We start from the raw sequence: 90,250 nt of genomic DNA on the forward strand, positions 1-90,250 counted from the left end.
GGCCGCGCCAATGGCGCGGCCCCTTCCTTCTGCTCTTATCCATTGTTGCCCATTTGGGTATCTACATCGGTCAAATACTCCGGCCGTACCGCCGGGACGTAATAGGAGGCATAGGTCTTAAGCCCCTGGGGCAGCCCTTCCGTCAGGGGGGCGATCTCTACCCAGAACCGGTAGTAGGGCATCCACACCGGATCATCTGCCCCGTTGGAGTAGATCAGCTCCACCCCCCGCAGGGCCTCCTCACCGGGAAACGGCTCCGGCTCCATGCTGTGATAGTCTCCAGAGAGCAAGGCCCTCCGGGCCTCCTCCTCCGTGCGCAGCGGGTAGTCTCCCAGCTTTTCCCCCACCAAGGTTTCATCGTGGATCCGAATGATCCAAAGTCCGCCGTCGCTGTCAGGGGAGAAACTGGCCGTACGCAGGCTGTAATTCACCAGATCCTCCGCGACGTCCCCAGCGGCATCGTAGAGACTGTACCAGGTAATGGGCCTCCCATCAAAGGTGTAGTCCACCGAGACGGCGGCCCGGGGCTCTTCGAAGTCCAGCAGAGCGGCGTACCGCTCTGCCAGATAGGCCAGGGTCTCCCCGGCCTGGTCAGGGCCGGTGTCAGAGAAGGTGAAGGAATAGCCCTCCGGCAGGGCCACCGAGGGTGCAAAAATGACCTCAATGGTTCCATTGCCGCAAGAGGTCACGGTCAGCCCCCCATCGGTTTGCCCCTCCAGGCGTACGAGAGTTCCCTCCGGAACATCGGGATCCCCATACACACCGGCCCTTTCCTCCTCCACATCCACGATCTTTACGCCCAAGGCCTGGGCGGCCTTTTCCATCCGGGCCGCCATCTCCCCCTCCGCCAATCCCCAGGGGGTACCGGAGGAGGTGTGGGTGGGGTGATCCCACACAGGCAGAGTCTCCGGCACGTCCACATCTCTTCCGGGGGAATCCGGGTACAGCTCACTCAGGTCATAGGCCATCAGGGCATAGGAACCGCCCGCGCCAGCCGTTGGGCCAACATTGGGCAGCAGAGGCAGGGGGTCAGGCGTCCCCGGGGAAACAGGCTCTCCCTTGGGCAAAAAAGCCAGCGCCAGCGCCGCGGCGCAGGCCAGGGCCGCAGCCCCCATCCAGGGGCTCCTTCGTCCCCGCCCGTCGCTGTGTGCCAAATCATCGTCGGGGGCCTGGCCCACCGCTTCAAACAGTTCTTCACGGGTCATAGATATCCCTCCTCGGTCAGGTGGTCTTTCAGCTTTTTTCGGACGCGCATAAGCCGCATGGAGACCTTCTCCCGGCTCATGCCGTATCGCCGGGCGATGGCGGCGGCGCTCTCCACGTAAAAATACCGCCGCAGGAAGAGATCCCGATCCAGGGCGGGGCGCGCCGCCAAAAACCGTTGCATGCTTTCGGCGAGCTCGGCGGCCGCCACGGTTCCTTCCACCTCATCCTGACCAGGAACGCACTCGCCCAGCTCTTCCAGCGCCAGAGGCAGCTCTCCGCCGCCCCGCCTTTGGGCAGAGCCCTTTCGCCAGCGGTCAAAGGCCAGGTTTCGGGTAATGCGGGCCAGAAAGAGCTTCAGCCTTTGAGGCCTCTGGGGCGGCATGGCATTCCACGCCTTCAGCCAGGTGTCATTGACACACTCCTCTGTATCCCGGGAATCGTGAAGGATGTTGTCCGCCACAGCGGCGCAGTAGGGGCCATATTTGGCCGCAGTCTCCCCAACCGCCCGCTGATCCCTGGCCCAGTACAGGTCGATGATGTCCCGGTCGTCCATTTGGTCTCCTCCTTGAAAAAGCCTTTTCACCAATAGAAGACGAAAAAAGAGGGGGACTGTAACAGCCCGTCCCTCTCTTTTCCCTTTTTTAGAACCGGGAGAACACAAACCGGCCGGACTCGGTCAGGTCATCCTCCGTCCAGCTCCCCGCCGGGGCCGTCCCCGGCTTGAGGGCGGCGGAGGTCTCGTTTTTGTCGCACAAAGACCAGTTGCACCAGCTGACGCCCCGCTCCCCCAGAAAGTCCAGCCACACCTTGCTCTCCTCCAAAAACACTCCGCCGCTGCCGTCGGCCCGGCTGGCGCCCCACTCGGAGACGAAGACGGGCAGGCCCGCCGCCATTGCCGCATCGATGCGCTGGCGCAGCTCCTGGCCGTGGGTACCGGCGTAGAAGTGGAGGGTGTACATCAGGTTTTCCCCCGCCACCGGGTCGGCGGCGGCCTGGTGGATGTCCTGGCTCCAGGTGGGGGAGCCGATGAGGATAACGCTTTTGGGGGCCTGGGCCCGGATGGCGGAGACCAGCCACTGGGCGTAGGGCTTCACGTTTCCCGCCCAGGTCACGTTCCCGTTGGGCTCGTTGCAGATTTCATACAGCACGTTGGGCGTGTCCTTGTACCGCTCCGCCGCCGCGGCGAAAAAGCTCTCCGCCGCCGCCACATTGGCCATGGGGTCTCCGTCGGAGAGGATGTGCCAGTCCAGAATGGCGTACAGATCGGCTTGGATGGCGGCGTCCACCGCGGCGAAGGCCCGCTCCGTCATGGCCTCCGGCTGGCTGAGATAGCCCCCCTCCCCCGTATACATGGCCACCCGGAACACGTTGGCCCCATAGGCCGCCGTGTTGGCCATGGCCTGGGCGGAGGCATACTGGCCGTACCACTGCAGGCCGTGGGAGCTCATGCCGTGGAGGACAATGGGCTCCCCCCGTGCATTGCACAGCTGGGTTCCAACGACCTGGAGCCAGCCGTTCTCCGTCACGCCTCCTTTGGCGGAGGGAACCGCGGGGACGGAAGGCCTCTCCGTCTCCGCGGGAGGCTGGGGCGTTACGCCTCCCGCGGCAGACAGGGCCCGCCGAAAGAGGGCGCAGGCCTCCGCCCGGATGAGGCCGTCCAGAGGGCGGAAGTTGCCCTCCCCGTCCCCGGTGACCACCCCGGCGGCCACGGCGGAGAGGGTGGTCTCATAGTAGCGGCCGTTGAGGGAGGAGAAGTCCTTCAGCCTGGCCGAGTCCCGGTTGAAGTCGTACCCGGCCCCGGGCAGGAGGGCCTTCATCAAGATCTTCACCGCCAGCTGGCGGGGGATGGGCTCATCCCAGCGCTCCCCGGTGGGGGGCAGCTCGTCCCAGTCGTACCAGCCGTTTTGAAGGGCCTGCTCCATGGCCGCCCCGGCCCAGTGATCCCCGGCGGAGGCGGGCTCCGCCCCGGCGCACCGGGCGGCGATGGTGACCAGCTGGGCGGCGGAAATGGTGTCCTCCGGGTGGAAGTTCCCGTCGGGGTAGCCTGTCAGCAGGCCCTTCTCCGCCATCTCGTCCACCACGGCCTCATACCACGCCCCGGCGGGCACGTCGGGGAAGGCGGCTCCCGCCGCCGCGCCCAGAAGCAGGGCCGCGCCCAAAAGCAGGGCCGCCACAGCCCGTAATGTTCCTTTCATTTTGTCATCCCCCTCCGCTGTGGGTCACCGCTTCACTCTTTCTGTCCCCCGGAAAAGGCCGCCAGGGCCAACATTCCCAGCAGGATACAGCCAAACTCTACATGAAGCTCAACGGCGCCGGTCTTCATCAGGGCGCTGTACACGGGGCCCCACTTGACCGTCAGGGGCAGGAGCAGCAGGAGCAGGGTCTCAACCAGGCCGGCGAGGAGAAAGGGGCCCCTCAATTTGCCCCCGGCGATGAACAAAATATATGCAAAAAGGAGGATGGGGAGGACGGCAAGGGCGATGTTCGCGCAAAAGGCGGCCCCCGCCCCCGGCAAATCGCGCTGGATACATTTCAGCGTGCAGTCCCTGACCCAGGGAGAAGCCACCAGCAGGAGAACAGGGCAGAGGAAAAACAGCAGTTTTTGGATGTGGGGCAATTCCTGGTTTTTCATCATAGTCGCCTCCTTTATTTGTCCTTTTTGAATTATAGCATCTGCGCCGCTTTTCCACAAGGCGGAGGGGCGCCTGATTCCTCAAGCGTCCCTCCGGTTTTTATTTCTTTCCTCTTCTTGCTCTCCATGCGGCGGCGCTGATGCCGAAGGTGACCGTGCTCACGGCAGTCAAAAGGACAAAAAGGGCCTTTACTGTCCACAAGGGAAGGCTGACCTCCGGGTGGAGCCAGCAGACCAGCCCATACAGGAGCACGGAAATCGCGGCCAGCCAGCAAAGGAGCTTCAACCGCCCCGGGGAACACTTGCGCAGCCGCTCGATGAGCCGGTGCCACAGGGGGAGCAGCTTTTCCAAGACAAAGACGCCCAGCCAAATTATAAGGGTAACGTCCACTACTTTGATGAAAAGATCCAGGTAATCCTCAAGAGCCAGTGTGATCATGCCCACACTCTATAAAAATAGTCATTACACGCAAATTCTGTATAATTTTTGTCAAAATAGTAATCGAGGTCTACCATACGGTAAAATTGTCCCAGTGTTTTATGAGAATATATTCTTTCGTATAAATACAGTGTTTTATATTCTTCATATTTGCTGTCTACCGCTACTGATATAATTTCTTGTGCGATTCTAAGGCATACTCCCGCAACACCGCAATATGTCATAAGTATGTACGAAAGTCCTTCGACCGTTAATTCCGAAATCTTTTTTTCCAATGCCAGATTTCTATATTGCGAAGAATATAGTTTGTTGTATTCGCTCTTTGTTCCATATGGGCAATTTTCCACATCAAGCCACCCGGTTCTTGGCTCTATATTTTGAGCATCTATGTTACGTTCTTCAAGTTCAACAATCGTTGCCACTTTTTCTCCGTTAAGAAAAATTTCATTTCCAATTCTCTCTGCAATTTCCGTTCCGCATGTAATTTTGACATAGTCAATCTCTCTATCGACTATGTGTTGCTCCATAACTGCAGTTTTTCCCAAAATATCACACTCTGTAATAGTCACATTTTCTTTCTGTGCTTCAGGCCTAATCTCCACTGCCACCGCCGGGACGGCCAGGCCCATACACATGGCCACGGTCAAAAGGATACTTACCAAACGCTTTTTCATCATTATACCCCTTTCTATATCTTACATCGATTGGCATGGTATGCGTGCGGGAATTCCCTCTGGATATATTTTACACCCGCACAGTGTATTTGTCAATTATAAATAAAAAACATTTTAAAATGGCTATTTTTTTATGCATTTTTATCATCTACACGTCAACCAACTGCCACTCATAACCAATCCCCCTTGACAGACGGGGCAAAAGCGGATAAAATCACAAAAGTGAAACGCAATGATGAGGACAAGTAACCCCCCAGCCCGCCCAGAGAGCCGCCGTTTTGGTGAAAGGCGGAGGGGAGGAGGGGCGAACACATCACCTCAGAGCGACGGGACTGAACTGAGAGGATAAGCCCCGGCGGGTGTGCCCGTTACAGCACGCACGAGTGCCGCACGTTTGTGCGGAACGGGAGTGGTACCGCAGAGGTCAGCGCCTTTGTCTCCTTTGGGAGGCAAGGGCGTTTGTTATTTCTGGAGATAATCAAAAAATTTTATAATATAGGAGAAATGAAGTATGGACTACAACAACACCATTCATCTTCCCCAGACGGACTTTCCCATGCGGGCGGGGCTTCCCAAGCGGGAGCCGGAGATGCTCTCCGCCATGGAGGCCAAGGGTCTCTACCACAAGATGGTAAAGCGTAACGAGGGCAAACCCCGTTTCGTCCTCCACGACGGCCCCCCCTACGCCAACGGCAACATCCACATCGGCACCGCCATGAACAAGATCTTGAAGGATATCATCGTGAAATCCCGAAACATGACGGGCTTCTGCGCTCCCTACGTCCCCGGCTGGGACACCCACGGCCTGCCCATCGAGACCGCCGTTCTCAAGGACAAGAGCGTAAAGCGGGAGGAGATGTCCACCGCCGAGTTCCGCACCAAGTGCCAGGAGTACGCCGAGGGCTACATCGCCCGGATGACCGAGCAGTTTAAGCGCCTGGGGGTGCTGGGCGAGTGGGAGAACCCCTACATCACCCTGAAGCCGGAGTTCGAGGCCAAGCAGATCGAGGTCTTCGGCAAGATGGCGGAGAAGGGGCTTATCTACAAGGGCATGAAGCCGGTCTACTGGTGCCCCTTCGACCAGACCGCCCTGGCCGAGGCGGAGATCGAGTACCAGGACGACCCCTGCACCACCATCTTTGTCAAATTCCCCGTCCGGGACGACAAGGGCAAGCTGGGACAGTACTGCGACCTTTCCAAGACCTACTTCGTCATCTGGACCACCACCCCCTGGACCATCCCGGGCAACTTCGCCATCTGTGTCAACGCGGAGTTTGACTACGTGCTGTTAAAGGCCCCCAACGGGGAGGTGTATATCCTGGCCCAGGAGCTGGCCCAGAGCGTGTGCAAGGCCGCCGGCGTCGACTACGATGCCTGCGAGGTGCTCTATACCTGCAAGGGCAGCGAGTTTGAGCTGATGCGTGCGACCCACCCCCTCTTTGACCGGGAGAGCGTCATCCTCTGCGGCGACCACGTGACCCTGGAGGCCGGCTCCGGCTGCGTCCACACCGCCCCCGGCTTCGGCGCGGAGGACTTCGCCATCTGCCAGGCGTACGACAAGGCGGGCAAGACCAACATCGGGGTGCCTGTGCCGGTGAACGCCAAGGGCATCATGACCGACGAGCGCTACAACGGCCAGTACTACGCCAAGGGAAACGACATGGTGGTGGAGGACCTGGAGAAGGAGGGCTTCCTTCTGTGCAAGGAGCAGATCACCCACTCCTACCCCCACTGCTGGCGGTGCAAGCACCCCATCATCTACCGGGCCACGGAGCAGTGGTTCTGCTCGGTGGACGCCATCAAGGACGCCGCCGTCAAGTCCTGCGACAACATCCAGTGGCACCCCGGCTGGGGCAAGGAGCGCATGGTGTCCATGATCAGCGAGCGCAACGACTGGTGTATCTCCCGCCAGCGGGTGTGGGGCGTGCCCATCCCCATCTTCTACTGCGACGACTGCGGCGCGGACATCGTCACCCCTGAGACCATCGCCCATGTGGCCCAGTTCTTCCGGGAGCACGGCAGCAACATCTGGTTTGACTCTGAGGCCCGGGATCTGCTGCCCCAGGGCTTCGTGTGTCCCAAGTGCGGCAAGGCCCACTTTACCAAAGAGACCGACATCATGGACGTCTGGTTCGACTCCGGCTCCACCTGGGCGGCGGTGGCCAACGCGCGGGACTATCTCAAATACCCCGCCGACCTCTATCTGGAGGGCGGCGACCAGTACCGGGGCTGGTTCCAGTCCTCCATGCTCACCTCCATCGCCTGCAACGGCGTGGCCCCCTACAAGCAGATCGTCACCCACGGCTGGACTGTGGACGGGGAGGGCAAGGTGATGCACAAGTCCCTGGGCAACGCCGTCTCCCCCGACGACGTTTTGAAGGAGTACGGCGCCGACATCCTCCGGCTGTGGGTGGCCTCCGCCGAGTACACCCAGGACATGCGCATCTCCCCGGAGATCTTGAAGCAGCTGAGCCAGGCCTACCTGAAGATCCGCAACACCGCCCGGTATATGCTGGGGAACCTCTCCGGCTTCGACCCGGACAAAAAGGTGGCCCCGGAGAAGATGGTGGGGCTTGACCGCTGGGCACTCCACCAGTTGGGCAAGCTGGCCAAGACCTGCCGGGCGGCCTACCACAGCTACGATTTCCACATCGCCTACCGGGCCATCTACAACTTCTGCGTGGTGGAGATGTCCAACTTCTACCTGGACATCATCAAGGACCGGCTCTACTGCGGCGACGACGCCGGCCGGGCCTCTGCCCAGACCGCCCTCTATACCATTCTGGACGGCATGACCCGCCTCATCGCCCCCGTGCTGGCCTTCACCTCCGACGAGATCTGGGCCGCCATGCCCCACGCCAAAACGGACAACGCCGAGAGCGTCCTCATGAACGACATGCCCGACTTCGACCCCGCCTTCGCCCTCTCGGAGGACGAGGAGGCGCGCTGGGCCAAGGTCATGGCCCTCCGGGACGATGTGAACAAGGCCCTGGAGCTGGCCCGGAGCGAGCAGGGGGTCAAGAAGAACCAGGACGCCGACCTGACCCTCACCTTCACTGCTGAGGGCTGGAAGGAGTTCGAGACCCTCCGTATGGACGAGGACGACCTGGCCGCCATCTGCATCGTCTCCGCTGTCACCGTGGCCCAAGGGGAAGGCGAGGGTTACAAGGGCGAGTTCTTCGATGGACTCACCGTCAAGGTGTCCCCCGCCGCCGGGGAGAAGTGCCCCCGGTGCTGGAACCACGACAAGCACATCGGCACGCCCGGCCACCACGCCGAGCTGTGCGACCGCTGCGCCCATGTGGTGGGCGGCAAGGACTAAAAAACGGCAAAAAAAGACCGTCCCTCCCGGGACGGTCTTTTTTATTTTTTCAGGTGATCTCGTAGTCCTTGCCGAACTTCAGATTGTCGAAGTCGATGCGGCGGGTGGGCGCGTCGTCCTCCTCGTCCTCGTCATCGTCCTCATCCTCCGCCTCGTCCAAGGGCTCGTCGTCCTCATCCTCCGGCTCGTGGAGGTGGACGACCCCCCGGCGCAGCTCCTCATAGAGGGGATCGTCCTCCAGGGGCTCGGGATCCGGCTCGGGAACCTCCTCCACGGCCCTCTCCACCGCATCGCCAATGGCCTCGGCGGCGCGGGCCACCGGGTCGGTCTTCACCGGGGCGGTGTTCAGCTTGGAAAGGCCGGCCAGATAGTCCATCTCGTGCTGGTAGAGATCCTTCAGCTTTGCCAGATAGGCGGCGGTGGCGTTCCGGGCAGCGGTGAGCCGGAGCTGCTCGCTCTCGGTCTCGGCGCGCAGCGCCTCGATCCGCTCCTGGGCCTCCCGCTCGGCGGCGGCCATGGTCTCCACCTTGGTCTTCTCCGCCTCCTTGACGATATCGTCAGCCATCTTCTGGGCGGAGAGGAGGGCCTTGCGCATCGCGTCGTCAGTGGAGCGGTATTCCTCCACCTTGTCCGCCAAGACCTTCATCTTGGCTTTCAGGGTGGCGTTCTCCTTGTACAGCGTGGTGTAGTCGGCAGTGAGCAGATCCAGGAACTCATCTACCATAGCCATATTGTAGCCGCCGAAGGACGCCTTGGCAAAGGCGTGCTCCGCCACCTCCTGAGGAGTCAGCATATGTATCCCACACTTTCTGTTTTTTAATAGAGGGCCATATCACGCTACACAGCGGGCTGACCGCACGGTCGCTTTCCCTCCGACTCAGGCCGGTCTCAGGGGTCCAGGGCCCCTTCGCTCGCCTTCGCTCCAGTCCAAGCTCCCTCGCAGCCCACTGCTCCGCGCTTAAAAGTAGAGCCCGTTATCCTCCAGCTCGTCCAGCAGGTTGCCCAGAATGTCCACATTGTAGGGGGTGATGATATAAGTGGACAGGGCCACCTTCTTCACCTTGCCCTCCTGGGCATAGGCGGCGCCGGAGAGGAAGTCCAGAATACGGCGGGAGACGTCCTTGCTGGTCTCCTCCATGTTCAGCACCACCGTGCGCTTCTCCCGCAGATGGTCGGCGATCTCGGCGGCGTTCTCGAAGCGCTCAGGCTTCACCAGCACCACCTGGAGCTGGGTGGTGGTGTGGATGTTCACCACCTTGTTGTTGCGCCGCTCCACCCGCTCGGTGCGCTCCGGGCGGTCGGTATCGAAAAAGCCCGCTGTATCCTGACGGGCAGCCTTGGCCCGGATCTCCGTCCGGTCCAGCCGGCCGGTGCCCATGACGTCGAAGTCCTCGTAATCCTCTTCCTCGTCCTCATAGGGGCGGGCGATCCGCTTGAGTTCATCAAAAAGTCCCATGGCTGGCTCCTCCTAAAGTAGATTCTATCCTCACTCTGCCTTTGGGCGCATGGGAGGCCGGGCGCCAAACAGGGCGGTTCCCACCCGAACCAGGGTGGCCCCCTCCCGAACGGCGTCCATGTAATCTCCGCTCATTCCCATGGACAGGCAGTTGACATCAGCTTTATTATCGCCTATTTTGGTTCTTATGTCAACAAAAAGCTGATACATTTCCCGGAAAAATCCACGGTTTCCATCTTCTCCCGCCACCGGCGGGATGGCCATGAGGCCCCGAAGGCGCACATTGGGCAGCTCCAGCGCCCTTTGCGCCAGCGCTATGACCTCTTGGGGGGCCACGCCGGATTTGCTCTCCTCGCCCCCCACATTGACCTCAAGGAGCACATCCTGGACAAGCCCCAGCTTGGCGGCCTGCTTGTCGATGGCCTCCAAAAGATGCTCCGAGCCCACCGACTCGATCAGATCGACCCGGCCCACCACCTTGTTCACCTTGTTGGTCTGCAGATGGCCGATAAAGTGGAGCTTGGCCCCGGCGTAGGCGTCGGCGTCCAGGTGGGCGGTCATCTCCTGCACCCGGTTTTCCCCGCACACCTCGATCCCGGCGGCGATGGCGGCGCGGACGGTCTCGTCGGTCTGCACCTTGGTGGCGGCCACCAGGGTGATCCCGGCGGGATCCCGGCCCACCTCCCGGGCTGCAGCAGCAATGTTCTCCTTCACTTGACGGATGTTTTCCTCCAAAGACATAGCCCATTCTCCTCTCTGTTTTCCGGGGGGCGCGCCCCTTACGCTACGATCTTTCCGTCCCAGATCTCCTCGCTGGCCACAATGACGGCGTCTCCTGCCCGAAGGGCCATCTTCTCCTCCTTGGTCTCGGCGTCCTGGCCCAGCACCGGCTCTACCAGGTAGAAATCCTCTCCCTGGGCCAGCACGCTGACGGGCTTTTTCTCCGCCTTGACGCCCACCTGGACGTAGACCACGCTCTGGCCCTCCTCCATCCGGACGGCGGCGGTGGGTACCCGCAGGCCCTGGCGCGCTTCAAAGACCAGCTCCACCGTCTGGCGGCGAAGGAGGGTCACATCGGAAAGGAATCGGTGGGAGGAGAGGATAACTGCCATTTGCCCCTCCTCCGGGGCGCTGATGCGCTCCACCGTCATATCCACCTCTCCCGCCCAGTCCCGGGAAAAGCGCACCGTGACCTGGCTCCCCTCGGTGAGCCGGCCGGCGTTCTCCTCGGACAGGGCGCAGGCAAAGTACCATGTGGTATCTGTGATCAGCTTGCCCAGGCTCTCCTCCCCCACGGGCAGGGCCTGATTCTCCAGCGAGGAGAGCTTAGAGGGGTTGAGTGCGTCCAGCCCGTCCGGGGTCAGGATGGCCTCGTAGCCATCCACCTGACCGGAAAAAATGCCGCTCTGCGCCACGGTGACCCGGCCCACGTCCTGGGTCTGGGCCCGGAGGCTCTCCATCTCGGCCTGGGCCGCGATCAGCGCGTCGGAGAGGGCTCCGGCGTCGCCGTAGCGCTGGGCCTGCTGGTAAACGGCGCTTTTAAAGGAAGAAGTCTGGCTCTCCAGGCGGGTGAAGTCCCCTGCGGCCACCGCGGAGCGGAGGGTCACCATGGCGTCCATGACCCGCTCCCGGGAGGTCTCCTCCTGGCCGCTCTCTCCCGCGGCGGCGATGGCCTGGGTGAGCTGGGCCGTCTCGGCCTGAAGATCCTCCAGCCGCTGGGAGCGCTCCAGAGAAAGCTGGTCGGCGTAGAGGTAGGCCACCGTGGCCCCCGCCGCCACCTTCTCCCCCTCGGCGGGGATCAGCCGGACGATGCTCCCAGAGCCGGAGATGGCCTGCTCCCGGCGGATAAGATAGCCGGTGGTCTCCATGGTGTCGTCCACAGAATAGGTATAGACCTGCACCGTGGGATAGGGATCCCGGAGCCCCCGCCAGGCCGCCCCGGCGAAGTAGGCCAGGATGGCGGCGAAGAACAGGAACATAACGATTCTGTTGAGAATGGCGCCTTGCTTCATAGGGATTCTCTCTTTCCTCTCCGAACCGGGGCGGCCTTATGTATCCGGTGTTAAATCGATCGGATGCGTTGGTACCACGGTGGAGATGGCGTGCTTATAGATGATCTGCTGTTTCCCGTCGGTATCCAGCACCACCACAAAGGAGTCGAAACCGGTGATCTTCCCCCGCATCTGGAAGCCGTTCATCAAAAACATAGTGACGTTCTCCTGGGCGCGGCGGGCACGGGCGAGGAACAGGTCTTGCAGGTCATTGGCTCGGGACATATGGAACATTCCTTTCTCTATTAGAATGTTACCATAATATACCAATTGCAGGTCAAAATCCGTCGATTTATGTCAGGAGCGTTTGAACTGTTTTTCCAGCTGTTTTTGGGTCAGCTCGATGGCTACGGGGCGGCCGTGGGGGCAGTACTTCACTTCCCCGGCCATGACGGCCCGGGCCACCCGCTCCAGCTCCTCCGTCCCCGACTTCCAGCCCCCCTTGATGGCCGCCTTACAGGCCATGGTGTGGAGAATGTCGTCCCGCCGCTCCCGGTAGCCGGTGGAACCGGTGAGGGCGAGTTTCCCGGCGATCTCGGTGAGGGTGGCCTCCACATCCCCCAGGGAGACATAGTCGGGCACCGCCCGTACCGCCAGGGAGCCGCCGCCGAAGTCGCTCAGGTCAAAGCCCAGCCGGTCCAGCTCCTCCTGGTGCTCCAGCAGCACCGCCGCCTCCTCCGGGGCGGGGGTGAAGACCACCGGGGTCAGAAGCGTCTGGGACATGGGCAGATAGTCCTCTGCGCGCATTTTGTCAAAGTTCATCCGCTCGTGAGCGGCGTGCTTATCGATAAGCAGGGCCTTGTCCCCCTGCTCCACGATGATGTAGGTGTGGAACAGCTCCCCGGCCACCCACCAGGGAAGCTCCTGTTCCTCCTCCAGTACGGGGACGGGGGGAATCGCAGGCGGGGTCGGCGCGGGCTTCTCCTCCGCCGGGGGAACGACCGCCGCCTCCCTCCTGGACGGCTGGGCAGAAACGGACGGGGCCGGTTCCACGGGAATGGGGGGCTCAAGCGCCGGCGGGGCGGGGACGGGCGCGGCCGAAACAGGCGCGGGCTTCTCCTCTGCCGGGGGAATGGCCGCCGGCTCTCTCCCGGGCGGCTGGGCCGGGACAGTAAGAACCGTCCCCGCTGTCCCTTTGTTGGTAAAATCGTGGAGGGGCAGGGAGGTCTGTTTCCCCTCCACAACGGCCTCTCCGGCCCGGCCCACCACCGCGGCGGGGCGGGACTTGTCCGTGCCCAGGGCGGAGAGGACGGCGTAGTACACCGCCGAGAAGACCTGCCGCTCGGCGCCGAACTTTACCTCCTGCTTGGTGGGGTGGACATTCACATCCACGCCGTTGAGCTTTACCTCCAGGTGGAGCACACAGCCGGGGAACCGGCCCACCATCTTCTGGTTGGCGTAAGCCTGCTCCAGGGCGGCCGTCATGGCCGCGCTTTTGACCCAGCGGCCGTTGACAAAGAAGAACTGGTTGCCCCTTGTGCCCCGGCAGCAGGTGGGCAGGGAGGTAAAGCCGGTGACTTTCACGTCCTCGCCGCTGCCGGAAACCTGGGTGAAGCCCAGGGCCATGTCCCGGCCCAACACGGCGTACAGTGCGCTGCGCAGCGCACCGTCTCCGGGGGTGAGCAGCTCCTGGGCGCCGTCCTTGATAAACTTGAAGGAGACCTCCGGCCGGGCCAGAGCCTGGCGCTGTACCACCGCCAGGCAGGCGGCGGCCTCCGCGGCGTCCTTCTTCATGAATTTCAGCCGGGCGGGGGTGTTATAGAAGAGATCCCGCACCAGTAGGGTGGTGCCCAGCGGGCAGCCCGCCTCCTCCTGGCCCTGGGGCTCACCCCCCTCCAGCGTGTAGGAGGTACCCAGGGCGTCCTCCTGGCGGCGGGTGAGGATCTCCAGCCGGGAGACGGCGGCGATGGCGGCCAGCGCCTCTCCCCGGAAGCCCAGGGTGCCGATGGCCTCCAGGTCGTATTCGTTTTTGATCTTGCTGGTGGCGTGGCGGAGGAATGCGGTGGGCACCTCCGACCGGGCGATGCCGCAGCCGTCGTCGGTGACCCGGATGAGGGTCATGCCCCCGTGCTGGATCTCCACGGTGACGGTCTTGGCCCCCGCGTCCACGGCGTTCTCGCACAGCTCCTTGACCACGCTGGCGGGGCGCTCCACCACCTCGCCGGCGGCGATGAGGTCGGCCACGTGGGGAGAGAGCTGCTGAATATGGGGCATACCGGTCGCCCTCCTTTCTATGTGGTAAAGAGAATGATAGCGTTGAGGCCGCCATGGAGCGCCACACCGCTCCACACGCTGCCGCCGTTGTCGTAGCACCAGGTGAGGGCCGCCGACATAGGCAGGTACAAAACCGCCAGAAGCAGGTAGCGGGGGTCGGAAAAGTCCAGGGCATACCGCCAAACCTGGGCCAGGGCGTAGAGGGGAACGCACACCAGATAGGCCAGCACCCGGCTGTACCCCCGCAGGTTCCCAAACACCAGGCCCCGGAAGAGCACCTCCTCCACCAGGGGGATGAGCAGGAGCACCAAAACCAGGGTGGGAACCGGAGCGGCGCCATACTCGGCGGCATACTGGGCGGCGATGGGGTCGGGCACCGGGAAGGGCAGGCTCACCGCCAGCAGGCGGAGTCCTCCCGCCAGGAGCAGTCCCGTTACCACGCCGAACAGGTTCTCCGGCAGCCAGCTGACAAGCTCCTCAAAGTCCTTTTTCAAAAAGCTCCAGAACAAGAGCAGGGACAGGGTGAACAGCAGGGCGTAATAGAGGACGTTGGCCTCCGCCACCAGGGGCTCCCCGTCCCCAGAGATCACCCGCTGGGCCCAGGCGTTCAGATAGGGGAACACCAGAAGGTAGAGGGCGAAGAACACCAGCCCCCGGCCCCGCTCAGAGGCGGTCATTTTTGTTTTCCAGCTCCGGCGGAACATCGCACGTCCCCCTCCTTTCTCCCTGTTTTACAGTTCTTTTTTCCACTGGTAAATGAGGTTCATGGCCTCGATGGGGGTCAGGGTATCCACATCCACCGCCCGGAGCTTGTCCGCCAGGGCCATGGCCCCCATATCCCCCAGGGACAGCTGGCTTTCGCCGCCGTCGGCGGTCACAGCCGGGGCGGGGATCCCCTCCGCCTCCAGCTGGGCCAGGATGGTCTTTGCCCGGGAAATGACCTTGTCGGGCACCCCCGCCAGCTTGGCCACCTCGATGCCATAGCTGGCCGCCGCCGGGCCGGGGACGATCTTGCGCAGGAAGAGGATATCGTCCTTTTTCTTCCTGGCGGCGATGTTGTAGTTCTTCACGCCGCTGATCTCCCCCTCCAGCACCGTCAGCTCGTGATAGTGGGTGGCGAAGAGGGTCTTGCATCCCAGCCGCTTTTTATCCGCGCAGTATTCCAGCACCGAGCGGGCGATGGCCATGCCGTCGTAAGTTGAGGTGCCCCGGCCGATCTCGTCCAGGATGAGAAGGCTCTTGGCCGTGGCGTTTTTCAGCAGCTCCGCCACCTCGGTCATCTCCACCATGAAGGTGGACTGTCCCGCCGACAGGTCGTCGCTGGCGCCGATGCGGGTAAACACCCGATCCACAATGCCGATGCGGGCGGACTTGGCGGGGACGAAGGAGCCCATCTGGGCCATGAGGACAATGAGGGCCACCTGGCGCATATAGGTGGACTTGCCTGCCATGTTGGGCCCCGTGATGATGGCGCACAGGTCATCCCTGCCGTCCATGTGGGCGTCGTTGGGCACGAAAAGGGCGGTCTTGGCCGCCTTTTCCACCACCGGGTGGCGGCCCTCGGCGATGTCGATCACGTCGGAGAGATCCACCTGGGGCATACAGTAGCCATTCTCGGCGGCCACCCGGGCGAAGGAGCACAGCACGTCCACCTGGCCCACCGCCGCCGCGGAGCGCTGCACATTCCCCACCTGTTCCGCCGCCGTCTGGCGTACCTGGCTGAACAGCTGGTACTCCAGCGCGGTGAGCTGATCCTGAGCGGTGAGGATGGTGTGCTCCATCTCCTTGAGCTCAGGGGTGATATACCGTTCGCAGTTGACCAGGGTCTGCTTGCGGATGTATGTATCGGGAATGGGCACGGTGTTGGCCTTGGAGACCTCGATGTAATAGCCAAAGACCTTGTTGAACCCCACCTTCAGCCGCTGGATACCCGTCTTTTCCTTCTCCTGGCGCTCCATGGCGGCCACCATGTCCTTGCCGCCGGTCAAAATGCTTCGGAGGCGATCCACCTCGGCATTGTAGCCCTCCCGGATAAAGCCGCCCTCCCGAACGGAGAAGGGGGGCTCGTCCACAAAGGCGGCGTCGATGCGCGCCCGAAGCTCGGACAGGTCGTCCAGGTTCTCCCGCAGAACGCCCAGCAGGGAGGAGGGGAAGGGAGTGAGAAGGCCGCGAAGCTCCGGCAGCTTTCCCAGGCCCCGGGACAGGCTCACCAGATCCCGGCCTCCGGCGGTGCCGTAGACCACCCGGCCGATGAGCCGCTCTAAGTCGGTGATCTCCCGCAGGGTACGGGCAAGCTCCTGCCGGGCCACGGAGTCGCTGACCAGGTCGCCCACCGCCCCCTGGCGCTTGCCGATCTGCACCGGGGAGAGAAGGGGCCGCTCCAGCCAGGCACGGATGAGCCGGTGGCCCATGGGCGTGCAGGTCTTGTCCAGCACCCACAAAAGGCTCCCTTTTTTCTCCCCGCCCCGAAGGGTCTCGGTGAGCTCCAGGTTCCGCCGGGCGGTGAGGTCCAGCTCCATAAACTCCCCGGTGGTGTAATAATTCACCTCAGACAGGTGGGAAAGGTCGGTCTTTTGGGTCTCATAGAGGTAGAGCATGAGGGCGCCTACCGCCCGCTCCACCCCGCTGCCGGGAAGGCCGTGATCCACACCGAACTGCTTTTCCACCGCGGCATGGGTTCGCTCCGGGTCAAAGCCGGCACGGTTCCCCAGCTCCACCCGGCAGTCCAGGCGCTGGGACAGGAAGAGCTTCAGGGCCTCGTCCTCCGCCGCCTCAGGGGAGAGCAGCACCTCCCTGGGGGAGAAACGGCCCAGCTCGTTTTCCACGTGCTCCCGCCAGCCGGGGCCGTTAAAATCGGTGGCGGAGACCTCTCCGGTGGAGAGATCCGCAAAGCACAGTCCCGCCCCCTCTACCTCCACACACAAAGCGCACAGGAAGTTGTTCTTCCCCTCCTCCAGCATGGTCTCCTCAATGACGGTACCGGGGGTGACGATGCGGATGATCTCCCGCTCCACCAGCCCCTTGGCCGTGGCGGGATCCTCCATCTGCTCACAGATGGCCACCTTATAACCCCTGGCGATGAGCCGGGAGATATAGGCCTCGGCGGCGTGGTAGGGCACGCCGCACATGGGAGTGCGTTCCTCCGGGGGCAGGGCCCTGTCCCGGCTGGTGAGGGTGAGCTCCAGCTCCTTAGAGGCCACCTTGGCATCCTCGTTGAACATCTCGTAGAAGTCCCCCAGCCGGAAAAACAGGATGCAGTCCGGATGGTCGGCCTTGATCTTATGATATTGGAGCATCATGGGGGTGCCTTCGGGCATGACGGCCACCTCTTTTTCTTTATTTCAGCCTGTACTCTCCGAGCACGAGCTGTCCGTAAGCGGCCTAGCCGCTAACGGACAGCCTGCCCCAGAGCGACCAGGTGTTGGCGCCTGTGATCTCAATGTCCCGGTATGTGCCGATCAGGCTCTCCTCCCCCGCCTCTACCCGCACCAGGCGGTTGCCCGGGGTGCGGGCGGTGAGGGCGAAGCCCTCTTCGGCGCATGTCCCGTCCACCAGGCAACGGACGGTCTTTCCGATATACGCGGCGTGCTTTTTCGCCGAGATGGCGTTCTGGGCGTCCACCAGGCGCTGGAAGTTGGCCTTCTTTTCTGCCATGGGTATGGGGTCGTCCATCTTTGCAGCCGGGGTACCCTCCCGGGGGGAGAAGATGAAGGTGAACAGGGCGTCGAAGCCCACCTCCTCCACCAGAGAGAGGGTATCCTCAAACTCCGCGGTGGTCTCCCCTGGGAAGCCCACGATCACGTCGGAAGTAATGACCACATCGGGGATCTGCTCCCGCAGGGCGCGCACCTTCTCCAGGTAGCCGGAGCGGTCATAGATCCGGTTCATGGCTTTGAGCACCCGGTCATTGCCCGACTGGAAGGGCAGGTGGAACACGGGGGCCACCTTCTCGCACCGGGCCATGGTCTCAAACAGCTTCTGGGAGGCGTCCTTGGGGTGGGAGGTCATAAACCGGATGAGAAATTCCCCGGGGATGGCGTTCACCGCCTCCAAAAGGTCGGCGAAGTCCATGTCCAGACCCAGATCCTTCCCGTAGGAGTTCACATTCTGGCCCAAAAGCGTGATCTCTTTATATCCGGCCGCCGCCAGCTCCCGGCACTCCGCGAGCACATCCTCCGGAAGCCTTGACCGCTCCCGGCCCCGGACGTAGGGGACGATGCAGTAGGTGCAGAAGTTGTTGCAGCCGTACATGATGGATACCCAGGCCTTCACCCCGTTCTGCCGCTCTACGGGGATGCCCTCGGCGATGGAGCCGGGCTCGTCGGCGTTTTCAAACACCCGGCCCCGCCTCGTCAGCACCCGGTAGAGAAGCTCCGGGAATTTCCACAGGGCGTGGGGGCCAAAGACCAGATCCACATGGCGGTAGGACGCCCGGATCTTCTCCGCCACCCCCGGCTCCTGGGCCATGCAGCCGCACAGGCAGATGATCTGCCCCGGGTGCCGCCGTTTGGCGTGCACCAGGGCGCCCACATTGCCCAGTACCCGGTCCTCGGCGTGCTCCCGGATGGCACAGGTGTTGATGACAATGACGTCAGCGGCGTTCTCATCCTGGGTAAAGCCGTAGCCCATGCTCTTGAGATAGCCCCGGATACGCTCGGAGTCCGCCTCATTCTGCTGGCAGCCATAGGTATCCACATAGGCAAGGTGCTGCCGGGCCTTGACGGAGAGAAGCTCGGCGGTCTTTTCGCAGAACTCTCTCTGGCGCGCCACATCCTGCGCCGGGACGCGCTTCGTCTGCCGCTCCATGGCCATCCCTCCCCTTTTCTCCGTAATTCCTTAACTAAAAAAGCATACCATTTTTCCGGGAGAAATTCAAGGCGGGGGCGCGCTTTTCGGGAAAAGATTTTCCCCGGGCGGAACCCCCCTGGTAAAAAGAAAAGCCGCCCGCGGAGCAAAGTCCGCGGGCGGCTTTTATCTTTTTCCAGATAAGCTCAAACGTGGATCCCGGCCAGGAAGCCCTCCCGGATATTTTTCAGACCGTTCTTCCCGTCGTGGGCGTCCCCCGCCGCGATGAGCGGGATGTTCAGCGCGGCCAGGGCGTTCTCCAGCGTCTTGTCGCTGCGAAGGCCGGCGGCCAGCACCACCGTATCGGCGTCCAGGGTGAGCATTTTGTCTTCCTGGGTCAGGCGGACATAGTCCGCGCCGATCTCCGTGACCTTGGCGCCGGTATAGATCGCCACATGGTACTCCTCCAGATCCCGCTTGAGGAAGAGGGTGGGGCTGGGCTCTCCGTCGGCAACGATGCGGGGCAGCATCTCCACGATGGAAACCTGCTTTTTCCGCGTCTGGGCCAGGTAGTTGGCCGTCTCGGCGCCCACCAGGCCGCCGCCGATGACCACCACCCGCTTGCCCACCTCGCACCGCTCCAGCAGCACATCCTCCGCCTTGACCACCTGGGGGCCGTCCACGCCGGGGATAGGCGGCACGGCGTCGGCGCAGCCGGCGGCCAGAATGATGGCGTCGGGCTTCCACTGGGCCGCCTGCTCCGCGGTGACGGCGCAGTTCAGCTTCACCTCCACGCCGTACTTCTCCAGCATAACGCCCTGCCAGGCCAGGAAGGAGTTGTATTCCGCCTTCTTCGGCGGGATGGCGGCGGCGATCCAGCGGCCGCCCAGCCGATCCGACTTTTCACACAGGGTGACCTTGTGGCCCCGCATGGCGGCATAGATGGCGGCCTCGCAGCCGGCGACGCCGCCGCCGATGACCAGCACCTTCTTGGGTGTGGCGGCGGGGAGGATCTCATCCTCATGGGCGTGGCCGGTAAGGGGCCGCACCATGCAGGTGAAGGGCTCCAGCCGGCGGTTCTGACCCAGGCAGCCCTGAAGGCAGCCGATGCAGTGGGCGATCTCCTCCTCCCGGCCCTCCCTGGCCTTGTTGGGCAGGTCGGGGTCGGCGACGGAGGCGCGCATCATGGCCACAAAGTCGGCCTTGCCGGCGGCCAGGACGCTGTCGGCAAGCCCCGGCTCGTTGATGCGGCCCACAGCGATGACGGGCACATCCACCACCGCCTTGATGGCGGCGGCGTTGTCCACATAGAGGGCGCGGGGGGCCTCCACCGGGGGGATGATGGCGTAGTTGGCCTCGGTGGTGCCGTTGGAGCAGTCGATGGCGTCCACCCCCGCCTCCTGGGCCGCCCGGGCGATGACCCGGCTGTCCGAAAGGGTGAGGCCGCCGGGGGCATAGTCCACGATAGACAGCCGCACCAGCAGGGGATAGTCCTCACCCACGGCCCTGCGGACGGCGGCGACGACCTCCGTCATAAAGCGGCAGCGGCCGCGCAGGGAACCGCCGTATTTGTCGGAGCGCTTATTGGTATTGGCGGAGAGGAACTGGTGGATGAGGTAGCCGTGGGCGCCGTGGAGCTCCACGGCGTCGTACCCCGCCTCTTTGGCCCGGCGGGCCGCGGCGGCAAAAGCCGCCGTCAGTTCCCCGATCTCCTCCACCGTCAGCTCGGTGGGTGTCTCCGGGGTAAAGGGGCTGCCCACGGCGGAAGGGGCCTTGGGCGCCGCGCCGTTGAGGGCCCGGGGGGCCAGCCGTCCGGCGTGGTAGATCTGGGCGCAGACCTTGCTGCCGGCGGCGTGGATGCGCGCGGTAAAGGCCCTGTGGCTGGCCACCTGGCCGTCGGCCCACAATCCGGGCAGGCAGGCGTAAGTCTTGCAGGTGGGAAGGATGGGGATATCCTCAGTGATGAGCATGGCCCAGCCGCCCCTGGCCTTGTCTTCATGATAGCGGATAAACCCTTCGGTGGTGTTGCCGTCACTGCCCGCCAGGCGGGTGACGGCGGCGGGGACGATCATGCGGTTTTTCAGCTCCATGTTACCCAGCTTCGCCGGAGTGAACAGGTGAGTATACATGATGGCAATACCTCCGTCAGAATCACATCATGAAGACCTTGTAGGCCGCGCTGCTGTCCGTCAGGATCTTTTTCAGCTGCCCCTCGCCCCGGAGATAGGTCAGCGCCATCTCCTTGCAGTACCAGCGGCCGTCGATCTTCACATACTTGTTGTCATAGTGGGCCCGGCCCACAAACTCGCCGCCGTGCTCGGAGTCGTACAGGTCGTCCTCCAGGGCCCAGTGGGCGATGGCGGTGTCGGGGCCGGTGATCTCCACCCAGTGGTGGTGGCCGTGATGGCTGGAGATGACCTTGGGCCCAAATTTGCCGCTGATGATCTTCACCATGGTCTCGGCGCCCTCATAGACGCCGCCGGTGGTCATGTTGCGGAAGACGAAATCGTCGGTGAAGCACTTGCGGAAACCCACCCAGTCCTTGGCGTCCATCAGATCCCAGTACTCGGCCTGAAGCCGCTCGACGGCTTTAATGTCCTCCAGCTTCTGGATGCGCGCTTCCAGCTCTTCCAGTGTTGCCATAAAGATTCTCCTTTTTTATAAAACACGGCCGCCTCCGGCGCAGGCTTCGCCGGCGCCTGCCAAAACATAATTTCTCAGTCGGAGAGCACCTGGGGCCGCATGTTGACGCCCTTGAAGGAGGTATAACCGTCGTCGGCGCAGACGGTGGTGCCGTTGACGGCCTTGGCCTCAGGAAGGCTCATGAGATAGATCACGTCGGCGATCTCCTCGGGGGAGACCACACGGCCCTTCATGTGGAGCTTGCCGCCGTACTCGATGGCCTTCTGATCCATCAGGCCCGTGTCCACCCAGCCGGGGGCCACGGACAGCACCCGCAGGCCCTGGGGCGTCAGCTCCTTGGCCAGGGCCTGGGTCACCATCTTGATGGCGCCCTTGGAGGCGTGGTAGCCGATGGCCTCGGAGTTGGCCATGAGACCGCAGATGGAACCGACGTTGATGATAACGCCGGTGTGGCGCTTGACCATTTCCTGGGCGGCATAGAGGGCCATGTTCAGGCTGCCCATCAGGTTGATGTTGATGACCTTCATGGTGTCGTCCAGGTCTCCCTCCAGGAAGCTCTGGCGCTTGCCGGTGATGCCCGCCACATTGGCCAGCACGTCCACCTGGCCGTACTTCTCCACCGCCAGCCGGACGGCGGCTTCACAGTTGGCGCGGTCGGTGATATTGCACAGGCTGAAGCTGACCTCACCCAGGCTCTCCAGCTCGGCCATGGCGGCGTCGATCTTCTCCTGGGTGTCCACACTGGCCACTACCACGCAGTAACCGTTTTTGAGGAACTTCTTGGCGGTGGCCAGGCCGATGCCGCTGGTGCCGCCGGTAATGATCGCGACCTTCTTCATCATGATATCTCCTTTTTCCTCGTATTTTTGCCCATCATTAAATGCCGCTTACCGCAGCTGCTTTCCAAACTCATAGGCCCGCTGTAAATGGGGCGTTTTTTCAATGCACCGGGGAAACGCGCTGCCTCCGCAGCCCCCGGCGGCAAGGAAGCCCAGATCCGTCCAGCGCATATACTTCACCAGCCGGCGGTAATAGTGCTCCACCAACTCAAAGGCCCAGAAGTGCCGGTCGGAGTCCGCGCCGGTGATCAGCATGGCGCACTTCTTGGCGGGGTACAGGAAGTAATATCCCTTGGGATCCTTCTCTCCGATGGAGTAGAGCCGGTCGATAAGGGCCTTGAGCTGGGCGCTGATCCCCCAGAAATAGAGGGGGGTCGTCCATATTACGGCGTCACAGGCGGAAAACGCTTCGGCAAAGAGGTGGAAATCGTCCTTCTGCACGCAGGGGATGCCTTTGGTGCAGGCGTTGCAGCCCAGGCAGGGCCCGATCTTGAGCTTGCCCAGGTGGAGCTTTACGGCCTCATGGCCCGCCTCCTGCGCCCCTTTGATAAAGGCGTCCGCCAGCTGTTCCGTGTTTCCGCCCACCTTTCCCGCGCCGATGACGACACACAACTTCATCTCTCACGCATCCCTTTCCTGTGCTTTGCGATAATAGAGGACTCCGTCCTCCACTTGAAATTCCAGCGCCCCGGTATCCTCCAGGTAGTTCAGCGCCGCGGCGGCGAAGCGGCTGATCATGCGCACCCGGGCCTTGTCCACCCGGCGGCACCGCTCCCTTATCATCAGGGCGGTGACCTCCTGGCGGCTTTTCCAGTCCTTCAAAAAGGACAAGACCCACTCCATCTGGCCCAGAATGGCCTCCCGGTTCCGCCGGGCCAGGGTCTGGACGTCCTCCACCACGTCGCTGTGGGCCAGGATATAGGCGCGGAAATCCGTAGTACAAAGTCTGTCGATACTCCGCAGGGTCTCCCGCCAGTCCTGGCCGAACAGAAGGCTGGTGGCCTCCAGGTCGGCCTCGCCCATGAGCAGGTCTCCCACGTAGGCCACCTCGTCCGGGGTCACATAGCCCCAGTGGCAGTGGGAGTGGCCCGGCAGATGGAGGATGGTAAAGGTGGCCTCGTCGATGGTGACCGTCCCCGTCTCGGTGGGCAGGGTGTGGTCGGCCCGGCAGACCATATAGGGGTAGGTCGCCTCGATCTCGCTGACGCTGTTGGCGTAGAAGCAGGCCTGGAGGGTCAGGGGGGTCTGGGCGATGCCGGCGTCGTAGGCGGACATGTAGACCTCCGCCCCGTAGGCCGTTCGGAACCGGGTGTGGTTGCCCACATGGTCGTAATGGACATGGCTTGTCAAAATGGCCCGGACGCGCAGCCCCTCCGCCTCCAGCGCCGCCTGGATCTCGTCCCCCTCGTGGGGAAAGCCGGAATCCATCAGCACGATCTCCCCGCTTTTCAGCTTGTAGAAGGGGATATGCATACTGCCGGTGACGATGCAAAAGGTGCTACCGCAAACTTGCTTGATGCTTGCCATGCTCTGTCCCCCCGTTACTGCGGTACGCCGAACATCTCTTCTGCCATCTGCCGCAGGCGGAATTTCTGGATCTTCCCCGTGGAGGTGCAGGGCCATTCCCCCTCCTTCAAATAGACGAAATACTTGGGCACCTGGAACCGGGCCAGATGCTCCCGGCAGTATTCCTCCACCCCGGCGCGGTGCTCCGGGGTGTCCTCGTGGAGCTGGATAAAGGCGGTGCCCACATAGCCGTGGCGGTCGTCCCGGATGCCCACCACCTCCGCATTGTTCACCAGGGGGCAGTTGCCCATCACATCCTCCAAAAACTTGGGGGAGACATTCTCGCCGTTGATCTTGTACATGTCGTCCACCCGGCCGCACAGGACAAGGTAGCCCTCGCTGTCGAAATAGCCGCAGTCCCCCGTGCGGAACCAGCCGTCGGGGGTGAAGGCCCTGGCATTGATCTCAGGCCGCTCATAATAGCCCTTGGTGACCACCAGGCCCCGGCACCACAGCTCTCCCGGTTCTCCCGGCTTACAGGGCAAGCCGGTCTGCTGGTCGGTGACCTGGTATTCCAGCTGACATCCGCCGTATTCAGGCGCTCCGGCGCAGCCGCCCTGGAGAAGGCGGCCCACCCGGCTGCGGAGAATGTCGTCGCTGTCCGTGGGCCGGGTCTGCATGGACGCGCCGCAGACCTCGCTCATGCCGTAGCCGGTAATGAGGTCGGAGATCTTCAGCGCCTCCCGGATCCCGGGCCAGACCCAGGCGGGACAGACGGCGGCAGAGCAGTAGACAGCATGGAGCTGGGGCAGCTCCATGGGGTTTTCCTCCAAGTAATGGATAATAGCCATCATCTGGGACGGGACACTGAGGATGTCGTTGGCCCCGCTTTGGAGCATAAATTGCAGGGCGGGCTGGGCCCGGAATTTTCCGCTGTGGAACAGCACCGCGCCGCCCACCAGGATGCAGGCCAGCAGCCCCTCCACATAGCCATAGCAGTGGATCATGGGCAGGGGGACGAACACCCGGCGGCCCCGCTCAAAGCCCCGGTTGATGCAGCTGGCAAAGGCGCTGCGCATCAGCATATCGTGGGTCAGCAGCACCCCCTTGGGGGCGCTGGTGCTGCCGGAGGTATAGATGATGTCGCAGATCTCGTCGGCGTACTGCTCTCCCTGGCTCTCCGGCAGCTGTGCGCCCGCCCCGGCGGAGAGAAAATCCGCCCAGGCCGTCACGGGGATGTCGGTCTCACAGCCGATCCCCGGCAGGGCCACCACACCCTCCAGCGCAGTCTCCACTCCAGAGCGCTTAACAGGGCGCCCCGCCAGGAAAAACCGGGACCGGGACTGGCTCAGGATATACCCCAGCTCCTTGGGGCCCAGGGCCGCATTCACCGCCACCTTCACCGCCCGGACGGCGGAGAGGGCCAGGGCGATAAACACCTCGATAGGCGAGTTGCCGATCTGAACGGCCACGTGATCCCCCGGACGCACACCCAGGGCCACCAGCGCCCGGGCCACCCGGAGGGTCTCCTGGCGGGTCTGCTCGTAGGTGTAGGTTCCCTCGTCCTGCGTTACGATGAAGTCCTGGTCGGGGACCCGCTTCGCCGTCGCCAAAAAGAAATTCCAGACTGTCTTTTTCTCCCAGGTTGGGTAAAGCTCTTCCAGCTGCGCCAACCGCTCTTCTTTTAAGCCTTTCATACGCAAACTCCCATATGGCGAGCCCAAAGGGTCATCGCCGCCTTTGAAATGATACATACCGCGGCGCGCAAAGCGCGTAAACGCGTAAAATAGTAAGGGCCCTGCCAAAATCGAGCTCCTTTGACAGTTACTCTCTTCCGGCAGAGCCCTTAGATGTTTTTAACGTTCAGCGACTCGTTTTTTGCAGGTGATCCCGCTGTTTAGACTCCGATCGGGTACATAATGGAGGCCAGGATGATCGCGAAGATCAGGGTCACGATGGCCAGGCCAACGGTGATAAAGCCCAGGTAGCGGTAGCCTTCCTTATGGGTCAGGCCGCAGCAGGCCAGCACAGTGACCATGACGCCGTTGTGGGGCAGGGAGTCCAGGGTGATGCAGGCGGCAGAGGCGATCTTGTGGAGCACGCCGGGGTTGACGCCCATCTCCAGGTACTTGGGAGCCAGGGTGTCCAGAGCCAGGGTCAGACCGCCGGAACCGGAGCCGCAGGCGCCGGCCAGCAGGGAGGTGGCGATGGAGAAGGAGATGAGGGGGTTGCCGCCCATGCCGGTGGCGATGCCCACGATGGTCTCATAGCCGGCAGTCAGCTTGGCCACGCCGCCGAAGCCCACCACAGCGGAGGTGGCCACGATAGCGCCCATGGCGTCGGCCACGCCGCAGTTGAGGATCTCCACCTTGTTGTCGATCTTTTTCCAGTAGAGCACGGCCACAGAGACCCAGCCGGCCAGCAGGGTGTAGAGCACGTCGATGCCGAAGAACAGGGGGATGACCACGATGCACAGGGGGATCAGGGCGATAGCGCCGTTGCCGTGCTCCTTGGCCTCGTACTCAGCCATCATCTTCAGGGTGGCCTCGTCAGCGTCGAAGCCCCAGCCGTTCTTGCGGGCCCGCTTCTCTTCCCACATCATGTAAGCGGTGGAGATGAGGAAGAAGAAGGCGGCGATAATGGCGGAGTAGACAGGCAGGATGGTGGGGGAGGTGCCCAGGTACTTCACGGGAATGTTATTGACCACAGAGGGAGCGCCCGGGCCCAGGTTGACGGCGGTAAAGCAGCCCGCGGCCACGATACCGGGGATCATCTTGCGGGGCAGGTCGGCCTTCTTGAACATGTTCAGGCAGATGGGGTACATGACGAACACGATGACGTAGCAGCTCACGCCGCCGTAGCCCAGGATCAGGGTGACCAGGCACAAAAGGGGCACAGTGTACTTGGTGCCCAGCTTGGCGGTGAGCATGTTGGCCAGATCCTCAGCGCCGCCGCCCAGCTGCATGGCCTTGCCGAAGCTGGCGCCCAGGAAGATCAAGGGCCAGTAGCTGCGGATATAGCCCACGAAGGCTTCCATGTAATCGGTGGTCAGGCAGGTATACACGTTCAGGCCGGACAGGGCGGCCATCAGGCCGGTACAGACCAGGGCGGAGACCGCGATGTTGACCCGCTTCCAAATCAGCAGCACCAGAAGTGCCAAGGGAAGGACGATTGCCAGGATACTAAGCATGTTTGTTTCCTCCTTGTTTGTTTGGTTTTCTCTCTTTCGGTTGTGGCGTCTCTCTAATGAATCTCTGAAACGTTATATTGCTTTCTTGTCCAGTCTCTTGGCCAGGAAACACAGGAAAGCGGCCAGAAGGCTGCACACGGCAGCAAAAATGAAGGCTCCGGAATAGCTCCCGCTGGAGTTCCGGATGGAGGTGGCCACGTTGGGCCCCACGATGGAGGCGATGCCGTAGCCGGTGAAGATGATGCTGTAGTTGATGCCATTGTACTTGGGCCCAAAGGTATCGGAGCTCAGGGCCGAGAAGGTGGCCAGCACGCCGCCGAAGCAGGCGCCGGCGATGACGATGGCGATGACGAAGCTAATGAAGGAATTGGTGTTGGCCAGGAAGACCATGTCCACCGCGCACAGCACCATCACGCCCATGATGATGGTGTGCCGGCCGATCACGTCAGACAAAGATCCCATGGCCAACCGGCCGCCGAAGTTGCCCACGGCCATAATGCCCACCAGCATAGCGGCCTGGGCGGCGGTAATGCCCGCCACCTCCTGGCCGATCTTGGAGGCGTGTCCGATGAGGGTCAGGCCGGCTACGGAAGCGAAGAGCATGGTAGCCCACAGCAGGTAGGCCCGGGGATCGTGGAGTATCTCCCGCCAGGTCTTGCCCTCGGTGGCCGCCGGGGCGGCGGCGCTGGGGGTGTAGCCCTCCGGCACCCAGCCGGGCGCGGGAGAGTCGATGTACCAGGAGGTGGCCAGGGAGACCACCAGGAAGATGCCGCCCACGATCTTGAAAGCGGTAAGGGCGTCGAACTTGGTCAGCAGGGCGTTGGCCAGGGGGGCCACGACAAGGGAGGCCATGCCGCACACGCCCACGGCCATGCCGGAGGCGAAGCCCTTTTTGTCAGGGAACCAGCTCACGGCGGTGACCACGCCGGGGGTGTAGCCAAAGCCGGAGGCGCAGCCTGCCAGCAGGCCAAAGGTGGCGTAGAGCATCACCAGGTTCTGGGCGAAGCCGGTGAGCAGCCAGCCCAGGCCCCACATGATGCCGGCCAGACGGATGAGTTTCTTGGCGCCATACTTCTGCAAGAGCATGCCGCCCACAAGGCCCATGGCCGCAATAGTCATCAGCATGACGGAGTAGGCCACGGTCACCTGGCTGTATTCACAGCCCATCTGGACGGCCAGCTCGCCGGAAAAGGCGCTCCAGGCGTACACGCCGCCCAGGCAGAAGGTGTTGCAGCAGATACACAACAAAACAAGCCAGCGATTCTTCTCTTTTTTCATGATATCTTCCTTACTCTCAGTGGATCAGGCCCATCTCAATGGCCTTCTGGGTCAGTTCATCCCGGAACTTGGGGTGGGCGATGGCGATCAGGGCCTCAGCCCGCTCCCGCTCGGTCTTGTGCTTCAGGTCGGCGATGCCGTACTCGGTGACGATGTACTGGGAGTCGTAACGGGACACGGTGACCACGTTGCCCGGCTCCATAAAGGGCACGATCTGAGAAATGGTATCCCCCTTGGCGGTGGACTTCAGGGCGATAATGGACTTGCCGCCCTTGCTCATCTGGGCGCCGCGGACGTGGTCGAGCTGCCCGCCGATGCCGCTGAACTGCTTGCCCTTCACCGTCTCGGAGTTCACCTGGCCCTTCAGATCCACCTGGAGGCAGGCGTTGATGGAGGTCTGCTTGTAGTTCTGGCAGATGACCATGGGATCGTTGACAAAGTCCACGGGATAGGTCTCGAACATGGGGTTGCCGTCGGCGAACTTGTAAAGCTCCTCGGAGCCGGCCAGCTGGGCGAAAACGCACTTGCCGGGATGGAGGGTCTTGCACTTGTTGGTGACCACGCCCGCCTGGATCAGCTCCATCATGGCCTCGGTAAAGGTCTCGGAGTGGATGCCCAGATCCTTCTTGTCCATCAGGTTCCGGGCGATGGCGTCAGGCAGGGCGCCGATGCCCAGCTGGAGGGTAGCGCCGTCCTCCACCAGGGAGGAGCAGTAATCGGCGATCTTCTGGATCTTCTCGTCGATGACGGCCCGGCCGATGGTGTAGAGGGGGGAGTCCTGGTAGACGATATAATCGGCGTCCTTCAGATCCAGCTTGCAGCCGCCCACCTTGGGATAGCGGGGGTTGATCTGAACGATGACCTGGCCGGGGGCGGCGGTGCGCACGGCCGGCTCGGTGAAGGAACAATCCACGCCGTAGCTGCACAGGCCGTTCTCGTCAGGCTCAGAGACCTGGACAAGGGCCCAGTGGGGATTGAGCACTTTGGACTCGCCAAACATCTGGGGCCACTCGTGGAAGTTGCTGCCGCCGATGTACTCCACCTTGCCGCTGTAATAGCCGGGGCGGCTGAGCACGCCCAGGAACACGGCGGTGTGGTGGAAAATGCCCTCGTAGGCGGGGTCGGTGTCGGCGTTGGGCCCGGGGCTGATGCCGTGGACGATCTCCACGTTCCTCAGCTCCTTGGGCGCCCGCTCGATGAGGGCGGCCACCAGGGCGGGGGGCTCGCCCAGCCAATCGCCGTAAATGATCTTGTCGCCGGACTTGATGTGGCTGACCGCCTCGGCGGCAGAGACGATCTTGTCCTTATAAACTTCACGCCAATCCATAGATTAGCCTCCTTTTGGTGAGGTGATTTGTTCTCTGAAGCGCGGCTTAGAACAGAGTGTTGCCGCCGTCCTCGATCCAGGTCTGGCCGGTGCAGTAGGAGGCCTCGTCAGAGCCCAGGAACAGGGCCACGGAGGTGGCCTCCTCCGGCTCGCCGAAGCGCCCCATGGGGATATTGCGCAGGAACATGGCACAGCGCTCGGGATCGTTGCGGGTGCCGTCGGTGATGCGGGTGACGCTGGTGCCGGGGCCGTAGGCGCACACCCGGATACCATACTGCGCCATCTCCAGGGCGGCAAACTTGGTGAACATGGTCACGCCGCCCTTACTGGCGCTGTATGCGCCGGTCTTGGGAGAGACGATCTGAGAGGCCACAGAGCTGGTGTTGACCACCACGCCCTTGATGCCCTTATCCACCATGTGGCGCAGCACGGCCTGGGCGCAGAAGAAGGTGCCGTTCAGGTTCACGTCGATGACCCGGCGCCACTGCTCCTCGGTGCTGTCCAGCAGGGACTGGCGGCCGATGATGCCGGCGTTGTTGAAGAGCACGTCGATGTGGCCGAAGCGCTCGATAACGGCATTGATGGCGGTATCCACGCTGGCCTTGTTGGCCACATCCACATGGACGGCGAGAACCCGGTCGGTCTTGTCGCCGAACTCCTTTTGGAGGGTATCCTCCTCCAGATCCAGCGCGCCCACGTAGGCCCCCTCCTCCAGCAGCCGGGTGACCAGGCTCAGGCCCAGGCCGTTGGCGGCGCCGGTGACCACGCAGACCTTATCCTCATAGCGGCGGTGTTTATAATACATAATCAATAACCTCCCTTTCCTGTCGTTTCAGATCTACCTCTGATGATATTCGTGTACAGATGCGGGAACAGGGGAGCTTACTCCTCCCACTTGAGCATGGTGTTCATGTAGCCGGTTTGGCAGACCTTGCCGTCCTGGTTGATGATGGCGTACTCCAGGTTCAGCACGCCCCGGTCGGGCTTCTTCTCGGAGCGCTTGATGTCCTTGACGGTGATCTCGCAGTGGATGGTGTCGCCGATGGGGATGGCGCCCACGAACTTCCAGTAGGTATCCAGGGCGGCGATGGCGGAGCCGTCCACCATGCCCATGCGGCCCCACAGGCCGGTGGCGATGCCCGCGCCCAGCAGGCCGTGGGCAATGCGGGTGCCGAAGGGCAGCTTCTCCGCATAGGTCTTGTCGGTGTGGATGGGGTTTTTATCGCCGGTGATGCCGGCAAAGAGGATCACGTCAGTCTCGGTGACGGTCTGGCTCAGGGTGGTGAACTTCTCGCCCACAGTGAACTCAGAGAGATAACGGAATGTACGTCCCATACAGCTTTTCCTCCTAATTCTAAGTATCCGTTAGTCGTACTGCTTGAGGACGCTGCCGCTGACGATCATGCGGCAGATCTCAGAGGTGCCCTCGCCGATGGTGAGCAGCTTGGCGTCCCGGTAGAACCGCTCCACCTCGTACTCCTCGCACAGGCCGTAGCCGCCCAGGATCTGAACGCCCTTGTCGCAGACGTTCACACACATCTCGGAGGAGAGCATCTTCACCATGGTGGCCTCGGTGGCGAAGGGCAGGCCGGCCTCCTTCATGCGGCACACATTGTAGAGCATCATGCGGCAGGCCTCAATATCGGCGGCCATCTCAGCCAGCTTGAAGGAGATGCCCTGATAGGTGCAGATGGGGTTGCCGAAGGCCACGCGCTGCTTGGAGTAGCGGGTGGCCCGCTCCAACACGCCCTGGGCCATGCCGATGGCAACGGCGGAGATGGCCAGACGGCCCTCGTCCACGCAGGACATCATCAGGGGGAAGCCCCGGTTGAGCTCGCCCACCAGATTCTCCTTGGGCACCCGGCAGTCCTGGAAGGACAGCTCGCCGCTGTAGGAGCTGTGGTTGCTCATCTTCTCCTCGGGCTTGCCGATGGTGAAGCCGGGGGTGCCCTCCTCCACAATGATGATGCTGATGCCGCGGCTGCCCTTGGCCTCCAGGTCGGTCTTGCAGGCCACCAGGAAGGTCTTGGCGTAGCCGATGTTGGTGATAAAGGCCTTGGTGCCGTTGATGACCCACTCGTTGGTCTTCTCATCCAAAACGGCGCTGGTCTTGGTTCCGCCGGAATCAGAGCCGGACTGGGGCTCGGTCAGGGCGAAGGCGCACAGGGTCTCTCCGGAGGCGGCCGGAACCAGATACTTCTGCTTCTGCTCCTCGGTACCGGCCTTCAGCAGGGGCTGGGTGCCCAGGCCGGCATGGGCGTCGATAATAGAGGCCAGAGAGGAAGAATGGCGGGCCAGCTCCTCCATGATCAGAATATGGCTCAGGCAGTTCAGGCCCGCGCCGCCGTACTCCTCGGGCACCTCGGCGCCCAGGAAGCCCATCTCGCCCAACTGCTTGATCTGATCCTCAGGGAAAAGGTGCTTGCGATCCAGATCGGTCACCGTGGGGGCGACCACCTCGTCGGCAAACTTGCGCGCCATGTCCCGGATCATCAGTTCTTCTTCCGTCAGGAAATACTTGTTGTCCATCTCTCTTCCTCCTTAAATAATAAAGAATGTGTCCTTACAGGCACTTCTGTGCATCAATGTTTAATGCAAATCATGTGCCAAAACGGGAGGCGATGTGCAAAGTTCCCCCTCTTTTGCACACACCTGCACCGCCAAAATTTCCCTGCCCCGCAAAAACAGGTCATCTATCGGGAAAAAAAGCCGCCTCCTCTCCGGATTTTGTTAATTTTTAGACAGGATATGTTCTGAAAATCGGGAGGGGGTCGCGGCCGGTAAAGGGCGAAAAATCTCGATAAATTTTTAACGTTTTTTGTTTCACAAAGTTTTCGGCGGTTGAAAATCTGCCCGGATTTTTGTTGCATTTTTTCAATATTTGTGTTATCTTTGAGTTGAAATTGATTTTTTTCAATTTTATGCCATTCTCCGCCCCTTCACCCGACCGCAGGGAGGGGCGCGGAGACAAAAGGGAGTGGGGGACATGCCGGTCAAAATACCGCACATTCGGATGCGGGATGTGGCCCGGATCTACGACGCGCTGGAAATCGGCCTCATCATCGTCAATGGGGAAGGCATCATCATCTGGGCCAATAAGTATTACAGCCAGCTGGCCAAATTCGACATGCGAAAATATTTCGGCCAGAATGTGCGCCTGATCTCCCAGCGGGGAGACGTGGAGCTGCCCAACGACCGGACTATGATCGACATCGTCATGGAGACCAAGCAGCCCCTGTCGGAGGTGGTCATCTACCACACGGTGGACTATGTCATCACCACCGCCCGCCCCATCCTAAACGAGGAGGGGGAGATCGACTACATTGTCTACACCATCACCAACTACAGCGAGCTGATGCAGACCCAGGAGCAGCTGTCCCAGTCCAACAGCCACATCCTGGCCCTGGAGACCCACCTGCAAAACCTCCAGATCAAGCAGAGCCTGGGCAGCGATATCATCATTGCCGACAAGCAGATGTATGACATCTACGGCAAAGCCCTGCGCCTGGCGGGCGCCCCGGTATCGGTGATGCTGACGGGGGAGTCGGGCACAGGCAAGGACGTGCTGGCCCGGTTCATCCACCAAAACAGCCCCCGGAAGGACGAGAAATTCATCCATGTGAACATGGCCACCATTCCCCCCGCCCTGTTTGAGTCGGAGCTGTTCGGCTACACCCCCGGCTCCTTCACCGGCGCCTCCCGGCAGGGGAAGGAGGGCCTGATCCAGCTGGCCAACAACGGCACCCTCTTCCTCGACGAGATCGGCGAGCTGCCTCTGGATCTCCAGGCCAAGCTCCTCCAGGTCATCCAGGACAAGCAGGTGCGGGCCATCGGCGCGGTGGAGCCCATCCCGGTGGACTTCCGTATCATCTGTGCCACCAACCGGGATTTGAGGCAGCTGGTGCGGGATCGTAAATTCCGGCTGGATCTCTACTACCGGCTGAACACCATTGAGCTGACCCTGCCGCCCCTGCGCAACCGCCGGGAGGATATCCCCCTGCTGGCCACCCACTTCCTCAACCTTTATAATAAGGAAAAGCACACCCAAAAATATCTCTCCAGCGACGTGATCCAGATATTTTATAAATACAGTTGGCCGGGAAACGTCCGAGAGCTGCAGCACTGTATTGACAGCCTGACCACCCTGTGCCAGCGTAGCACCATCACCCCCGACCAGCTCCCCCCGGAGATGCAGCAGCTGGCCTTTGACGAGACCGCCGCCGTCATTCAGAATACCGGCACGGCCACGCTGAAGCAGTCGGTGGAACTGCTGGAGATCAAGCTGATCCAGGAGGCGCTCTCCCGCTGCGCCACCGCCGCCCAGGCGGCGGCAGAGCTGGGCGTCGACGCCTCCACGCTGTCCAAAAAGAGGAAGCGCTATGGAATATAGACCTCCTGCCGACAGCGACCTGATCCTCTGCTCCCCCGCCGGAATACATGTCTATAACACCGCCCGCTTTCTTGCGGCCTCCAACGTCTCCGTCCTCATATACGGGGAGTCCGGGGTGGGAAAGAGCCGTCTGGCGGAGGTGATACAAACCAGGGAGCCCTTCGTCCGGGTGGACTGCAACGCCATCCCCGCCGAACTGTTCGCCTCAGAGCTGTTCGGATACATGCCCAACGCCTTCACCGGCGCCTCCAACAAGCGCAAGATCGGCCTTTTGGAGGCCGCCAACCACGGCACCATCCTCTTCGATGAGGTCGACGGACTGTCCCTGGAAAATCAGGTGCTGCTGCTCCACTTCCTTCAGAACCAGACCATCATTCCCCTGGGCGCGCTGGAGAGCCGAAAGATCGAGGCCCGGGTCATCAGCACCGCCGGCCGGGATCCCCAGGAGATGATCCGGGAGGGTGCCTTCCGCCAGGATCTCTATTACCGGCTGTGCGTCTCCCGGATCCATATCCCGCCCCTTCGGGAGCGGCGGGAGGCCATTCCCCCGCTGATCCTCCATTTTATCAGGAAATATGCCAGGGAATACGGCGTAGACCCGGATCAGATCTCCCTGTCCCAGGCACAGATGGCGCAGCTTACGGCTCTGGACTGGATGGGCAATGTCCGCGAGGTGGAAAACTTCGCCCAGCAGCTGTGCTTTTGGGGGGATACCCCGGAGGGCGTAGAGGAGTGTATCCGCCAGGTCTCCCAGTCCATCCAATATCAGGAGCTGGATCATACTCCGCCGTCCTCTCAGAGTCCGCCGGGCCACACGCCACTGCGCCAGGCCCTCCGGGAGTTCGAGGCGTCCTATCTGCAAGCTGTGCTCTCTGAAACGCCCGACCTGCACACCGCCGCCCGGGAGCTGGGCATCAGTCTGCGGACGCTTTTGAAAAAGCGGGCGGAGTTTGGCCTGGAGCACCGCTGAGTGCCGCCGGAAAAAGAAACGCGGAAGGCGTCTGCCTTCCGCGTTTTCTTTACTGTGCCGAGCACTGCCGCCCGGTGTGGTCGATGGTGTAATCCACATTGTATTCCCCGGGCAATATGAGCTGTGAAATGGGCACGAAGGTATAGCCCTGACCCAGCAGGGTCTCCAAAATGGTGGGCAGCGCCTCCGGCGTGTGAAGGGCGGCATTGTGGAACAGCACAATAGAGCCCGCCTGCACCTTTCCCGTCACCCGCTTGGTGATCTCCGCGGCGGACAGATCCTTCCAGTCCAGGGAGTCCACGTCCCATTGGATGGGCTCCATTCCCGCGGCGCGGATGGAGGTGATGACATTGTCGTCATACTCCCCGTAGGGGGGACGGATGAGGGTGGGCCGCACCCCGGTCACCGCCTCGATCTTGTCATTGCAGGCGTTGCAGTCGGCGATGATCTCGTCCCGGCCCAGCTGGGAGAGATGGTCGTGGTGGTTGGAGTGGTTCATCACCTCATGGCCCGCGTCGTGGAGGGCCTTTACCGACTCCGGGTATTTGTCCACCCACTCCCCCACCACGAAAAAGGTGGCCTTCACGTTATACTTGCCCAAAATATCAATGAGCTGCTGGGTATCCTCATTGCCCCAGGCGGCGTCGAAGGAGATGGAGATCATTTTCTGATCCCGCTCCACACAGTAGATGGGCAGCTGCCGGTCAGTGGCCGAGGCCACCACCGCCGGGTAATTCACCGCCGTAAACATCACCACCGCCGCCAGCACGCAGGCGGCCGCCGTTACCATCCTTCGTTTTACCAGAAAGAACTTCATTCCAAGCCCTCCTCCCTTGCTGTATCCATATCTATGCGCTTCCCCGGCGGCCCATGCCCTATTTATAATGCGCCCCGCTCCCGCAAAAGCGCTTCCATGGCCTTCTGGTGGGGCCCCACCACGGCCTCCATCCAGCGCAGCAGAGTCTGGTCGCTGAAGATCCGGTACCGTTCCTTCAGCTCCGCCACGTCCTCCACCTGGGCCAGAGGCCGCTCCCATTCTTCCATCGCCGTCCCTCTTTTCTCTGTTTATTTCTATAAATATAGCATAAATATTTATAAATGTAAACACAGCCGTTTCTTTTTGCTATGGTAATGAAAAAAGCGGACGAGGTATTTTTATGGAGATAGGAAAACGGATCTCAGCCCTCCGGGAGGCCAAGGGGTGGACCACCAACCGTCTGGCCAACCTCTGCGGCCTGTCCCAGAGCTTTCTCCGGGCGGTGGAGCTGGGGGAGAAGGGCATCTCGGTGGAGAGCCTGGCCCTGGTGTGCGAGTCCCTGGGGGTCTCCCTGCGGGCCTTTTTCGACGTGCCGGAGATGGGAGAGGGCCCCGACGAGGCTCTGCGGCGGAGGCTGGAGGGCCTCAGTCCGCGCCAGCGCGCCGCCCTGGCCGCTTTTTTGGACGCTATGACGGCGGAAGGGGAGTAGGAGGCCAAAAACTGCCTTTCTTTTCCACCGCCGTCAACTATAATATCTGATATCCACTCCCATCCAAACCCTTTTGATGTACAAAGGAGAACTGCCATGAATGAGCTCACCTGGCCCCAGCGGGGCCGCCTCTGGCTGCGGCTTGGCCTTCGACTGCTCCTGCTTTTGCTGGGGCTTTGGGCCCTTGTGCGCCTTGGCCCCCCGCTCATCTCCCTGTTTGCCCCCTTTCTGCTGGCCCTTCTGATGTCCTGGCTCCTCTCTCCCGCCGTCCGGCGGCTCCACGAGCATTTCGGCATCTCCCGGCGGTTTTTGTCCCTGTTCCTTCTGCTGCTGGTCTTCATCCTTCTGGCCGCCATTCTCTGGGCTCTGGCGGCGGGGGCGGCGCGGGAGCTGGTGGCCCTGGCGGGGAACTGGGAGGCGCTGGTGGCCTCTCTCCAAGCGGCCACCGACGCAGTGGGTCACACCTTCTCCCGGCTGATGGATCATTTGCCCAGCCTGGCCCGGGAGACCGCGGAGGGTCTGGCGGGACAATTCTTCCAGTGGCTGGAGACCGTTCTCCCCACCCTCCTCTCCGCCGCAATGGACTCCCTGGCCGGGGTGGCCAGGGCCGTACCCTCCTTTGCCGTGGCCACAGTGGTGTTCATCATGGCCTCCTATTTCATCACCGCCGACTACCCCCGGCTGCGCTCCTCCCTGGCCGACCGGCTCCCCAGCGGCCCCCGCTCCTTCCTCTCCCTGGTGAAGCGGGCCGCCTCCGCGGGCTTCGGCGGCTATGTGCGGGCGGAGCTCATCCTCTCCGTGGGCGTCTTCTTTATCCTGCTGAGCGGTTTTCTCCTCATCCACCAGCCCTACGCGCTGCTGCTGGCCCTGGCGCTGGCGGTTCTGGATTTCATCCCCATCATCGGCTCCGGCACGGCCATGGTACCCTGGGCGGTGGTGGATCTGCTCACCGGACAGTTCCGCCACGCCGTGGGGCTCATGGTGGTGTGGGGCCTGGTGGCCCTTTTCCGGCGGCTGGCGGAGCCCAAGGTGTTGGGCGACCAGACGGGGTTGTCCCCCATCCTGAGCCTGGTCAGCGTCTATGTGGGAATGAAGGCCGCGGGCGTGCTGGGCATGGTGCTGGGCCCCGTATTGTGCCTGGTGGCTCTGGACGTCTGCCGTTCCGGGGTGCTGGACAACACCATGGCCGATATCAAGCTGGCCTGCCGGGACGCGGCGGCCATCCTTAGCGGATCATAATTCAAAGAAATCACAATATTTCTTCATTTTTTGGACACATTTTCAAGGTATCGTATAGACTGTTCTAAGGGAAACCTACACCAAAGGAGCGAACAGATATGTACTATAATGACTATAACCGTATGCGGGATGAGGACTTTATCCCGGTGGACAGCTTTCGGGTGGACGGCCAGGCGCCCCAAAGCCCAAAAAAGAAGAAACACCGCGGCATGAAGATCGCCGCTTTGTGTCTTGTCTGCGCCCTGTTGGGCGGCGTGGGCGGCGTGGCCGCCGGCCAGGTGATCCCCATGCGCTCCACCATCCTCTATGCCGGCGAGCATCCCCCGGTGGCGGTATCCATGTCCAATGTCACCACCGATCAGCCCATGTCCGGGGCCCAGGTCTATGCCGCCAATGTGGGTTCCGCCGTGGGTATTACCACCGAGCTGGTCACCACCAACTACTGGGGGCAGCGGGTGAAGGGGGCCGCCGCGGGCTCCGGCTTCGTCATTAGCCGGGACGGTTATATTCTCACCAACTATCACGTCATCAGCGGCGCCACCGCCATTCAGGTGGCCTTTGTGGACGGCACCACTTACGACGCCACCCTGGTGGGCGGCGAGGAGGCCAACGATGTGGCCGTGCTGAAGATCGATGCCGAGGGCCTGACCCCCGTGATCCTGGGCGACTCCGACAACCTGGTGGTGGGGGAGCAGGTGTGCGCCATCGGCAACCCTCTGGGCGAGCTGACGTTCACCTATACCTCCGGCTCCGTCTCCGCCAGAGACCGCACCATCACCATGGAAAACGGCGAGATCATGAATATGCTCCAGACCGACACTGCCATCAACTCCGGCAACTCCGGCGGGCCGCTGTTTAATATGTTCGGCCAGGTCATCGGCATCACCACCGCCAAGTATTCCTCCTCCGGTTCCTCTGCCAGTGTGGAGGGCATCGGCTTCGCCATCCCCATCAACGATGTCAAGGACATGGTCAAGGATATCATGGAGAAGGGCTATGTCACCGGCAAGCCTAATGTGGGCATCCTGATGGAGCCCGTGTCCTCTGAGGCCACCCAGCGCTACGGCATCCCCGCCGGGGCCTATATCGCCGCCGTGCTGGAGGGATCCTGCGCCGAGCGGAGCGACCTGCGCGTCGGCGACATTGTCACCGCTGTGGACAGCGCCGCCGTCACTTCCCCCGATCAGCTCAAGTCCGCGGTGAAAAATTATAAGGCCGGGGACACAGTGGTCTTCACCGTCTTCCGGGAGGGCGCGTACCTAGATCTCACCCTCACGCTGGACGAGGACGACCAGGCCCGGGAGGCCGCCATGGCGGAGCTTCAGAGCCAGTATCAGCAGGCCCAGCAGCCCACCCAGCAGCAGCCCTCCAACAGCTATGGCTCCTGGCCCTTCAACTTCTTCGGGTGGTAAAAGGCAAAATTGTATCAACACAAACAATCAGCCGTTTCCCTTAGGGGAAGCGGCTGATTGTTATCTTGCAGAAAAGTAAAGCTCAGAAGGGGCCAAAGCTGATAGAAGATCAATGATATGGAGATCGCCGCCTACTTTGGCGTAAGCCGCACTCCCGTTCGGGAGGCCATTCAGCTTCTGGCCGACCAGCATCTTATCGAGGTCTTCCCCGGACGGGAGAGCCGGGTAGCCCCTGTGGATCATGCCAAGCTTCAGGAGGTCTATCTGATCATGGCGGAGCTTCACGGCCTGGCTGTACGTCTTGCCTACGATAAGCTCACTCCCGAATGCTTTTCCACTCTTGAACAGACCAACGAGCGGATGGCGCAGGCCCATCAGGCCCATGATCAAGAAAAGATGCTTGCCGCAGACGAGCAGTTTCATCAAGTGTTTTTTCAGCTTGCGGACAACGACTTTTTAAGCAGCTTTTCCAACACACTGTTGGCCCATGTCCTGCGGCTGGAAAATCTGTTTTTTACCCTCAGCGGCAATTCCGTCACAGAGCACGAGGCACTGCTGAAAGCCCTCCGGCAAAAAGATCTGGAGCTTGCAGTAACACAGGTCAAAAGAAACTGGCTTAACACCGCCGCCACCTTGGCCCAATATTTTGCCGAAGCCCGGCAGTAACCTTGAACGGATCACTCCCTTAAAAACGGCAAAAAACTACCCCTCTGTGTATCCACAGAGGGGCGTTTTTCCTTTTTCTTCGGTTTTTACTCCTGGCTGTAGGCCACCACTGTGCGGCGGTTCGGCTCCACGCCCACCGAGTAGGTGGTAACTCCGGGGTAGTCCTGCAGTGCCGTGTGAACCACATGCCGCTCGTAGGCGTTCATGGGCTCCAGAGTCATGTTCCGGCGGTAGCGCACCACCTTGTCCGCCACCCGGCGGGCCATGCGCTCCAGAGACTCCTCCCGCTTGGAGCGGTAGCCCTCCGCATCCACCCGGACGCGGACGCGCCGCTGCTGTCCGTGGTTCACGGCGTAACCGGTGAGCTGCTGGATGGCGTCCAGGGTCTCTCCCCGGCGGCCGATGACGGCCCCCAGGCCCTCGCCCACCAGCTCCACCAGGTAGTTGCCCTCCTCGTCCACGCTCACCTGGGGCACGGCGTTGACCTCCATGCGCTCCAGAAGGCCGGTGAGAAAGTCGACGATCTTCTCCGCCCTGTCGTCCCCGGCGGGGGCGGCCACGGCGGCCATGACGGGGGCGGGGGCCTCATCCTCCTCCACAGCCTCATCCACCGGGTCATCGCCCCTCTCCGGGGCGGCGGGGACAGCCACGGCGGGCTCCTCATCGGGAGCCTCGTAGCTCACCTTCACCTTGGCGGGGGTGCCGCCGATGCCCAGAAAGCCAGGCTTTGCCAGCTCCAGCACCTCTACGGAGACCTCATCCCGGCTAAGGCCCAGCTCACGCAGGGCGGCGGCGATGGCCGCCTCCTCGTTTTTGCCGGTGCTCTCAATAAACTTCATCATGGTTACTATCTCCTTCCCACTGGGAACTTGTCAGTCTTCCTTGGGCTCCTGGTCGTCGTCGGCAACGGCGGCGTCTACCTCCGCCTGCAGCCGCTCCACCAGGTCGTCCTCCGGGGCGGACACCTCTTCCTGGGCCGGCGTCTCTTCCACGGCGGGCGCCTCCACAACGGGCGCAGCCTCGGTCTCCGGGGCCGCGGTCTCCGGCAGGGGCGCTTCCTCAGCCTGCTCCACCGCCTGGATGACCTGGGCGGCCACATCCTCGTGGTAGGGGGTCACACCGCCGAAGCGGTCGGGGTCGTAAGCCCGGCCCCGGGCATATTGGCGCATCCCCACCCGGCTGGCGTCCCGCTGCTGGGGCGTCATCTTCTCCTCACCGTCGGTCTTTTCCTTCTTTTTACCCTTGTTCTTCCGGGCCTCTTCGGCCTCCCGGGCCTTCTGCTCCGCTTTCTCCCGGCGCAGCCGCTTCTCCTCTTCCTTCTCCTCCAGCTCCCGCTGGCGGGCCATCTCGGCGGCCTTCTCATAATCCTTCTTCAAAAGCTTGCCGCAGATAAGCTCCTGGACAAGGCCCAGAATGTTGTTGGCGATCCAGTAGATGGACAGAGCCGCGGGCATGGAAAAGCCGATCCACAGGGACATCAGGGGGGTGACGAGCATCATCATCCGGTTGGTCTTCTGAGCCTGCTCGTTCTGCTGGCCGCCGTTCATGTTGTTGGTGCGGGTGGAGATGACGGAGAACAGGATGCTGGTGCCGGCGGAGACCAGGGGAATGAGCAGCAGGCCCAGTCCTGTCAGCAAACCGCCGGCGTTGGCCCAGAACTTCAGCTGGGGCACCTGGGCCAGAGACACGCCCAGGAAGTCGAAGTTCACCGACATAATGGTGCCCGCAGTCTCTCCGGCGGCGGCCTGGACGGCGGAGAGGTTGGCTGGGGTGATGAGGGAGGCCAGATACAGCTGGTTGTAGCCAGCCTTCACCGTCGCCTCCGTCAGCTGGGCGGCCTCTCTGATCCAGCCATTCTGGCTGGCCGCGCTGGCCCAGTTCAAGACGTTGTTGCCCACCTCCACCATCTGCTGGTAGGTCATGCCCATCATGTACTTCATGGGCTGGCGGATGATGGCGTAGAGGGGAAAGAGGATGAACAGGGGCAGCAAAGACCACAGGCAGCCGCCCATGGGGTTGACCCCTTCCTTGTCGTAGAGCTTCTGCACCTCCGCGTTATAGCGGTTGGGATCCTTGCCGTACTGCTTTTGCAGCTTCTGCATCTTTCCCGAGAGCATGTTCATTTGGATCATGCTCCGCTTGCCCTTCAGGGACAGGGGGAACAGGATCAGCTTCACCACCAGGGCAAAGAGGATGAGCGCCACGCCGTAGCTGCTGAAGAACCTATAGAAAAACAGCAGCAGCCAGGTGAAGGGCGTCATGAGCGTATACCAAATATCCATTATTGCCTCCACGTTTTTTGGTCAGGGTACGGGATCGTACTCCACAGACTTCTGCCGGTGGAAGGGGTGACACTTCATTAACCGGCGCAGGGTCAGGTACCCGCCCTTGACCGCGCCATATCGTTCCACCGCCTCCAGGGCATAGGCAGAACAGGTGGGGATGAAACGGCAGCAGGAGGGACGGGCGGGCGAGATGTACTTGCGGTAAAAGCGGATACAGGCGAGCAGCACGGCCTTCATGACCGCCTCACCCCCAGCTTGTCCAGCAGCCGGAGCAGTTCCCGCTCCACCTGGGCGTAGGGGGCAAAGGCGGCCCTTACCCGGGCAACCACCACGATGTCCCATCCAGGGGCCATCTGGTGCTCATGGATGCGGTACGCCTCCCGGATCCGGCGGCGCACCTTGTTGCGGCACACCGCCTTGCCCACTTTAGTGCCCACCGTGAGCCCCAGGCGGTTGCGGTCAGACCCGTTGCGGCGGACGTACACCGCCAGACAGGCCCCCGCTCCGCTTTTCCCTTTGGCATAGAGCCGGCGAAACAGATGGTTTTCCTTCATGGACACGGTCTGACGCATCTGTTCCACCTCCTTTTATTGTCCCTATGCACCGCGGGGGCGGCAGAAAAAGCTCCACCGCCCCAGACAAAACACCCTATTTGATTTGAGCGCCCACCTTAGTAGGACAGGCGGGAGCGACCGGCGCGACGGCGGCGGGAGAGAACTTTGCGGCCGTTGGCGGTGGCCATCCGCTTGCGGAAGCCATGAACCTTGCTGCGCTGGCGTTTCTTGGGCTGATAGGTACGCTTCATGCTGGAACACCTCCTGTATTCTGTCTGGCGGTGCGCCCCTCTTGCAGGGCGGCCGCCTACCACAACGCCCGGAAAAAGACCGGGCGCGGTCGTCATTGATAGTCCTTTGGTTTACAAAGGCGCAAATGGTATTATACTGGATAAAGAATCGCCCTGTCAACCTTCTTTTTTCTGATTTCCCGCTCTCTTTTCCGGGAAGACCCAACATTTTGTGCCCCTGTTTTTTCATTTCCACAACTTCCACAAAAATTGTGGAAAATTTTTAATTTCCAGGGCCCTTCTCCGTTGCCTTTGGCGGCGATTTTTGCTATAATAGTGTAGATTAACTATAAATAAGAATCCAGAGAGAAATGAGTGAGGCTGACCCTATGAATTCCGCCCCTGATATTTGGAAAAAAGTTCTCTCCCTGATGGAGGGGGAGCTGACCTCCACCACGCTGAGCACCTGGTTTGACGACGCAGAGGCGCTGGCCTTCACCGCCGACAAGCTGACCCTTTATACCCCCACCGCCTTCAAGCGGGATATCATCGTCTCCCGTTACCTGCCCAACATCCAGAAGGCCCTGCGGGAGCTGTTCTCCGCCGAGTTTTCCGTGACAGTCCTGGCGGAGGGGGAGAAGGACGCCCTGCCCAAGCAGGGAGACGGCTCTTTTCTCCCGGGAACGGAGGCCTACACCTTCGACACCTTCGTGGTGGGCTCCTCCAACAAGTTCGCCTATTCGGCGGCCCAGGCGGTGGCGGACGAGCCTGGCAAGCCAAAGGGCTACAACCCTCTGTTTATCTACGGCGAGTCCGGCCTGGGCAAGACCCATCTGCTCTATGCCATCGCCCACGCCATCCACGCCAAATACCCCGACTACCGCATCGTCTACATCAAGGGCGACGCCTTCACCAACGAGCTGGTCGCCGCCATCCGGGAGGGAAAGAACCAGGAATTCCGGGATAAGTACCGCTCCTGCGATGTGTTCTTGATGGACGACGTGCAGTTCATCGCCGGCCGGGAATCCTCCCAGGAGGAGATGTTCCACACCTTCAACTCCCTCTACGAGTCCCAGCGGCAGATCGTTTTCACCGCCGACCGGCCCCCCAGAGAGATGCTGCGGCTGGACGACCGGCTGCGCACCCGGTTCGAGTGGGGCCTGCCCATCGACGTGCAGCCGCCGGACTATGAGACAAGAGTGGCCATTATCAAAAACAAGGCCATCCAGCGGGGCATGGATCTGCCCGATCCGGTGCTGAGCTATATTGCCGACAATATCACCGCCAACGTCCGGCAGATCGAGGGCACCGTGAACAAGATCCTGGCCTTCCAGGAGCTGATGGGGGCCCAGGTGGACGCGGAGACCGTCACCCGGGCGGTGCGGGACATGTTCAAGGATAAAACGGAATTCCTCCCCTCCGCCGACGTGATCATTGAAGAGGTGGGAAAGTTCTACAACATCTCCGTCTCCGACATCAAGGGCCAGACCCGTACCAAGGAGATCGTCCTGGCCCGGCAGGTGGCCATGTATGAGACCCGCCGGCTGACCAGCCTGTCCCTGCCGGAGATCGGCCAGGTCTTCGGCGGCCGGGATCACACCACCGTCATGCACTCCCTCAAGCGGGTGGAGGGCCTGGTGAAAAACTCCCCGGAAATGAGCGAGATCATCAAGGACATCAACGCCAACATTAACGCAAGATACGAATAAGCCCCTCCTATTCAAAAGCCCTCTTTTCCACACTTTTTCGTGGAAATGTGCAAGAACTTTCGTGGATAACTTTTTTCTCCCCGGTTTTCGGTGGAAAACGCCCTGTGAATACACCCTGTAATGTGTATTTCCATCCCTTGTCCCCCAAAGCGTTTTACCGATTATGCACAATTTTTCTGCTCTACTACTAAGACTACGACAAAAATAAATCTCTTCTCTTTTGTGGAGAGGGAGAACGGAGGTCTTTATGAAATTTTCCTGTGAAAAGGCGCTTTTACAGTCGGCTATCGCCACATCCTCCCGGGCCACCGCACCAAAAAGCTCCATCCCCGCCCTGGAGGGGATCCTGCTGGAGGCGGATCAGGAGCTGCGACTCACCGGCTTCAATCTGGAGACCGGTATTCGCACCGTGGTGCCCGCGGACATCTCCGAGTCGGGCACGCTGGTGCTCTCCGCCCGGCTTTTTGGCGATATCATCCGCCGGCTGCCTGACGATATGGTCACCATCTCCACCGATGGGCTTACTGTCCATATCCAGTGCGGGGTAAGTGAGTTCCATATCCAGGGCATTGATCCGGAGGAGTTCCCCGAGCTTCCCGCCGTGGAGCCTCAGAACGCCCTGGTGCTGCCCCGGGCCACCCTGTCCGATATGATCAACCGAACATTATTTGCCGTGTCTCAGAATGACGCCCGGCCTATCCTCACCGGCTCCCTCTTTGAGGTGGCAGGGGATCTGCTGACTGTGGTATCGGTGGATGGACAGCGGCTAGCGCTGCGCCGGGAAAAGCTGGCCGAGGCCCCCGGCCGGGACTTCTCCTTCGTGGTGCCCGGCATGGCCCTGGGTGAGGTGCGGGGCATCTGCGGCGACGGGGAGGAGGAGGTCTCCATTACCACCGGCTCCCGCCATGTGCTCTTCCGCATCGGGACGACCCTCCTGGTGACCCGCCGGCTGGAGGGAGAATTCCTCAACTACCGCCAATCCATCACCTGGAAAAACACCATCAACCTGAAGGTGGATGTTAAGCAGCTGATGACCTCCATCGACCGGGTGAGCCTGATCCTCCACGAGAACACGAAGAATCCCCTGCGCTGCATTGTGGGCGACGGCATGATCTACCTCTCCTCGGTCACTGCCATCGGCAACGCCTCCGACCAATGTCCTGTGGAGGGCAGCGGCGACGATTTGCACATCGGCTTCAACCACCGCTTCCTTATGGAGGCGCTGAAGGCGGTGCCCACCGAGCAGGCAAAGCTGCTGATGGGCACGCCGTCCACCCCCTGCATCATCGTCCCCACCGAAGATGCCGCGGGGGAGGAGAGCTATCTCTTTATGGTGCTCCCCGTCCGCATGAGCGCCTCCTGGGACAAGTAAGGCGGCCGGTATGGAAAAGACGGAAGTGAAGATCACCACCGAATTTATCAAGCTGGAAGCCCTTTTGAAATTCGCCGGGGTCACCGAGACTGGCGGCGAGGCCAAGGGGGCCATTCAGGCCGGCGAGGTCAAGGTCAACGGAGAGGTATGCACCATGCGGGGCAAAAAGCTTCGGCCCGGCGACCAGGTGGCGCTTCCCGGCCTGGAGCTGGTGGTCATATGATCTTAAAAGGTCTGGAGCTGGACTTTTTCCGCAACTATGTCCACGCCGAGCTCTCATTTTCACCGAGTGTCAACGTGATCTGGGGGGAGAACGCCCAGGGCAAGACCAATCTTTTGGAGGCGGCGGCTTACCTCTCCTCCTGCCGCAGCCACCGGGCCCGGTACGACAGGGAGCTGATCCAGTTTGGCGTAGACCATGCCTTTTTGAAGGGGGAGGTCTTCTCCCACAGCCGGGACTTTACGCTGGAGGCCCGGATCCACCGGGGGGAGCGGCGGCAGCTGTTCTCCAACGGAGTAAAGCTGAAGACCGCCGGGGAGTTGGGGGAGGTATTCAACACCATTCTCTTCTGTCCGGAGGATCTGTCCCTCATCCGGGACGGCGCGGGGGCGCGCAGACGCTTTTTGGACGACGCCATCTGTCAGCTTCGGCCCCGGTACGCGGCGGCTCTGGGAGAGTACAAGCGGCTTTATGAGCAGAAGACCCGCATACTCCGGGACTGGGAGGAAAAGCCCTCCCTTTTGGACACTTTGGACGATTTCAACCTGCGCATGGTTCAGGTGGGGGCCTATCTCATCCACTACCGGGCCCATTTCGTCAAGCGGCTCTCCGTCCTGACGCCCCCCATCCAATCAGACTTTTCCGGCGGCCGGGAGAAGCTGGCCCTGCGGTATGAGACGGTATCCACCGTCACCGACCCGGAGGCGTCTCCCAAAGTCATCTTAGAGCAGCTTCTGGCGCACCAACAGAGCCACAGAAGAGCGGAACTGGATTCCCGCCAGTGCCTCTCCGGCCCCCACAAGGACGACCTGGCAGTGGAGATCGACGGCCAATCCGCCCGGCAGTTTGCCTCTCAGGGCCAGACCCGGACGGCGGCCCTCAGCCTGAAGCTGGCCTGCCGGGAGCTGTTCCAGGAGGACACAGGGGAGTGGCCGGTGCTGCTTCTGGACGATGTGCTCTCTGAGCTGGACAACCGACGGCAAGCCTTTGTCCTGGAGCGGATCGACGGCGGACAGGTGCTCATCACCTGCTGTGAGGAGACAGGGGCTCTGGCCCGGGACGGCAAGCGGTTCCAGGTGAAGGGCGGGACGCTGGTTCATGGATAGGAGGGAAGGCCGTGTATCTCCATTTGGGCCAGTCGGTGGTAACGCCGTACCGGGACATTATCGGGATATTTGATCTGGACAACGCCTCCTGGTCCCACCTGACCCGCTCTTTTTTAGAGCGGGCGGAGCGGGAGGGCCGGGTGGTGAATGCCGCGGCGGATATTCCCAGATCCTTTGTGCTCTGTCAGGGCAAGGGGCGGGAAAGCCTGGTTTATCTCTCTCAGCTCTCCGCCGCCACCCTAAAGGGGCGGATGGAAAGCGGCGGATTTTGAAAAATACATCGATAGAACTAAGGAGGGCGAAGCGGGGGAAAGTCCCTTGAAACAGGAGATTTTCCCATGCTTCGCCAAGGAACAAGAGAAGTTCAGGAGGTAACTATGAGCGAGGAACAGAAGGAATTTTTGCAGGAAGAACAGTGGCAGGACAGCGTCACCCAGACCGGGCACGAGTACGGCGGGTCTGAAATTCAGGTTTTGGAAGGCCTTGAGGCCGTCCGGAAGCGGCCCGGCATGTATATCGGCTCCACGTCCAGCTCCGGCCTGCATCACCTGGTCTACGAGATCGTGGACAACGCCATCGACGAGGCCCTGGCCGGCTACTGCAAGCACATCACCGTGGACATCCTCCCCGGGGATGTGATCAAGGTCACCGACGACGGCCGGGGCGTGCCTGTGGACATCCAGCCCCAGACCGGCCGGCCCGCTTTGGAGGTGGTCTACACCGTCCTCCACGCCGGCGGTAAGTTCGGCGGCGGCGGCTACAAGGTCTCCGGTGGCCTCCACGGCGTGGGCGGCAGCGTGGTCAACGCCCTGTCCGAGTGGATGGAGGTGCGCGTCCACAAAAACGGCAATATCTACGAGGTGAAGTTCGCCCGGGGCAATATGACCCAGGAGATGACCATCATCGGAAAGACCGACAAGACCGGCACCGAGGTGGTCTTCAAGCCTGACCCGGAGATGTTCACCGACACCACCGAGTACGACTACGACGTGCTCCACACCCGGATGCGGGAGGAGGCCTTCCTCAACGCCGGGCTCCACATCACCATCTCCGACCAGCGTGGGGAGGAGCCGGTGAGCGAGGCTATGTGCTTTGAGGGCGGTATCCGGGAGTTTGTCACCTTCCTCAACCGGAACAAGACCGCCCTCCATGAGGGAGTCATCTATGTCTCCGGTCAGAAGGACGACGCCATGGCGGAGCTGGCCTTCCAGTATAACGACAGCTATAACGAGACCATTTTGTCCTTCGCCAACAATGTCCACACTCCCGAGGGCGGCATGCACGAGGATGGCTTTAAGCGGGCGCTGACCAACGTCCTCAACGCCTACGGCAAAAAGTATAAAATTTTGAAGGACGAGGACAAGGTCTCCGGCGAGGACTGCCGGGAGGGCCTGTGCTGCGTCATTTCCGTCAAGCTCACCGAGGCCCAGTTCGAGGGCCAGACCAAGGCCAAGCTGGGCAACAGCGAGATCCGGACCCTGGTCAATGCCATCGTCACCGAGAAACTCACCGAGTTTTTGGAGGAGAACCCCGCCATCGGCCGGGCCATTCTGGATAAGGCCCTCACCGCCAACCGGGCCAGGGAGGCGGCCCGGAAGGCCCGGGAGTCGGTGCGCCGCAAGACGGCTCTGGGGGGCGCGGCCATGCCCGACAAGCTCCGGGACTGCAACATCAACGACCCCACGGTGACCGAGATCTACATCGTGGAGGGCGACTCCGCCGGCGGCTCGGCCACCCAGGGCCGGGACTCCCAGTTCCAGGCCATCCTCCCCCTGTGGGGAAAGATGCTCAATGTGGAGAAGGCCCGGGCGGACAAGGTCTACGGAAACGACAAGCTTCAGCCTGTCATTACAGCACTGGGCGCCGGTATAGGCGAGGAGTTTGACATCAACAAGCTGCGCTACCACAAGATCATTATCATGGCGGACGCCGACGTGGACGGCGCCCACATCCGCACCCTGCTTCTGACCTTCTTCTTCCGGTTCATGCGGCCCCTGGTGGAGGAGGGCTATGTCTACTCCGCCGTCCCCCCCCTCTTTAAGCTCAGCCGGGGCAAGACGGTGCGCCTTGCCTTCTCCGAGGAGGAGCGGGACGCCATCTCCGCCGAACTTCGCGGCGACAACCCCAACGCCAAGGTGGATATCTCCCGGTTCAAGGGCCTGGGCGAGATGGACCCCCACGAGCTTTGGGAGACCACCATGGATCCGGAGAAGCGGACCCTGCGCCGGATCACCCTGGACGACGCGGTGGCCGCCGACGAGACCTTCACCGTCCTTATGGGCGAGAAGGTGGAGCCGAGAAAAGAGTTCATCGAGCGCAACGCCAAGTACGCCGTCAATCTGGACTACTAAGGAGGCGAATGACCAATGGCAAGCAAGCAGAGAAACCATGTGGACCCGGAGGAATTTCGCTATCCGGATCAGATCATTCAGGAGTCCCCTCTGGTTCCTGAGATGGAGCAGAGCTACATCGAGTACGCCATGAGCGTCATCAAGGGCCGGGCTCTCCCCGATGTGCGGGACGGCCTGAAGCCCGTCCATAGGCGGATCCTATACGCCATGTACGAGGACAACCTGACCCACGACAAGCCCTTCAAGAAGTCCGCCACCTGCGTGGGCGACGTGCTGGGCCGGTACCACCCCCACGGGGACCAGTCGGTCTACGACGCCCTGGTCCGTCTGGCCCAGGACTTCTCCATGCGCTACATGCTGGTGGAAGGCCACGGCAACTTCGGCAGCGTGGACGGCGACCCCCCGGCAGCCTACCGGTATACCGAGGCCCGTTTGAGCAAAATTTCCGAGGAAATTTTGCGGGACTTGGAGAAGGAGACGGTGGACTGGGACCCCAACTTTGACGAGACCCGGAAGGAGCCGAGGGTCCTCCCCTGCCGGTTCCCTAACCTGCTGGTAAACGGCTCCTCCGGCATTGCCGTAGGTATGGCCACCAACATCCCCCCCCACAACCTGCGGGAGGTCATTGGGGCCTGTATCAAGGTGCTGGACGACCCGGAGGTCACCCTTCCCGACCTGATGGAGTGCGTCAAAGGTCCCGATTTCCCCACCAGCGGCATCATCATGGGCCGCAGCGGCATCCGCTCGGCCTACGCCACCGGCCGGGGCAAGGTCATCGTCCGGGCAAGGACGGAGTTTGAGGAGTACGGCAAGGACCGGATCCGCATCATCGTCTCCGAGCTTCCCTACCAGGTGAATAAGCGGATGCTCATCAAGTCCATGGCCGAGCAGGTGGAGGACAAGCGCCTGGAGGGCATCTCCGACATCCGGGACGAGACCGACCGCAACGGGATGCGGATCGTCATCGAGCTCAAGCGGGACGCCAACCCCCAGGTGGTCCTGAACCGCCTGTTCTCCCAGACCCAGCTCCAGTCCTCTTTCGCCATCAATATGCTGGCCCTGGTGGACGACCAGTCCCAGCCGAAAATTCTGTCCCTGCGGCACATCATCGACGAGTACCTGAAATTCCAGGAGGAGATCATCGTCCGCAGGACGCAGTACGACCTGCGGAAAGCCCAGGAGCGGGCCCATCTGCTGGAGGGTCTGCTCATCGCGCAGGACAATATTGATGAGGTCATCAAGATCATCCGTTCCTCCTACGACAACGCCAAGGAGAACCTGATGACCCGCTTCGGTCTGGACGACGTCCAGGCCCAGGCCATCTGTGATATGCGCCTTATCGCTCTCCAGGGCCTGAACCGGGAGAAGCTGGAGAACGAGTACAAGGAACTGGAGGAGCGCATCACCTACTACAACCAGGTGCTCTCCGACGAGGGCATGGTGAAGGGGATCCTGAAGGAGGAGCTCACCGCCGTGGCCGACAAGTACGGCGACGAGCGGCGCACCGAGATCCAGGACGTGGAGGACGAGATCGACATCGAGGATCTCATCGAGGAGGAGGACTGCGCCTTCACCCTCACCGCCGGGGGCTATATCAAGCGCCTGCCCGTGTCCACCTACCGGGCCCAGAAGCGAGGGGGCAAGGGCATCACCGCCATGGCCACCAAGGAGGAGGACTATGTGGATACGGTCTTCACCGCCTCCACCCACGACTATATCCTCTTCTTCACCAACATGGGCAAGGTACACCGGAAGAAGGGCTACCAGATCCCCGAGTCGGGCCGCACCGCCAAGGGTACCGCCATGGTGAACGTGCTGCCCCTGGAAGCGGAGGAGAAGGTCACCGCCATGATCCACCTGCGGGAGTTCCCCGAGGACAAATACCTGATGATGGTCACCCGGAAGGGCACGGTAAAGCGCATCCAGCTCTCCTCCATCTTCACCGCCCGGAAGGCGGGCATCCGCTGTATCACCCTGGATCCCGACGACGAGCTCATCGCCGTTCGGGAGACCGACGGCAACCAGGCCATCCTTCTGGCCACCCACGAGGGCATGAGCATCTGCTTTAAGGAGAGCGACGTGCGCTGTATGGGACGGGATGCCTGCGGCGTTATGGGCATCCGCCTGCGGCCCAACGACTACGTGATCGGCGCGGCCCGGGCCAAGTATGACCACCAGGTGCTCATCGTCAGTGAGAACGGCTACGGCAAGCGCACCGAGATGGACGAGTACATCCGGGGCGAGGGCCCCCAGAAGCGGGGCGGCTACGGCATGAAGGGCTACCAGGTCACCGACAAGACCGGCCCCCTGGTGGGGGTGAAGGTGGTCAGCGACGAGGATGACCTGCTCATCATCAATGACGCCGGCGTCATCATCCGCATGGCCTGCGCCGACATCAACTGCTACAGCCGGGGCGCCCAGGGCGTGAAGCTGATGAACCTGCCCGAGGGGGTCAAGGTCATCTCCATCGCCCGCACCGACCACGAGGAGCCGGAGGAGGAGACCGAAGAGCTCCAGGGGGAGGAGACTGCCCCCGAGCAGACGGCTCCTGCCGAAGAATAAGCGGGAGAGACCCTGAAAGAGCGATGAAAACAGTCACCATATACACCGACGGGGCCTGCTCCGGTAACCCCGGCCCCGGGGGCTGGGGGGCTATCCTCCAGTATGGAAAATTCAAAAAGGAGCTCTCCGGCGGAGAGGCCCAGACCACCAACAACCGCATGGAGCTCACCGGGGTCATCACCGCCCTGGAGGCCCTGAAGGAGCCCTGCGTGGTGGAGCTTTACTCCGACTCCAAGTACGTCATCGACGCGCTGGAGAAGGGCTGGGCCAAGGGTTGGAAGGCCCGGGGCTGGGTGAAGCCGGACAAGAAGCCCGCCCTGAACCCAGACCTGTGGGAGCGGCTTTTGGAGCTGTGCGGCTACCACAGGGTGAACCTGCACTGGGTCAAGGGCCACGCGGATAACGAATTTAATAACCGTTGTGATGAATTAGCGGTGGCGGAGAGTCAGAAGTTCAAGAAATAGAGCATGGCCCTTGGGGCCCCACCAAAGGTGGGGCGGCGCGATAAGCGCCGTGAATCTCGAAGCGAAGCGAAGAGTTCGCGCAGGCGGAATTCATTTCCGCCGAGCATATAGAGTCCAAAGGGGCCCCCACACGGCGGAAGCCGGGTGGGGAACCACGCGGATAACGAGTTCAATAACCGTTGTGACGAATTGGCCGTCGCCGAGAGCCAAAAGTTCAAGAAATGAGAAAAAGCACCTCTGCCTTCAGAAGCAGAGGAGCTTTTTTGTGCGCTTTATGGGTTTACAGCTCTTTCGCCACGTCCTCCAAGTAGTTGGGGGAGAGATTCTCCACATCTCCGGCGTCGCAGGCCGTTGCCAGGGCGGGGTCGATGGGCAGCCGGGCGAGGACTTTCAGAGCGTGGGCGGAGGCGATCTCCTCGATATGGCTCTCACCGAAGATGAAATGCTGCTTGCCGCAGTCGGGGCAGCGGAAGTAGCTGTAGTTCTCCACAAGGCCCAGGATGGGCACCTGCATCATCTCCGCCATCTTCACCGCCTTTTCCACGATCATGCTCACCAGCTCCTGGGGGGAGGTGACCACGATGATGCCGTCCACCGGCAGGGACTGGAACACGGTCAGAGGCACATCCCCCGTTCCCGGCGGCATGTCCACGAACATGTAGTCCACGTCCCCCCACTGCACGTCGCTCCAGAACTGCTTGACGGTGCCGGCAATGAGGCTGCCCCGCCAGACAACGGGGTCGGACTCGTTGGCCACCAGCAGATTGAGGCTCATGAGCTTGACGCCAGTGCGGGTGCAGACCGGGAGAATGCCCTGGTCGTCCCCCATGGCCCGCTCGTGGACGCCGAAGGCCTTGGGGATGGAGGGGCCGGTGATGTCCGCGTCCAGGACGGCGGCCTGCCTGCCCAGCTTCTGGACGGCGGCGGCCAGGGAGGCGGTGCAGAGGCTCTTGCCCACGCCGCCCTTGCCGGACATGACGGCAATGACCTTTTTTACGTTGGAGTTGGGGTTGGCTTTGGCCCGGAAGTCAAATTCCTCCGTGCGCTCTGCGCAGCTTTCGCCGCAGGTGGAACAATCGTGGGTACATTCTGCCATGGTATCCGTCTCCTTTTCCGATATCCCGGTTACTTATATTGATAGCTTCCCCCGCCGATGAACTCCCGGAGCAGGGAATTTTTGGCCACCAGGTCGGGGTCGATGGCCTCGAAGGCGTCAAAGGCGGCAATGAGATCCAAAAGCTCTCCCCGCCGGGCGTTCTCCTGGGGCACCGCCCGCAGGATGGGCAGGGCGTAGTTCTTCATCACCGACACCTCATAGGGCAGGGAGGAGTCAAAGATGATGTCGGCGCTGTTTTTGTAGGGGGAGATGTAGAGCTTTTCCCCCCGGCGCACATTGGCCCACATGGCCAGGGTCTCGCTGACGTCGGTGCCCCGGAAGTTGTAGTCCCGCACCGCCCGTCTCGTCAGGCGCATCCAGGTGCCCTTGAACTTCACCTGTCCATCCTCCATCACATTGGAGCGGGCGGAAATATAGAGCTTGGTGGCCTCCGGATGAGGCCCGGCGATGCCGGGGCCCAGGGCGTGGATCCCCTCGAAAATGGCGATCTCGTTCTTTTCCAGCTTCAGCGGCCGGCCCCGGGCGTCATTGCGCATCTGCCGGGCGAACTCGAACTTGGGGACGATGACCTCCTCCCCCCTGGAGAGCTTGGTGAAGGTCTCGTCCAGCAGCGCCGCGTCCAGCATCTTGGGGGACTCAAAGTCAATGTCCCCCTCTGGGGTACGGGGGGCCGTCTTCCGATCCAGGGTCTTGAAGTAGTTGTCCAGCGCCACCGTATGGGTGCTGATGCCCCGCAGCTCCAGCTCTTCCTCCAGCTTTAGCGCGGTGGTGGTCTTGCCGGAGCCGGAGGGGCCGGAGAGAAGGACGATGGGACTTTTCTCCATCCGCGCCTCGATCTCGTCCGCGGCGGCGGAGATCTTCTTTTGATAGGCCCTGTCGCACTCCAGAAGGAAGGTCTCCGGATCGGCCAGAATGGCCTGGTTGATCTCGTGCAGCTGATATGCCATGGTCAGTCTCCTTTCATCTCCAGAAGGAAGGGGGTCAAAGCGGCCTTTTCCCGGCAGATCTTGTCAATGTCCCGCAGGTATTCCTGGGGATACTTGGGGTTCACCACCCGTTCCAGCTTGCCCGTGCCGGGCCACACCAGCTTGGTCACCCCGCCGCCCCCCAGGGCCAGGATGGTGTGGAGCTCTTCCATCATGGCGATGTTGTAGAGGCTTGCAAAGCCGGGCTTCGTCCAGCCCACATTTTCAAAAGAGCCGGACATGTACTTTTGCCGGTAGAGGTAGTAGGGCTCGTACCCCGCCGCCCGCAGAGCTGTCCAGGCGGCGTCCAGCATTTCCTCCACCGCCCCTCCGGTGGGGAGGGCCTTGTGCTCCTCCATAAGCCGGGAGCCCTTTTTCAGGGCCAGGGTGTGGACGGTGACATTCTCCGGGGCCATGTCCAGCACCGCTTCCAGAGAGGCGGCGAAGCCCTCAGGGCCGTCCCCCGGCAATCCGGCGATGAGATCCATGTTCACGGCGAAGTCCCCGGCGGCGCGCACCTGCGCATAGGCCCTGCGAATGTCGTCTCCCGTGTGGGGGCGGCCCATCTGGGCGAGCACGGCGTCGTCCATGGATTGGGGATTTACCGACACCCGGTTCACCCGGTGCCGGGCCAGAACGGCCAGCTTTTCGGGCGTAATGGTGTCCGGCCGGCCCGCCTCCGCGGTGAACTCGGTGCAGCCGTCCAGGGGCAGGTGCGCTTCCATGGCGGAGAAAACGCTTTCCAGCTGCTGGGGGGACAGGGTGGTGGGGGTCCCGCCCCCCACATAGACCGTGCGGACGCTCCGCCCCGCATCCCTGAGCGCCTTGCCCAGAGCCTCCGTCTCCCGGCACAGTCCCTCCACAAAGGACTCCACCAGCGGAAGGCACTTGTCCACCGCCGCCGAGACAAAGGAGCAGTAGACACACCGGCTGGGGCAGAAGGGGATGCCCACATAGACCGAGACCTCCTCCGGCCTCAGGGCGGACTTGGCCGCCACGCTGTGTTGGGCGCAGTCCAGGGCCAGTTGGGCGCGGAGGGGGGAGACGTGATAGGTCTTTTCCAGCTCCTTTTGGGCCTGCTTTGGGGTGGCCCCGGCCCAGAGGGCGCGGGTGGGCAGCTTGGTGGGCCGTACGCCGGTGAGGCTTCCCCAGGGCAGGTCGCGGCCCAGCAGGGCGCTGCCGGCGTTATAAAAGGCCTGCTTCAACGCCCGCTGGACGGTGTGGTAGACCTCCTCCGGGGCCTCGTCCAGCTTCTCGCTGGGGAAGCGCACCACGCCGTTGTACCAGCCGTTGGCCCGAAACACCAGCGCGCACATGTTGGTCAGCTTTTTCCCCCGGTGAAGGGTGAAGACAACGGCGTTTTTTTCCTTTGCCAGGCTCTGGGGCGGCGGGTCGTCGGGATATTCCGGTTTTTCGCCGGGGAAGAGGGTGAGCATCATCTGCTCGGCGGCGTAGTGGTAACGCTCTGCGTCCCAATCCACATTGTCTGAGGTGAGCCAAAGCCTCATAGCCCCGCCCCCGTGGCCTGGCGCATATAGTAGTTGCCCCTGCGCTCCTGCTCCAGGGTGGAGAAGCCTTCGTGGCCGGGGAAGACCCGGAGATCTCCCTCCAGCTCTGCCAGGCGCTTGAGGGAGGCCATCATCTCCTCGTAGCTGCCGCCGTGCAGGTCGGTGCGGCCGCACTCTCCGGCAAAGAGGGTGTCCCCGGTGAAGAGGGCGTCCTGACAGCGCAGGCACACCGAGCCTTTGGTGTGGCCGGGGGTGGAGAGCACCTCCACCTGAAGGGCGCCCAGGGGCACCACGTCCCCGTCCCGCCACAGCTTTACATTGTGGAGCCCGGCGGTGTTCTGCATGGGGAGGGAGCAGTTGGCGTCCCCGGGGTGAAGATACACCGGCAGATCGGGCAGCGCCCGCTGGAGGGCGGACACGCCGCCGATGTGGTCAAAGTGCCCGTGGGTGAGGAAGACACACCGCAGCTGCCAGCCGTTGTCCGTACACAGGCGCAGCACGCTGTCTGTTACGTCGTCCCCGGGATCAATGACCGCCGCCGCGCCGCTGCTCTCATCTGCCAGAAGGAAGCAGTTTGTGTATACGGAGGGGATATAAATGTGCTTGATATCCATTTTGTATTCACCTCACAGGGTATCTGTGTCCAGCAGAATGGTCACCGGGCCGTCGTTCTGGGAGAAGACCTGCATATCCGCGCCAAACTCCCCGTGCTCCACATGGAAGCCCCGCGCCTCACACTGGGCCATGAACCGCTCATAGAGGGGGATGGCCAGGTCGGGCTTGGCCGCCCCGGAGAAGCCGGGCCGCCGGGACTTGCAGTCGGCAAAGAGGGTGAACTGGCTGATGACCAGCAAAGAGCCGCCCACCTGCTCCAGGTTCAGGTTCATTTTCTCGTTCTCGTCCTCAAATATGCGCAGGCCGCAGACCTTGTCCGCCAGCCTGTCGCAGGAAGCCTCGGTATCGTTGGGGCCCACGCCCAGCAAAACCAGAAAGCCGCCGTCTGTTTTGCCGTTTATTTTTCCGTCGATCTCCACCCGGGCGTTCTTTACCCGTGTCACCACCGCTCGCATAGGGTTTCCTCCTTGCAGGATTTGAATAGAGTCAGGATAGATATGGATATTATATCTCCCCCGGCGGAAAAGGTCAACAGAAGGGGGGCGCTCTCTTGACAAACGAAGCCCGGCGTTATAGAATAACAGTGGCCGTAAGGACAAACTGAATACAGGGGCGCTGGACGCAAGTCCGGCTGAGATGTAAAGCGTAGATGCCGCTTTCGGTCCCTCGAACCTGATCCGGGTAATGCCGGCGTAGGAAGCGATTTAGCAGACGTCTTCTGTCTCCTTTTCGTACCGCAATGCGCCATCCCGGTTTGCGCTTGCGGTACTTTTTGTAAAGAGAGGCAAAATTATGGAAAAGACATCTATGTCCCATGACCGCGTCCGTGCGATGGTGGAGGCCGCTTTGATGCTGGCTCTGGCCTATGCGCTGGACAACTTCGTCCCGCCCTTCTACCGCTTTCCCCAGGGCGGATCCATCGACCTGTCCATGCTCCCCATTCTGGTCTACTGCCTGCGCTGGGGCCCCAAGTGGAGCCTGAGCTGCTGCTTTGTCAACGGCGTACTCCAGTATTTCCTGGGCGGCGGCATTGCCATCTCCTGGCAGTCTATGCTGCTGGACTACGTGGTGGCATATACCCTGGTGTTCACCTGCGGCTTCGCTGCGGGGAAGAAGCTGGGCTGGCTGTGGGGGCCCATTATCGCCACGCCGGGCCGCTGGCTCAGCCTGACCCTGTCCGGAGCCCTTTTGTGGTATATGTACATGCCTGAGTCCTTCCTGGGCCTACCCATGACCAACGCCTGGGTGTATTCCGCCCTGTTCAACGGGGTGTTCTGCCTGCTGGTTCTGGCGGTGGATCTGGTGGCCCTGGGCCTGCTGCAGAGCGTGCCCGCCGTTCGCAAACAGATACTGAAGAAACAGAATTGAGGATTGATGCTATTGGGTACCGGTAAATTCAGCGGCGTACTGCTGGCCACCGACTTTGACGACACCTACTTTCCCGAGTCTGGCGTCCTGCCGAGGGCCAATCTGGAAGCGGTGGAGTACTTCAAGGCCCAGGGGGGCCTGTTCACCATCTCCACCGGCCGGGCCCACCGCACCTTCTCCCCCTTTCTGTCCATGGCCCCGGTGAATGTTCCGGTGATCCTCTCCAACGGCGCACAGCTCTATGACTTTGAAAAGGACGAGATGGTGCTGGAGACCACCCTTCCCACCACCATCGCCGCCGACCTTGCCGCCCTTGTGGAGAGGCACCCCACGGTGAGCCTGGAGGCCTACCACGGGGAAGAGGTGTACATCTGGAACCCAAACAGGTGGACACGGCACCACCTGAAAAAGGCCCGAACCGACGCTGTGGAGTGTCCCATCCTGGAGATGCCCCAGCCCTGGGGCAAAGCGATCCTGCACCAGGACAGGGAGCTGCTCCTCCCCGCCCAGGCGGATATCCTCCGCCTCTGGCCGGAGCGGTACGAGGCCATCTTCTCCAACGCCCACATGCTGGAGCTGACCGCCAAGGGAAGCACCAAGGGGGGCATGGTGCTGGAGCTGGCCCGGCGGTTGGGGGTGGAACGGGAGCACATCTACTGCGCCGGGGACAACCAGAACGACATCCCCATGCTTGCCGTCTCCGCCGTCCCCTTTGCCCCCGCCAACTGTGCCCAGGAGGTGAAGGACTGGGGCGCTAAGCTCCTGCCGGTCTGTGAAGAGGGGGCCATCGCCGCCCTTATCGGCGAGCTGGACAGGCTATATTCCTAAAACGAGCGGGCCTCCCCCCAACAGGGAGGCCCGCCCTTTTTGTCCACAAAACATTTGCCAACGGCAGGAGAGTTTGGTATAATAGCCGCAAAATGGTGGCCGCCCCCGACCGGGCGGGATGAGAGGGAAAAAGCGAGGGGGCAGAGAGCATGAACGTCAGTCTCATCGGTATGCCGGGGGCGGGGAAGTCCACCGTGGGCGTTCTTCTGGCCAAGCGGCTGGGCTACGGCTTCCTGGATACCGACCTGCTCCTGCAGCGCCAGGAGGGGGCCCTTCTGCAGACGATCCTCGACCGCCTGGGCAACGAGCAGTTTCTGGACACCGAGGCGGAGGTCATCGCCGCCCTGGACTGCCGCAATACCGTCATCGCCCCCGGGGGCTCCGTCGTGCTCCGGGAGCTGGGGGCCAAGCGGCTCAAGGAGCTGGGGCCCGTCATTTTCCTGGACTTGCCCTGCGAGGCGGTGGCGCGCCGGCTGGGCAATCTGGCCACCCGGGGGGTGACCCTGGCTCCGGGCCAGACCCTGCGGGAGCTTTACGACTACCGCCGGCCCTTCTACCAGAAATACGCCGACTTTACCGTGAACGCCGACCAGCCTTATGTTGAGGACACGGTGGAGCTGGCGCTGGCTGTGCTGCGGCAGTTGTAAAATTTTCCGAAACGTGGTATACTGTATTCACCGATAGTCTCACGGCGCAGCCGTGTTTGGCCCCCTCCAGCGGAAGGAGGGGCCCGGCGGGAAACGCCGCTATAAATTTCCGCTCCTCCGCTCCGGGACGCACAGCTGTGCGCCCCCGCTTTGCCGTGGGTGGAAGGATCGACAAAAAGGAACGTTTTTATGACCTTTCAAGACCTGGGGCTCTGCCCTGAGCTCCTCTCCGCCCTGAAGGCGCTGGGCTATGAAAAGCCCTCCCCCATTCAGGAGAAAGCCATTCCCCCCGCCCTTAAAGGCCGGGATGTGCTGGGCTGTGCCCAGACCGGCACAGGAAAGACCTGCGCCTTCGCCGCCCCCATCCTCCAGCAGCTCAAGCAGCGCCCGGGGAAGGGCCGGCCCATCCGCGCCCTCATCCTCACCCCCACCCGGGAGCTGGCCCTCCAGATCCAGGAGAGCTTTGAGCACTACGGGAAGAACCTCTCCCTGCGCTCCGCCGTCATTTTCGGCGGAGTGGGCCAGCAGCCCCAGGTGGATAAGCTGAAGGCCGGGGTGGATATCCTGGTGGCCACGCCGGGGCGGCTGGAGGATCTCCACAACCAGGGCTTTATCCACGTGGAAAACCTGGAGATCTTCGTGCTGGACGAGGCCGACCGGATGCTGGACATGGGCTTTATCCACGACGTGAAGAAGATCCTGACCTGGCTTCCCAAGAAGAAGCAGACCCTCTTCTTCTCCGCCACCATGCCCCCGGAGGTGCAGGGCCTGGTGGATCAGCTCCTCACCGACCCGGTGAAGGTGGCGGTGGATCCGGTCTCCTCCCCGGTGGAGGCCATCGACCAGAAGCTTTACTACGTGGACAGGGGCAACAAGTCCAAGCTGCTGGCCATGCTGGTGAAGGGGCCGGAGGTGAAAAGCGCCCTCGTCTTCACCCGCACCAAGCACGGGGCCAACAAGGTGGCGGGGGATCTGCAAAAGGCGGGGGTGGCCTCGGCGGCCATCCATGGCAACAAGAGCCAGACCGCCCGCCAGCAGGCGCTGGCGGACTTTAAGACAGGGCGTGTCAAGGCCCTGGTGGCCACCGACATCGCCGCCCGGGGCATTGATATCGAGGAGCTGTCCCATGTGTTCAACTATAACCTGCCCGATGTGCCGGAGACCTACGTCCACCGTATCGGCCGCACCGGCCGGGCGGGCCACGGCGGCGCTGCCATCTCCTTCTGCGAGTTCGGGGAGAAGGAGCTTCTGGCCCCCATCGAAAAGCTCTTAAAAAAGCCCATCCCCGTGGTGGAGGGACATCCCTTCCCCATGGAGAACTTTGAGGCCCCCAAGCGGGATAAGCACGGCAAGATCGTCAACGCCGACGACGCAGAGGCCCGCCAGGCCGCCCGGGAGAGGAAGGCGAAGCGTGAGCATAGCTGCGCCCCGGCGGATGGACTGGAGCGAGGGCGAGCGACGCCCCCAAAGGGGGCAAAGACCAGCCCGAGTCGTAGGGAAGCCGCCGGGAAAAGCGCAGCCAATGCGAGCGTGACACCGCCACGTTCTCAGCAGTCCCAGCCCCCCCAGTCCCCGCAAGGAGGACGCGACATCCCTAAGGCTCCTTCGTCGCCAAGGGCTGTCCAGCCCCCGCAGGGGGGACGGCGCACGTCCCCGGCGCAGACGTCCGCCGCCGGGAAGCGGAAAGCCGCGGGCTACAAGCCCAGCAAGACTCTGGACGAGGCCCTTACCGCCGTGGCCCCCGGGGGAATGGCCGATGACCCGGCGAAGGCCGCCGCCTTCGCCGCCTGGATGGCGGAGGAGCAGGCCATCCAGGCCAGGTATTACCACGACGCCCTGGCGGGGGAGGAGGTCATGGACGCCACCGCCCGTCTTCTGGCCCCCAAGGGCAGCGGCCAGAAGCGGCAGACGCCGCCGGCCCGACCGGAGGCGTCCCCCAAGCGGGGACAGCGCCCTGCCGGCCCGTCTCCCAAGCAGGAAAAGCGGGCTGACAAGCCGCAGAAAAGCCGGCAGTCCGCCCCCAAGCGATCCAAGTCCGCCCAGCCCCCGAAGGACTCCCGCCCAGCGCCCAAGCGGCCCGCGCCGGCGCCCAAGCAGGGGGCCAGGAAGAACCGCTCCGACCGCCGGGGCCGGCCCATGGAGGTGACCCTCCGTCTGGGCAGCCAGAAGGATTCCACCGAGCAGCAGGGAAGTCTGATGCGCCCCTACTATTTCAATCCGGAAGAGGATTAAAAAAGAGTCCCCGCCGTGTTACACGGCGGGGGCTTTCTTTATTCCTTTACAAAATAGGCGATGCCTGTGGCCCCTGGGCCTGCATGGGTGCCCACCACACTGCCGATGGCCCCCTCCCGAATATCCATTCCGGGGATGAGGGGCTTGAAGAAGGCCTCGCACTCGGCCATGAGCTCCGGCGCGCCGGTGTGGGCGAAGGCCACGGGAAGGGAGGTGTCCACCGGCTCGGCCTCTATGCGCTTGGCCATCCACTGATAACCGCCCTTTCTCCCCCGGGATTTCCCGGCGGCCTCCACCACGCCGTCCCGGACGTTGAGGATGGGGGTCACCCCCAGCACGCCCCCCACCATGGCGGTGGCGGCGGAGATACGCCCGCCCATGCGCAGGTACTTCAGGGTCTCCACTACGGCATAAAGCCGTAGGCGGGGGATCAGCGCCTCCAATCCGGAGACGATCTCTCGGGCGGTCTTGTGCTCGTCCCGGAGCCGGGCGGCCATCTCCACCAGCAGGCCCAGACCAAAGGTGACGGTGGTGGAGTCTATGATGTGCACCCGATCCGTGCCCAGGATCTGGGCGGCGATGACGGCGGACTGACAGGTGCCGGACAGCTGGGAGGAGAGGAAGACCCCTATGATCTCGTCCCCCTGCTCCACATAGGGCTTAAACCGCTCCACAAACTCCTCCGGGTTGGTCTGGGAGGTGTGGGGCAGCTCCTGGGCGGTGCGGAGGCGGGCGTAAAACGCCTCGTTGGTCAGGTCGATGCCGTCCCGAAAGCTCTCCTGCCCGAAGTGAACGGACAGAGGAACCACCTCTACGTCCAGCTCCTTCTGGCGCTGGAGGGAAAATTCGCAGGTACTGTCGCTGAAAATACGGATCATGAGAACGTCTCCTTTTTGGAATAATTGGCCCGGAAAAAGCCGGTGAGGCCCTGGAGGGCGGAGACCAGGGTCTGGGCCTCCTCATCGCTGAGCTGAGACAGGGCCCGGTCTACCATGTCGGCGTGGAACCGGGCGTGGGCGGCGGTGGAGAGCCGGGCCTTCTCTGTGGGGAAGATGCGCACCGCCCGGCGGTCGCTCTCGTCCCGGCGGCGCTCCAGATAGCCCTTCTTCTCCAACTGGTTGAGGGCCGTGGTGAGGGTTCCCGCCGTCACCCCCTGGGCGGCGGCGATGGCGGTGGCCCGGTTATCCCGGCCCTCGTCCACCGCCCGGCACACCTGGTCGATGAGGTGAAGCTCCCGCAGGGACAAGTCCCCACACTCCGGAGCCAGGCAATCCTCCTCCACCCGCAGGATCTCGTCAAAGACCTCCACCAAAAAGCGGTTGCAGGTCTCTCTTTTGTTCTCCACAGCCATTCCTCCCCGTCTCCACTCCGGGATATTTCTTTGAAAGACAAATTATTTGAATATCAAAGTGACTGCAGTATACACGGAATTGCTTTGATTGTCAAGATAAATTTTCGAAGAGACAAAAAAGCCGCCGGGAGATTTCTCCCGGCGGCTAATGGGTCGTGATGGGGTTATTCCTCTTCCTCCGCCGTGATGGCGATGTGCAGCTCGTCCAGCTGGGTCTGGGTCACCTTGCTGGGGGCGTCCATCATCAGATCCTGGGCGTTTTTGTTCATGGGGAAGGGGATGATCTCCCGGATGGAGTCCTCCCCGGCCAGCAGCATCACCATCCGGTCCACTCCCGGGGCGATGCCCGCGTGGGGGGGCGCGCCGTAGGTGAAGGCGTTATACATGGCGGGGAACTTGGCCTTCACGTCGTCCTCGCCCAGGCCCACCAGACGGAAGGCCTCCACCATGATCTCCGGATCGTGGTTCCGCACGGCGCCGGAGGACAGCTCCACGCCGTTACACACCAGGTCGTACTGGTCGGCGGTGATGGTGAGGGGGTCGATCTCGCCCCGGGCTGCTTTGTCCAGGGCCTCCAGGCCGCCGGAGGGCATGGAGAAGGGGTTGTGGCAGAACTCCAGCTCGCCGGACTCCTCCCCGATCTCGTACATGGGGAAGTCCACGATCCAGCAGAAGGCGTACTGCTCCTTTTTGAAGTGGTTGGGGCAGAATGCGCCCAGGGTCTTCACCAGCACGCCGGCGGTCTTCTGGGCGGCGCCCAGCTTCCCGGCGGACAGGCCCACGAAGGTATTGGGCTTCAGGCCCAGAGCGTCAATGATGGCCTGCTTGTTCTCCTGGACGAACTTGGAGATGCCGCCCACCAGCTCGCCGTTTTCGTCCATGCGGAACCAGTAAGCCTTGCTGCCCGCCTGCACCTCCACGTCGGCGCACAGCTTGTCGATCTGCTTCCGGGTGCCCTCAAAGTCGGAGACCACCACCGCCTTGACGGTGTTGCCGGCAAAGGGCTCGAAGCCGCACTCAGCGAGCAGCCCGGTGGCGTCGGCGACGGTGAGGTCGATGCGCAGGTCGGGCTTGTCGGTGCCGTAGGTCTCCATGGCCTCCCGGTAGGGGATGCGCAGGAAGGGGGCGGGGGAGGCGGTATCGTACTTGCCGTACTTGGCAAAGATGGGGGGCAGCACGTCCTCCAGCACGGCGAACACGTCCTCCTGGCTGGCAAAGGCCATCTCCATGTCCAGCTGGTAGAACTCGCCGGGGGAGCGGTCTCCCCGGGCGTCCTCGTCCCGGAAGCAGGGGGCGATCTGGAAGTACTTGTCGAAGCCGGAGGCCATGAGCAGCTGCTTGAACTGCTGGGGGGCCTGGGGCAGGGCGTAGAACTTGCCCGGGTGCTTCCGGGAGGGCACCAGATAGTCTCTTGCTCCCTCGGGGGAGGAGGCGGTGAGGATGGGGGTGGTGATCTCCATGAATCCGTGGTCGATCATAGAAGCGCGCAGGGCGGCGATGACCTGGGAGCGGAGGATGATGTTTTTCTTCACCTCGGGGTTGCGCAGGTCAAGATAGCGGTGCTTGAGCCGGATGGCCTCATCGGCCTCCCGGCTGCGGCTGACCTGGAAGGGCAGCTCGTTGTGGCGGCATTTGCCCAGGACGGTGAGGGCGGAGGGCACCACCTCAATGTCGCCGGTGGGCAGCTTGGGATTTTTGCTGTCCCGCTCCCGGACAAGGCCGGTGACCTGGACGGTGGACTCCTTGTTGAGGGCCTTGAAGGCCTTCACCATGTCCTCGGTCTCGCACACCACCTGGGTGACCCCGTAAAAGTCCCGGAGGACAGCGAAGCCCAGGCCCGCGCCCACCTCCCGGAAGTTCTCCAGGAAGCCGGAGAGGGTGACGGTCTGGCCGACCTGTTCCATGCGGAGCTCTCCGCAGTTGTGGGAACGGTAGGCTGTTTTGCACTGATCCATGAAAATCAACTCCAGTTCGTAATGTTTCTTTTGTATATAACGAAATGTATTGTATTTCGGGGGCTTACTGCAGGGTCGCCAGGAAGGCGTTGTAAAGGGCGGGGATGTCAATGGCGGCAATGGCGGTCTCGTCCATGGTCACCTGGGCCTGCTGGGCCAGGGAGGTGAGAAGCTGATCCAGCACCTCCTGCCGGAGGGCGGCGATGAGGTCGGGGTGCCCCGCCGGATCCAACCGCCAGATGATGTGGTAGCCGAACTGGGACTGTACCGGCTCCTTGGAGTACTCCCCGATGGCCAGGGCCTGGGTGCCCTTTTCAAACTCGGGGACCATCTCCCCGGAGGAAAAGAGGTAGCCGTCCGGGTTCTGGGCCATGCCGGGATCCTGACCGAAGACCTGGAGCAGGGCGTCAAACTGGTCCAGGGTGGGCACCGCCTCCAGCCCGTCCAGCACCGCCTGGGCAGTGTCCGGGTCGGGGCAGAGGATATGCTTGGCCCGCAGGAGCCCGTACTGCTTGGCATAGGTCTGGAGGGTCTCCTGGGAGGGGTTGGGGGTGAGCTGCTGAGCCAGCTGATCCATGGGGCAGCCCAGCTCCTCGGCCACGGCCTCCGCCAGGGTCTGATAGACCGCCTCGGTCTGGGCGGCGGAGAGGATATAGGGGGCGGGGGCGCCTATGTTATAGGTCTGGTTCCAGTCCAGCCTCTGGCCGGAGCTGGCGGAGAGCTGGTAATCCATGTCGTAGGCGATCATGCAGATCATATGCTCCAGAAGTTCCCGGCTGACGCTCCTGCCGTTCACCGTCATCACCGTGTCCGCCCCCGGGGTGGACACGGTGGGCGCCTTCTGGGGAATGAAGGGCTGACGCAGAGCGGGGTCGGTGATCCGGGCCACCATGGCGGCCACCTCAGCGCGCTGAAGGCCCCGGTCGCCGCTGAAGGTGCCGTACCTGTCCGTCCCGGTGAGGATACCGGCGTTGTAGAAGGCCAGCAGGCTTGGGTCGCTGGTGTCGGGCAGGGCGGTGATGGCGTTGATGGGGGCAAGCTCACTGGCGGGAGTCACCGCAGCGAGCAGGTCAAAAAACTCCTGCCGGGTGGCGGTCTTCGTGGGCTCGGGCACGGCCACCGCGTTGGAGGTCAGATAGCTCACATACTGCTGGTACCAGGGCAGCTTCTCCCCGGGGGCGGGAGTGACGCCGGGGATGGCCTGGCCGGTAAAGCTCTCCCGCAGCCGGGCGGCAATGGCGGCACACTCGGCCACCGTCATGGTGCCCTGAGGGGAGAAGCGATCTGTTCCGGTGCCCTTCATCAGCCCCGTCTCATAGCATTGCCTCACTGCGGAGGAGTACCAGGCGCTCTCAGAGACGTCTCCAAACCCGGCGTAGGTATTCACCGCCGGAAAGCTTCCCGCGGCCAGGGCGGGGGTGACCAGCAGGGTCAGAGCCAGGGCGAACGACAGCAGCCTCAGGGCCGATTTTTCCCGTGTGCGCAAAAGACCATCTCCCATTTGTAATTTATTTATGCCTCTGCACCCGCGGTGTAGTCGGGCGCCAGAGTTTCTCCCAGCAGATCGATCAGCCGGGAATAGTAGACCTGATAGTCAAAGTCCTTGTAAAGTTCGCCCCCCTGCTCTGCCGTGACCCCCAGAGCCGACAAGGTATCTTCCTTTACGTGTTCCAGGACGGTTTTCCCGTCCCCGGTCTCGGCGTGCCAGTTGAAGCCGTCCCCCAGGGCGGCCTCCCACTGGGCGATACTGTGGTTGACGGCGGTGAGGAACTCCTCGGAGGTGACCCCCACCAGCACCACCGCCCCGGAGGACAGGTAGGCCGCCTCCAGGGCCAGCTTCATGCGGTAGTCGGGAGACTGCAAGGGATCGCCGGGGACGAAGGTCTGCCGCAGCTCAGGCCGGGCGATGCGGGAGACCATGGCGGCCGCCTCGGCTCGGGTGAGGGATCGGCCGCCGGCAAAGGTACCCAGCTTGTCCACCCCGGTGAGGATGCCGGCGTTATAGAACTTCAATACCACCTCGCTGTCCTCGTCGGGCAGGAGGGTGATGGAGTTGATGGCGGTCAGCACGTCGGCGTCCTCTGGGATGGCGGCGTTCAAAAGATGGAGGAACTGCCACCGGGAACACTCCTCCTCTATATGGGCCAGAGTGGGGGTGAGGGTGGGGTCGGCGTCGCGCATATAATCGGCATATTTGGCCCACCAGGGCGGAGGGCTGACCACGTATTTCGAGGGGTCTGCCTCTGGAATGGCCTGCCCGGTGAGGGCCTCCCGCATCCGGGCGGCGATGGCGGTGCACTCGGCCACAGTGAGCACCTTCCCCGGCTCAAAGCCCTTGTTGGTGCCCGTCATCAGGCCGGTCTCATAGCACAGCTTGGCGTTGTCGTAAAACCAGTCGGTCGCCGCCACGTCGGCGTAGCCGGGGTAGACGTTAACAGCGGGAAACGTCTCCTCTCCGGCCGCCAGGGTGGGGGTGAGAAGCAGCGCCGCGGAGAGGAAAAGGGCAGTCAGGCGTTTCATAGAAGGAACCTCCAAAATCAGAATGTTTTTTAGACGGACTGAAAGAGGAAAGGTTCCTTATTCTTTGACCGGCGCACCCTGATTTCTGCCCTCCACCCGCTGCCGGAGCCAGCCGGGGGCCTTGGCCAGGGGCACCTGCACCTGATCGCCGGAGGTCATGTCCTTCAAAGACACCACGCCGCCTGCCACCTCATCCTCTCCCAGGAAAGCCACAAAGGGGACTGCGATGCGGTCAGCGTAATTCATCTTGGCCTTAAATTTCTTCGGCTCTGTATAGAGCTGGGCCTTGACCCCCACGCCCCGGCAGGCGGTGGCAAAGGCAATGGCGGGGGAGAGGGCTTCGGTCATGGGCAGGATGAGCACATCTGCCGGGGCGGTGGGCAGGTCGCTGTTGAGCAGCCCCTGCTCCTCCAGCACGTAGAACAGCCGGGTCAATCCGATGGAAATGCCAACTCCGGGAAGTTGTTTTTCGGTATAATATTCCGCTAAGTTATCATACCGCCCGCCGGAGCACACCGACCCCACCTCCGGGTGATCCAGCAGTACGGTCTCGTAGACGGTGCCGGTGTAGTAGTCCAGGCCCCGGGCGATGGTCAGGTCGATGGCAAAGTGATCCTGGGGCACCCCAAAGTCCCCCAGATACTTTACCACCGTCTCCAGCTCGGAAAGGCCCGTGTCCAGCATCTCGTTTTTCCCCTGGTAGGCCCGGAGGGCGGCCAGCGGAGCGTCGGCCTGGATGACGGAGAGAAGCTCCCCGGCGGTGGGGGGGGGAACGGCAAAGTCCTCTGTGAGGATGGCCTTCACCTTCTCCGGGCCGATTTTCTCCAGCTTGTCGATGGTGCGCATCACGTCCCCGGCCTGTTCGGAGAGTCCCAGGGCGGCAAAGAGGCCGTTGAGGATCTTCCGGTTGTTGATGCGGATGCGGAACCTGTTCAGGCCCAGGGCGGTGAAGGTCTGGTAGATGATGGCGGGGATCTCCGCCTCGTTGATGATGTCCAGCTTTCCGTCTCCGATGACGTCGATGTCTGCCTGATAGAACTCCCGGAACCGGCCCCGCTGAGCCCGCTCGCCCCGGTAGACCTTGCCGATCTGATACCGGCGGAAGGGGAAGGACAGCTCGTTGTAGTGCAGGGCCACGTACTTGGCCAGGGGCACCGTCAGGTCAAAGCGGAGGGACAGGTCGCTGTCCCCCTTGGTAAAGCGGTAGATCTGCTTCTCCGTCTCGCCGCCGGCCTTGGCCAAAAGCACCTCGCTGGACTCGATGACGGGGGTGTCCAGGCCGGTGAAGCCGTAGAGGGCGTAAGTCTTTTCCAAGATCTCCCGTATCCGGTCAAACTGTTTCTGCCTGGCGGGGAGCAGCTCCATAAAGCCGGAGAGGGTACGGGGTTTGATCCGTTCCATGGCACATCTTCCTTTCAACAAAAAGGGGCAGGCACTTGTCCCAGACAGGGGACGAAGACGCCTGCCTCCGTAGTATCCATATCCGTTGCGGCGCCCGTGGAGAGCGCCGCAATGATATTACCGCAAGATCCCTGAGATGTCAAGCGTAGAAGGGGGTGGGGCCGGGCTTCACCGCGTCCCGCCAATCCAGGTCGCCCCGGGCCAGGCCCATAATGAGCATTTCGGCGGAGGCTACATTGGTGGCAAAGGGGACGTTGTACTGGTCGCACAGCCGGGTGATGTAGTCCAGGTCGGCGTCCAGGTTGTGGGATTGTGGATCGGTGAAGAAGAGCACCATATCGATCTCGTTGTAGGCGATGCGGGCGCCGATCTGCTGACTTCCCCCGTGCTCGTGAGAGAGGTAGAGGGTGATGGGCAGACCGGTGGCCTCGCCCACCACACGGCCGGTGGTGGCGGTGGCGCAGATCTGGTGCTTGGCCAGAATACCGGAATAGGCAATGCAGAATTGCACCATCAATTCCTTTTTTCGGTCATGGCTGAGCAGCGCGATATTCATAATGAATCCCTTCCTTCTTGACAGGAGTAAAAAGACGGGAGCGAAACGCTCCTTTTACCGTATCCGCATTACCGGCACCCGCTGCCCCAAAAGCCGCAGGGCGATGTTTCGGTAACCGATAGCCGCGCCCTTGCTGGCACGGAGGATCAGGGGCATGCCCTGGTTGGCGGCAAGCATCACCTGGCTGTCCTCAGGCACCACGCCCAGCAGGGGCAGTCCGGCGGCGTCCATGGCGTCGTCGATGGTAAACTGCAGCTTTTTCAGCAGCTTGGGCTGCACCCGGTTCACCACCAGATGGATCTGGCTGACCAGGTGGGAAAGCTCCGTCACCGTCCGCTGGGCGTCCCGCAGGGCGGAGGCGTCGGTGGTGGAGACCACGATGGCCCGGTCGCACCCGCACACCGCCAGCCGGAACCCCTCGCCCAGTCCCGCCGGCGCGTCCAGCAGGATAAACTCATATTTCCGCCGGGCAGAGCGCAGAAGGTCGCGCATCTGACTGGCCTGGATGGGATCTCCCAGAGTCAGGGGGGCGGTGAGGAGAAAGAGCCCCGGGATCTCCGGGTGCTCCACCACGGCCTGTTCCAGAGGACACCGGCCCTGGAGCACATCAGTAAAGTCCATGAGGGCCCGGTCGGCCAGGCCCAGGGACAGGTCTAAGTTCCGCAGACCCACGTCCATGTCGATGCATAACGTGGGGTGGCCCAAAGCGGCCAGACAGGAGCCCACCGCGCCGGTGAGAGAGGTCTTTCCCGTCCCCCCCTTGCCGGAGGTGACGGCGATCACAGCAGACATTCCAAAACCTCCCTCTATCCAGTTCATTATAGCACGGGATCGAATAGACAAGCAATGTCTTTTTGCAATTTTGCCCCGAGAACACAAGAAAGATTTGTTAAAATTTACAGCGGCGCCTTTTTGATCTTTCCCCAGCTCCGGGGCAGGCCCTTTGGCGTGGGCGCGGCCTTCTCCACCCGCACCAGCCGGTGGGACACCTCCGTGCCGGGGATCTGGTAGTCTATGCTGTCCAAAAGCCTGCCGCCCAGCCGCTTCACGGCGGTTTCCCCCGCGGCGGTCTCCTCGGCGCTGTCCACGCTCTTCATGGCCAGAAACACGCCGCCGGGCTTTACATAGGGCAGGCACAGCTCGCACAGGGCAGGGAAGGCCGCCACCGCCCGGGAGGCGGCGATATCGAAAGCGTCCCGGTACCCCGGCTCCAGGGCCAGCTCCTCCGCCCGGGCGTGGAGGCACCGAACGCCGTCGAGGGAAAGAGCTTCACAGACCGCCGCCAGCCAGTGTACCCGCTTACCCAGGCTGTCCACCAGGGTGAGGGAGAGGGAGGGCTCCAGGATCTTCAGCACCATGCCGGGAAACCCGGCCCCGGTGCCCACGTCGACGACGGACTTTCCCGCCAGAGACACGCCCGCATGGGTCAGCACTGCCGCCGAGTCCAGGAAATGCAGCTGGGTCACCCCCGCGGGATCGGTGATGGCGGTCAGGTTCATTACCTGGTTCTGCTCCAAAAGAAGCTCTCCGTACCGGCACAGCTTGTCCACCGCCCCCTCAGGGGGCGTGAGGCCCATTTCCCGCAGCCCTTGGGCCAGAAGCGTTTTTATCGCCTCCATCATAGCTGTACCCAAATGGCGCACACGCCCTTTATCAGCCCTGCCAGGGCCAGCAAAAAGGCTGCCCCGGCAATGGCCACGCAGGGCAGAAGGCCGCCCCGGCCCTTGCCCTGGCGGTAGCGCAGGATGGTGGAGGCGCCCAGCCCGCACAGGGCGGGGGAGAGCATCATGCCGCCAATGCCCCGGAGATAGGCGCCGTGGGACAGGGCATAGGTGCTCAGAAGCACCAGAATGACCATGTACACCACGCCCACCCAGGCCCACAGCCGCTGCATGGGGGTGGCGTATTTGACCGGCTCGGCCGGCTGTGTCTGCTGCTCCAGGTCTTTGTCCTCCAAGGCCCTTCGCCTCCTTTTTTCAGAAATACGATATGCCGCTTATGCTCCGGCGCGCAGCTCCGGCCGCAGAACGCGAGCCAGCACCGCCGCCGCCTGGGCCCGGGTGAGCCGTCCCAGAGGGTGGAAGATGCCCTGCTCATCCACACCGGTAAAGATACCTGCCTGGTAGAGGGCGATAGCGGCCTCTGAATCGGTGTCGGGAGGTATTCGGTCATAGAGGGGAGAGCAGTGCTCTGGGCCGGTGACGGCCCAGATAAAGGCGGCGAGATCTCCCCGGAAGCAGGGCCAGGACAGGAATTCCTCCTGATCCAGTAGGGCCAGCTCCTCCCAGGTGCGGCCCTCCGTGTGGGCCAGATACAGCAGGTATTCGTCTGCCGTCCAGGCGCTTTCCAGGCTGGACAGGGGATCGGCGATGGCCCCCACCGCCGACAGTTCCACCAGATAGAGATTTTCGTCCCGCCACCAGTTGTTTACCATGGAGCGGTAAAAGTCCCCGTTGCTCTCCAGGTAATGGGTGAGGCCCATGAGAAGGGGCCACAGGTCCTCCTCCTGGGCAAAGGCGTAGCCCTGCTCCAGCTCTCCCGACTGCCGCAGGTGCTCCTCGTAGCCCACGCTCTCATGGACAAAGGCCCGTTCCTGGAACCTGTCCCGAAAGGAGGTGTAGTACCCCAGCCCCCGCACGTCGACGGTCAGGGTCAAGTGGGCCTGGGTGCCCACCCGTTCCAGCAGATCGTCCCCGAAGCACAGGAACATGGGCTGCCTGGGGGCGCTCATCATAGTGACCTGGATATCGGCAAAATTCCCCACCTGGGCCCCCGTCTCGTCGCAGATGCGCGCCAGGTCGTTGGGATCGGCGGGCAGGGCATGCCGGGGCAGCGCCTCTCCGGCGCTTCGGGCGTGGAGCCGGGCGGCGAGCACCATGGCCTCCGTCAGGGTCAGCTCCCGGTCAGGCGCAAAGCGGCCCCCGCCCACGCCGTCCATCAGCCCCTCCTCCACGCAGACCTCCACATAGGGAGCAAACCAGTCCTCCGGGGACACGTCGGAAAAGCTCTGCTCCTCCGCCCCAAAGGCGGGAAAAAGGCAACAAAGAGTAATAATGAGGGATAAAATTACGAATCGTGTTCGCCTCATGGTCACTGGGCTTTTTCTTTGAGCAGGTCGCGGATCTCGGTGAGCAGGGTCTCCTCCGCGGAGGGCTCGGGGACGGGCTCGGGCGCAGGCTCGGCGGGGGCCTCCTCCTTCTTGCGGTGCATGGAATTGATGCCCTTGATGAGGCAGAACACGGCAAAGGCGATGATGAGGAAGTCCAGGATGGTGGCCAGGAAGCTGCCGTAATTGATAGCCACCGCCGCGGCGATCTCCTCGCCGTTTTCCACCACCGCCTCCTTGAGCACCAGCCGCCAGCCGCTGAAATCCACGCCGCCGGTGAGCATGGAGACGGCGGGCATAATGACGTCGTTGACCAGGGACGTGCTGATTTTGCCAAAGGCGCCGCCGATGATGACGCCCACGGCCATATCCATCACATTGCCCCGGGCGATGAACTCCTTAAATTCGCCCCAAAATCCTTTCTTTTCTGCCATGTCCGGTCTCCTTTTTCTGTTATTTATTCTTGTGATCCCATCAGGCCCAGCATATAGAGCGCCATGTAGAGCGGGTCGTCCTGGGTGACCTCTTCGGCGGTCAGGGGGAGCTCGGCGCCGTCCGGGCGCAGATGGCCGAAGACCATCTCCCCGCCGCTGCGCCGCAAGAAGCTGGCCTGTCCGTTCTCAAAGGGAGTAAGGAAGTCATATTCCAAGGGGATGACCACGTCTCCCTGAGTGTTGATCATGCCCTTTTTCCCGTTGTAGTGGAGCGGGCTTGCATAGTCTCCGGCACTGCCGACCACTACAAGGCCCTCCTCGTCAGGGGAGTTGTAGATACGGGGATAGAGGCAGGGGAGCACCACATTTCCCTCCGTATCCAAAATTCCCTTGTTGCCCTTTTGATCCGTGACAATGACAGCGCCATCCTCTTCCACGACCAGGTAGGCGTACTGGGCGGGAATACGCACCGTTCCCGCGGCGTCCTTCAGCCCATAAAGGCCATCTTCCTCAAAGGGGGTGACCCCGGCATCCTCTTCCGGCGCAAGGGCGATACGCAGGGAGGGCTCCACGATCCGGGCCGCCATGGCGGCGGCCTCCGCCCGGGTGAGGGTGCCCTCTCCGGAGAAGGTGCCCTCGCCGTCTACCCCGGTGAGGATGCCGGCGTTGTAAAAGGCCAAAATGGCCGCCTTCTGGTCGGAGGTAAACGCCGAGGCGTCGGGGAAGGTGGAGATGCTGTTGACGGCCTCCAGCCGTTCCACCAGCCCGCCCACTGTCCGGTTCAGATCCAGCACAAAGCCCTGGCGGCTGGCCTGGCTCTCCCGGCCCGCGTACTGGAACTCAAAAGGGCGCTGCGTCAGCAGGCCGTGGGCCTCCAGGCAGTATGCGGCGTCCCGGAACCAGTCCCCCGGCCCGGGGAGGGTCTGATAGGCGCCGACCCAATCCAGCATGGCGTAGTAGTCCTCGTCATACTCGGCGGGGTGAAAGTGCAGGCCGCCGCCGTACCAGCTGGCCGTCCCGGCCACAGGGGCGCACTCCCCCGCCGTCACGGTCACCTCATGCTGGGAGCCCTCCTCCCAGTCACGGAGATCAGGGGCCTTTGTCTCGCCGGGCCGGATCAGCAGAACGGCCGACATGGGTACGGGGTTGAGACGGAACTCCGGGCTGAAAAAGAAGAATTCGGCGCCGTCCTCCAGGGTGAGGGTCAGCTGGCCCCAAGCCTCCGGCGCGGGGAGAAAAGCGGCCTGCCCCGCCTCCCCCAGCTGGCCCAGCCGGGCGGCCAGCGTGGCGCTCTCGGCGCAGGTCAAGACCCGCTCCGGCTCAAATTTTCCCTCGCCCGTCCCCTGCATAAGCCCCTTTTCCACGCAGACCTCCACATAGGGAGCGAACCAGTCCTCCTGGGACACGTCGGAAAATCCGGCGCTCTCTGTGGCCAAAGCAGGGGAGAGACAACAAAGAGTAATCGCAAAAGAAAAAACTACAGAAAGGACTCGCTTCATCTGAAGAACCCTCCGTTCCAAAGTAAAGGGTCGCGACTGGGCGAAAGAAATGTTCGAGGACGAAAGAAAACGACTCGCCTTCCGTAAGGCAAAAGTGCTTTACAGAATATATTCTTACTGTTTGGGGGTAAGCACCTTGGTGCCGCCCATATAGGGCCAGAGCACCTCGGGGATCTTCACGCTGCCGTCCGGCTGCAGGTTGTTCTCCAGCAGGGCGATGAGCATCCGGGGAGGGGCCACGCAGGTATTGTTGAGGGTGTGGGCCAGCTGGATCTTACCGTCGGCGTCCTTGTAGCGGATCTTCAATCTCCGGGCCTGGGCGTCGCCCAGATTGGAGCAGGAGCAGACCTCAAAATATTTCTGCTGCCGGGGGCTCCAGGCCTCGATGTCGCAGGACTTCATCTTCAGGTCGGCCAGGTCGCCGGAGCAGCACTCCAGCTGCCGCACGGGGATATCAAAGTTGCGGAAAAGCTCCACGGAGTACCGCCACAGCTTCTCATACCAGTCGCGGCTCTCCTCAGGCTTGCAGACCACGATCATCTCCTGCTTTTCAAACTGGTGGATGCGGTACACGCCCCGCTCCTCGATGCCGTGGGAGCCCTTCTCCTTGCGGAAGCAGGGGGAGTAGGAGGTGAGGGTTTGGGGCAGCTTGGCCTCGGGGATGATCTGGTCGATGAACCGGCCGATCATGGAGTGCTCAGAGGTACCGATGAGGTAGAGGTCTTCCCCCTCGATCTTATACATCATGGCGTCCATATCGGTCTGGCTCATAACGCCCTCCACCACGTTGCCGTGGATCATGAAGGGGGGGATGCAGTAGGTGAAGCCCTTGGAGATCATAAAGTCCCGACCGTAGGCCAGAACCGCCTCATGAAGCCGGGCAATGTCCCCCAGCAGGTAGTAGAACCCGGCGCCGGACACCCGGCCGGCGGCGTCCATGTCGATGCCGTCAAAGCGCTCCATGATCTCGGTGTGGTAGGGGATGTCAAACGCAGGCACCACGGCCTCTCCGAACCGCTCCACCTCCACGTTGGCGGAGTCGTCGGGGCCGATGGGCACAGAGGGGTCGATGATGTTGGGGATCTGGAGCATGATGCGGCGGATCTTTTCCGCCAGCTCGGTCTCCTTGGCCTCCAGGGCGGAGAGGGTGTCGGCGTCAGCGGAGACCTCCGCCTTCAGGGCCTCGGCCTGCTGAAGCAGAGACTCGTCCCCGGACTTTTTGGCCTGGCCCATGAGCGCGCCCACCTGCTTGGACTTCTGGTTCCGGGCGGTGCGCAGATCCTGGGCGGCCTGGATGGTCTCCCGGTTTTCCTTGTCCAGGGCGATGACCTCATCCACCAGGGGGAGCTTGGCGTCCTGAAATTTCTTCTTGATATTTTCCTTTACCGCGTCGGGATTTTCCCGAACAAATTTGATGTCCAGCATTGTTAACACCTCATTTTAAATTTCCCTCAATACAGGGCATTGTAGATTTCATTGTATCGTTCCAGGGGAGAGTAGCGGTCGTTGTCGGTGGCCTTTGTGCTGGGCAGGAAGCTCTCAAGACCTACGTCCTTCAGCTCCTGGATCAGCTGGCGGCAGAGGTTATAGCGCTGACGAACATAGGCTTCGTCGATCTGCCAGAAGTAGTCCATGGCCTTCATTCCCGCCTCCTGGGCGTCAGCGTAGCGCTCTGCCGCATCAATGGTCTCCTTAGCGTCGGTCAACTGGCTCTCCAGCTGCGCGAGCTGCTCCTTCAGAGCCTGGTTTTCCTCCCGCAACGCATCATTGCTGGCGATGAGATCCTGGATGGACTGCACCGCCGAGGCGGACTGCTTTAGGGCGTCGGTGGTCTCGGTGTTGCTGCGCTGCTGCTGAAAATAGGCCCAGAGCAGCAGCAGGAAGGCCACGGCGAAGAGAATGACCAGATAGCCCATTACCGGGGATCGCCGGGACTGGCGGGATCGCCGGGGGCGGGGCTGCTGTGTGGCTTCCGGTTCCTGTCGGCTCAACCCACGGCCCCTCCCTTCGGGCCGGCCTTGACCTGCTCCAAAAGATCCAGCAGGGCGTTCAGGTCGTCCTCATCGTAGTATTCGAACTCCAGCCGGCCCTTTTTGGCCCCCTGGTGGATGGCCACCTTCCGGCCGAAGCGGCTGGACAGCTCCTTCTCCACGGAGTCCCGGTAAATTTTATGCGGGTCGGCGTCCTTGGCCTTTTTGGGAGTCTCTTCCGCGGCCTCCTCCCGGAGCATTCGCCGCACGGCCTCCTCCACCTGCCGCACGGACAGATCCTCGTCCACCGCCCGCTGGGCCAGATTTCTCTGCTGGGAGGAGGAGGGGGCGCCGAGAAGGGCCCGGGCGTGACCGGCGGAGAGCCGGCCCTGCTCCAAAAGCTCCTGCACCGGATCGGGCAGGGAGAGCAGCCGGGTGGCGTTGGCGATGGCGGGCCGGGATTTGCCCACCCGCTGGGCCACTTCTTCCTGGCTCATGCCGAAGTCCTTCATCAAAACCTTGTAGCCGTTGGCCTCCTCAATGGGGTTCAAGTCCTGCCGCTGGAGATTCTCGATCAGGCCCAGCTCCATGACCTTCCGGTCGTCGGCCTCGATGACCACGGCCGGGACTTCCTTCAGCCCCGCCAGCTTGGCCGCCCGCCACCGCCGCTCACCGGCAATGATCTGATAATAGCCGGAGGCCAGGCGGCGGACGGTGAGAGGCTGGATAATGCCGTGGACGCGGATGGAGTCGCTGAGATCGGCCAGAGCCTCGTCATCAAAATATTTCCGGGGCTGATTCAGCCCGGGCTGTACCTGAGAGATGGGGAGGAACAGGGAACCCTGACCCTCTTTTGCATCCTGAAGGACGGCGTCCCCCAGCAGAGCGCCAAGGCCCTTGCCCAGGCCCTTATTGTCAATTTTCTTTGCGGCCATAAAATGCTTCCTTTCTGTTTCACGTGAAACATTACTTATTTCTTCCGATGACCTCGTTGGCCAGCAGGGAATAGGCTTCGGTTCCCCTGGAGTAGGGGTCGTAGGCGTCGATGGGCTTGCCGTGGCTGGGGGCCTCGCTGAGGCGCACCGTCCGGGGAATGACCGTGGCGTAGACCTGGCCGGGGAAGTGGCGCTTGACCTCCTCCGCCACCTGCATGGAGAGATTGGTGCGGCTGTCGTACATGGTGAGGAGCACGCCCTCCATACCGATCTTGGGATTGAGGGAACGTTTGACGATGCGCACGGTGCTCAACAGGTCGGAGAGACCCTCCAGCGCGTAGTATTCGCACTGTACCGGCACCAGTACGGTGTCGGCGGCGCACAGGGCGTTGAGGGTAAGCAGCTCCAGGGAAGGGGGGCAGTCGATGAGGATGAAGTCATAGTCCGCCGCCACGCTGTCCAGCGCCTTGCACAGCAGGTGCTCCCGGTCAGGGATACCGATCATCTCGATGCCCGCTCCCGCCAGGGACTTGTTGACCGGCAGGACGTCGCAGTAGGGGGTGGAGGTGATGGCCTTCCGGCACTCCACACCATCGATGAGCACCTCATAAACGCTGGGGGTGGCAGTGGTTTTGTCCACACCCACGCCGGAGGTGGCGTTGGCCTGGGGGTCAAAGTCGCACAGCAGGACGCGCTGGCCCTTGCTGTGGAGGGCGGAGGCCAGATTTACGCAGGTAGTGGTCTTGCCGACGCCGCCCTTTTGATTGACGATTGCAATTCGTTTCGCCATATGTGAAAGCCTCTCTTGTCAAAATTGAAGTGGTAAAATCTATTATACTCAGAAAACCGGCGCTTTTCAATAGGGGAAGAGAGAAAAAGACAAAAAAGAAGTCTTCCATGTTTCACGTGAAACATGGAAGACTTTTCAGAGAGATCGAATTTATCCGGCGGCGGCCTGGCGGGGGATGCGGATGGTGAGAAGGATGGCCTCCTCGGTGTCCTGCCGCTGGCAGTCCGCCCGCACCCCGGCGGACTGCATCATGCTCAGACCGTGGGTCACGGTGTTGAGGAAAAGGCGCACATCCTTTAATATAAAGGTAGGCTTTGCCTTGCGGGGAGCAGGGGAGAGAAGTGCCTCCACATATTCCTCGGTTTTGGCCACGGTCAGGTCATGGGACACCACATAATGGGCCGCAGCCTCCTGCGCCTCTGCGGGAAGGCGGAGAAGGGCCCGGGCGTGGCGTTCGGTATGGCCGGAGCGGCGGAGAAGCTTTACGGCCTCGGGAGAGAGCTTCAGCAGCCGCAGCTTGTTGGCCACCGCCGACTGGGACTTGCCGATCTGCCGGGCCACCGCCTCCTGGCTCAGGCCGGTAGCGTCGATAAGGGCCTGGAGGGCCTGAGCCTCCTCCCAGAAGTCCAGATCCCGCCGCTGGACATTTTCAATGAGCGCCAGCAGGGAGGACTCCTGGGGGTCTACATTGACGACGATACAGGGTACCTCACTGAGCCCGGCCAGCCGGGCAGCCCGAAGCCGACGCTCCCCGGAAATGAGCTCGTAGCCGTTGGCGCAGCGGCGGACGGAGAGGGGCTGGAGGATACCGTGCTGGGCAATGCTCTCGGAGAGCTCCTCCAGACCCTGCTGGGAAAAGTGCTGCCGGGGCTGGTTGGGGTTGGGGGCCAAAATGGAAATTGGCAGAGAGAGTACCTTGTTGCTTTCGAAAAGCCCCTTCTTACGTAAGAATTGCATGAAAAACCCTTCTTTCCCAATGGTTTGGTCTGGATAACCAGATTTTACCATTTCCAGACAGGGAAAGAAGGGGAATACCGTCGGGGAGGAAAAATTTTCCTTTTCTTCGGCAGGTGACATTTGTAGATACAAGGACAGGAAAAAGAGGGAGCCCCTGCGATTCAAGGACTTCCGCCGGAAACTGATGGGGAGGGTGGGGTCAGGCCCGGAGGAAGCCCTTTCCGAAGATTTCGCTGGAGTTGGTGATAAGCATAAAGGCGTGGGGCTGATAAGCCGTTGGCGGCTTTGCCGCCTTACGGATAATACGTCCCCACGCCCCGAAGGGGTGGGGTCAGGCCCGGAGGAAGCCTTTTCCGAAGATCTCGCTGGAGTTGGTGATGAGCATAAAGGCGTGGGGGTCGTTCTGCCGGAGGAAGTTCCGCAGGAGCACCGCCTGATGGCGGGAGAGAGCGGTAAGGATCACGTACTGCTCCTGGTGCGTGTAGGCGCCCTGTGCCTTCCAAACCGTGGCTCCGCGGCCCAGAGCCTCGTTGATATAGTGGCAGATCGGGTCGGGCGTGTGGGTCACCACGGTGAAGGACTTTCTGCGGTTGAGGGATTCGATGACACCGTCGATCAGAGTGGAATGGATGGCCAGCCCCAGAAGGGAGAAAAGGCCGGTCTCGATGCCGAAAACAAACAAAGAGCTGCCGGCGATGAAAACGTCACAGAGCAAAAGGGCCCGACCCACGTCCAGGCCGGAGTACTTTTTCAGGATCAGAGCCAGGATATCGCTGCCGCCGGTGGAGGCCCCAATATTAAAGAGAATGGCGGAGCCCATAGCGGGAAGACCTACGCCGAAGAGGAGCTCCAGCAGCTTTTGATCGGTCAGGGGGCGGGCCATAGGGAGAAGCCAGCTGAAAATCTGGATGAGAACGGTGTAGAAAAGGGAACAGTAGACGGTCTTGAAGCCAAAGGACTTGTCCAACATGAGAAAACCCAAAATGAGATAGAGGATGGTAATAATGGAGTTGATGGTACTGGTGGAGAGAAATGAGGCGGGGATAAGATGGCCGAGCAGAACGGAAAGACCGGAGACGCCGCCGGTGGAGAAGTGGTTGGGGAATTTGAAAAAGTAGACCCCCATGGATACCAGGGCGGCCCCCAGGGACATAAGAAGAAACTCGATCATGCTCTGTTTGGTGAGCTTCATGGCAAAAGCCTCTTTCCTTTTTGGCGATTTCAGCGCTGGGAGAAAACAGACCAGACATTATAATTGGGAACGTCGGGATAGTCGGGGATGATGCCAAGGCGCCAGACGGACACGCCGGTGACGCCGAACAAACGGGCCAGCTGGAGCTTATCCGCCACGCTGCGGGTATTTTCGTACCAGAGTTTATAGTGCCCGCCGTCCTCGATGGTATATTCAATATAGGGGTTGTGGCTGCTCTCGTCCCAGGAGTAGACTGTGTCGGGCTGGACGATGCGCTTGGAGATAGTGGAGGGGGCGGGATGGTAGAAGGTGGTGTCCAGCAGAAGGCCGTTTTCATCCACGTGGAAGCCGGTGGTGTTGAAGGAGATGGCCAGGGCCAGCTTGGATCTGTCCTGAACGCCGGTGTCCGGGTCGGTGACGTGCTGGAGGGCGGTATAGATCTGATCCAGGGGCGTCACGGGGCAGTAGGTATTGGATGTGCCCAAATAGTAATCAGGGATGGAGGCCCACTGGTAGTCATGGGCCATGAGGATCACCTTGTCGCAGACCTCTCCCAGCGCACGGTAGTCAAAGCCGCCAAACCAGGTGTCGGGCTGGACGCAGACGTAGAGGGGCTTATGGTCGGGAAGGGCGGCGCGCAGGTCGGCCATAAAAGCGGAAAAAGCCTCCCGGTGTTCGGTGCGCAGGCCCTCGAAGTCGATGGTGAGGCCGGCATAGGGCTGAGCGGCGGCCACCAGGGCCTCCACCGCCTGGGCCTGGGTGGAGGCTGCGACCACGCCGGCGAAGGTGGAGGCGGAGGAAAAGACGTTGAGGTTGTAAGGAATATCCCGCGCATCCCAGTAGGCGGTGACCTCGTCGGCGCCTGTGGGCCGGGCCCAGTCATTGCCGCTGGTGGCTTCGCTGTTGACCAGAGGGGCGCCCGCCTCGGTCAGCTCCAGCCGGGCCCAGCCCACGCTGAGGTGATCCAGCGCGTCGGTGAGGGAGAGCTGGGAGTAGGAGGAGGTGGCGTAAAAGGCGTGGAGCCAGTCGGTCTGGGAGTAGTACCGCTCATAACAGCGCACCAGCATGGCGGCCACCTGCTCCCGGGGAGCGGAGAAGGTGGGGAGGAACTGGAGCTGGCCCTTCTGCTCCGCGCCGGTGAGGATGCCCAGATCGTAGGCGATGGCGGCGTAGCCCTTGTCCTCCGTGACGTCGGGGAAGGGGAGCTCGACATTGCGCAGGGACTGGGCCAGGGAGTCGTACCCCAGGGCCTGCACCAGCATTTTGGCCATTTCCATGCGGGAGATGTAGTCGTCGGGGAAGAAGAGGCCCCCGTGGGCCTCCACCCCGTGATCGGCGGCGGCGTCCACATAGCCCTGGGCCCAGTGGCCATCGCAGTCCCGGTGGAAGGACTGGTCGTAGTCCGTCTCCTCCCAGGAGAACATCCGGCACAGCACGGTGACGAACTGGGCCCGGGTCATGTTCTCTCCCACGCCGAAGCGGCCGTCGGGATAGCCCTCCATCAGGCCGTACCGGGCGGCTTTTTCGATAGCCTCAGCCGCCCAGGTGGCGGAGGTATCGATGTAGGCCCGAGCGGGCGGGGCGCAGGTAAAGGCCAGCGCGGCGGAGAGGAGGAGGGGCGTCAGTTTGTGTTTGAGAGACATAGGAGCCTCCTTTCGGAAGGCGGAGGAAAACTCCGCATTTTCTTTAGAAAAGGACAGAACGGCAGCGGCTATTATCATTTCCGGAAGAATAACAGCCATTTTTGGCTATTATAGCAGGTTTCCGCCGATGATACAACAGCGGGGGGATTGCTTTTTTATGACGAATTTTGTACAATAGAACAATTGAAACGGAGGAGGGACGGGCATGAAGCTGCTGGAGGAGCGCATCCGAAGGGACGGAAAGATCCGGGAGGATGGCGCGGTATTGAAGGTGGACAGCTTTCTCAACCACCAGATCGATGTGGGGCTCTACAACGAGATCGGGAAGGAATTTTTCCGCCTGTTTGCCGACGAGAGGGTCACGAAGATCCTGACCATCGAGGCCAGCGGCATCGGCATCGCCTGCATTGCCGGGCAGTATTTCGATGTGCCCGTCCTCTTTGCCAAGAAGAGCAAGAGCAAAAATATCGACGGCGGCGTCTACACCGCCAGGGTGGAGTCCTTCACCCACGGCAAGGTCTACGATGTAATGGTGGCCAAGGAGTTCCTGCGGCCGGAAGACCGGGTGCTCATCATCGACGACTTTCTGGCCAACGGAGCCGCGCTGGATGGCCTTATTCAGATCGTCCGGGAGGCGGGGGCTGCCGTGGTGGGGGCCGGCATCTGCATTGAGAAGGCGTTCCAGAGCGGTGGAGAGCGCATCCGGGCCAAGGGCGTCCGGGTGGAGGCCCTGGCGAGGATCAAAAGCATGGGCGAGGACGGAGTGGAGTTCTGCTAAAAACGATAACAAAAAGAAATACTTCAGATATTTTATACAGAAACATATCAAAACAGGCCCTCTGCCGGATCGGCAGAGGGCCTGTTTTTGTGTGCGGGAGATGAAACTCAGGCGGCCTTGTTCACGCTGGCCCTGATGACAAAGAGGGTGGCGATCATGAGGATGACGGCTACAGGCAGGGCGATAAAGATATTGGGAACAAAGCCGGCGATGATGAAGCTGACAAAGCTCACCGCCGCCACGGTGATGGCGTAGGGCAGCTGGGTGGACACGTGGGTCACGTGGTCGCACTGGGCGCCGGCGGAGGCCATGATGGTGGTGTCGGAGATGGGGGAGCAGTGGTCGCCGCACACCGCGCCCGCCAGGCAGGCGGAGATGCCCACGGTGAGCAGGGTAGAGCCAGTGGGGAAGATGGCGGTGACGATGGGGATCAGGATGCCGAAGGTGCCCCAGCTGGTGCCCGAGGCGAAGGCCAGGAAGCAGGCCACCACAAAGATCACGGCGGGCAGCAGGCTGTAGAGGTGCTGGGAGGCGCCCTTCATGGCGGCCTCCACAAACTCGGCGGCCCCCAGGTAACCGGTCATGGTCTTCAGGCTCACCGCCAGGGTGAGGATGGTGATGGGAGGCACCATGGCGATGAAGCCCTTGGGGATGCAGGCCATGGCCGCCTTAAAGGTCATCAGCCGGCGGGCCACCACATAGACGATGGTGAGCACCAGGGCGATGAGGGCGCCCCAGGGCAGGGACACGAAGGCGTCGGTGTCGCCAAAGGCGGCAATGAAGTCGCCGGCGTTATCGCCCCAGAAGCCGCCCACGTAGATCATGCCGATGATACAGAAGACAATGAGTACCACCACCGGGAGGATCAGATCCATGACCCTGCCCTTGGGGTTGCCCTCAGAGTTGTCCTCGGTGGGCAGCGCGCCCAGCTCGCCGGTACGCTGGGCGGTGAGCTCGTGCTGGCGCATGGGGCCGTAGTCCAGCTTCATCAGGGCCATGCCCACGATAAACACGAAGGTGAGCAGGGAGTAGAAGTTGAAGGGGATGGCCTGGACAAAGAGCTGGATGCCGCTGACGCCGGTGTCCAGATCGGCGGCCACGCCGGAGACGGCGGCGGCCCAGGAGGACACGGGGGCGATCATGCACACAGGGGCGGCGGTGGCGTCGATGAGGTAGGCCAGCTTGGCCCGGGAGATCTTGTGGCCATCGGTGACAGGGCGCATGACGGAGCCCACGGTAAGGCAGTTGAAATAGTCGTCAATAAAGATCAGGATGCCCAGCACGAAGGTGGAGAGCATGGCCCCCACCCGGGTCTTGATGTTCTTCTCCGCCCAGCGGCCAAAGGCGGCGGAGCCGCCGGCGGCGTTGACCAGAGCCACGATGGCCCCCAGTATGACCAGGAACAGGAAGATACCGGCGTTATCGGCGATGGCGGTGATGAGACCGTCGTTGATGATGGCGTCCATGGTCTCCACAGGGGCAAAATTGCAGTGGAGCAGGGCGCCCACCACGATGCCGATGAACAGGGAGGAGTAGGCCTCCTTTGTGATGAGGGCCAGCACGATGGCGATCACCGGGGGCAGGAAGGCCCAGAGGGTGTTGTAGAACCGGCTGACGGCCTCGGCGTCTTCTCCCACGGCCAGCACGGGAGTGATGAGGGTGACGCAGAGGATAAGCAGCACCGCCATCAGAGACAGAAGTCTTTTTCTCGTTCTCATTTGACCAGATCCTTTCTCTTGCGCCCGAACAATAAAAAGCGGGCGCTTTTCTATGAAAAGCGCCCGCAAACAACAACATGTCCAGGGATAAACTCTCCCCGGCCAGCCTCGATAGCGCTTCACATACATGTGACAGTCCGGCGGGTATTCCCCGACGGCCCAGGCAAGGAGCCGGCAGACACCAAGCTCCCCCTTCGGCGGCGCTCCCTTTCCCTCCCGGCGGCTGTCTGGCCTTGCGGAGAGGTACTGATGAGAACCGCGCCTCTATCAGGTTTCGATTTGTGCGTTATGATATCACTGTTTTTTGCATCTGTCAAGGGGGAATTTTTCGGCGTCCCTGTTCAAGCGCCGCATTGCCGCCAAGGGATCCCGCCGAAATCCCTTGGCAAAACAAGCAAAGGCGGCCGGCCTGGAGGCGAGAGGGAGGTCAGGCGGCGGAGAGGTGCTCAAAGAGGATCTTCGCGCCGATGAAGACCAGCACCACGCCGCCCAGAAGGGTGGCCCGGCGCTGGAACAGCCGGCCCAGGCGGCGGCCCAGCAGGCCGCCCAGCATGGCCAGGGCGAAGGCCACCACGCCGATAATAGCCGCGGAGAGGAGAATGTTGACACTCTCGTCAAAGGCCAGGGTGACCCCCACGGCCAGGGCGTCGATGCTGGTGGCCAGAGCCAGAAGGAACAGCCGCCGGTGGGAAAGGTCGGTGACCGCCGCCTCCTCGCCGCCGGAGAGGGCCTCCCGGATCATGCTGCCGCCGATGAAAGCCAGAAGGCCGAAGGCGATCCAATGGTCGATGAACTCGATATAGGCCTTGACGCTGGAGCCCAAAAACCAGCCGGCGAGGGGCATGACGAACTGAAACACACCGCACCAGGCCCCGATGCGGGCGGCCTGCCTGGGCCCGAAGCCGGGCACGGCAATGCCGGTGGAGACGGAAACGGCAAAGGCGTCCATGGCCAGGCTCAAGGCGATGAGGAGGGTTTGAAGCATGGCGATCTCTCCTTTGGAAAAGATGGGGAAAAGTATGTTGGAGGACAATAATACCATATTTCGGGGTGGGGGACAATAGAAGAAAACGCGGGCCGGTTTTATCATGGGCCAAAATACAACACGGGCCAGACGCCTGCTCCTGACGTCTGGCCCGTGTTGCAAGGAAAGAGGATACAATGAAATGAAAAGAAACTGTCTCTTGCGAGTATTATGATACCCAAGAGTTGTGAACAGTCAAACCAAAATCTGTTACAAAAGAATTAAATCTAAAAAATTTTTTGTCATCTTCCTGTAAAAAAGCGGATTTTCTGCCCCGAGGGCCCCGGGATACAAAAAGACAGCGGTAAAAACCGCTGTCTCTTTGCAAAGGATTGGAGGATAGAATGAAAAAAGATGTTTGCCTCTTTACAGGTAATACTTTACCCTGAGATTGTTAAAAAGTAAACGCTAATTTGTTACAAAAGTATTAAATATACAAAGGACGGGCCTATTTTTCCCGGACTTTTGTAAAAAACGCCCGGAGAAGCCGGCCGCACTCCTCCTGGCAGGGGCCCTGGTAGAGGCGGGGGCGGTGGCCGAAGTCCTCCTCAAAGAGGTTGAGAACCGAGCCGCAGGCGCCCATGCGCTCGTCCTTGGCGCCGTAGTAGACCCTGGGGATGCGGGCGTTCAGAATGGCCCCGGCGCACATGGGGCAGGGCTCCAGAGTGACATAGAGGGTGGCCTGGTGGAGCCGCCAGCCCCCCAGGGTGCGGCAGGCCATATGAATGGCCTCCAGCTCGGCGTGGCCCAGGGCGTTGCCCTCGGCCTCCCGGCGGTTGCGCCCCTCGCCCACGATGCGGCCGTCAGACCAGACGATAACGCAGCCCACAGGCACCTCGTCCTCCGCCAGGGCCTCCCGGGCCAGCTCCAGGGCCCGGGCCATATAGCGTTCGTGCTCCATCAGGCTTCTCCCTCCTTTGCGTACTGTTCCACCAGCGCCCGGGCCAGCTTCAGGGGATCCTCTCCCTTGCGAAGGCGCAGGGTGAGGGCGGGTTTTTCTCCGGGAGAGAAGAGGACGCGCCCCTTCCAGCGTTCTGAGCCGCACAGGTTGGAGACCTGCCGCAGTTGGAACCGGGAGAGGAAGAAGATCAGGCCGCTGCCCTTCTGCACCAGCTCGGAGACGCCGCAGCGGGCGGCGTCAGAGCGGAGAAGGGCTACGGCGATGAGGTTGTTCACCGGCCGGGGCGGGTCGCCGTAGCGGTCGATGAGCTCGTCGGTGAGGTCGTCGGCGTCGGCTTCCGTGCGGATGAGGGCGATGCGGCGGTAGAGATCCATCCGCTGCTCCGGGGAGGGGACGTACCGGTCGGGGATGGAGGCGGTCACCGTCAGGTCGGCGGAGCACTCGGCGGGAATTTCCGCCGTTTCGCCCCGCTCGGTGAGCACCGCCTCCTCCAACAGCTGGAGGTACATGTCGTAGCCCACGCTCATCATAAAGCCGGACTGCTCCGGCCCCAGCACGTTGCCCGCGCCCCGGATCTCCAGATCCCGCATGGCGATCTTGAAGCCGGAGCCGAACTCGGCAAATTCCCGGACGGCCCCCAGCCGCTTGGCGGCCACCTCGGTGAGCACCTTGCCCCGGCGGTAGGTCAGGTAGGCGAAGGCCCGGCGGGAGGAGCGGCCCACCCGGCCCCGGATCTGGTGGAGCTGGGCAAGGCCCATGGCGTCGGCGTTTTCGATGATGAGGGTGTTGACGTTGGGGATGTCGATGCCCGTTTCAATGATGGTGGTGCACACCAGCACATCCACCTCCCCCTGGGAGAAGCGGGTCATCACGTCGCCCAGCTCCTCCTGGGTCATCTTGCCGTGGGCGGTGGTTACCGCGGCGTCCTCCCCCAGCAGCTCCTGGATGCGGGCGGCGGTGCGCTCGATGGTCTCCACCCGATTGTGGAGGTAGTAGACCTGGCCGCCCCGCTCCAGCTCCCGGCGCATGGCGTCGGAGAGCACCGACCAGTCGTGCTCCATGACGTAGGTCTGCACCGGCTGACGATCCTGGGGAGGCTCTTCCAGAGTGGACATGTCCCGGATGCCGGACAGGGCCATGTTCAGGGTGCGGGGGATGGGGGTGGCGGAGAGGGTGAGCACGTCCACCTGGCGGCTAAGCTCCTTGAGCCGCTCTTTGTGGGTGACGCCGAAACGCTGCTCCTCGTCCACCACCAGAAGCCCCAGATCCTTGAAATGCACGTCCTTTTGAAGCAGCCGGTGGGTGCCGATGAGGAGATCCACCCCTCCGGAGGAGAGCTGGGCCAGGGTGGCCTTGATCTGGGCAGGGGTGCGGAAGCGGGAAATGACCTCGATGTTTACCGGGTACTTGGCGAAGCGCTGCTTGGCGGAGAGATAGTGCTGGCGGGCCAGGACGGTGGTGGGCACCAGAATGGCGGCCTGTTTGCCGTCCAGCACACACTTCATAATGGCCCGGAAGGCCACCTCGGTCTTACCATAGCCCACGTCGCCGCACAGGAGCCGGTCCATGGGCTTGTCCTGCTCCATGTCCCGCTTGATCTCCGCCACACAGCGCAGCTGGTCGGCGGTCTCGGCGTACTCGAACTCCTCCTCGAACTCCTTCATCCAGGGGGAGTCGGGGGAGAAGGCGAAGCCGGGCTGACGCTGGCGCCGGGCGTAGAGCTCGATGAGCCCCTTGGCCAGATCCTGCACCGCCTTTTTGGCCCGGGACTTCTGCCGCTCCCAGTCGCCGCCCCCCAGGCGGGAGAGCTTTTTGGTCTCGTTGGCGTCCTCGCCGCCGCCGATGTACTTGCTCACCATGTCCAGCTGGGTGGCGGGGACATAGAGCACGTCGGCCCCGGCGTAGGCGATCTTCATATAGTCCTTATCCACCCCGTCCACAGGCATCTTGACGATGCCCTGGTACCGGCCGATGCCGTGCTGGCGGTGAACCACCAGGTCGCCGTGGGAGAGGTCGGCGTAGGAGCGCAGCTTTTCCCGGTTGGTGGGGGCCTTGGCGCGCTTTTTCTTCGCCGGGGCGGCCTGGCCCTCAGTGAGGACGGCCACCTTGATGGTGGGCAGCTCTACGCCGGAGGAGAGGCCGCCGCAGCAGATCACCGCCTGGCCCGGCTGGGGAAGGGCGGAGAGCTTGAAATCCACCGCCGAGCGCACCTTCTGCTCCCGAAGGAGGGTCTGGAGATTGAGGCAGCGCTGCTCCGAGCCCGCCAGAACCACCACGGAGAAGCCGGAGGCGAGGTAGTGGGAGAGGTCGGAGACGGCGGTCTCCAGGCTGACGCCGTAGGAGGGCAGCTGCTTGGCAGTGACAGTCAGCAGCGAGCGGGGACGGGTGGGGTACTGGGAGGAGGGGAAGGAATCCAGGTAGGCCACCGGCCACTCCGAGAGCTGGGCGGTGAGCTCCTCCCCGGTGGCGCACAGCCGGCCCAGCTGGGCCAGCATAAGACCGCTCTCCGCCAGGGCGGTCACGTCCTCGTTCAGCTGCCACAGGTAGTTTTTGCACCGCTCCATAAACCGGGGGGACTCGCTGATGAGGACGGTGGCGTCGCCGGGCAGATAGTCTGCCGCCGTGGCCATCTCCGGGTAGATGAGGGCCAGGTAGCGGTCTACGGCGGGGAAGGACAGGCCGTTTTCCAGCAGCTCCTTGTCCTGGTGGAGGGTGACCAGCAGCGCCTCGGGGGCAACCCCCTTTTTGACCAGGGCGGCCAGCCGCTGGTCGAGGGCTCTGGCCAGGGCGGCCGCACCGCCGGGGGCGAGCTGGGGCAGCACCTCGGCGGCGGGGAGAAGGCGGGCCTCGCGGAGCTGCTCGGTGCGCCGCTGGGTGGCGGGGTCGAAAAGACCCATGGAGTCCACGTCATCTCCAAAAAATTCCATACGCACCGGCTGGGGATGGGCGGGGGAGAAAAAGTCCAGGATGCCGCCCCGAAGGGCAAACTGCCCCACGCCCTCCACCTGGTCACAGCGGGTATAGCCCGCGGCGGTGAGGGCTTCGGCCAGCTCGTTCAGATCGTACTGCCCCTCCGCCTTCAGCACCCGGCCCGCCCGGCGCAGAAGGGCGGGGGGCATGGTGCGCTGCAAAAGGGCCTCCGCCGGGGCCACCAGGAAGGCGAAGTCCTCCTGGGACATGGCCCACAGGGTCTCCAGCCGCCGGTGCTCCCACTGGCGGGAGACCACGGCGGCGTTGTGAAAGGTGAACTCCCGGCTGGGGAGGGTCAGGATCTCCTTGCCGGTGAGGGCCTTCAGGTCGGCGGAGAGCCGCTGGCAGTCCGCCTCGTCGGCGCACAGCACCACCACCGGCCGCCCGGACTGGGCCTGGATGGCCGCGGCGAACCAGGCCCGGTGGGCCAGGCCCAGACCGGAGACCGCGGCCGGGGAGGCACCGTTGTCCAGGGCGGCGGCAAGCTGTTGAAATTCAGGCAGGGCATACAGGGCGGAGAGCAGCTTTTGCATAGAGACCTCCGAAAGAGAGGAATTTGGAAAAACGGGGAGAGAGGGGGAACGCCGAAAAGCCCCCATCCAAAAGGGAGGGGGGTGTCAGTGGGGTACAGTATATCCATGCTCGCCAGTACGATTTTCATGTGTTCAGCCCCCAAGTACGCTTTTCTGGATGCCTTGAAGCTCCTTGATAC

83 protein-coding genes, 2 riboswitches and 1 other annotated feature are annotated in these 90,250 nt (G+C 62.2%); of the genes, 20 read left to right on the forward strand and 63 right to left on the reverse strand.

Features of this window, described 5'->3' with window-relative positions; translation table 11 throughout:
- Window positions 1-35: 35 nt before the first annotated feature.
- From NFR87_RS03040 to NFR87_RS03065, 6 genes are all read right to left on the reverse strand, one after another.
- Window positions 36-1,205 (reverse strand): hypothetical protein, encoded by a 1,170-nt coding sequence (locus NFR87_RS03040; protein ID WP_251446153.1) that lies wholly within the window; start codon window positions 1,203-1,205, stop codon window positions 36-38.
- The gene (locus tag NFR87_RS03045; RefSeq protein ID WP_251446156.1) at window positions 1,202-1,759 is read right to left on the reverse strand and encodes an RNA polymerase sigma factor; all 558 of its coding nucleotides are present in this window, start codon (window positions 1,757-1,759) and stop codon (window positions 1,202-1,204) included. Before NFR87_RS03045 ends, NFR87_RS03040 begins: the two co-directional genes overlap by 4 nt.
- An 88-nt stretch (window positions 1,760-1,847) precedes the next feature.
- The gene (locus NFR87_RS03050) at window positions 1,848-3,401 is read right to left on the reverse strand and encodes a cellulase family glycosylhydrolase (protein ID WP_251446159.1); all 1,554 of its coding nucleotides are present in this window, start codon (window positions 3,399-3,401) and stop codon (window positions 1,848-1,850) included.
- A gap of 32 nt (window positions 3,402-3,433) precedes the next feature.
- Window positions 3,434-3,838 (reverse strand): hypothetical protein, encoded by a 405-nt coding sequence (locus NFR87_RS03055; RefSeq protein WP_251446162.1) that lies wholly within the window; start codon window positions 3,836-3,838, stop codon window positions 3,434-3,436.
- A gap of 100 nt (window positions 3,839-3,938) precedes the next feature.
- Window positions 3,939-4,277, reverse strand: a complete 339-nt coding sequence (locus NFR87_RS03060) for a hypothetical protein (RefSeq protein ID WP_251446165.1) — start codon at window positions 4,275-4,277, stop codon at window positions 3,939-3,941.
- Window positions 4,274-4,951: a hypothetical protein gene (locus tag NFR87_RS03065; RefSeq protein WP_251446169.1), complete on the reverse strand. Its 678-nt coding sequence runs from the start codon at window positions 4,949-4,951 to the stop codon at window positions 4,274-4,276. Before NFR87_RS03065 ends, NFR87_RS03060 begins: the two co-directional genes overlap by 4 nt.
- A gap of 223 nt (window positions 4,952-5,174) precedes the next feature.
- Window positions 5,175-5,395 (forward strand) — a binding site (T-box leader).
- Window positions 5,396-5,462: 67 nt separating this feature from the next.
- Here NFR87_RS03065 and ileS point away from each other — a divergent pair.
- Entirely contained in the window at window positions 5,463-8,273 is a 2,811-nt protein-coding gene (gene ileS / locus NFR87_RS03070) for an isoleucine--tRNA ligase (protein WP_251446172.1), read from the forward strand.
- A gap of 49 nt (window positions 8,274-8,322) precedes the next feature.
- On the opposite strand, the gene NFR87_RS03075 is transcribed toward ileS, so the two are convergent.
- The 21 genes from NFR87_RS03075 to NFR87_RS03175 form a co-directional block, all read right to left on the reverse strand.
- The gene (locus NFR87_RS03075) at window positions 8,323-9,066 is read right to left on the reverse strand and encodes a DivIVA domain-containing protein (RefSeq protein ID WP_251446175.1); all 744 of its coding nucleotides are present in this window, start codon (window positions 9,064-9,066) and stop codon (window positions 8,323-8,325) included.
- Window positions 9,067-9,231: 165 nt separating this feature from the next.
- The gene (locus NFR87_RS03080; RefSeq protein WP_251446178.1) at window positions 9,232-9,729 is read right to left on the reverse strand and encodes a cell division protein SepF; all 498 of its coding nucleotides are present in this window, start codon (window positions 9,727-9,729) and stop codon (window positions 9,232-9,234) included.
- 30 nt (window positions 9,730-9,759) lie between these two features.
- Entirely contained in the window at window positions 9,760-10,470 is a 711-nt protein-coding gene (locus NFR87_RS03085) for a YggS family pyridoxal phosphate-dependent enzyme (RefSeq protein ID WP_251446181.1), read from the reverse strand.
- A gap of 38 nt (window positions 10,471-10,508) precedes the next feature.
- Window positions 10,509-11,741 carry a biotin/lipoyl attachment domain-containing protein gene (locus tag NFR87_RS03090; RefSeq protein ID WP_251446184.1) on the reverse strand — a complete coding sequence of 411 codons (1,233 nt, stop codon included), beginning with the start codon at window positions 11,739-11,741 and terminating at the stop codon, window positions 10,509-10,511.
- A gap of 36 nt (window positions 11,742-11,777) precedes the next feature.
- The gene (gene hfq / locus NFR87_RS03095; RefSeq protein WP_251446187.1) at window positions 11,778-12,005 is read right to left on the reverse strand and encodes an RNA chaperone Hfq; all 228 of its coding nucleotides are present in this window, start codon (window positions 12,003-12,005) and stop codon (window positions 11,778-11,780) included.
- Window positions 12,006-12,077: 72 nt separating this feature from the next.
- Entirely contained in the window at window positions 12,078-13,994 is a 1,917-nt protein-coding gene (gene mutL, locus NFR87_RS03100; RefSeq protein WP_251446190.1) for a DNA mismatch repair endonuclease MutL, read from the reverse strand.
- Between the two features lie 17 nt (window positions 13,995-14,011).
- Window positions 14,012-14,698: a CPBP family intramembrane glutamic endopeptidase gene (locus NFR87_RS03105; protein ID WP_251446193.1), complete on the reverse strand. Its 687-nt coding sequence runs from the start codon at window positions 14,696-14,698 to the stop codon at window positions 14,012-14,014.
- Between the two features lie 27 nt (window positions 14,699-14,725).
- Window positions 14,726-17,311 (reverse strand): DNA mismatch repair protein MutS, encoded by a 2,586-nt coding sequence (gene mutS / locus NFR87_RS03110; protein WP_251446196.1) that lies wholly within the window; start codon window positions 17,309-17,311, stop codon window positions 14,726-14,728.
- Between the two features lie 64 nt (window positions 17,312-17,375).
- The gene (gene miaB / locus NFR87_RS03115) at window positions 17,376-18,800 is read right to left on the reverse strand and encodes a tRNA (N6-isopentenyl adenosine(37)-C2)-methylthiotransferase MiaB (RefSeq protein ID WP_251446199.1); all 1,425 of its coding nucleotides are present in this window, start codon (window positions 18,798-18,800) and stop codon (window positions 17,376-17,378) included.
- 185 nt (window positions 18,801-18,985) lie between these two features.
- Window positions 18,986-20,908 carry an FAD-dependent oxidoreductase gene (locus tag NFR87_RS03120; RefSeq protein ID WP_251446202.1) on the reverse strand — a complete coding sequence of 641 codons (1,923 nt, stop codon included), beginning with the start codon at window positions 20,906-20,908 and terminating at the stop codon, window positions 18,986-18,988.
- Window positions 20,909-20,930: 22 nt separating this feature from the next.
- The gene (locus NFR87_RS03125; protein WP_251446205.1) at window positions 20,931-21,422 is read right to left on the reverse strand and encodes a nuclear transport factor 2 family protein; all 492 of its coding nucleotides are present in this window, start codon (window positions 21,420-21,422) and stop codon (window positions 20,931-20,933) included.
- A 74-nt stretch (window positions 21,423-21,496) separates the two neighbouring features.
- Window positions 21,497-22,261, reverse strand: coding sequence for an SDR family NAD(P)-dependent oxidoreductase (locus tag NFR87_RS03130; RefSeq protein WP_251446208.1), 765 nt, complete (start codon window positions 22,259-22,261; stop codon window positions 21,497-21,499).
- A gap of 48 nt (window positions 22,262-22,309) precedes the next feature.
- Window positions 22,310-22,879 (reverse strand): flavodoxin family protein, encoded by a 570-nt coding sequence (locus NFR87_RS03135; protein WP_251446211.1) that lies wholly within the window; start codon window positions 22,877-22,879, stop codon window positions 22,310-22,312.
- A 3-nt stretch (window positions 22,880-22,882) separates the two neighbouring features.
- Window positions 22,883-23,788, reverse strand: coding sequence for an MBL fold metallo-hydrolase (locus NFR87_RS03140; protein WP_251446214.1), 906 nt, complete (start codon window positions 23,786-23,788; stop codon window positions 22,883-22,885).
- A gap of 14 nt (window positions 23,789-23,802) precedes the next feature.
- Window positions 23,803-25,464 (reverse strand): class I adenylate-forming enzyme family protein, encoded by a 1,662-nt coding sequence (locus NFR87_RS03145; protein WP_251446216.1) that lies wholly within the window; start codon window positions 25,462-25,464, stop codon window positions 23,803-23,805.
- Between the two features lie 200 nt (window positions 25,465-25,664).
- A complete protein-coding gene (locus tag NFR87_RS03150) occupies window positions 25,665-26,957 on the reverse strand; it encodes a GntP family permease (RefSeq protein WP_251446219.1) in 1,293 nt (430 codons plus the stop codon).
- Window positions 26,958-27,029: 72 nt separating this feature from the next.
- Window positions 27,030-28,235 (reverse strand): L-lactate MFS transporter, encoded by a 1,206-nt coding sequence (locus tag NFR87_RS03155; protein WP_251446221.1) that lies wholly within the window; start codon window positions 28,233-28,235, stop codon window positions 27,030-27,032.
- 16 nt (window positions 28,236-28,251) lie between these two features.
- Entirely contained in the window at window positions 28,252-29,562 is a 1,311-nt protein-coding gene (locus NFR87_RS03160; RefSeq protein ID WP_251446224.1) for an acetyl-CoA hydrolase/transferase family protein, read from the reverse strand.
- A 46-nt stretch (window positions 29,563-29,608) separates the two neighbouring features.
- Window positions 29,609-30,367: an SDR family NAD(P)-dependent oxidoreductase gene (locus tag NFR87_RS03165; RefSeq protein ID WP_251446227.1), complete on the reverse strand. Its 759-nt coding sequence runs from the start codon at window positions 30,365-30,367 to the stop codon at window positions 29,609-29,611.
- Between the two features lie 77 nt (window positions 30,368-30,444).
- Complete coding sequence (locus tag NFR87_RS03170) at window positions 30,445-30,897, reverse strand: MaoC/PaaZ C-terminal domain-containing protein (protein WP_251446230.1); 453 nt, start codon at window positions 30,895-30,897, stop codon at window positions 30,445-30,447.
- Between the two features lie 30 nt (window positions 30,898-30,927).
- A complete protein-coding gene (locus NFR87_RS03175; protein WP_251446233.1) occupies window positions 30,928-32,091 on the reverse strand; it encodes an acyl-CoA dehydrogenase family protein in 1,164 nt (387 codons plus the stop codon).
- Window positions 32,092-32,548: 457 nt separating this feature from the next.
- Between NFR87_RS03175 and NFR87_RS03180 the strand changes: the two genes are divergently transcribed.
- Both NFR87_RS03180 and NFR87_RS03185 read left to right on the forward strand, forming a co-directional pair.
- Window positions 32,549-33,952: a sigma-54 interaction domain-containing protein gene (locus NFR87_RS03180; protein ID WP_251446236.1), complete on the forward strand. Its 1,404-nt coding sequence runs from the start codon at window positions 32,549-32,551 to the stop codon at window positions 33,950-33,952.
- Entirely contained in the window at window positions 33,942-34,922 is a 981-nt protein-coding gene (locus NFR87_RS03185; RefSeq protein ID WP_251446239.1) for a sigma 54-interacting transcriptional regulator, read from the forward strand. The genes NFR87_RS03180 and NFR87_RS03185 overlap by 11 nt, the downstream gene beginning before the upstream one ends.
- A gap of 49 nt (window positions 34,923-34,971) precedes the next feature.
- Here the strand turns inward: NFR87_RS03185 and NFR87_RS03190 are convergent, their stop codons facing one another.
- Entirely contained in the window at window positions 34,972-35,739 is a 768-nt protein-coding gene (locus tag NFR87_RS03190) for a polysaccharide deacetylase family protein (protein WP_251446242.1), read from the reverse strand.
- A 62-nt stretch (window positions 35,740-35,801) separates the two neighbouring features.
- The gene (locus tag NFR87_RS03195) at window positions 35,802-35,966 is read right to left on the reverse strand and encodes a hypothetical protein (protein ID WP_251446245.1); all 165 of its coding nucleotides are present in this window, start codon (window positions 35,964-35,966) and stop codon (window positions 35,802-35,804) included.
- A gap of 113 nt (window positions 35,967-36,079) precedes the next feature.
- Here NFR87_RS03195 and NFR87_RS03200 point away from each other — a divergent pair, with 113 nt between their 5' ends.
- The 4 genes from NFR87_RS03200 to NFR87_RS03215 all read left to right on the forward strand — a co-directional run bounded on the left by NFR87_RS03200 (window position 36,080) and on the right by NFR87_RS03215 (window position 39,705).
- Window positions 36,080-36,388 carry a helix-turn-helix domain-containing protein gene (locus NFR87_RS03200; protein WP_251446248.1) on the forward strand — a complete coding sequence of 103 codons (309 nt, stop codon included), beginning with the start codon at window positions 36,080-36,082 and terminating at the stop codon, window positions 36,386-36,388.
- A 96-nt stretch (window positions 36,389-36,484) separates the two neighbouring features.
- Window positions 36,485-37,627, forward strand: a complete 1,143-nt coding sequence (gene ytvI / locus NFR87_RS03205) for a sporulation integral membrane protein YtvI (protein WP_251446251.1) — start codon at window positions 36,485-36,487, stop codon at window positions 37,625-37,627.
- A 98-nt stretch (window positions 37,628-37,725) separates the two neighbouring features.
- A complete protein-coding gene (locus NFR87_RS03210; RefSeq protein ID WP_251446254.1) occupies window positions 37,726-39,039 on the forward strand; it encodes a S1C family serine protease in 1,314 nt (437 codons plus the stop codon).
- A 117-nt stretch (window positions 39,040-39,156) separates the two neighbouring features.
- Window positions 39,157-39,705, forward strand: coding sequence for a GntR family transcriptional regulator (locus NFR87_RS03215; protein ID WP_251446257.1), 549 nt, complete (start codon window positions 39,157-39,159; stop codon window positions 39,703-39,705).
- Window positions 39,706-39,791: 86 nt separating this feature from the next.
- Here NFR87_RS03215 and jag read toward each other — a convergent pair whose 3' ends face one another.
- The 5 genes from jag to rpmH all read right to left on the reverse strand — a co-directional run bounded on the left by jag (window position 39,792) and on the right by rpmH (window position 42,795).
- The gene (jag, locus tag NFR87_RS03220) at window positions 39,792-40,547 is read right to left on the reverse strand and encodes an RNA-binding cell elongation regulator Jag/EloR (protein ID WP_251446260.1); all 756 of its coding nucleotides are present in this window, start codon (window positions 40,545-40,547) and stop codon (window positions 39,792-39,794) included.
- Window positions 40,548-40,577: 30 nt separating this feature from the next.
- Window positions 40,578-41,987, reverse strand: coding sequence for a YidC/Oxa1 family membrane protein insertase (locus NFR87_RS03225; RefSeq protein WP_251446263.1), 1,410 nt, complete (start codon window positions 41,985-41,987; stop codon window positions 40,578-40,580).
- Window positions 41,988-42,008: 21 nt separating this feature from the next.
- Window positions 42,009-42,227 carry a membrane protein insertion efficiency factor YidD gene (gene yidD / locus NFR87_RS03230; protein ID WP_251446266.1) on the reverse strand — a complete coding sequence of 73 codons (219 nt, stop codon included), beginning with the start codon at window positions 42,225-42,227 and terminating at the stop codon, window positions 42,009-42,011.
- Complete coding sequence (rnpA, locus tag NFR87_RS03235; RefSeq protein ID WP_251446269.1) at window positions 42,224-42,562, reverse strand: ribonuclease P protein component; 339 nt, start codon at window positions 42,560-42,562, stop codon at window positions 42,224-42,226. Before rnpA ends, yidD begins: the two co-directional genes overlap by 4 nt.
- Window positions 42,563-42,660: 98 nt before the next feature.
- Window positions 42,661-42,795 carry a 50S ribosomal protein L34 gene (gene rpmH / locus NFR87_RS03240; RefSeq protein ID WP_251446272.1) on the reverse strand — a complete coding sequence of 45 codons (135 nt, stop codon included), beginning with the start codon at window positions 42,793-42,795 and terminating at the stop codon, window positions 42,661-42,663.
- A gap of 368 nt (window positions 42,796-43,163) precedes the next feature.
- Between rpmH and dnaA the strand changes: the two genes are divergently transcribed.
- The 8 genes from dnaA to rnhA all read left to right on the forward strand — a co-directional run bounded on the left by dnaA (window position 43,164) and on the right by rnhA (window position 52,558).
- Window positions 43,164-44,483 (forward strand): chromosomal replication initiator protein DnaA, encoded by a 1,320-nt coding sequence (gene dnaA, locus NFR87_RS03245; protein WP_251446275.1) that lies wholly within the window; start codon window positions 43,164-43,166, stop codon window positions 44,481-44,483.
- 247 nt (window positions 44,484-44,730) lie between these two features.
- Window positions 44,731-45,855 carry a DNA polymerase III subunit beta gene (gene dnaN / locus NFR87_RS03250; protein ID WP_251446278.1) on the forward strand — a complete coding sequence of 375 codons (1,125 nt, stop codon included), beginning with the start codon at window positions 44,731-44,733 and terminating at the stop codon, window positions 45,853-45,855.
- A gap of 10 nt (window positions 45,856-45,865) precedes the next feature.
- Window positions 45,866-46,078, forward strand: a complete 213-nt coding sequence (locus NFR87_RS03255) for an RNA-binding S4 domain-containing protein (RefSeq protein WP_251446281.1) — start codon at window positions 45,866-45,868, stop codon at window positions 46,076-46,078.
- Entirely contained in the window at window positions 46,075-47,181 is a 1,107-nt protein-coding gene (gene recF / locus NFR87_RS03260) for a DNA replication/repair protein RecF (protein ID WP_251446284.1), read from the forward strand. The genes NFR87_RS03255 and recF overlap by 4 nt, the downstream gene beginning before the upstream one ends.
- Window positions 47,182-47,192: 11 nt before the next feature.
- The gene (remB, locus tag NFR87_RS03265) at window positions 47,193-47,453 is read left to right on the forward strand and encodes an extracellular matrix regulator RemB (RefSeq protein ID WP_251446287.1); all 261 of its coding nucleotides are present in this window, start codon (window positions 47,193-47,195) and stop codon (window positions 47,451-47,453) included.
- A 105-nt stretch (window positions 47,454-47,558) separates the two neighbouring features.
- Window positions 47,559-49,532 carry a DNA topoisomerase (ATP-hydrolyzing) subunit B gene (gyrB, locus tag NFR87_RS03270; protein ID WP_251446290.1) on the forward strand — a complete coding sequence of 658 codons (1,974 nt, stop codon included), beginning with the start codon at window positions 47,559-47,561 and terminating at the stop codon, window positions 49,530-49,532.
- Between the two features lie 15 nt (window positions 49,533-49,547).
- A complete protein-coding gene (gyrA, locus tag NFR87_RS03275; RefSeq protein ID WP_251446293.1) occupies window positions 49,548-52,094 on the forward strand; it encodes a DNA gyrase subunit A in 2,547 nt (848 codons plus the stop codon).
- Between the two features lie 23 nt (window positions 52,095-52,117).
- Window positions 52,118-52,558 carry a ribonuclease HI gene (rnhA, locus tag NFR87_RS03280; protein WP_251446296.1) on the forward strand — a complete coding sequence of 147 codons (441 nt, stop codon included), beginning with the start codon at window positions 52,118-52,120 and terminating at the stop codon, window positions 52,556-52,558.
- Between the two features lie 280 nt (window positions 52,559-52,838).
- Here the strand turns inward: rnhA and NFR87_RS03285 are convergent, their stop codons facing one another.
- The 5 genes from NFR87_RS03285 to dtd are packed head-to-tail and all read right to left on the reverse strand — an operon-like array spanning window position 52,839 to window position 57,218.
- Window positions 52,839-53,654 carry an Mrp/NBP35 family ATP-binding protein gene (locus NFR87_RS03285; RefSeq protein ID WP_251446299.1) on the reverse strand — a complete coding sequence of 272 codons (816 nt, stop codon included), beginning with the start codon at window positions 53,652-53,654 and terminating at the stop codon, window positions 52,839-52,841.
- Window positions 53,655-53,683: 29 nt separating this feature from the next.
- Complete coding sequence (locus NFR87_RS03290) at window positions 53,684-54,622, reverse strand: uridine kinase family protein (protein WP_251446302.1); 939 nt, start codon at window positions 54,620-54,622, stop codon at window positions 53,684-53,686.
- Window positions 54,623-54,624: 2 nt separating this feature from the next.
- Complete coding sequence (gene hemZ, locus NFR87_RS03295; RefSeq protein ID WP_251446305.1) at window positions 54,625-56,148, reverse strand: coproporphyrinogen dehydrogenase HemZ; 1,524 nt, start codon at window positions 56,146-56,148, stop codon at window positions 54,625-54,627.
- Window positions 56,145-56,762: an MBL fold metallo-hydrolase gene (locus NFR87_RS03300; RefSeq protein WP_251446308.1), complete on the reverse strand. Its 618-nt coding sequence runs from the start codon at window positions 56,760-56,762 to the stop codon at window positions 56,145-56,147. Before NFR87_RS03300 ends, hemZ begins: the two co-directional genes overlap by 4 nt.
- Window positions 56,763-56,774: 12 nt before the next feature.
- Window positions 56,775-57,218 carry a D-aminoacyl-tRNA deacylase gene (gene dtd / locus NFR87_RS03305; protein ID WP_251446311.1) on the reverse strand — a complete coding sequence of 148 codons (444 nt, stop codon included), beginning with the start codon at window positions 57,216-57,218 and terminating at the stop codon, window positions 56,775-56,777.
- Window positions 57,219-57,361: 143 nt separating this feature from the next.
- A riboswitch (TPP riboswitch) is annotated at window positions 57,362-57,479 on the forward strand.
- A 76-nt stretch (window positions 57,480-57,555) separates the two neighbouring features.
- Here dtd and NFR87_RS03310 point away from each other — a divergent pair.
- From NFR87_RS03310 to NFR87_RS03325, 4 genes are all read left to right on the forward strand, one after another.
- On the forward strand, window positions 57,556-58,131 hold the full coding sequence (locus tag NFR87_RS03310) for an energy-coupled thiamine transporter ThiT (protein ID WP_251446314.1): 576 nt from the start codon (window positions 57,556-57,558) through the stop codon (window positions 58,129-58,131).
- A 12-nt stretch (window positions 58,132-58,143) separates the two neighbouring features.
- On the forward strand, window positions 58,144-58,959 hold the full coding sequence (locus NFR87_RS03315; RefSeq protein WP_420910699.1) for an HAD-IIB family hydrolase: 816 nt from the start codon (window positions 58,144-58,146) through the stop codon (window positions 58,957-58,959).
- Between the two features lie 149 nt (window positions 58,960-59,108).
- Window positions 59,109-59,606 (forward strand): shikimate kinase, encoded by a 498-nt coding sequence (locus NFR87_RS03320; RefSeq protein WP_251446320.1) that lies wholly within the window; start codon window positions 59,109-59,111, stop codon window positions 59,604-59,606.
- Between the two features lie 189 nt (window positions 59,607-59,795).
- Window positions 59,796-61,838 carry a DEAD/DEAH box helicase gene (locus NFR87_RS03325; protein WP_251446323.1) on the forward strand — a complete coding sequence of 681 codons (2,043 nt, stop codon included), beginning with the start codon at window positions 59,796-59,798 and terminating at the stop codon, window positions 61,836-61,838.
- Between the two features lie 38 nt (window positions 61,839-61,876).
- Here NFR87_RS03325 and NFR87_RS03330 read toward each other — a convergent pair whose 3' ends face one another.
- The 20 genes from NFR87_RS03330 to NFR87_RS03425 form a co-directional block, all read right to left on the reverse strand.
- Window positions 61,877-62,716: a DegV family protein gene (locus NFR87_RS03330; RefSeq protein ID WP_251446326.1), complete on the reverse strand. Its 840-nt coding sequence runs from the start codon at window positions 62,714-62,716 to the stop codon at window positions 61,877-61,879.
- Window positions 62,713-63,183: a MarR family winged helix-turn-helix transcriptional regulator gene (locus NFR87_RS03335; RefSeq protein WP_251446328.1), complete on the reverse strand. Its 471-nt coding sequence runs from the start codon at window positions 63,181-63,183 to the stop codon at window positions 62,713-62,715. Before NFR87_RS03335 ends, NFR87_RS03330 begins: the two co-directional genes overlap by 4 nt.
- 170 nt (window positions 63,184-63,353) lie before the next feature.
- On the reverse strand, window positions 63,354-65,144 hold the full coding sequence (gene aspS / locus NFR87_RS03340; protein ID WP_251446331.1) for an aspartate--tRNA ligase: 1,791 nt from the start codon (window positions 65,142-65,144) through the stop codon (window positions 63,354-63,356).
- A gap of 64 nt (window positions 65,145-65,208) precedes the next feature.
- Window positions 65,209-66,630, reverse strand: coding sequence for an S-layer homology domain-containing protein (locus tag NFR87_RS03345; RefSeq protein ID WP_251446336.1), 1,422 nt, complete (start codon window positions 66,628-66,630; stop codon window positions 65,209-65,211).
- A 26-nt stretch (window positions 66,631-66,656) separates the two neighbouring features.
- Entirely contained in the window at window positions 66,657-67,664 is a 1,008-nt protein-coding gene (locus NFR87_RS03350; protein ID WP_251446339.1) for an S-layer homology domain-containing protein, read from the reverse strand.
- A gap of 57 nt (window positions 67,665-67,721) precedes the next feature.
- Complete coding sequence (gene hisS, locus NFR87_RS03355) at window positions 67,722-69,065, reverse strand: histidine--tRNA ligase (protein WP_251446342.1); 1,344 nt, start codon at window positions 69,063-69,065, stop codon at window positions 67,722-67,724.
- Between the two features lie 139 nt (window positions 69,066-69,204).
- On the reverse strand, window positions 69,205-69,621 hold the full coding sequence (locus NFR87_RS03360) for a methylglyoxal synthase (RefSeq protein WP_251446345.1): 417 nt from the start codon (window positions 69,619-69,621) through the stop codon (window positions 69,205-69,207).
- A 54-nt stretch (window positions 69,622-69,675) separates the two neighbouring features.
- Entirely contained in the window at window positions 69,676-70,413 is a 738-nt protein-coding gene (gene minD, locus NFR87_RS03365) for a septum site-determining protein MinD (protein WP_251446348.1), read from the reverse strand.
- Between the two features lie 104 nt (window positions 70,414-70,517).
- A complete protein-coding gene (rsmG, locus tag NFR87_RS03370; RefSeq protein WP_251446351.1) occupies window positions 70,518-71,255 on the reverse strand; it encodes a 16S rRNA (guanine(527)-N(7))-methyltransferase RsmG in 738 nt (245 codons plus the stop codon).
- A complete protein-coding gene (locus NFR87_RS03375; protein WP_251446354.1) occupies window positions 71,240-71,578 on the reverse strand; it encodes a hypothetical protein in 339 nt (112 codons plus the stop codon). The genes rsmG and NFR87_RS03375 overlap by 16 nt, the downstream gene beginning before the upstream one ends.
- A 39-nt stretch (window positions 71,579-71,617) precedes the next feature.
- A complete protein-coding gene (locus tag NFR87_RS03380) occupies window positions 71,618-72,709 on the reverse strand; it encodes an S-layer homology domain-containing protein (protein ID WP_251446357.1) in 1,092 nt (363 codons plus the stop codon).
- A gap of 2 nt (window positions 72,710-72,711) precedes the next feature.
- Window positions 72,712-73,161 carry a large-conductance mechanosensitive channel protein MscL gene (gene mscL / locus NFR87_RS03385; protein ID WP_251446360.1) on the reverse strand — a complete coding sequence of 150 codons (450 nt, stop codon included), beginning with the start codon at window positions 73,159-73,161 and terminating at the stop codon, window positions 72,712-72,714.
- Window positions 73,162-73,184: 23 nt separating this feature from the next.
- Window positions 73,185-74,660 (reverse strand): S-layer homology domain-containing protein, encoded by a 1,476-nt coding sequence (locus NFR87_RS03390; RefSeq protein ID WP_251446363.1) that lies wholly within the window; start codon window positions 74,658-74,660, stop codon window positions 73,185-73,187.
- A 114-nt stretch (window positions 74,661-74,774) separates the two neighbouring features.
- Window positions 74,775-76,085: a serine--tRNA ligase gene (serS, locus tag NFR87_RS03395; RefSeq protein WP_251446366.1), complete on the reverse strand. Its 1,311-nt coding sequence runs from the start codon at window positions 76,083-76,085 to the stop codon at window positions 74,775-74,777.
- A 26-nt stretch (window positions 76,086-76,111) separates the two neighbouring features.
- Window positions 76,112-76,651, reverse strand: coding sequence for a hypothetical protein (locus NFR87_RS03400; protein WP_251446368.1), 540 nt, complete (start codon window positions 76,649-76,651; stop codon window positions 76,112-76,114).
- Window positions 76,648-77,565, reverse strand: coding sequence for a ParB/RepB/Spo0J family partition protein (locus NFR87_RS03405; RefSeq protein ID WP_251446370.1), 918 nt, complete (start codon window positions 77,563-77,565; stop codon window positions 76,648-76,650). Before NFR87_RS03405 ends, NFR87_RS03400 begins: the two co-directional genes overlap by 4 nt.
- Before the next feature lie 31 nt (window positions 77,566-77,596).
- Window positions 77,597-78,355 carry a ParA family protein gene (locus NFR87_RS03410; protein WP_251446373.1) on the reverse strand — a complete coding sequence of 253 codons (759 nt, stop codon included), beginning with the start codon at window positions 78,353-78,355 and terminating at the stop codon, window positions 77,597-77,599.
- Window positions 78,356-78,505: 150 nt separating this feature from the next.
- Window positions 78,506-79,312 (reverse strand): ParB/RepB/Spo0J family partition protein, encoded by an 807-nt coding sequence (locus NFR87_RS03415; protein ID WP_251446375.1) that lies wholly within the window; start codon window positions 79,310-79,312, stop codon window positions 78,506-78,508.
- Window positions 79,313-79,643: 331 nt separating this feature from the next.
- On the reverse strand, window positions 79,644-80,504 hold the full coding sequence (locus tag NFR87_RS03420) for a YitT family protein (protein WP_251446378.1): 861 nt from the start codon (window positions 80,502-80,504) through the stop codon (window positions 79,644-79,646).
- Between the two features lie 29 nt (window positions 80,505-80,533).
- Window positions 80,534-82,147 carry an S-layer homology domain-containing protein gene (locus tag NFR87_RS03425; protein ID WP_251446381.1) on the reverse strand — a complete coding sequence of 538 codons (1,614 nt, stop codon included), beginning with the start codon at window positions 82,145-82,147 and terminating at the stop codon, window positions 80,534-80,536.
- Window positions 82,148-82,352: 205 nt separating this feature from the next.
- Between NFR87_RS03425 and NFR87_RS03430 the strand changes: the two genes are divergently transcribed.
- Window positions 82,353-82,925, forward strand: a complete 573-nt coding sequence (locus NFR87_RS03430; RefSeq protein ID WP_251446384.1) for a xanthine phosphoribosyltransferase — start codon at window positions 82,353-82,355, stop codon at window positions 82,923-82,925.
- A gap of 107 nt (window positions 82,926-83,032) precedes the next feature.
- Here NFR87_RS03430 and NFR87_RS03435 read toward each other — a convergent pair whose 3' ends face one another.
- From NFR87_RS03435 to mfd, 4 genes are all read right to left on the reverse strand, one after another.
- Window positions 83,033-84,643: a Na+/H+ antiporter NhaC family protein gene (locus NFR87_RS03435; protein ID WP_251446387.1), complete on the reverse strand. Its 1,611-nt coding sequence runs from the start codon at window positions 84,641-84,643 to the stop codon at window positions 83,033-83,035.
- A gap of 104 nt (window positions 84,644-84,747) precedes the next feature.
- Window positions 84,748-84,918: riboswitch (Lysine riboswitch) on the reverse strand.
- Between the two features lie 152 nt (window positions 84,919-85,070).
- Window positions 85,071-85,628 carry a manganese efflux pump MntP gene (locus NFR87_RS03440; RefSeq protein ID WP_251446390.1) on the reverse strand — a complete coding sequence of 186 codons (558 nt, stop codon included), beginning with the start codon at window positions 85,626-85,628 and terminating at the stop codon, window positions 85,071-85,073.
- A 487-nt stretch (window positions 85,629-86,115) separates the two neighbouring features.
- Window positions 86,116-86,568: a nucleoside deaminase gene (locus tag NFR87_RS03445; protein WP_251446393.1), complete on the reverse strand. Its 453-nt coding sequence runs from the start codon at window positions 86,566-86,568 to the stop codon at window positions 86,116-86,118.
- Entirely contained in the window at window positions 86,568-90,071 is a 3,504-nt protein-coding gene (gene mfd, locus NFR87_RS03450; RefSeq protein WP_251446395.1) for a transcription-repair coupling factor, read from the reverse strand. The genes NFR87_RS03445 and mfd overlap by 1 nt, the downstream gene beginning before the upstream one ends.
- Window positions 90,072-90,250 lie beyond the last annotated feature (179 nt).

Source organism: Vermiculatibacterium agrestimuris, from assembly GCF_943193085.1.
Taxonomy (GTDB): Bacteria; Bacillota; Clostridia; order Oscillospirales; family Oscillospiraceae; genus Vermiculatibacterium; species Vermiculatibacterium agrestimuris.

Bases quoted from the DNA above. Each gene is read 5' to 3' on its own strand.
- NFR87_RS03040 (WP_251446153.1), bottom strand. From the start codon at position 1,205: ATGACCCGTGAAGAACTGTTTGAAGCGGTGGGCCAGGCCCCCGACGAT.
- NFR87_RS03045 (WP_251446156.1), bottom strand. From the start codon at position 1,759: ATGGACGACCGGGACATCATCGACCTGTACTGGGCCAGGGATCAGCGG.
- NFR87_RS03050 (WP_251446159.1), bottom strand. From the start codon at position 3,401: ATGAAAGGAACATTACGGGCTGTGGCGGCCCTGCTTTTGGGCGCGGCC.
- NFR87_RS03055 (WP_251446162.1), bottom strand. From the start codon at position 3,838: ATGAAAAACCAGGAATTGCCCCACATCCAAAAACTGCTGTTTTTCCTC.
- NFR87_RS03060 (WP_251446165.1), bottom strand. From the start codon at position 4,277: ATGATCACACTGGCTCTTGAGGATTACCTGGATCTTTTCATCAAAGTA.
- NFR87_RS03065 (WP_251446169.1), bottom strand. From the start codon at position 4,951: ATGAAAAAGCGTTTGGTAAGTATCCTTTTGACCGTGGCCATGTGTATG.
- ileS (WP_251446172.1), top strand. From the start codon at position 5,463: ATGGACTACAACAACACCATTCATCTTCCCCAGACGGACTTTCCCATG.
- NFR87_RS03075 (WP_251446175.1), bottom strand. From the start codon at position 9,066: ATGCTGACTCCTCAGGAGGTGGCGGAGCACGCCTTTGCCAAGGCGTCC.
- NFR87_RS03080 (WP_251446178.1), bottom strand. From the start codon at position 9,729: ATGGGACTTTTTGATGAACTCAAGCGGATCGCCCGCCCCTATGAGGAC.
- NFR87_RS03085 (WP_251446181.1), bottom strand. From the start codon at position 10,470: ATGTCTTTGGAGGAAAACATCCGTCAAGTGAAGGAGAACATTGCTGCT.
- NFR87_RS03090 (WP_251446184.1), bottom strand. From the start codon at position 11,741: ATGAAGCAAGGCGCCATTCTCAACAGAATCGTTATGTTCCTGTTCTTC.
- hfq (WP_251446187.1), bottom strand. From the start codon at position 12,005: ATGTCCCGAGCCAATGACCTGCAAGACCTGTTCCTCGCCCGTGCCCGC.
- mutL (WP_251446190.1), bottom strand. From the start codon at position 13,994: ATGCCCCATATTCAGCAGCTCTCTCCCCACGTGGCCGACCTCATCGCC.
- NFR87_RS03105 (WP_251446193.1), bottom strand. From the start codon at position 14,698: ATGTTCCGCCGGAGCTGGAAAACAAAAATGACCGCCTCTGAGCGGGGC.
- mutS (WP_251446196.1), bottom strand. From the start codon at position 17,311: ATGCCCGAAGGCACCCCCATGATGCTCCAATATCATAAGATCAAGGCC.
- miaB (WP_251446199.1), bottom strand. From the start codon at position 18,800: ATGGAGCGGCAGACGAAGCGCGTCCCGGCGCAGGATGTGGCGCGCCAG.
- NFR87_RS03120 (WP_251446202.1), bottom strand. From the start codon at position 20,908: ATGTATACTCACCTGTTCACTCCGGCGAAGCTGGGTAACATGGAGCTG.
- NFR87_RS03125 (WP_251446205.1), bottom strand. From the start codon at position 21,422: ATGGCAACACTGGAAGAGCTGGAAGCGCGCATCCAGAAGCTGGAGGAC.
- NFR87_RS03130 (WP_251446208.1), bottom strand. From the start codon at position 22,261: ATGAAGAAGGTCGCGATCATTACCGGCGGCACCAGCGGCATCGGCCTG.
- NFR87_RS03135 (WP_251446211.1), bottom strand. From the start codon at position 22,879: ATGAAGTTGTGTGTCGTCATCGGCGCGGGAAAGGTGGGCGGAAACACG.
- NFR87_RS03140 (WP_251446214.1), bottom strand. From the start codon at position 23,788: ATGGCAAGCATCAAGCAAGTTTGCGGTAGCACCTTTTGCATCGTCACC.
- NFR87_RS03145 (WP_251446216.1), bottom strand. From the start codon at position 25,464: ATGAAAGGCTTAAAAGAAGAGCGGTTGGCGCAGCTGGAAGAGCTTTAC.
- NFR87_RS03150 (WP_251446219.1), bottom strand. From the start codon at position 26,957: ATGCTTAGTATCCTGGCAATCGTCCTTCCCTTGGCACTTCTGGTGCTG.
- NFR87_RS03155 (WP_251446221.1), bottom strand. From the start codon at position 28,235: ATGAAAAAAGAGAAGAATCGCTGGCTTGTTTTGTTGTGTATCTGCTGC.
- NFR87_RS03160 (WP_251446224.1), bottom strand. From the start codon at position 29,562: ATGGATTGGCGTGAAGTTTATAAGGACAAGATCGTCTCTGCCGCCGAG.
- NFR87_RS03165 (WP_251446227.1), bottom strand. From the start codon at position 30,367: ATGTATTATAAACACCGCCGCTATGAGGATAAGGTCTGCGTGGTCACC.
- NFR87_RS03170 (WP_251446230.1), bottom strand. From the start codon at position 30,897: ATGGGACGTACATTCCGTTATCTCTCTGAGTTCACTGTGGGCGAGAAG.
- NFR87_RS03175 (WP_251446233.1), bottom strand. From the start codon at position 32,091: ATGGACAACAAGTATTTCCTGACGGAAGAAGAACTGATGATCCGGGAC.
- NFR87_RS03180 (WP_251446236.1), top strand. From the start codon at position 32,549: ATGCCGGTCAAAATACCGCACATTCGGATGCGGGATGTGGCCCGGATC.
- NFR87_RS03185 (WP_251446239.1), top strand. From the start codon at position 33,942: ATGGAATATAGACCTCCTGCCGACAGCGACCTGATCCTCTGCTCCCCC.
- NFR87_RS03190 (WP_251446242.1), bottom strand. From the start codon at position 35,739: ATGAAGTTCTTTCTGGTAAAACGAAGGATGGTAACGGCGGCCGCCTGC.
- NFR87_RS03195 (WP_251446245.1), bottom strand. From the start codon at position 35,966: ATGGAAGAATGGGAGCGGCCTCTGGCCCAGGTGGAGGACGTGGCGGAG.
- NFR87_RS03200 (WP_251446248.1), top strand. From the start codon at position 36,080: ATGGAGATAGGAAAACGGATCTCAGCCCTCCGGGAGGCCAAGGGGTGG.
- ytvI (WP_251446251.1), top strand. From the start codon at position 36,485: ATGAATGAGCTCACCTGGCCCCAGCGGGGCCGCCTCTGGCTGCGGCTT.
- NFR87_RS03210 (WP_251446254.1), top strand. From the start codon at position 37,726: ATGTACTATAATGACTATAACCGTATGCGGGATGAGGACTTTATCCCG.
- NFR87_RS03215 (WP_251446257.1), top strand. From the start codon at position 39,157: ATGGAGATCGCCGCCTACTTTGGCGTAAGCCGCACTCCCGTTCGGGAG.
- jag (WP_251446260.1), bottom strand. From the start codon at position 40,547: ATGATGAAGTTTATTGAGAGCACCGGCAAAAACGAGGAGGCGGCCATC.
- NFR87_RS03225 (WP_251446263.1), bottom strand. From the start codon at position 41,987: ATGGATATTTGGTATACGCTCATGACGCCCTTCACCTGGCTGCTGCTG.
- yidD (WP_251446266.1), bottom strand. From the start codon at position 42,227: ATGAAGGCCGTGCTGCTCGCCTGTATCCGCTTTTACCGCAAGTACATC.
- rnpA (WP_251446269.1), bottom strand. From the start codon at position 42,562: ATGCGTCAGACCGTGTCCATGAAGGAAAACCATCTGTTTCGCCGGCTC.
- rpmH (WP_251446272.1), bottom strand. From the start codon at position 42,795: ATGAAGCGTACCTATCAGCCCAAGAAACGCCAGCGCAGCAAGGTTCAT.
- dnaA (WP_251446275.1), top strand. From the start codon at position 43,164: ATGAATTCCGCCCCTGATATTTGGAAAAAAGTTCTCTCCCTGATGGAG.
- dnaN (WP_251446278.1), top strand. From the start codon at position 44,731: ATGAAATTTTCCTGTGAAAAGGCGCTTTTACAGTCGGCTATCGCCACA.
- NFR87_RS03255 (WP_251446281.1), top strand. From the start codon at position 45,866: ATGGAAAAGACGGAAGTGAAGATCACCACCGAATTTATCAAGCTGGAA.
- recF (WP_251446284.1), top strand. From the start codon at position 46,075: ATGATCTTAAAAGGTCTGGAGCTGGACTTTTTCCGCAACTATGTCCAC.
- gyrB (WP_251446290.1), top strand. From the start codon at position 47,559: ATGAGCGAGGAACAGAAGGAATTTTTGCAGGAAGAACAGTGGCAGGAC.
- gyrA (WP_251446293.1), top strand. From the start codon at position 49,548: ATGGCAAGCAAGCAGAGAAACCATGTGGACCCGGAGGAATTTCGCTAT.
- rnhA (WP_251446296.1), top strand. From the start codon at position 52,118: ATGAAAACAGTCACCATATACACCGACGGGGCCTGCTCCGGTAACCCC.
- NFR87_RS03285 (WP_251446299.1), bottom strand. From the start codon at position 53,654: ATGGCAGAATGTACCCACGATTGTTCCACCTGCGGCGAAAGCTGCGCA.
- NFR87_RS03290 (WP_251446302.1), bottom strand. From the start codon at position 54,622: ATGGCATATCAGCTGCACGAGATCAACCAGGCCATTCTGGCCGATCCG.
- hemZ (WP_251446305.1), bottom strand. From the start codon at position 56,148: ATGAGGCTTTGGCTCACCTCAGACAATGTGGATTGGGACGCAGAGCGT.
- NFR87_RS03300 (WP_251446308.1), bottom strand. From the start codon at position 56,762: ATGGATATCAAGCACATTTATATCCCCTCCGTATACACAAACTGCTTC.
- dtd (WP_251446311.1), bottom strand. From the start codon at position 57,218: ATGCGAGCGGTGGTGACACGGGTAAAGAACGCCCGGGTGGAGATCGAC.
- NFR87_RS03310 (WP_251446314.1), top strand. From the start codon at position 57,556: ATGGAAAAGACATCTATGTCCCATGACCGCGTCCGTGCGATGGTGGAG.
- NFR87_RS03320 (WP_251446320.1), top strand. From the start codon at position 59,109: ATGAACGTCAGTCTCATCGGTATGCCGGGGGCGGGGAAGTCCACCGTG.
- NFR87_RS03325 (WP_251446323.1), top strand. From the start codon at position 59,796: ATGACCTTTCAAGACCTGGGGCTCTGCCCTGAGCTCCTCTCCGCCCTG.
- NFR87_RS03330 (WP_251446326.1), bottom strand. From the start codon at position 62,716: ATGATCCGTATTTTCAGCGACAGTACCTGCGAATTTTCCCTCCAGCGC.
- aspS (WP_251446331.1), bottom strand. From the start codon at position 65,144: ATGGATCAGTGCAAAACAGCCTACCGTTCCCACAACTGCGGAGAGCTC.
- NFR87_RS03350 (WP_251446339.1), bottom strand. From the start codon at position 67,664: ATGAAACGCCTGACTGCCCTTTTCCTCTCCGCGGCGCTGCTTCTCACC.
- hisS (WP_251446342.1), bottom strand. From the start codon at position 69,065: ATGGAACGGATCAAACCCCGTACCCTCTCCGGCTTTATGGAGCTGCTC.
- NFR87_RS03360 (WP_251446345.1), bottom strand. From the start codon at position 69,621: ATGAATATCGCGCTGCTCAGCCATGACCGAAAAAAGGAATTGATGGTG.
- minD (WP_251446348.1), bottom strand. From the start codon at position 70,413: ATGTCTGCTGTGATCGCCGTCACCTCCGGCAAGGGGGGGACGGGAAAG.
- NFR87_RS03380 (WP_251446357.1), bottom strand. From the start codon at position 72,709: ATGAGGCGAACACGATTCGTAATTTTATCCCTCATTATTACTCTTTGT.
- mscL (WP_251446360.1), bottom strand. From the start codon at position 73,161: ATGGCAGAAAAGAAAGGATTTTGGGGCGAATTTAAGGAGTTCATCGCC.
- NFR87_RS03390 (WP_251446363.1), bottom strand. From the start codon at position 74,660: ATGAAGCGAGTCCTTTCTGTAGTTTTTTCTTTTGCGATTACTCTTTGT.
- serS (WP_251446366.1), bottom strand. From the start codon at position 76,085: ATGCTGGACATCAAATTTGTTCGGGAAAATCCCGACGCGGTAAAGGAA.
- NFR87_RS03405 (WP_251446370.1), bottom strand. From the start codon at position 77,565: ATGGCCGCAAAGAAAATTGACAATAAGGGCCTGGGCAAGGGCCTTGGC.
- NFR87_RS03410 (WP_251446373.1), bottom strand. From the start codon at position 78,355: ATGGCGAAACGAATTGCAATCGTCAATCAAAAGGGCGGCGTCGGCAAG.
- NFR87_RS03415 (WP_251446375.1), bottom strand. From the start codon at position 79,312: ATGCAATTCTTACGTAAGAAGGGGCTTTTCGAAAGCAACAAGGTACTC.
- NFR87_RS03420 (WP_251446378.1), bottom strand. From the start codon at position 80,504: ATGAAGCTCACCAAACAGAGCATGATCGAGTTTCTTCTTATGTCCCTG.
- NFR87_RS03425 (WP_251446381.1), bottom strand. From the start codon at position 82,147: ATGTCTCTCAAACACAAACTGACGCCCCTCCTCCTCTCCGCCGCGCTG.
- NFR87_RS03430 (WP_251446384.1), top strand. From the start codon at position 82,353: ATGAAGCTGCTGGAGGAGCGCATCCGAAGGGACGGAAAGATCCGGGAG.
- NFR87_RS03435 (WP_251446387.1), bottom strand. From the start codon at position 84,643: ATGAGAACGAGAAAAAGACTTCTGTCTCTGATGGCGGTGCTGCTTATC.
- NFR87_RS03440 (WP_251446390.1), bottom strand. From the start codon at position 85,628: ATGCTTCAAACCCTCCTCATCGCCTTGAGCCTGGCCATGGACGCCTTT.
- NFR87_RS03445 (WP_251446393.1), bottom strand. From the start codon at position 86,568: ATGGAGCACGAACGCTATATGGCCCGGGCCCTGGAGCTGGCCCGGGAG.
- mfd (WP_251446395.1), bottom strand. From the start codon at position 90,071: ATGCAAAAGCTGCTCTCCGCCCTGTATGCCCTGCCTGAATTTCAACAG.